This window comes from Nocardioides sp. Soil_C_8 (assembly GCF_057656315.1).
The window spans coordinates 335,131-450,473 of sequence record NZ_JBDGKQ010000002.1; the positions used below are offsets into that span (position 1 = coordinate 335,131).

Here is a 115,343-nt window from a genome sequence, read left to right on the forward strand (position 1 = left end):
GCCGCCCTTCGCCGCGTTGGCGTACAGGCTGAAGAACGACCAGCTGTTCCACAGCGGGATCAGCACCTGCCGCACCGAGTCGCGGATGCCCTGCTCGGTGACGACGAGGTTGCCGCCGCGCAGGATCGGGCTCGACATGAGGAACCAGCGCATCGCGTCGGCGCCGTCGCGGTCGAAGACCTCGCGGACGTCGGGGTAGTTGCGCAGCGACTTGGACATCTTCTGGCCGTCGTTGCCCAGCACGATGCCATGGCTGAGGCACGTCGAGAACGCCGGGCGGTCGAAGATGGCGCCCGCCAGGACGTGCATCGTGTAGAACCAGCCGCGCGTCTGGCCGATGTACTCGACGATGAAGTCGCCTGGGAAGTGGTTGTCGAACCAGTCCTTGTTCTCGAACGGGTAGTGCACCTGCGCGAACGACATCGAGCCGGAGTCGAACCACACGTCGAGGACGTCGGTGACGCGACGCATCGTCGACTTCCCGGTCGGGTCGTCGGGGTTCGGGCGCGTCAGCTCGTCGACGTACGGCCGGTGCAGGTCGGGGTTGCCGTCCTTGTCGCGCGGGAGGGTGCCGAAGTCGCGCTCGATCTCCTCGAACGAGCCGTAGACGTCGACGCGCGGATGGTGCTCGTCGTCGGACTTCCACACCGGCACCGGGCTGCCCCAGAAGCGGTTGCGGGTGATCGACCAGTCGCGGGCGTTCTCCAGCCACTTGCCGAACTGGCCGTCCTTGATGTGCTCGGGCACCCAGCGGATGTCCTGGTTGAGCGCCATCAGGCGCTCCTTGACCTTGGTCACCTCGACGAACCACGACGAGACGCCCTTGTAGATCAGCGGCTGCCGGCAGCGCCAGCAGTGCGGGTAGGAGTGGTCGTAGGTCTCGCGGCGCACGAGGACCGTGCCGGGGGTGACGGAGCCGGTCTCGCCGTCGCTCCTCGTGGCGGCCTTGAGGTGGTCGATGATGTGGAGGTTGGCGTCGAAGACCTGCATGCCCTCGTAGTCGGTGACCGGGAACGTGAAGCGCCCGTCCTTGCCGACCGGCATGACCGCCTCGATGCCCTCGCGGTCGGTGACGACCTTGTCGTCCTCACCGAAGGCGCCGGCGGTGTGCACCAGCCCGGTGCCGTCCGTGGTTGTGACGAACTCGGCGGGCACGAGGCGGAAGGCGCGCTCGTGGCCGGCGTAGTAGGAGAAGGGTGGGGCGTACTCCAGGCCGACGAGGTCGGCGCCGGTGCCGCGCCAGGTGACGCTGGGCTCGTCGCCGAGCTCGCGGGCGTACGACGACAGGCGGGCCTCGGCGAGCAGGTAGCGCTCGGTGCTGCCGGTCGGTCCGTCCGACTCGACGACCACGTAGTCGATGTCCTCACCCACCATGACGGCGAGGTTGGACGGCAGGGTCCACGGGGTGGTCGTCCAGACGAGGACCTTGACGCCCTTGAAGTCCCCCTCGGTCGTGACGTCGTAGCCGACGGTGACGGCCGGGTCCTGGCGCATCTGGTAGACGTCGTCGTCCATCCGCAGCTCGTGGTTCGAGAGCGGCGTCTCGTCCTGCCAGCAGTAGGGCAGCACGCGGAAGCCCTCGTAGACCAGGCCCTTGTCGTGCAGCTGCTTGAAGGCCCAGATGACCGACTCCATGAACTCGGGGTTCATGGTGCGGTAGTCGTTGTCGAAGTCGACCCAGCGCGCCTGGCGGGTGACGTAGTCGCGCCACTCGCCGGTGTACTTCAGCACGCTCTGGCGACACGCCTCGTTGAACTTCTCGATGCCCAGCTCGACGATCTCGTCAGTGGTCTTGATGCCGTTGAGGCGCATCGCCTCGAGCTCGGCCGGCAGTCCGTGGGTGTCCCAGCCGAAGCGGCGCTCGACCCGGTGGCCGCGCATCGTCTGGTAGCGCGGGATGAGGTCCTTGACGTAGCCGGTGAGCAGGTGGCCGTAGTGCGGCAGCCCGTTGGCGAACGGCGGGCCGTCGTAGAAGACGAACTCGTTCTCGCCGTTGTCGCCCGCGTCGCGCTGCGCGACGCTCGCGCGGAAGGTGTCGTCGGACTCCCAGTAGGCGAGCACCGCCTCCTCGATCTCCGGGAAGCGCGGGCTGCTCGCGACGGTGGTCGCGTCGGTGTGGCTCACCTTGGGATAGGCCATCGGTGCTCTCCTGCGGGGCGTCGTACGTCTCGGTCGTGACTGACACGAGGACGACATCCCTGCCGCGGTACCACCTCGCTTGGGGCCCGGGGCCCCCGCTTCGTTTCGGCTGTGTCGGGCCGGACCCGTCGGGTTCTACTGGGGCAGCGGCCGGATCGCCGTACCCGTTCTTCCCGAGGCTCGCCGCTGATGACGGCTCAGACGCCTGCCCCGATCGTACGGCGCGGGGGCGCGGGGCTGCCAATCGGATTCGTGGCCGACGCATGACTGCAGCAACAAGCAAGCCGTACGGTGCGTCACACGGTTGCCGGTGCCCGCCGGCCGCCACCAGCACCCGGGGGAACGACATGAGACCTGCCCTGCGCCTCGCCGCGCCCGTCACCGTCAGCCTCGCCGTCGCCGCCGCAGCGTTGTCCGCCGTCCCGGTGGTCGCCGCACCAGTGGTCGAACCGGAGGGCTGGACGCCGACCACCACGCTGTCCGCCGCGACCGATGCGGCGCGGGACGCCCGCGTCGCCGCCGGCACGTCGGGCGCCGTGACCGCGGTCTGGGTCGCGCGTGAGAGGACGTCCGGCTCCGTCTTCAGCAACCGGCTGGTCGCCACCACGCACGTGCCCGGCGGCTGGTCGACGCCCGTCGAGATCGCTGGCTCGCTGGCGGAGGTGTCAGCGCCCGCGATCGCGGCGGGCCCCGGCGGCCGCGTGACCGTCGTGTGGGCGAGTGGCCACACGACCAGCAGCCTGGTCCTGGCGTCGTCCCGGTCTGCTGCGGGTGCCTGGTCGCAGCCCGTGGCCCTGAGCTCGAACCTGACGGCGATCGCCTCCGGCCTGGACCTGGATGTCGACGCATCCGCCGACGGGACCACCACCGCGACGTGGATCGAGGACGGGTTCGCGATGGCCGCGACCCGGCCCGTGGACGGGACCTGGTCGTCGCCGATCGAGGTGTCGCCCGCCGACCAGAGCGTCGCGGACGTGGACCTCGACGTCTCACCGGGCGGGGTGGTGGCGGTGGTCTGGCGCAGCTCCGACCGGGGCGCCATCCCGACCATCACCGACCGGGTCGGTGTCGCGACGAGGACCGCGGGTGGTGCCTGGGAGCAGCCGGCGGAGCTGGCATCGGCCGCCGACCTTGGGAAGCCCGTCGCGGCCGTCGCATCCGACGGCACCACGACGGTGGCGTGGCCCGACGCGACCGTCGTCGGCGGCAGGCTCGCGAGTGCGCGGCGCCCCGCTGGCGGCGTCTGGACGGCACCCGAGACCGTGGTGTCGGGCGATGTCCGGGAGGCGTCGCTCGTCGCGCTGCCAGACGGCCGGGTGACCGCGGCGTGGGTCCAGGAGGCCGCGGCCGGCTCGTACGTCGCGCACGGCGATCGGGTGAACGGCGCCTGGGGCGCCGCGACCTCCTTCCACCCCGTCTCGGGTACTGCCTCGGACGTCTCGTTGGCCGTCGACGCGGCGGGCAGCACGGCGGCTACGTGGGCGAACCGGGACGCGGCGGGACGGCCCTTCGTCCAGGTCGCCCGCCGACCCGCCGGCCAGGGCTGGGTCGCCGTCGACGACCTGACCGGACCGGTCGGCGAGACGACAGCCCCCTCTCCAGGCCCGCGGGTGGCCCTGGGCGCGCGCGGGGACGTGGTCGCCGCGTGGGTCACCGGCGGAGCCGCAGGCACGGTGCAGACCCGCACCTTCGACGCCGTCGCTCCGAGCATCGACTCCCTCACGGCCCCGGTCAGGGCCCGGACCGGCCGCCCGGTGACGTACTCGGTGACCGCCTCCGACGCGTGGGGGCCCGTCTCGGCAGCATGGCAGTTCAGCGAGGTCCGCGCCGAGCCGGGCGCGAGCGTCCGGCACACGTACGAACGACCCGGCACCTACAGCACGAGGCTGGTGGTCACGGACGCGGCCGGCAACGAGACCGTCCGCTCGGTCACCACGAAGGTGTCCTGGGCCCGGCCGGGCCTGGAGGTGCGGACCAACCGTCGCGTCATCCACCGTGTCGGCTCCACCCGCTCGCCGCGAAGGGTGCGGGTGAGGATCACCCTCACGCAGGGCGCACGGGTGACCATCAAGGTCGAGCGGGCCGCACGCTCGAAGGTCATGGCCCGCGTGAGCAAGCGGCTCGCGGCCGGAGACCGCACCCTCCGCCTGTCCAGCCGGATCGGCGGCCGCTCCCTCGCCCCCGGTCGCTACACCCTCGTCGTGCGCGCGACGAACGGCCACGGCACCAGCCGCACGGTGAAGGTGCCGCTGCGGGTCAAGCGTTGACCTGGCCTCCCGCGCCGTGCCGCGCCCGCGCCCGTCGCCTGCGGCGGGTAGTCCACCGGGTTTGTGATGGGTAGTCCACCGCGAAATGGTCGCCGTACCCGGCATGTGTCCGCCGGATCCCGGTGGACTACCCACCCGTGCGCGGCAGGCCTATTGCGCCAGGCCTGTAACGTCAGGCAGTTCGTCGGTATCGGAGAAGGCGTCCTCGCTGATGCTCGTCGAGCGCACGACGCAGGTCGACGGTGTGGGTCGGGGTCCACCATGCCGGCTCGTCGAGGGTCCAGGCACGCGCAGCGCCGCTGCTTGCAGCCCGGCGCGCCGCGGCCCGCAGGCGAGCCTTGAAGTCGTCGAGATCTGACCAGTCCGTGACGAGCATCGTGACCGGCTCGAGCCCGACGTCACGGAACGCAGCGTCCTTCTTGATGTCGGTCGACGTGCCCGCCAAGGTGATGTGGTCAGCGCCGTTGTACTGCCCGAGAAGGCCGAGCGTGGGTCCGATGAGGTCGGGTGTGCCGACGTGGCGCCCGTCCAGCGCGAAGACCGGTCTGTTGCAGAGGGCGGCGCCGAGCCCCGCTTGTCTCCATACACCGCGCATCCGGGTCTCCTGCGGAGACCATGAATTCTCGTCCCCCAGCGGGAGCGCGTCCCTGGCCCGCTGGATCCCGGTCACCGGACCGAGCGCTTCGACGTACGCCGCCACCTCGGCGATCGACACGAGGTCGGAGTAGCACGCCATATCGAGTGCCGTCACGGCAGCACTGATCGTCGTCGCGAGACGCATCTCGTGGACCACCGACCTCACGGCGATCGTCACTGGCAGTGAGTCGTCCCAGAGGATCTGCTCGGGATGGAGGAATTCCTGACTTACCGTGGCACCGGGTGGGGCACCCCGGTCCCTCCGAGCCAAGAGGGAGATGTCCTTCAGCGTGCCCTGGCTGTCCGTACCCTCGAACCAGGCTCCGCCAAGCCACCGAAGCCCGGCCCACCCGGTGACGGCCTCGTCGTCGCGCAGCACGGCTGCGGCCTCGACGATCCGCTGCTCGGGCGAGAGCTCGACGTCGGCAGGCACGTGCAGCCCCTGGCTCGAACGACGCCAGTGCGGCCCGCGTGCCTGTCCGCGAGTGGGACCGGCGAGACCGTCCGGGTCCACACGTGTGGGCGCCACCAGCCGCGGACGGCACGGGTGGAACGGCTCGGGTGTGAACACGACGTGAGCCTTCCCCCGCCGCGCCGTCCCATCAGGTCGTCCACAGGGCAGTTCTGAGGATCACGCCGGGAGCACAGCCGGGGTAGTACACCGGGCTCTGGCGGGTAGCCCACCGGGAAGTGGTCGCCACAAGGGCACCGCAGCAGCCAGAACCCGGTGGACTACCGGGGGCGAGTGGCGGTTGGGTTACCCCATGGCGAACCCCGGATACGACGGCATGTGGCTCCCGACCGACCAGGACCCACGGATGCAGATGGGGCCGACGCGCGGGGAGAAGGAGTGCCTGGTGGGCTACCTCGAGCACTACCGGCAGACCCTCGCGCTGAAGTGCGACGACCTGAGCGCGGAGCAGCTGGCGACCCGGGCCGTCCCGCCGTCGAACATCTCGCTGCTCGGGCTGGTACGGCACATGGCGCGGGTCGAGCAGAGCTGGTTCCGGCGGGTGATCGAGGGGCGGATGGACATCCCGCGGCTGTTCGCGGCCGAGGAGGAGGACGCCGGCTTCGGCTTCCCCGACGCCGACGACGACCTCGTGCGTGCCAGCCACGCGCTCTGGCAGTCGGAGATCGCCTACGCCCGTGACGTGCTCGAGCGCACGGACCTCGACGCCGTCGTGGACGTGCACGGCGAGCCCACCGAGGTGCGCGACATCGTGGTGCACATGGTCGAGGAGTACGCCCGTCACTGCGGCCACGCCGACCTCGTCCGGGAGTGCATCGACGGGCGCGCCGGGCAGTAGGGCTGCACCCTGGCGGGTGGGGCGACCTCCGTAGGCTGTGCGGGTGACTGCTGCCTCCGGCTACGGCCTCCTGACCCTGCACGGCGACACCGTGCTCGACGCCTGGTTCCCCTCTCCCGTCCTCGGTGCGACCGACGGCGGCCCGTCGGAGGAGCTCGCCTACCTCGACGGCGGCGAGGACGACCTCCGCGGCGTCACCCGCGTGGTGCGCCTCGTCGAGATCGACGACCTCGACGCCGCCCCCACGTCGACCGAGGACGTCTGGCTGCGGCTCCACCTGCTCTCCCACCGCCTCGTGAAGCCGCACGGCGTGAACCTCGACGGCATCTTCGGCCTGCTCGCCAACGTGGTGTGGACCTCCGCCGGACCCTGCGCGGTCGAGGGCTTCGAGCAGGTGCGCGCCAAGCTGCGCACGGTCGTGCCCGGCCACGTGGTGCAGGTCTTCGGCGTCGACAAGTTCCCGCGGATGACCGACTACGTCCTGCCGACCGGCGTCCGGATCGCCGACGCCGACCGGGTCCGCCTCGGCGCGCACCTGGCCGAGGGCACCACCGTCATGCACGAGGGCTTCGTGAACTTCAACGCCGGCACCCTGGGCACGTCGATGGTCGAGGGCCGCATCTCGGCGGGCGTCGTCGTGGGCGACGGCTCCGACGTCGGTGGCGGCTCGTCGATCATGGGCACGCTGTCCGGCGGGGGCAAGGAGACCATCTCCGTCGGCAAGCGCTGCCTGCTCGGCGCCAATGCCGGCATCGGCATCTCGCTCGGCGACGACTGCGTCGTGGAGGCCGGCTGCTACGTCACCGCCGGCACCAAGGTGACCGTCACCGACATGGACGGCAAGCCCGCGGTCGTGAAGGCCGCCACCCTCTCGGGCGTCGACAACATCCTCTTCCGCCGCAACTCGGTCAGCGGCGCCATCGAGGCGGTGCCGTGGAAGGGCGACGGGATCGCCCTCAACGCAGCGCTGCACGCCAACTAGGGCCTCCGTGCCGTCCCTCCGCACGGCCGCCATCGGCGCGGTGGTCGCGCTCGGAGCCGTGGCGACCGCCGTGGTGCTCGTGGACCGCGGCGCCGTACCGCCCATCCTCGACACCAGCGGCTGCACCGCCGAGGTCGACGGCCACACCGTCGAGATCGACCTCGAGCAGGCCGAGAACGCCGCCCTCATCACGGCCATCTCGGTCGAGCGGGGCATGCCCGCGCGCGCGGCGAGCATTGCGCTCGCGACGGCCTACCAGGAGTCGAAGCTCTACAACATCGACTACGGCGACCGGGACTCCGTCGGGCTGTTCCAGCAGCGGCCGTCCCAGGGCTGGGGCAGCGTCGAGCAGCTGACCGACCCGGTCTTCGCGACCAACGCCTTCTACGACGCGCTGCAGAAGGTCGACGGCTACGACAGCATGGAGATCACCGTCGCCGCGCAGGAGGTGCAGCGCTCGGGCTTCCCCGATGCGTACGCCGACCACGAGAAGGACGGCCGCGCGCTCGCCTCCGCGCTGACCGGCAACTCGCGTGCCGCCCTGTGGTGCGACGTGCCGGGCGACGCCGACGAGGCCTCCGACGAGCTCGACGAGACCGGGCTCGTGGCGCGCGCCACCGTCGTACGCCGCGACCTGGAGGAGCGCTTCGGCGCCCTGTCCCTCGGTGGGTTCGAGCCCCGGGGCGTGTCGAGCGGCCACATGGAGGGCTCGGCCCACTACGAGGGCCGCGCGATCGACGTGTTCTTCCGGCCGGTCAGCGACGAGAACAAGAAGCGCGGCTGGGCGATGGCGTCCTACCTCGTCGCCAACGCCGACCGCCTCGACGTCAAGACCGTGATCTTCGACGACCGCATCTGGCGCGCCGGCTCGTGGTCGGGCGACGGGTGGAGCGACTACCGAGTGCCGTCGTCCTCGCGCGGCGACCGCGCGATCCTGGAGCACCGCGACCACGTCCACGTGGACGTCTTCGACTGACGACTGGGACGCCTGCGCAGAATCCCCGCTCGAGCGGGGATTCTCGCTCCTGGAGGCCTTTGCAAACCCCTCGAGGAGTCAGGACACCCCTACAAGTCGCCCTCAGGCCGAGAGCCGGGCGGCCGCGGCGGCGACCCGCTCGTCGGTCGCGGTGAAGGCGACGCGGACGTGCTCGCGCCCGGCCGGGCCGTAGAACTCGCCCGGCGCCACGAGGATGCCCTGCTCGGCGAGCGCGGCGACGGTCTGCCAGCAGTCCTCGCCCCGGGTCGCCCAGAGGTAGAGGGAGGCCTCGGAGTGGTCGATGCGGAAGCCCGCGGCCTCGAGGGCACTCATCAGCTGCAGGCGGCGGGCGGCGTAGGTCGCGCGCTGCTCGTCGACGTGGGCGTCGTCGTCGAGCGCGGCGATCATGGCGCGCTGCTGCGGGCCGGGCATCTGGAGGCCGAGGTTCTTGCGGACCGCGAGCAGCTCCCCGACGAGGGCGGGGTCGCCGGCCAGGAACGCGCAGCGGTAGCCGGCGAGGTTCGACCGCTTGGAGAGGGAGTGGACGGCGAGGATGCCGTCGAGCGAACCGCCGTTGACCTGTGGGTCGAGGATCGAGAGCGGCCGCTCGGCGGGGTCGTCGGACCACGCGCACTCGATGTAGCACTCGTCGGAGACGAGCACCGTGCCGCGCTCGCGGCACCACTCGACCACCTTGCGGAGGTGGGCCAGCGGCAGGACCCGGCCGGTCGGGTTGGCCGGGCTGTTGAGCCACAGCAGGCGCGGGGTGCGGGGGCCGAACGCGGTGAGCGAGTCGGTGGCCAGGCTGTCGGCACCGGCGAGTGCCGCACCCACCTCGTAGGTCGGGTAGGCCAGCGCGGGATAGCCGACGAGGTCGCCGGGCCCGATGCCGAGGTGGAGCGCCATCGACCCGATGAGCTCCTTGGAGCCGGTCACCGGCAGCACGCCGTCGAGCCCGAGCCCCGTCACGCCGTGGCGGCGCGCCAGCCAGTCGATCGCCGCCTGCCGGGTCGCCTCGAGTCCGATCGTCGTGGGGTAGCCCGGTGAGTCGGCGGCCGCCCGCAGCGCGTCCTGGACGACGACCGGGGTGGGGTCGACGGGCGTGCCGACCGAGAGGTCACAGACCCCGTCGGGGTGGGCGCGCGCCGTGGCGGCGTACGTCGTGAGCTTGTCCCAGGGGAAGTCCGGGAGACGCTGCGAGACCTTCCGGTGGTCTCGTGACGGCCGCACGGCGACCTCCTCGACCAGCGGAAGGTCGGTCACTCGTCGTGCTCCTGCGGGGGCAGCGCGGCGACGAGCTCGTGGTCCTTGTCGATGACGCCCATCTTGGCGGCGCCGCCGGGCGAGCCGAGGTCGTCGAAGAAGTGCACGTTCGCGTCGTAGTAGCCCTTCCACTCCTCCGGGGTGTCGTCCTCGTAGAAGATCGCCTCGACCGGGCAGACCGGCTCGCAGGCACCGCAGTCGACGCACTCGTCAGGGTGGATGTAGAGCATCCGCTTGCCCTCGTAGATGCAGTCGACGGGGCACTCGTCGACGCACGCGCGGTCCTTGAGGTCGACGCACGGCTGGGCGATGACGTAGGTCACCAGGTCCTCCTGAAGGCGGCTGTGATGGGGCAGTGATCGGGGTGGTCCGATCGGGTCGAGCAGTCGTCCCACTCTAGTATCCGGCGGGTGCCCGACACGCCAGAACCCCACCCCGGCGAGACGGACGAGACGCGGGTGGGCCGCCACCGCCTCGGCCCCCACGTCGTGGGCCAGCGCGTCGTCGTACGCCGCCTCCTGCCCGACGGACGTGCGACCGACGTCCTCGGCACGTGTACGGCGTGGGACGCGGACTCGCTCACCATCGACCGGGACGGGCCGCCCGGGAACACTGGTCCCGTCGTCATCCCCCTCGCGGACGTCGTGACCGGCAAGCCGGTGCCGCCACGCGCCTCGGTGCGGTTGCGGGTCTCGCCGCAGGAGGTGGAGGAGCACGTCGCGGCCCTCTGGGGCTCGGTCACCACCGAGGCGCTCGGTCGCTGGGTGCTGCGAGCCTCTCCCCCGCACGGAGGTCGCCTGCGGCGTCGCGGCAACTCGGCACTGGCGATGCACGAGCCGGGCATCGGCTGGGCAGACGCGGCCTTCGGCGTGCGCCGCTTCTACGACGCGCTCGACCAGACCCCGCTGGTGCAGGTGCAGCGGGGCTCGGACGTCGAGCACACGCTGGCCCCGCTCGGCTTCGCCCCGATGGGCGACGGCGACGCGCACGCCCAGCTCGCGTCCGTCGCACGCGCCCTGCGTTCGGTGCGGGCGGTCGCGGCCGACGTCCCTGCCTCCCTCGACGAGCGGCCGGGGTCGGCGACGGTGTCGCTGGGCGGAGGCCTCGCGACCGGGCGCGGGGTGCTCTCCGGCGACTGGTTGCTCCTCGAGTCGCTCGTGGTGGACCCGGCCGAGCGGCGCCGCGGCCTGGCGACCGCCGTGCTGTCCGAGCTCCTCGACTGGGGCGCGTCGCTCGGCGCGACCACGGCGCTGCTGCACGTGGAGACCGACAACGACGGCGCCATCGCGCTCTACGAGCGGCACGGCTTCGTCACCCACCACACCAACCGCTACCTCGTCGCCTCCTAGCCTGTGGCCACGTCGGCCTCACCCGCCGCCGTGTTGGATGGGGGCATGACCACCGCGCAGCGCACCACCGCACCCGCGCCGACCGGCGCCGACCGCGGCCGCCAGGTCGGCGTCACGATCGCGGAGGTGTTCTGCATCGTCGGCACGCTCGTCGGTGTGGGCGTCATCGGCACCCGCGTCGCCGAGAGCTCGGGCGGTGCGCTGTCCGCCGACGCCACCCTGCTCGCGCCGCTCGGACCGGCCTTCTCGATCTGGTCGGTGGTGTACGCCGGCCTCGCCGCCTACACCGTGTGGCAGTGGCTGCCCTCGTCGACCACGGACCCGCGCGCGCGACGCACCGGCTGGCTCGCCGCCGCCTCCATGGCGCTCAACGCCGGCTGGCTCCTGGTCACCCAGCAGGGCTGGCTGTGGGCGTCCGTCCTCGTCATCGTCGCCCTGGTCGTCGTCCTCGGCGTGCTGGTCCAGCGCCTGGCCGACCTCGGCCCCGCCCCCTCGCTCGTGCAGCGCGTCGTGGTGGACGGCACGTTCGGCCTCTACCTGGGCTGGGTCGCGGTAGCGACCTGCGCGAACATCACCGCCACCCTCGTCGCCGACGGCGTCGAGACCTCCGCCCTCGTGGGCGAGCTGGTCGCGGCCCTGGTCATCGCCGTCGTCGTCGCGGTCGCCGCGGTCGTCGTGGCGCGCACCGGTCCGCGCTGGAGCTTCGCGGCTGCCGCCGCGTGGGGGCTCGCCTGGATCGCGGTCGGGCGGCTCACCGACGAGCCGGCCTCCACCCAGGTCGGCGTCGTCGCGGCGATCGGAGCCGTGGCCGTGCTCGGGCTGACCGCCCGGGCCGCCGCCCGGGACTGAGCGCCGATCGGAAAACACGTGGCACCCGCGGGCGGTCCGGCCTAGGGTCGCCCCGACGACCGCGGGGCCTGACACACCCCCTGCAACCCGGCAGCGCAGCGGCGTCCGCGCGTCCGGCGTCACCGACGAGAGGCCGGGCACCTCGTGACGGAGCCAGCCCGGCGAAGGTGTGGTGGCACCGCGACCTAGCCCCCGCCCACACCTCCAGGGCCTCATCCCCTTGGAGGACATCATGAGATCGCTCTGTTCATCGCTCGGCGCCGAGACCGGTTCGACCGTCACCCTCGAGGGCTGGGTGCACCGGCGCCGCGAGCTGGCCCGCGTGACCTTCCTCGTGGTGCGCGACCGCAGCGGGCTGGCCCAGGTCGTGCTGCCGGCCGGGACGGACGTGCCCCCGGAGGAGACGGTCGTCCGGGTCACCGGCACCGCCACCGCCAGCTCCCAGGCACCCGGCGGCGTGGAGGTCACCGACGCGGTCGTCGAGCTCCTCACCGAGCCGGCCGCGACGCCGCCGGTCGAGCTGTGGCGCCCGACCATGGACGCGTCCCTGCCGACGCTGCTCGACCACGCCCCGGTCCTCTGGCGACACCCGGCCCAGCGTGCCCGCTGGCAGCTCGCCGCAGCGTCCCTGCGCGGCTTCCGTGCCACGCTGGACGGGCTCGGCTTCACCGAGGTCACCACCCCCAAGGTGGTGGGTACGGCGACGGAGTCGGGGGCGAACGTGTTCCCGGTCGACTGGTTCGGGCGGCCGGCGTACCTCGCCCAGAGCCCGCAGTTCTACAAGCAGCAGCTGGTCGGGGTCTTCGAGCGCGTCTACGAGGTCGGCCCGGTGTTCCGTGCCGAGCCGCACGACACCGTCCGGCACCTCGCGGAGTACCGCTCGCTGGACGTCGAGCTCGGCTTCGTCCGCGACCACCGTGACGTGCTGCAGGTGCTGCGGGACGTGCTCGCCGGGATGGTCGAGGCGGTCGCCGCCGAGGGACCCGCGGTGGAGCGCACCGGTGCGTCGCTGCCGGTGGTGCCCGACGAGGTCCCGGTGATCCACTTCGCCGACGCGCTGGCGCTCGTCGGGGCGCCGGCCGACGAGCCGGACCTCGCACCGGAGCACGAGCGCGCCCTCGGCGCCTGGGCGCTGGCCGAGCACGGCAGCGACTTCCTGGCCGTCGAGGGCTACCCGATGGCGAAGCGGCCGTTCTACACGCACCCGTGGTCTCGTGACGGCGCCGGGGCGCCTCCTCGACCGGCGGGTGCGTCCAACAGCTTCGACCTGCTCTTCCGCGGGCTGGAGCTGGTCACGGGAGGTCAGCGGCTGCACCGGGCGTCGGACTACGAGCGCGCGATCCGGGCGCGCGGCGAGGACCCGGCGGCGTACGACTCCTACCTGCAGGCGTTCCGGCACGGGATGCCGCCGCACGGCGGGTTCGCCATCGGGCTCGAGCGGTGGGTCGGCCGGCTGGTCGGGGCCGCCAACGTCCGCGAGGTCACCCTCTTCCCGCGCGACCTGAACCGGCTGGCTCCGTAGGCCTACTCGTCGACCGCGTCGGGGTTGGTGCAGATCACCGTGTCGCTGGGGATGTAGGTCGTGCTGAAGACCTCGTCCTCACGCGACTCGGTGTTCTCACCGACCGGCTGGAAGTAGCGCACCACGTCGATGTCGAAGCCGCCGAAGCCCTCGTTCTCGTGGCAGGTCAGCGAGTCGATGCGACGGGTCTTGTGCGGCGTGAGGTTGTGGCGCTCGCCGGTGGTGGTGGTGATGTCCCAGTACTTGGTGGAGTACATGGTCACGGTGACCGCACCGGAGGACGACGGCGTCGAGTCGGTGAAGGAGGTGTCGATCAGCACGCCGTAGGGGGTGTCGTTGCGGAAGCGCAGGTCGACGGCACCCCACGCGACGGTCGCCTCGCGCCCGATCGGGTAGCGGTCGATGTAGAACGAGTGCGGCTTGTGCTCGACGTCCTCCAGCCCCGCGAAGAACATGCCGTTGAAGAGCGTCGTGGCCATCTGGGAGACGCCGCCCCCGAGGTCCTGAACGAGGATCCCGTCGTTGATGACGTAGCCCTTGGTGAACCCATTGGCCTCGGTGCGCTCGCCGACGGTGTCGTTGAGGGAGAACGTCTCGCCGGGCTTGAGCAGCGTGCCGTCGATGATCTCCGCCGCACGACCGATGTTGACGTTGCGGTACTCCGCATAGGGGAAGTACGTCGTGAACGTCGAGACCCGCTCGCGGACCCGCAGGGCGCGGGCCTCCTTCGTGGTGAAGTCCGGCTTGGCGACCTTCGCGGTCAGGGCGAGGGTGCGCTCGCCCTGCGGCTTCGCGACGGCGGCGAGGAAGCCGGCCTCGAGCTCGGCGGGGTCGAAGGTGACCCCCGGCCTGGCCGGGACGACCTGCGGGCGACCGCCGACGAGCCGGACGGTGGCGTCCACCGGCGCGCCCTGCGTGATCTTCGCGCCGACGACCTCGTTGAGCTTCGCCGGGTCGAGGGTCGGCACCAGCTCGCCGTCGGTGGGGACCAGGGTGAGCGCGGCGGTGTAGTCGGCCGGGAAGACCTTGACGTCCGTCCCCTCGAACGTCAGCGTGACCGGCGCTGCGACCGCCGGCGACGCGAAGGTGTCGAGGGCCTCCTGCACGTCGGAGGCGTCGATGTCGGGCTGCACCTCGGTCGTCTCGAGGGCGACGACCGCGGGGTCCTCGTCGAGGAACGCGCCGCGCAGGGCCGTCAGCGTGTCACTGGGGTCGAGCGCCCGGCCGGCACGCGCGTCGGTGGTGTCGATCTGCTCGCCGGAGAAGGCGATGGCCCCGTCGCGGGGCGTGGCGCCGTGCTGCTCGTCGAGCCCGGTCAGGAACGCGTTGTAGGCGGCCTCGTCGACCTCGACCTCGGCGTCGAAGTCCTCGCCGCCGGTGAAGTAGTTCCAGAGCCGGACCGGGTCCCAGCTCTCCTCGCCGCCGGCCTCGGCCACGGACGACTCGTAGTCGACCGAGAGCCCGGCCTGCGCGGGGTCGACGGGCACCTGCTCGCCGTCGACGGTCGTCGCGATGTCACGGGCGACCCGGTCGGCGAGCCCGGCCCGGAGCCGCTCGGCCGCCTCGTCCTGGGGGTGCCCTCCGATGCGGACACCGGCGACGGTCGTGTTGCGCGGGACCTTGTCGCCGGCGGCGTAGTGCGCGGCGACGTAGAGCCCGCCGAACAGCACCACGAGCCCGAGGAGCAGCCACAGCACGACCTTGGCGCCCGCCTTCTCACGGGGCTGCGCGGCACTGGTCTGGTTCTTCGGCACGCGGCGAGTCTAGGAGGGCAGACCCCGAACCCCGGGATCGTCGGCGCGCGCCACAGGCACCTCTGCCGACGTACGACGCCCCGCTCCGGCCGTCGCCACGGCGGCCACCAGGAGCACCGCGGAGCCGGCCAGGAACGACCACCCGGCGGCGTCACCGCTGATCAGGAAGCCGCCGCCCGGCCGTTCGAGGGCGCCTCGCAGGGCCGGCACGCACCAGCCCACCGCGAACGCCAGTCGCGGGCCTCCCGGCGGCAGCCAGGCGATCGCCGCCAGCCCGGCCGCGAGGGCCAGGGCGAGGCCCCACCAACGCTGGTGGACGAGCGTGCCCGCGGCGCCGGACACGAGCCCGACGACGAGGGCCGCCAGCCCCAGGGCCGCCCTCACAGCCCCGCGAACAGGTCCTCCTCGAACCCGTCCGCGCCCGCCGCACCGGGGGTGCCCTTCGCCAGGCGGTAGTACTCGTCGGACCACCACGAGTGCCCGCTCTCGGCCCCGGAGAAGAAGTGGCCGTCCTGCTCGACCTGCGTGGCGTGCTTGCGCAGTGCGCCCATCTTGCGCTCGACCGTGGCCGCGCCGTCGACGCGGGCGCTGATCAGCTCGTCCGGAGTGACGAAGGGCGGCAGCTTGCCGTCCGGGTCCATGCCCTTGAAGGTCTCGGTGTCGCCGGACTCCCGGAGCTGGCGCAGGCTCTCCCGCATCCGCGACTCGCTCATCGCCGTCCAGTAGATCTTGGCGATGTCGTGGGGCTCGCCGAGCTCGAGCTTGTAGGACTCCACGGCTGCGAGCTGGGCGGCGTACATCGCCACGCGGTGGGCCTGGATGTGGTCGGGGTGGCCGTAGCCGCCGAACTGGTCGTAGGTGACGAGCACCTGCGGCCGGACCTCGCGGATGACCGTGACCAGCTCGTCGGCCGCCTCGGTCAGGTCGGCGGTCCAGAAGGCGTTGTCGGGGATCTCCTCGGCGGGGATGGCGTGGCCCTCCTCGTGCCAGGCCATGCCGGAATCGTGGAAACGACCGAAGCCGCCGAGGAAGCGGTGGTCGGTGACGCCGAGGACGGCCATCGCCTCCTCCAGCTCGCCGCGGCGGTGCTCCCCGAGCCCGCCTTTCTCCTCGTAGGCGAGGTAGGACAGCTCGGGCACGAGCACCTCCCCCATCTCGCCGGCGGTGCAGGTCACGAGGGTGACGCCGACACCGGCGTCGACGTAGCGCGCCATGGTGGCGCCGTTGTTGATGCACTCGTCGTCGGGGTGGGCGTGGACGAGCAGCATGCGGTGGTCGGTCATGGGTCCTCAGCCTAGGTCGGGTCGCTTGATGCGCCGGGGCGCGGTCGGGAGGTGCAACGGCGCGGGCGGGTCACCGTGTTCCCGCTCCGGGGCACCGTCCTCCCCCTCGTCGAGCCATCCGTCGTGCGCGTCGACGAGGACCTCGAGCATGAACGCCGGGGCGTCGCTGAGCACCGCCCACGGGTGGTCCTCGTCGTCGTCCTCCCCCGCCAGCCGCTCGCGCTCGACGTCGGCGTCGAAGCCGTCGGCCCGCAGCCGGGCCACGACGGCGCGTGCATCGTCCTCGTCGAAGAAGATCGCCCTCACGGGGGTCATTCTCCACTGCGCCTGCTGGCTAGTGTCGGAGGATGAGCACCGCCTCGGAGTCGCCGAACGTGCTGGGCGTCCACCTGCGACGCACCGACGAGAACGTCCGCGAGATCGCGGCCCTCGCCGCGGTGCTCGGTGAGCCCAGCGGGCTCGACGGGCTGCTGGACGACCTCAAGTACGACGTACGCCGGGCGCGGGTCGTGCCCCGGCTGCTCGGCCGGGCGGTGCGCGAGGCGTACCGCTGGGACGACTACGACGAGCGCGACGTCCAGTGGTACCCCCAGGGCATCTCGACCAGCGCGGACTCCTCCGACACCGAGGACGTCGACGGTCGCCGGGTCGTGGTGACGACGTGGTACTCCACGGGCAAGGACGGCGTGAAGCGGGGCTCGCGGGTGACCTTCGTCGACCTCGGGTCGGGGAAGTACCGCCACGTGCTGCTGGTCTCCCCCGTCTTCGACGAGGCGGGGCACCTCACGCTGCGGCCGATGAGCATCCACGCCGGGGGCATCGTGTGGGCGGGCCCCTACCTCCACATCGCGGCCACGAGCCGCGGCTTCGTGACCGCGCGGGTCGACGACATCATGCGGGTCGCCGGGGACGACGACCACCCCGACCGGTTCGGCATCGAGGGGACCTCCCTCTACTCGTACGGGCACCGCTACGTCCTGCCGGTGCGCTTCACCTACCAGGCCTTCGCCGACGAGGGCCACGAGAAGCTGCGCTACTCCTTCATGTCGCTCGACCGGCGCTCCGAGCCGCCCGCGCTGCTCGCCGGCGAGTACGCCCTCCACCCCGACGCGACGACCCGGCTCGCCCGCTACGAGCTCGACCCCGCGACGTGGCAGCTCGCCACCGGTGACGACGGCTTCTCCCGCCCGCTCGAGATCGACGAGGGCGGTGTGCGGCAGATGCAGGGCGCCGTCCTGGCGGGTGGCCGCTACCACGTGACGGTGTCCCACGGCCCCTGGATGCCGGGCAGCATCTTCGCAGGCCGCCCCGGCTCGATGCGCGAGCGGCGCTGGGCACTCCCGATGGGGCCGGAGGACCTCACCTACTGGCCCTCGACCGACCGGATCTGGTCGGTCACCGAGCACCCGCGCCGCCGGTGGATCCTGTCCATGGACCGGCGCTGGTTCGACTGACCCGGCCGCACCGGCAGGTCGTCAGGCGCGCGGCTGCATCGCCAGCTGGCGGCTCTGGGCGACGAGGCGACCCGCGGAGTCCCAGACCTCGCAGTCCTCCTCGAACATCCCGCCGGCGACGTTGCGGGTGCGGTGCGAGACCTTCAGCCACCCCGGTGCGGGGACGGCCCGGACGTGGACGGTGAGCTCGAGTGTCGGCGCCCAGCCGGGACGGCCGAGGTCGAAGGTGACCGGCGGCAGGGCGTCGCAGACCATGAGAAGGCCCACCGGGTCCACGTCGTGTCCGTCGGCCATCCGGAACCACGCCTGGATGTGGCCCTTGCCGCTCGGGGCGCCCATCGCCCACCCGACGCACGCAGGGTCGAAGCGCAGGTCGAAGCGATCCAGCAGCGGCGCCGTCCGGCGCACGTCCTCGGGTGCGAGGGATGCCGGGACGCACTCCTCGACCGGCGGCAGCACCGGCTCCACGGCGGTCGTGCCCACGTCGGCCGGCATCGCCCGCAGGTCGCCGTACGTCGCCAGGGCGGTGATGCGGGTGGTGCCCTCCTGGCCGAGCTCGGCCGACACGGTGGCGACCGACCCGCCCTCGCGGAGGACCCGCGTGGAGACCTGGGCCGGACCGGGTCGCGAGGCGGAGAGGTAGTGGGCGCTGACCGCGAGCGGGTGGGGCTTGGCGGGCAGGGTCTCGGCGATCGCCCGGCCGATGACGCCCAGGAGGTAGCCGCCGTTGACGCCGCCACCGACCACCCAGCCGGGGTCGAGGTCGGCACCGAGGAGGCCGTCACCGGTTGCGGTCAGGGAGGTGTGGGTGTCCCACTCGGAGGCCATCCTCCGACCCTAGGTCCGGGGCCGGTCAGCGGGCCCGGAGCCAGCGGGTGACCTGCGGCACACCGTCGGTCCAGCCCAGCTCGGCGCCGTACAGCGCCCGCCGACCGCGCTGGCCCGGCTTGTGGTCCCACTTGCCGGTGCCGCTGCACGGCAGGACGGTCTCGCGGCAGGTCCAGCCGTGCAGGAACGCCGTCAGCCCGCCGTCCTTCCGCTCCACCAGGTCGGCACCCCCGGGCCCGCACAGGCCGGTGGTCGTCGTGTCGAGGAAGATCCCCTCGGATGCCGCCGTCCAGTCGAGCAGGCTCGTCGAGCGCCGCCACGTCGTGCGGTAGCCGCAGCGGGTCCAGTCGCCCTCGGAGGCGAGCAGCACGTAGCCCTCCGGACGCAGGGTCAGCACCGGGTTCTCCAGGACGCCCTCGGAGCGGATCAGCTCCGCGCTGGTCACGCCGGTCTGCACCGACTGCCCGTCGCGGGTCAGGGCGACGGCGCGGACCGTGGAGGGGATCCGGTCGGTCTTGTAGAGCAGGTACGACGTCCCGTCGGCGTCGCGGAAGTAGGACGGGTCGATCACGCCGGCGCGCGGGAGCGTCGGGTCGCGCGGCAGCAGCGGGTCCTGCGCGGTGGGCGTCCCGGCGTACGACGGGCACACGAGCGGGGCGCTGCCGACCGGCCGGAACGGCCCCCGCGCGGCGCGCGAGCGGGCCACACCGATGCATCGCCCGTGCTCGCCCATCCCCTTCACCGGGGTCGCGTAGTAGAGCAGCCAGCGGCCGCGGACCCGCGCCACGTCGACCGCCCACACGCCGCCCTCGCGCGACCAGGACGGCTTGTGCGTCAGCAGGCCGGGGCCGCGCCGCCACGGCCCGTCGGGCCGGCGCGACCACGCGTGCGGCACCAGGTCACCGGTGGCGTAGGCGACCAGGCCACCGGGTGCCGCGACGACCGCGGGGTCGGGGAAGTCGAGGTTGAGCACCGGCCGCGGCACCCACTCGTCGGCGGACGCGGGACGCGCGATCGACAGCACGGTCGCGGCGAGCAGCAGCACGAGCAGGCGCGCTGCTCCTCGGTTCGGCACCGGGGGAACCTATCCCGCCGTCGGATCACGCGGGCAGCATTCGCCGCAGCGCGTCGACGCTCCAACGCGGAGCGACCCCGTCCGCGGCCGCGAGGTAGGCCACCCGGGCGTCGGCGTCCAGGCCGAAGCCGTCGGCCAGGCCGTCGAGCATCGTGCGGACGTACGACGCCGACGGGGCATTGGCGGCCGGGGTGTCCGAGCCGCTGAGGGTGAGCATCCGGTGCCCGTCGAGCTCGCCGACGTCGAGGAGGACGTCGTAGGTCCGGGAGAGCCCGTGGCGGGTCGGGCGCCCGCCGGTCGCGAGCACGAGGTCCGCGCCCACCGGCCGCCGCGCCTCCTGCGCGACGAGGTCGCCGAGCTGCTCGAGGCGCATCAGGTACGCACGTGCGTGGACCACTCCCCCGTCACCGGGGAAGAAGAACGCCATGCCGCCTCCCCACACGCTCGACTCCCCGGCGAACGACAGGCGGCCGCGCAGCTCGACGGGCCGGACGTCCCGGGGCGGGGAGGGGTCGCGGCACCCGTCGTAGCGGCGGGCGGCTCCCCGGGGGCGCCCACCGGAGAGGTAGCAGCCCAGCCGGGCGGTCGACAGGTTCGTCCCGTAGGCGGCGTACCAGACCAGCGGCCCGCCGCCCGTCACGCGGGGAGCGTCCCCGGTGTGCACGCCAGCTCGGCCTCCTCCAGCAGCGCCTCGGTCGCCGCCCGGTAGGTCGCCCACGCCTCGTCGGGACTGTCGCCGATGGCCGTCATGCCGAGCCGCCCGCACTCGGTCACGCAGCTGATCATGTGGAAGACCACGCCCGTCTTGCGCGAGTGGTCGAAGTGCAGCCGCCTGCGCGCCACCACGTCGAAGACGTCGCGCGGAGTCAGCGCCGTCAGCCGCTCGTCCTCGAGGTGGTCGGTCGCCACGAGGAACTTCGGGGCACCCGACGCCGCGCGGTAGAGCCCCGCGTCACCGTCGTACGCGCCGCCGACGAGGTACTGCAGGGTCAGGAAGGGGTGGGTGGTGCCGCCCTTGCGGAGGTTGAGCTCGATCGCGTAGGCCCTCCAGTCGTCCGCGTCGTCGCGGACCGCGACGAAGTCGACGGCGAAGCGGCCCAGGACGCCGCGCCCGGCCAGGTCGCGCCCGACGGCCATCGCGGGCTCGGAGATCAGGCGGGAGTACGCCGGGTCCGCGGGGAACACGCAGCCGAGGTACTTCTGGCCGCTCGCTCCGCCGAGCAGCTGGTCGTGGGTCGACAACAGCTCGACGGTGCGGTCGGGCAGGACCCGCATCTGCACGCTCGGGCTGGTCAGCGCCGTGCCGGTGATCCGCTCCTCCACCACTCCGCCGAGATGCTCGAACGCGCTGAGGAACTCGTCGACGCCGAGGTCCGCCGCCTCCGGCTGCAGCTCGTGGATCCGGGTGCGCAGGGCGGACGCCTCGCCCGGGTCGCCCGGTGCCGGCAGGCCGGCGACGTCGACGAGCGCGTTGCCCGACCCCGACACGCCCTCGTTGATCTTCACGATCACCTCCGCCAGCGACCCCGCGTCGGCCCGCATGCGCACCACCGCGTCCACGAGGTCGTCCACCGTCCGCAGTCCCTCTGCCCCCGCCGGCGCGCGCACGCCGACGTCGCCGAAGAGCCGCCGGCACCCGGTCTTGCTGCCGAGCGGCGCGAGGCGCGGGTCGGCGCCGTACATCGGGATGCCGAGGCTGATCGCGACGTCGCGCTCCAGCTCCGTGGTCGTGTAGGGGATCAGGTGGCTGACGGCCCGCTCCGGGATGAGCTCGCCGATCCGGCGCAGGACACGGGGACGGTCCAGCAGCTTCTGACTCAGCGGCCTCGTCGACGCGTCGCCCACCGACACCAGCCGCAGCCTCCGCCGGGCGTTGCTGGGGATCACGCCGGGCAGGAGGCTGAGGTAGTAGTCGACGATCTCGTCGGCGATGGGTGAGGACGTCACGTAGACGAGCCGCAGCATCGGCTGCCGCAGGAGCAGCAGCTGGAACAGCGCGCGCTCCTCCATCGCCTGCATGAGCGTGCCGTTCGTCGCCGTCGAGCGCTCGAGGCTGACCGACGGCACCACGACCGCGGACTCCTCGGGGTGGTCGCGCCGCATGGCGGCCCACACCTGCGGCAGCTGCTCCTGGAGGACGTCGAAGGCGGCGTAGCGCTGCTCCTCGTCCAGGTCTGCCAGCGTGGACACCTCCATCGCCTACCTCCCCACCGTCCCCGCCAGCACGTCGTGCACCCGCACGGGCCGGCTGAAGCCCTTCGGCTGCACGTCGCCGACGACGGCGGCCGCCACCTGCTCCTCGACCTGCGCCAGCACGCGGTCGGTCACCAGGACCTGCCACGCACCCGCGTCCGAGCACAGGCGGGCCGCGAGGTTGGTGACGCTCCCGATCGCGGCGTAGTCCGATCGACCCGGGTAGCCGATCCGGCCCAACGTGGCGAACCCCTGGGCGACGCCGACCCCCAGCGACAGGTCGTGGCCGCGACGGGCCCAGCCCGCGGCGAGGCGTCGTACGTCCTCGCGGACCGCCAGCGACAGGGCGATCGCCGCTCCGGCCGGGTCGGGCACCGGGACGGGGTCGTTGAAGAACACCATCACACCGTCGCCGGTGAAGCGCTCGAGCGTGCCGCCGTGCTCCTCGATCCGCGCGCCGAGCGCGAGGTGGAACTCACCCAGGACGTGCATCACCTCCTCCGGCTCGGAGGCCTCGGCGAACGACGTGAAGCCGCGGAAGTCGCAGAACACCACGACGATCTCGCGACGGTGGCTGGCGAGGAGGCCCTCGTCGTTGACGACGAGGTCGGCCAGCTGCGGCGAGAGGAACCGGCGCAGCCGACCCATCCGCTCGATCTCCTCGACCTGCGCGGCCACCCGGGTCTCGAGCTCGCGGTTCCACGCGGCGAGCTCGGCGGCCTGGCTCCGCACGGTGTCGTGGTAGCCCTTGATCCGCGCCAGCGACCGGACCCGGGCCAGCAGCTCGGACTGGTCGAAGGGCTTGGTGATGAAGTCGTCGGCCCCGGCCTCGAGCCCCTCCAGCCGCTGGGCGCCTCCGCCCGCGGTGATCATGACGACGGGCAGGAACGCCGTGCGCGGGTCCTGCCGGATCCGGCGGCAGACCTCGCACCCGTCCATGCCGGGCATCTGCACGTCGAGGAGGACGACGTCGACCGGTGTCGACGCGAGGAGGTCCAGCGCCTCCTGCCCGCTCGTCGCCACCACGACGTCGTAGCCGCGGGGTGACAGGACCGCGTCGAGGAGGCGCAGGTTCGTCTGCTGGTCGTCCACCGCCAGCACGGTCTGTCCCGTCACGGTGCACCCGCCTGCTCGTGGACGTCGTCCGGCCCGCGGTGCACGTCTGCACCGCTGCCGGCTCCCGTCGTCGGGCCTTCCTCCATGGCACCGTCCCTGCAGCGCCCCCGCGCTCCGAGTCTGCTCCCGCCGTCCCGACCCAGCAAGCCCCGTATTGGGGAAGGGCAGGTCAGGGTCGGAGCGTCGCCGGGAGCGTCTCGAAGCCGCGCAGGATGCGGGTCTCCCGGCGACGCGCACCGGGCTCGAGCCGCAGGTCGGGGAACCGGTCCCAGATCGCCCGCAGGCCGACCTCGCCCTCCATCCGCGCGAGCTGGGCGCCGAGGCAGTGGTGCCGGCCGGCGGAGAAGGAGATGTGGTCCCGGGCGTTGGCCCGGGCGACGTCGAAGCGGAGCGGGTCGGGGAACACGGCGGGGTCCCGGTTGGCACCCCCGAGGATCGCGGTCACCATCGAGCCGCCGCGCACGGCCTCGCCGGCGACCTCGGCGTCGCGGACCGCCATCCGTCCGGTGAGCAGGACCGGCGGGTCCAGGCGCAGCGCCTCCTCGACGACGTTGGGCCACAGCGACGGGTCGGTGGTGACGCGGGCCCGCTCGTCGGGATGGTCGTGGAGCAGCGCGATCCCGTTGCCGAGCAGGTTGACCGTGGTCTCGAAGCCGGCGGCCAGCACGAGTCCGGCCGTGGCCTTGAGCTCGGTCTCGTCGAGCCCGCGGCCCTCCTCGCGGGCCGCGACGAGCTGGCTGAGCAGGTCGTCGCCCGGCGTGCGGCGGAGGGTCTCGAGGTGCCGGCCGAGCCAGGCGTCGAACTGCGCGAGCGCCCGCGAGACGGACCGGTAGCGCCGGAACCCCAGCCCCAGGTCGAGGCTCGGGGCGGCCGCCGAGCCGAAGGCGAGGACCTGCGCCCGTTCCCGCTCGGGCACCCCGAGGATCTCGGCGATGACGGTGACGGGCAGCACGGAGCAGTAGGTCTCGACGAGGTCGACGGGCCCTGACGCCCGCTCCTCGAGGGAGTCGAGCAGGTCGGCGGCGATCTCCTCGGTCCGCTCGCGCAGCCGCTCCACCGCCCGCATCGTGAAGACGCGCGTGACGAGCTTGCGGTAGCGGGTGTGGTCGGGCGGCTCGGTCACCAGCAGCGACGGCGGCTCGACCGGGTGGAGCGTGGTGGGCGCGGCCCAGCGCGAGACCCGGCCCAACGCACCCTGGGTCGTCGGAATCCCGGTGCGGAAGTCGTCGCTGGTGAGGACGTGGCGAACGGCGGCGTGGCTGGTGGTGACGTAGCCGATGCCCGAGCGGTAGAGCGGGCCCTGCGACCGGAGCTCCTCGACCAGGTCGAAGACGCCGTCGGTGCCGGTCGCGCCCAGCCGGATGAGCCGGGCCTGGAGGTCGCCCCGGTCGGCTGCGCGACGCAGGTAGAGCGTCGGGAGTCCGTGGGCCACGCCCCAGTGGACCGCCGACCTGAGCTCAGTGGTGGGCGCCGCCATGACCCGAGGGTAGTGCTGCCTAGGCTGGCCACCATGTGGCTCGCGGTCGACCTCCTGCTCGTCGCCGTGTTCGCGACGATCGGGCGGCTCAGCCACGACGAGTCGCTCACCCTCGCCGGCTGGTGGACGACTGCGTGGCCGTTCCTCACCGGCACCCTGCTCGGCTGGGCCGTCCTCGCTGCAGCGAGGAGACCACCCGCCGCGGTCACCTCCGGCCTCGTCGTGTGGCTGGGCGCGCTCGTCGGCGGGATGGTGCTGCGCCAGGTCAGCGGACAGGGCACCGCGACCCCGTTCGTCGTGGTGGCGACCCTGGTCCTCGGGGCGTTCCTGGTGCTGCCCAGGGCCGGAGTCAGGCTCGGTGCGAGGATCGGTGCCCGTGACCGACGCTGACGCCCGCCCCCGCAGCGCCGTACGCACCTCCGGCCTCGCGTTCGGGGTCCTCTTCACCGCCGTGGCCCTGGTCTCGGTCAACCTGCGGCCCGGCGCGTCGTCGGTCGGCCCGGTCCTCGAGGAGCTGCGCACCGGCCTGGACATCAGCGCGGCGGTCGCCGGGGCGATGACCGGCCTGCCCGGGCTCGTCTTCGGCCTGGTCGGGGCCGTCTCCGTGGCGTTCGCGCGCAAGGTCGGGATGACCGCCGGCATCACCATCGGCCTCGCGGCCGCGGCCCTCGGCCTCCTCCTGCGCGTCACGACGGGCAACGTCCCGCTCTTCCTGCTGCTCACCGTCGTCGGCCTGGCGGGCATGGCCGTCGGCAACGTGCTGGTGCCGGCATGGATCAAGGCGCACGGGCACGCCGTCGCGCTGATGACGGTCTACGGCACCGGTCTCGTGGTGGGCGCCACCCTCAGCTCCGTGCTGACCGCCCCGGTCAGCGAGGCCGCAGGCTCGTGGCGGGCCGGCCTCGGCATGTGGGGCCTCCTCGCGGTGCTCGCCCTCCCGCTCTGGGGCTGGCTGACCCTCCACGAGCGCCGCTCCCCCGCCGAGCACCAGGTCAGCGGCGACGCCGCTCCCAGCGGACGGATCATCCACTCGCCGACCGCGGTGGCGCTGACCGTGCTCTTCGGCGTCCAGTCGATGCACGCCTACGTCCAGTTCGGCTGGCTGCCGCAGGTCTACCGCGACGCCGGGATCTCCGCGTCCCACGCCGGAGCGCTCCAGGCGCTGCTCTCGAGCGTGGGCATCGCCGGGGCCCTGGTCCTGCCCACCGTCATCGCGCGCGGTCGCGGGCTGCGGGTCATGGCGGTGTCGTTCGGGGTCTTCCTCGCGCTCGGCTACACCGGCCTCGTCGTCGCGCCGGCCACCGTCCCGTGGGCCTGGGCGCTGATGCTCGGCTACTCCGGGCTCGCCTTCCCGACCGCGATCGCGCTCATCGCCGCCCGCACCCGACACCCGTCGGTGACCGCCCAGCTCTCCGGGTTCGTGCAGCCGGTGGGCTACGCCCTCGCGGCCGCCGGGCCCTTCCTCGTCGGCCTGGTCCACGAGGCGACCGGCGGCTGGACGCTCATCCTCGTGCTCCTCGCCCTCACCTCGGTGCCGTTGACCGTCGCGGGCGTGCGCGTGGCGCGACCGACGTACGTCGACGACGAGATCTGAGGCGCGACTCACACCCCTCTGTCAGGATCTGCGCGTGAAGCAGTGGGTCGTGGTCGTCGGCGGGACCAACATGGACGTGGTCGCCCGCACCTCGGCGCCCCTCGTCGGGGCGACCAGCAACCCCGGCCACACCCGCATCTCCCCCGGCGGCGTCGGCCGGAACGTCGCGGCGTGCCTCGGCCTGCTCGGTGCGCCGGTGCGCCTGGTGTCCGCCGTCGGTGACGACGCGTTCGGCGACGAGGCGCTGCGGGTCACCGCCGCGTGCGGTGCCGACGTGGGCGCCGTACGCCGCGCGCCCGGGGCGACCGGCACCTACACCGCCGTGCTCGACGACCGCGGCGAGCTGGTGGCGGCGGTGTCCGACATGGCGATCGTCGACGAGCTCCAGCTGGAGACCGTCCACCTCACCGACGCGGCACTGGTCGTGCTCGACGGCAACCTCGCGCGCGACCAGGCGGCCCGGGTCGTCTCCGCCGCGGCGGCGGCCGGCGTCCCCCTCGCCTTCGAACCGGTCTCGGTCGCCAAGGCCGGGCGCCTGGCCGACCTGGTGCGCGACCTGTTCCTGGTCACGCCCAACACCGACGAGATCGCCGCCCTCACCGGCCGCGCCCCTGCCGACTGGCGGGCCGCCGTGACCGACCTGCACGAGCGCGGGGTCGAGCACGTCTGGCTGCGCCACGGAGCCGAGGGCTCGTGGATGTGCAGCCGCGGCGAGGAGCCGGTCCACCTGCCCGCCGTCCCGGCGACCGTCGTGGACGTGACCGGCGCGGGTGACGCGATGCTCGCCGCCTGGGTCGCGGCCTGGCTGCGGGGCGCGGACCCCGTCGAGGCCGCGCGCCTCGGGCACCGCGCCGCGGCCGCGACCGTCGAGAGCCCCCACACCGTCCGGCCCGACCTGGCCGACGCCATCCAGAAGGAGAACCGCTGATGCTGACCGTCACCGACGAGGTCCGCGACGCGCTCGCGTCCGGCCTGCCGGTCGTCGCGCTGGAGAGCACGATCATCAGCCACGGCATGCCCTACCCGCAGAACGTCGAGATGGCGCGCACCGTGGAGGGCATCGTCCGCGAGGGCGGCGCCGTGCCGGCCACGATCGCGGTGCTCCGCGGCCGGCCCAGCATCGGCCTCTCGCCCGACGACCTCGAGCTGCTCGCCTCCGACGAGTCGGTCATCAAGGTCTCGCTGCGCGACCTGCCCTACGTCGTGTCGCGCGGCCTGCACGGCGCGACGACCGTCGCCTCGACGATGCGGCTGGCGGCCCTGGCCGGCATCAGCGTCTTCGTCACCGGCGGGCTCGGCGGCGTGCACCGCGGCGCCGAGACGTCGTACGACGTGTCCGCCGACCTCACCGAGCTCTCCACGACCTCGGTCGCGGTGGTGTGCGCGGGCGTGAAGAGCATCCTCGACATCGGCCTGACGCTGGAGAAGCTCGAGACGCTGGGCGTGCCGGTCCTGGGCTACGGCACCGACGAGTTCCCGTCGTTCTACTCCCGCTCCTCCGGCTTCGGTGCGCCGATGCGCGTCGACTCCCCCGCCGAGGTCGCCGCGCTGATGCGGGCCAAGTGGGACCTCGGGCTGGCCGGCGGTGTCGTCGTCGCCAACCCGATCCCGGTCGAGTCCGAGATCCCGGCCGACGAGATCGGCGCGATCATCGACCGCGCGCTCGCCGACATGGACTCCCTCGGCATCGGCGGCAAGGACGCCACGCCCTACCTCCTGGGCCGCATCGTCGAGATCAGCGAGGGCGCCTCCCTGACCGCCAACATCGCGCTCGTCGAGCACAACGCGCGCCTCGGCGCGGCGATCGCGCGGGAGCACGCCGCCCGCTGAGGCACCGACACGCCGACACAAGATGTGGTCCCACACTTCGTGACCACCCCTACATATGGTGGTCGACGCAGCTGGTTCGGCGCGTCAGCCAGGCGTGTCGAGGCAAGAGGGAACCCGGTGTGAGTCCGGGACTGCCCCGCAGCGGTGAGTGGGAACGACAGCCGTCACACAGCACTGGGTCGCCAGACCTGGGAAGCGACGGCCGGTAGGGGTCGACCGGACGAGTCCGGGAGGCGTGCCCGCGAGTCCGAAGACCTGCCAGCGCACCGTGCCCGACCGGGCGCGGTGGTCCGAGGCCTCGTGGGAAGGCCGGTGGGCTCGTACGACGCTGCGCCCGCGCGGTCGTCGTACCCCCTCACTCCTCCCCGCGACCCCGGACCTCCCCAGGACCGACCTCGCGAGGAGAGAAATGACGGTCACCACCGCACCGGGACGCACGTCCATGCAGGTGCGCAAGCGCAACGGCGACAGCGAGCCCGTCGACGTCAACAAGATCGTGCGGGCCGTCGACCGGGTCAGTGCCGACCTGGCCGACGTCGACCCCATGCGCGTCGCGACCCGCACCATCAGCGGGCTCTACGACGGCGCCACCACCGCCGAGCTCGACCGGCTGTCCATCCAGACGGCCGCCGAGATGATCGGCGAGGAGCCGCAGTACTCCCGGCTGGCGGCTCGCCTGCTGTCGGGCTACATCGACAAGGAGGTGCGCAACCAGGGCGTGATGTCGTTCAGCCAGTCCGTGGCGCTCGGCCACGCCGAGGGGCTGATCGGCGACGACACCGCCCGCTTCGTCAAGGACAACGCCCGCAAGCTCGACTTCGCGATCGACGTCGACGGCGACCGGCGCTTCGAGTACTTCGGCCTGCGGACGGTCTACGACCGCTACCTGCTGCGGCACCCGTCGAGCCGGCTGGTCGTCGAGACGCCGCAGTACTTCCTGCTCCGCGTCGCGTCCGGGCTGGCGGAGTCGCCCGGCGAGGCCATCGGCTTCTACCGGCTGATGTCGTCGCTGGCCTACCTGCCGTCGTCGCCCACGCTCTTCAACTCCGGCACCCGGCACACCCAGATGTCGTCGTGCTACCTCGTCGACAGCCCGCGCGACGACCTCGACTCGATCTACGCGCGCTACGCACAGGTGGCGAAGCTGTCGAAGTTCGCCGGCGGGATCGGGATCGGCTTCTCCCGGGTCCGCTCGCGCGGCGCCCTGATCCGGGGCACCAACGGCCAGTCCAACGGCATCGTGCCGTTCCTGCGCACCCTCGACGCGTCGGTCTCCGCGGTCAACCAGGGCGGCCGGCGCAAGGGGGCCGCGTGCGTCTACCTCGAGCCATGGCACCCCGACGTCGAGGAGTTCCTCGAGCTGCGCGACAACACCGGCGAGGACGCGCGTCGCACCCACAACCTCAACCTCGCCAACTGGGTGCCCGACGAGTTCATGCGGCGGGTCGAGGCCGACGCCGACTGGTCGCTCATCGACCCCGACCAGGCACCCGAGCTGCCCGACCTGTGGGGCGAGGCCTTCGACGAGGCCTACCGTCGCGCCGAGGCGGAGGGTCGCGTCGTGCGGCAGGTCAAGGCGCGCGACCTCTACGCCAGGATGATGCGCACGCTCGCGCAGACCGGCAACGGCTGGATGACCTTCAAGGACGCCAGCAACCGCACCTGCAACCAGACCCGCGACGCCGCGGGCGGGCCGGTCGTGCACCTGTCCAACCTGTGCACCGAGATCATCGAGGTGTCCTCCGACGGCGAGACCGCGGTGTGCAACCTCGGCTCGGTCAACCTGGCCCAGCACCTGACGGCCGACGGCATCGACTGGGACAAGCTGCGCGAGACCGTGCGCACGGCGGTCCCGCTGCTCGACCGGGTGATCGACATCAACTACTACCCGAGCGACGAGTCGGCGGCGTCCAACCCCCGCTGGCGGCCCGTCGGGCTCGGGCTGATGGGGCTCCAGGACGCCTTCTTCGCGCTGCGCCTGCCGTTCGACTCCCCCGAGGCCCGCGAGCTCTCCACCCGCGTGCAGGAGGAGATCTACCTGACCGCCCTCGAGGTGTCGGTCGACCTCGCCCGCCGCCACGGGCCGCACCCGGCGTACGCCGAGACGCGCGCCGCCGCGGGCGTGCTCCAGCCCGACCACTGGGACGCATCGCCGGCGCAGGCCGAGCGGTGGACCGCGCTGCGCGAGGCGGTCGCCGAGCACGGGCTGCGCAACTCGCTGCTCGTCGCGATCGCGCCGACGGCGACCATCGCGTCGATCGCGGGCTGCTACGAGTGCATCGAGCCGCAGGTGTCCAACCTGTTCAAGCGCGAGACCCTGTCGGGAGAGTTCCTCCAGGTCAACGCCGCCCTCACCCGCGAGCTCAAGTCGCGTGGGCTCTGGACGCCGGAGGTGCGCGAGGCGATCAAGCGGGCCGAGGGGTCCGTCCAGGGCCTCACCCAGCTGCCCGACGACGTCCGCGAGCTCTACCGCACCGCGTGGGAGCTGCCGCAGCGGGCGCTCATCGACATGGCCGCCGCGCGGTCGCCGTACGTCGACCAGAGCCAGTCGCTGAACCTCTTCATCGCCGGCCCGTCGATCGGGAAGCTCTCGTCGATGTACCTCCACGCGTGGAAGTCCGGGCTCAAGACGACCTACTACCTCCGCTCGCGCCCCGCGACGCGGATCCAGCAGACGACGGTGTCCGTCGTCGAACCCGCTCCCCCGACCACCCTGACCACCCTGACCATCTCGGACGACGAGGCGCTCGCCTGCTCGCTCGAGAACCCCGAGAACTGCGAGGCCTGCCAGTGACCGCCACCGAGAGCGCCCCCGAGACCACCGAGACCGTCGCCACCGACCACTCCGAGACCCGGATGCTGCTCGACCCGGGGATGAACCTCACCCTGCGGCCGATGCGCTACCCGCACTTCTACGACCGCTACCGCGACGCGATCAAGAACACCTGGACCGTCGAGGAGGTCGACCTGCACTCCGACCTCAAGGACCTCGCCCGGCTCAGCGACGCCGAGCGGCACCTCGTGTCCCGCCTGGTGGCGTTCTTCGCGACCGGCGACACCATCGTGGCGAACAACCTGGTGCTCAACCTCTACCAGCACATCAACTCGCCCGAGGGCCGGCTCTACCTGTCGCGCCAGCTCTTCGAGGAGGCGGTGCACGTGCAGTTCTACCTGACGCTGCTCGACACCTACGTGCCCGACGAGAAGGAGCGCCACGAGGCGTTCGCCGCCGTCGACAACATCCCGTCGATCAAGGCCAAGGCCGACTTCTGCTTCCGGTGGATCGACTCGGTCTTCGACCTCGACGCGCTCGAGACCCGGGAGCACCGCCGGAAGTTCCTGCTCAACCTCATCTGCTTCGCGGCCGTGATCGAGGGGCTGTTCTTCTACGGGGCGTTCGCGTACGTCTACTTCCTGCGCTCGCGCGGCTTCCTCAACGGCCTCGCGTCGGGCACCAACTGGGTGTTCCGCGACGAGTCGATGCACATGGCGTTCGCCTTCGACGTGGTCGACACGGTGCGCGAGGAGGAGCCCGAGCTGTTCGACGAGGAGATGGCGGCGCAGGTCCGCCAGATGCTGGTCGACGGCGTCGACGCGGAGGCACAGTTCGCGGAGGACCTCCTCGGCGGCGGGGTCGCCGGGCTGTCGACGGCCGACATGCGCTCCTACCTGGAGTACGTCGCCGACCGCCGGATGGAGCGCCTCGGCCTCCCGGTCATCTACGGCTCGAAGAACCCGCTCGCGTTCATGGAGCTGCAGGACGTGCAGGAGCTGTCGAACTTCTTCGAGCGCAAGGTCTCGGCCTACCAGGTCGGCGTCACCGGCGCGGTCGGGTTCGACGAGGACTTCTGAGCGCCGCACGTGCGGCGGTCGTGGCCCTCGATCCGGAGATTCCGGGGCCACTCCCGCCGCACGTGCGCGGCCGTCAGCGGCGGTCGAACTCGCCGCTGCTGGTGGGCACGATGTCCTTGCCGAGCGGCGCCAGCGAGATCGGGATGAGCTTGAGGTCGGCGATGGCCAGCGGGATGCCGATGATCGTGATCGCGAGCGCCACCGCCGACACGATGTGCGCGATCGCCAGCCACCACCCGGCCAGCACGAACCAGATCACGTTGCCGAGGAACGAGCCGACGCCGGCCGACGGCTTGGCGACGACGGTCCGGCCGAACGGCCAGAGGGCGTACGCCGCGATCCGGAAGGACGCGATCGCCCACGGGATCGTGATGATCGGGACGCACAGCAGCACGCCGGCCAGCACGTAGCCGAGGAACAGCCAGAAGCCACCGAAGACCAGCCACACGACGTTGAGGAGCAGGCGCACACCGCGATCAAACCAGACTGACGGCTGCGCGCGAGCGTGCTTGGATCGCCCCATGGCCTCCCGACTGACCGAGATCTCGCTCGACTGCCACGACCCCGACCGGCTCGCCGACTTCTGGTGCGCGGTCCTGGGCTGGGAGGTCGTCCACCAGGAGCCCGGCCTCGTGGAGATCTCACCGGCGAGGGTCGAGGACCAGGCCCTGCTCGACGCCGTACGGTCCGGGCCGGTCTGCCCGACGATCTTCTTCGCGAAGGTCGACGAGCCGAAGACGGTCAAGAACCGCTCGCACTTCGACGTCTCCCCCGTCGACGTGTCCCAGGAGGAGGAGGTCGAGCGCATCCTCGCCCTGGGCGCCACGCGGGCCGACATCGGGCAGACGGGCGAGGAGTCGTGGACGGTGCTCGCCGACCCCGAGGGCAACGAGTTCTGCGTTCTCCGCAGCCTCGCGCCGGGTCACTTCTCGCTGTGAGCACGCCGGCCGAGGCCACCGACGCCGGGAGCGGGCTTCCCGTCCGCCTGCCCATCGAGACCGAGCGGCTCCTCCTGCGCGCCCACCGGATGGGCGACCTCGACGACCTGGCCGCCTTTCACGGCGACCCCGAGGTGGTGCGCTACGTCCCGTGGCCCGTCCGCGACCGTGCGGCGACCGAGGAGACCCTCCGGGTCAAGCTCACCCAGACCGAGCTCGTCGCCCACGGCCAGTGGCTGGTGCTCGCCGTCGAGCTGCGCTCGACCGGCACCGTGATCGGCGAGGTGCTGCTCAAGTGGGCCTCCGACCGGCAGGGCGAGGTCGGGTTCGCGTTCGGCCGCGACCACCACGGACAGGGCTACGCCACCGAGGCCGCCACGGCGATGCTGCGGCTCGGCTTCGACGACCTCGGCTTCCACCGGATCACGGCTGTCTGCATCGAGGAGAACGTCGCGTCGGCGCGGCTGCTGGCCAGGCTCGGCATGCGGCAGGAGGCGCGCCTGGTCGACAACGTGTTCTTCAAGGACGCGTGGGCCACCCAGCTGGTGTTCGCGATGCTCGAGGACGAGTGGCGAGCCCGGGAGTGACGCGGCCCCGTCGGTCGCGTGCAACGACCGGCGGGGCCTCGACCGTTCCCCCTGTCGGCCACCTCGACTTCTACCCGACGCCCGCGCAGCGATTCCACACCCTGAGGGCGGATGGACAGACCCTCCCCGGGATCAGCCCGCCAGGACCTCCCCGCGCCCGCCCTGGACGCGCACCGACACCTTCGTGCCTCCGAAGTCGAGCCGCTCGACCAGCAGGTCCGGGGCGCCGCTGAGGTCGGTACGGGCCAGCTCGAGCGCCGACCGGTCCGCCGTCGGCCGCAGGCCCAGCATGCTGCGGACGTTGAGCAGGACGGACGCCGACGCCCACGCCTGGGGAGAGCACGAGGACGGGTAGGCCACCGGCACCGGCACGTCGGCCCGGGACACACCGGCGAAGAGCTCCGGGGGACGGCCGTCGAAGCGGCTCGCGGCCTCCAGCGCCCCGTCGACGAGCAGGTCGACGGCGTCCCAGCACCCGTAGCGGGCAGCGCCGGCGATGCAGATGGCCGTGTCGTGCGGCCACACCGAGCCGTTGTGGTAGCTCAGCGGGTCGTAGGCGCCCATGGTGGAGGCCAGCGTGCGCAGGCCCCACCCGGTCCACAGCTCGGCGCCGACCAGCCTCTCGACGTACGCGCGTGCCTTGTCGTCGTCCGCGATGCCGCACCACAGTGCGTGGCCGGGGTTGGTCGTCAGCGCGTCGATCGGGTGCCCGTCCCCGTCCAGGCCGACGACGAAGTGGCCACGTCGGTCCCAGAAGGTGTCGTTGAAGCGCTCCTTCAGCGCCTCGGCCTCCCGCCGCAGCTCGTCGGCGTGGTGACCGATGTCGACGTGGTCGGCGATCTCCGCGGCTCCGCACAGCGCGCTGTAGGCGTAGCCCTGCACCTCGACGAGGGCCAGCGGTCCCTGCGGGAACGTGCCGTCCGCGCGGTTGATGCCGTCCCAGGAGTCCTTCCAGCCCTGGTTCTCCAGGCCACGCGGGTCACGCCTGAGGTAGTCGAGGAAGCCGTCCCCGTTGCTGTCCCCTGCGCCCAGGGTCCAGTCGACCGCTCGGCCGACGGCCGGGGCGAGGCGGCCCAGGGCGTCCTCGTCGAGGGCGCGCCAGCGCCAGGCCTCGGCGGCGAGCCCCACGAACAGCGGGGTGGCGTCCACGGTGCCGTAGTAGCGGCTCCGCGACGAGAACGGGCCGCTGCCGCCGTGCCGGCGCAGCTCGTGGATGATCCGGCCCGGCTGCTCCTCGGACGCGGGGTCGTCCGACGTCCCCTGGAGGTCGGCGAGGCTGGCGAGCACGCCTCCGGCCAGGGAGGCGTCGAACGGCAACGTCATCCACGACGTCAGCAGCGAGTCGCGGCCGAACAGGGTCATGAACCACGGCGCGCCGGCCGCCACGACCGGACGGTCCGGGTGGGCCTCGTCCACGATCCGCAGCGCTGCCAGGTCGGCCAGTGCCTGGTCGACCGCCATGGGCACGCGGGCGTCCAGGGAGGCGGCCGTGGGGACTCCTGCGCGCCAGGCCTCCACCTGACGAACGGCGGTGGCCCCCGGCGCGGGCGGCTCCAGCCGGGCGGGCACACCGGCCGAGACCGGGCGGACCTCCACCCTGAGCGTGACGTCCTCCCGTTCGTCGATCCGCAGGTCCCACGACGCCGTGCTTCGTCCTTGGTCGACCTCGTCGGGCGCGGGGCTGAGCACCACCTCGGTGCTGTCCCCGGCGCCCGTGCCCTGCTCCTCCGGTGACTCCAGGACCCATCCGTCCGTGGTGCGCACGGCGCTGGCGCGCCGCTCGGTCGGAGCCCCGGTCTTCACGTCGAAGACGTGGGCGAAGTCGGCGGCGACCTCGAGCTCGATCCGTACGACGACCGGCCGCGGGTGCGGGTTGCTGAGGGTCAGCTCCTCGACGAGGCCGCCCGAGAGCCAGCGTCGGCGCACTGCCAGCACCTCGGCCACTGCCCCTCGGGCATCGCCGGCACCACCGTCCCCCTCCTGCACGTCCGTGACGACCCGCGAGACGACCACGGCCGACATGGGCGTGGGAGTGCTGGCCGCCAGCAGCTCGGTGCGGCCGCCCACCACCGCCAGCCGCAGCCGGCTGAGGTGACGCAGGTCGTCGTAGACGAGCCCGTGCGTGGCCGCGACCATGTCGCCGCCCTCGTCGCTGATGGAGAAGCTGCGCCCGTCCACCGTCACGAGGTCGTGACGACCACCGACCGGGACCGCGTCCGCCGAGAGATGTAGCTCAGACATCCATGCACAGTGCCCCATCTCCGCCACCGAATGCACCCCTGCGAGTGTTTACCCGACCTCCCTGCCCGCCGATGCTGAGGACGGGCCGGTCGGCGCACCCGAGGCGTCACCGGGGAGGGAGACACCGATGAGCACCGTGTTCGAGTACCCGTGCCCGGCGTGCGGGCAGCGCATGGACGTCCGGCGCGACGGAGACGTCGAGTGCGTCGCGTGCGACGCCCGCTACCACGCCCGCATGGGCTACCTCCTGCCCCTGCCGCGGGACGGCTCGAAGGTGACCCCGGCCGTGGCCGGCGGACCGACGACAGGTGGAGGGCCATGAGGATCGCGCAGGTCGCCCCGCTCTACGAGGCGGTCCCGCCGGGCGCCTACGGCGGGACCGAGCGCATCATCGCCACCCTGTGCGACGGCCTGGTCGAGATGGGCCACGACGTGACCCTCTTCGCGCCGCGGACCTCCGAGACCGGTGCCGCGCTCGAGGCGTACGACGACCCGCTGCGCGAACGCTTCGACGGCGACCAGCTGACCAACCTGGCGCCCCACCTGCACCTCAAGATGCTGGCGGACCTCTACGCGCGGCGTGACGAGTTCGACGTCGTCCACTCGCATCTCGACATCTGGACCTTCCCCTTCGCGCAGCTCTTCGAGACGCCGACCGTCCTCACCATGCACGGCCGCCTGGACCTCGACTTCCTGCGCGACCTCCTGCCGAGGTACGGCTCGGTGCCGCTGGTGTCGATCAGCGACGACCAGAGGCGGGCCGTGGCCGACCTCGACCTGAGCTGGGCGGCGACGGTCCACAACGGCCTCGACTTCGCCTCCTACCGGGACGTGACGCACGACCCCGACGGCTACCTGGGCTTCGTCGGTCGCATCGCCGAGGAGAAGGGCCCCCTGTCCGCCATCGAGGTCGCGCGGCGCTCCGGCCTGCACCTGCGGGTCGCCGCCAAGGTCGATCCCCTCGACGAGCCCTACTACGAGGAGGAGGTGGCACCGGTCATGGGCGACGACGTCGACTTCGTGGGCGAGATCGACGAGCAGCAGAAGCCGCCGTTCTACGCCGGCGCCCGTGCGACGCTCTTCCCCAGCGACTGGCCCGAGCCGTTCGGCCTCGTCATGATCGAGTCCATGGCCGCCGGCACTCCGGTCATCGCGCTGCGGCGCGGGTCGGTGCCGGAGGTGGTCGAGGACGGCGTCTCGGGCTTCATCTGCGACGACGTCGACGAGATGGTCGACGCGGTGGGGCGCGTCGGCGACATCGACCCCGATGCGTGTCGCCGACGCGCCGAGAAGTTCTCGGCCGGGGCGATGTGCCGTGGCTACGTCGAGGTGTACGAGCAGCTTTCGCGGGCGTCGTCGGGGGACACCCACATCCCGGCCCAGAGGCGGGAGCGCGTCCCGACCAGCTGACCGACTGCGCCGTCGCACGGACCGAACGAGGCGGCACGACGCTCGCCCACGCGTACGACGACCAAGCCCGGATGGGTTCGGTCCGATCGACGGCAGCGCTCGGGAGCACCACGCCGCCCTCGCTCGCCTGACCCGTCGCCTACTGACCTCGATCAGCGACGCGGGGCGTCCCGCTGGGTGTCCAGGAAGCCGCGCTGCGCGACCTCGAAGGACGCGACGAGGTCGATGAGGAGGGCGGCGGCCGCCTCGGCCAGGGCCGGGACCTCGTCGGGGTCGCGGACCGAGGTGAGCACGTCGAGGAACAGGTCGTTGTGCACGCGGACGACGTCGAGCAGTCCGACCGACTCCTCCATCGCGCGACGTCCGAGCTCGTAGGCCGCCTGCAGCCCGGACTCGTCGCGCCGGGAGAGGTGGCGCAGGAAGAGCGGCGCGTAGTCGAGGCGGAAGCGCTCGAGCGGGTCGCTCACGTGCCCAGCCACTCCAGCCCCTCCTCGAGGTCGAGCGCGGTCTGCGTCAGCGGGATGCGCACGCCCAGCCGCACCAGCGTGATGGCCACGTCCGGCGCGATGCCGACGATCACGGTCCGGGCCCCACGCAGCTGCGCCATGTAGGCGAGGTCGGCGAGCGTGCGGGCGGCGAAGGAGTCGAGGACGTCCAGCGCTGCCACGTCGATGAGGATGCCGCGGCAGCGGTCGCGCCCCACCCGCTCGAGGAGGTCGCGCTGGAGCCGCTCGAGCTGCTCGTCGTCGAGAGCCGCGTGGATCGAGACGATGAGGTTCGGCCCCTGCGACAGGATCGACGCAGGCAGGGGCGCGTGGGGTGCGGTAGGGAGGTCAGTCGGCATCCGGCACCTTCGAGACCCGGAACCCGAGCTGTCGTTCCGCCTCCTCGATCCCGCCCTGGAGGTCGCCGACGGTGTGCATCTTGCTCAGGTCGACACCGATGGTGACGAGCGTCTGGGCGATCTCCGACGACAACCCGGTGATGATGACGTCCGCGCCCATGAGCCGGGAGGCGGTGACCGTGTCGACGAGGGAGTTGGCCACGTTCTCGTCCATGTCCGGCACGCCCGTGACGTCGATGACCACGAGCTTGGCCCGGTGTGCGCGGATCCCGTGCAGGAGCTGCTCGGTGAGCTGCTGGGCCCGGGTCTGGTCGAGCACGCCGATGATGGGCAGGATCAGCAGTCGCTCGCGCACCTGCAGCACGGGCGTCGAGAGCTCCAGCAGCGCGTCCTGCTGGTCACGGATGACCCGTTCGCGCTGCTCGACGAAGCTGACCGCCACCGTGTTGGCGATGCGGTTGGCCGCCGGCTCGTAGGCGTCGAGCACCCGGTTCAGCAGCTCGAAGTCGTCGCGGTACTTCTCGAAGAGCGAGCGGGCCAGGACGTCGCGCAGCAGGAGGACGATCCCGATGACCTCGTGGGTCTCGACGCCGCGCGGGATGATGCGCTCGGAGAGGTCGCGCGCGTAGTGCTGGAGCGCCTTGACGCTGCCGGTCTCGAGCACCTCGACGTAGTTGTCGTACACCGAGGTCGCCTCCGAGAAGACCTCCTGGTTCGTCATCGACGAGAGCAGGTGGGCGTCGGTGATCCGCTCCGCCCACTGCTGCCGGAGCTGGGTCCGGTTGTCGCGCAGGTGGGCCACCAGCTCGGGCAGCAGGAGCTCGTCGCCACGATCGGGCTCGGCGCCGGTGGTGGTGCTGGTCTCGTCGGTCATGACGTCGTCGCCTTTCGTCCGCTGCTCGGTGTCGGGTGCTGATCGGGTCATCTCAACCACTTCTCCATCGTCACGGTGGTCCCCTCCCCGGGGACCGAGCTCAGGTGGAACCGGTCCATCAGGCGCTTGGCGCCGGGGAGGCCGAGCCCGAGGCCGTGGTAGGTGCTGTAGCCGTCACGCAGCGCCACGTCGGGGTCCGTGATCCCCGGACCCACGTCGCGCGCGACCACCCGGACGCCTCGTCGTCCGTCCTCGGTCACCAGGTGGATCGCCACCTCGCCGCGCTCGGCGAACTTGACGATGTTGCGGCTGATCTCGGAGATCGCGGTGGCGATGAGCGTCTGCTCCGAGGAGGAGAAGCCGGCGCCGGCAGCGACCTCACGACCCTGCTGCCGCGCCGTCACGACATCGGCGTCCCGCGACACCGGCACCCGCACCACGCCCTCCTCGGCCGGTTGCCCGCGCCGCTCGAAGAGCCGGTCGGCGAGCTGGCTGCACGTGTCGCACTCCAGCAGGTGCCCGTTGACGTCCAGCTCGCGCTGGCGCCGCCGGTCGCTGCTCGACAGGGCCCTCAGCACGGGTCGGCAGCGGTCGGTCGGGGGGTCGACGGCCTCGGCGGCCAGGAGGTACTCGACCCGGAGGCTGGCGCGGGCCCGACTCAGTCGCGCGGCCACCGCGCCGGGCGTGGACCCCAGCTCGGCCGCCAGCGTGCGGGTGTCCTGGCCGTGCACCTCGTGGGCCACGAGGAGGTCCCGGTCCTCCGAGGAGAGCTGGTCCAGTGCCGCAGCGACGAACTCGCGGTCCTCCTGCAGCAGCAGCTCGTCCGTGGGTGGCGGCGCGTCGGCGGGCTCGGCGAGCAGGTGCGACCGACTCCGCGCACGGTCGTTGCGCTCGGCGTACGACGCCACGACGTGGCGCGCCGTGACCGCTGCATAGTGGTGCAGCTTGTCCGGGTCGACGCGCCTGGAGGAGGACATCAGCCTGGCCAACGTCTCCTGGACCAGGTCCTCGACCGTGTACGGGTCCTTGATCCTGGCCCCGACCACGCGGCGAAGCACGGGGACGAGCTCGACGACGACGTCCTCGTCGTAGGGCTGGTCCCCTCGCACGGCCTCGCTCGCCACGCAGTCCTCCTCTCCGCCGAGAAGCAGGACCTGCGGCCCCTTGGGTAGACCTCCACGAGTCTATGACCGGCCTCGGCCGCACGCATGACGCGAACCTCCTTTCGGGCGGGCCCGGACCCGGCCCGGCGGAGCGCTCGACCGGACGCCTGCCGGGCGCCGGGCCGCCTCCGCCCCGCGTCATCCGTCGCCCGTCCGCCGGTCACAGGGGTGTGGCGCACAGCAACAGGAGGACGGACGTGACGACGTACGACGGTCAGCAGGGTGGCGACGCAGCACCGCAGGTGCCGGATGGCGATCTCGAGCAGCGGGTGCGGGAGCTGGAGGTGCAGGTGACGGCGCTGGCCGCGGCCGTCGACGCCGCCTCGCGGATGCAGGTCGCGACACCTCGCCGGGTGGACCAGGACATCAGGCTCGTCGGCGGACGCCTCGTCCGCCGGATCCTCGAGAAGGCCCGTCTCGTCGAGGACTACCGCGAGACGCGCCGCGCCGGATAGACACCGGCGGCGCCGCGCGTACAACCCCCCGCCGCGGCGCCGTCGGTCCCCACCTGCCCCGGACCCGGGTGCCGGACGAGGTGGACGTCGAGCGGGGGTGCGACGGCCGGGCGCCGCGAGGACGGAGGGAGCAGCAGGATGGGAGTGGCAGGTATGGAGACGTGCACGGTCAACGGGGTGGGGTACGGCCGGCGTACGCCATGGAAGGTGCCCGCGCCCCGGCAGGCGGACGGACGCCACGCCGACCGGCCCCTGCGCATCGCGCAGGTCGCACCGCTCTACGAGGCCGTGCCCCCGGGTGCGTACGGCGGGACGGAGCGTGTGATCGCCACGCTGTGCGACGGACTGGTCGCGCAGGGGCACGACGTCACCCTCTTCGGGCCGGAGACCTCCTCGACCCGGGCACGCCTGGTGCCGTTCGGGCAGCCGCTGCGCACGCGCTTCGACGCCGACGAGATGGTGGACGTCGCACCCCACCTGCACCTCGCGATGCTGGCCGAGCTGGCGACGCGCGCCGGTGACTTCGACGTCATCCACTCCCACCTCGACGTGCTGGCGCTGCCGTTCACCAGGCTCATGGACACCCCGACGGTGCTGACCCTGCACGGGCGGCTGGACCTCGACGTCGTGCGTGAGCTGCTCCCCCGCTACGGATCGGTCCCGCTGGTGTCGATCAGCGCCGACCAACGGCGCGCTGTCGAGGACCTCGACCTCACGTGGGCAGCGACCGTCCACAACGGCCTCGACCTCGACCACTACCGGGAGGTGCCACACGACGCGGACGGCTATCTCGGCTTCGTGGGGCGGATCGCCGAGGAGAAGGGGCCACTGACGGCGATCGAGGTGTCCCGGCGCACTGGAGTCCCTCTACGGATCGCCGCCAAGGTCGACCCCACCGACGTCTCCTACTACCAGGAGCAGGTCAGGCCCCGGATGGGCGCACAGGTCCGCTTCGTCGGCGAGATCACCGAGGGCGAGAAGCCGACCTTCTACGCCTGCTCCCGGGCCACCCTGTTCCCGAGCGACTGGCCCGAGCCGTTCGGCCTGGTGATGATCGAGTCCCTGGCCGCCGGCACCCCCGTGATCGCCCTGCGTCGCGGCTCCGTCCCGGAGGTGGTCGAGCACGGCGTCACCGGCTTCATCTGCGACGACGAGGACGAGATGGTGCAGGCCGTCCACCGGGTGGGCGAGATCGACCCGGAGGCCTGTCGGCGAGCCGCTGCGCGGTTCAGCGCGGAGCGCATGTGCCGTGGGTACGTCGACGTCTACCGCTCCCTCGTCGACGGCTCGGCACGCAGGACGCCCCCGACCTCGCGACGGCGCCTGCTCCCGCGCGTCGGCGAGCGCTGAGCCGGGGTCAGTCCCGTCGGGTCTCCCGACGGGACCTCGACCCCAACGCCCCCGCGGGGGCCGTGCGTCGACCGTATGCGAGCCTCCCCACCCATCGCCGCGGCTTGTCCCAACTCCGCCGCTAGGGGTGGGACAGGGCTAGACCATCGGCGACCCCCGTCAGGGTTCGAGGACCAGCTTCCCGCCGGGGTGGCCACCCATCAGCAGCTCCGTCGCCTCGACGGCGTCCTCGAGCGGGAAGGTGCGGGCCACCGGGACGACGAGCCTGCCCTCACCGGCGAGCCGGACCAGGTCGGCGCGCACCGAGTCGCGGTAGGCCTGGCTGGCCGGCATCGCGCCGGCGATCGCCCTGAAGCCCTCGCTCCTCGCGCGGTCGGCGGCGGCGATGGTGACGACGCGGTCCCGATCCGCCACGAGGGCGAGCGAGACGTCGATCGCCTCGTCCGTCCCCACGCAGTCCAGCCCCGCCACCACGCCATCCGCGGCCAGGTCGCGCACGCGCTGCTCCAACCCGTCGCCGTACGCGACCGGGAGGCCACCGAAACGGCGGACTGTCTCGAAGTTCCGCTCGCTCGCGGTGCCGATCACCGTGGCGCCGAGGAGCGCTGCCTGCTGCAGCACGCTGACCCCGACAGCGCCGGACGCCCCGTGGACCAGGATGGTGTCCCCATCGCCGACCCCGGTGACGTGGAGCATCTCCGCGGCCGTGCAGCCGGCGAGCAGCAGGTTGGCGGCCTCGCCGAAGGACAGCGCAGCCGGCTTCGCGAACACGTCCCCGGCCGGGACGGTCACCTCGGTGGCCCAGCCACCGCTGATCCGGAACGCCAGCACCTCGTCACCGACAGCGACCGGTCCTGAGGCGACCTGCGTGTCTGGCCCGACCGCAGTGACGACGCCCGCCACCTCGTAGCCGATCGGCTTCGGGAAGTCTTCCGGGTTGCCGCGCGCGACGTGCTTGGCGTCGGCGGGGTTCATGCCGGCCGCCCGGACCTCGATGGTGACCTCGCCAGGGCCTGGCGCCGGGACGTCGTGGTCCTCGAGCGAGAAGACGTCGATGTCACCCGGACGGGTCGCTACCCAGTGCTTCGCCATTCCTCAACGGTAGCCACGCGCCTGATCGGGGCTGCGGCGGGCGGCCGTTGATACGAATCAACCACGGCCCGGCGTCGGTGGCCGCATGCGGTCATCACGCTTGTGCGTACGTTCACGCTGTGTGACGCTCCTCACTGAAACGATTCATACCTCTGAAGGAGAACCGCTCGTGCACCAGCTCCGTGCCTCGCGACCGCCGACGGCAGGCCCTGCGCCACGTCGGTGGCTCGCCGGCGTCGTCACAGCCGCCACCGTGTCGGGACTCGGCCTCGCGGGGGTGCCTGCCGCGACCGCAGCGGACGCCGCCGTCACCGTCGGCGGCCTGCGCATCGACAACCGCACCGACCAGCCGCTCGGCGTCGACGACACCACTCCCGTCCTCAGCTGGCAGCTCGCCGGCAGCGGCGAGGCCGCCCGACAGACGGCATACGAGCTGCGCCTCGCCGACGGCTCCGGGAAGACCCTCTGGGACACCGGCCGGGTCGACGGCTCGGTCACCCAGGTCGAGTACGCCGGCGACGCCCTGACGTCCCGCGCCCAGCTGTCGTGGCAGGTCCGCGTCTGGGACGGCGCCGACGAGGCCTCGGCATGGAGCGACACGTCCACCTTCGAGATGGGCCTGCTCGAGAAGTCCGACTGGGACGACACCCAGTGGATCCAGACCCCGCAGTCGCCCCTCAACCGAGGCGTCACCATCGACCTCGGCGGCACCCGCGACGCCCGCTACGTGCGGCTCGACGTCACCAAGCTGGGCCTCCCGACCGACGAGGGCGGCAGCCGCGGCGTCGTGTCGCGCATCCAGCTCTCCGAGATGGAGGTCCTCACCCCCGACGGCACGAACGTGGCGCTCGGCCGCAACATCTCGGTCTACGACCAGTTCGCCTGCCCGGGCTGCGGCACCAAGCTGCTGACCGACGGCAAGCTCACCAGCCCCGGCTACATGAGCCGGGACTCCAAGACGCAGGAGGTCACGCCCTCCAAGTGGGTGCAGGTCGACCTCGGCTCCGTGCGCTCCGTCGACCGGCTGGTCCTCTTCCCCCGCACCGACGCGCGCCTGCCCGACGGCCAGATCCCCGGCTTCCCGGTCGACTTCACCGTCCGCACGTCGGCGACGTCGTCGACCCCGACCGACGTCGTCGCCACAGTCGTCGACCAGCCCAACCCCGAGGGCCCGGACCTCGAGAAGCCGCTGCCGATCTTCGCCAAGCCGTTCGCCGCGACGAAGGAGGTCGCCGACGCGCGCCTCTACATCGCCGGCCTCGGTGCCTACGAGGCGACGGTCAACGGCACGAAGGTCACCGACACCGTCCTCAACCCCGGCGTCACCAACCCCCTGCGGTCGGTCGAGTACGGCACGTACGACGTCACCGAGCTCGTGCAGTCGGGCGACAACACGCTCGGCGTCGCGCTCGGCAACGGCATGACGTACGTCTACCCGCAGGCCAACGCCGCGACCGGACGCACCGACGTCTACACCAAGTTCAACTCCGCGCCGGTCCCCACCGGCACGCTGACCGCCGCCGCGGCGGCCGGTGACACCACTCTCACCCTCTCCGGCGTCGGCGGCTACAACGTGGGCGACACCGTCCACGTCGACACCGGTGACGGCGGCAGCCGGCTGGAGTCGCACAGGGTCACCGCGATCGACGGCAACACCCTGACCATCGGCACGCCGCTCGGTGCCGCCCACGCGGCCGGCGCCGAGGTCGTCGGCTCGGGATCGCCCACCAAGCCGCAGATGTCGGTCTCCCCGCGACTCCTCGCGCGCCTCGAGCTGACCTACGCCGACGGCACGAGGTCCTCGATCGCCAGCGACCCGTCGTGGCGCTGGAAGGACGGCCCCACCACCACCGACAACTTCTACTCCGGCACCGACTACGACGCCCGGCTCGTGCAGGCCGGCTGGGACGAGCCCGGCGCCGACCTGTCCGACGCCAAGGGATGGACCGACTCGTCGGTCACGTCGACGCCGTCGCTCGACACCGAGCTGGCCTGGCGCGAGGCCCCGCCCGTCCGCGTCCAGGAGACGTTCCGGTCGACCCAGGCCGGCATCAAGCAGATCGGCCCCGGCTCGTGGTCCTTCGACCTGGGCCAGAACTTCGCCGGCATGCCGCAGCTCCACCTGCCCGCCGGTGCCGTACCGGCCGGCACGGTCATCAAGATGGTCCCGGGCGAGAGCCGCAGCGGCAGCGGCGTGGTCAGCACGGCGTCCGCCGGGGCAGCGACGGGCATCCTCAACACCTACACCACGTCGGGCGCCGCTGGCGGCGAGGTCTTCACGCCGCAGTTCATGTACCACGGCTTCCAGTACGTCCAGGTCGACGGCCTGCCCGCCGGCTTCACCCCGACGCCCGACACGCTCGTCGGCCTGGCGATCAACGCCGACGTCCCCTCGGGGGGCTCCGTCTCCACGGACAACCCGCTCATCAACCGGATCAACTCGATGTCGGAGTGGTCGATCCGCTCCAACATGCAGTCGATCTTCACCGACTGCCCACACCGCGAGAAGCTCGGCTGGCTCGCGGACATGATCCAGTCGATGGGCTCGATCCAGTCCAACTTCGACGTCTCCGCCTTCCTCCGCGGCATGCAGCGCCAGATGCTCGAGTCGCAGCAGCCGGGGGGCCTGGTCCCCGGCACCGCACCGGAGTTCCCGATCTTCGGCGGCGGCTACCGCGACGACGTCAACTGGGGCGGCGCGTTCATCCTGACGCCCTACGAGCTCTGGAAGACGTACGGCGACACGGCCACGATGGCCGAGTACTACGAGCCGATGCAGGACTACCTCGCCTACGTCCGTGCGCAGGTCAAGGACGGCCTCCTCGTCAGCGGTCTCGGCGACTGGATCGCCGGCGACACCACGACCCCGAAGGACGCCACCGGCACCTACGGGCTCTGGGTGATCGCGGACAAGCTCAGCCAGATGGCGGCCGAGCTCGGCCACGAGGCCGACGCCGCCGACTACCGCCAGCTGGCGACGTCGCTCGGCGAGGCGTTCCACGCGAAGTTCTGGAACCCGGCCACGACGTCGTACACCACGGCAGGCCCGGCCGGCACCACGGGATCCCAGACGCTCGACGCACTGCCGCTGGCGATGGGCATCGTCCCGGCCGAGCACAGGGAAGCGGTGCTCGACGACCTCGAGCAGCGCATCCGCGACTACCACCCGGGCGCCGACGGGTCCGGCCCGCACATGTCCGGCGGCACCGTCGGCCTCCAGCCGACCTACCGGGTGCTGATGGACAACGGCCGTGGCGACCTGCTGTGGGACGTCATCCAGGAGCCGAGCGCCCCGAGCTACGCCAACTTCGTCGCCCAGGGCCGCACCACCATCCCCGAGTCGTGGGACTTCGCGGGCTCGCAGAACCACATGATCCTGCTGCAGGTCGACGAGTGGTTCAACGCCGGCCTGGCCGGCATCCAGCAGGCCGAGGGGTCGACGGGCTTCGACGCGATCGTCGTCAAGCCGCAGCCGGTCGGCACGCTCGACCACGTCGAGGGCCGTCGCGAGACGCCCCACGGGACGGTCTCCAGCGAGTGGACCCGGGACCGCGACAAGGGCACGCTCGAGCTCGAGGTCACCATCCCCGCCAACACCACCGGCGAGGTCTGGGTCCCGACCCTCGGCCAGGGCGTCGGCGCACCGTCCGGTGCGACCTACGTCCGCGACGAGACCGAGGGCGACACGACGTACGCCGTCTACTCGGTGCACCCGGGCACGCACACCTTCACGGGCGGCATCAGCACGCTGTCGCAGCAGGTCGCGCCGCAGCTCACCGGCACCCCGGAGGTCGGCCAGTCACTGACGGTCGACGCCGGCAGCTGGACCCCGGAGCCCGACGAGGTCGCCTACCAGTGGCTGCGCGACGGCGAGACGATCGCCGGAGCCACGGGCGCGACCTACCGGCTCGTCGCCGCCGACCAGGGGGCCGCGGTGTCCGCCGGCGTCACGGTCTCGGCCCGCGGCCTCTCGGACGCCACGGCGACCAGCCCGGCCGTCACCGTCGGCGCCGGCATCCTCCTGCCCACGTCGCTGCCGGCGGTCGAGGGCACGCCGAAGGTGGGGTCGAAGGTCAGCGCCGCGCCGGGCACCTGGCCGGCCGGCACCGCCGTCGCCTACCAGTGGAACCGGGACGGGAAGCCGATCGGCGGCGCCACCGGGTCGTCGTACGAACTCGGCAAGGCCGACGGTGACACCCTCCTCTCCGTCACGGTGACCGGGACGCTCGCCGGCTACAAGCCCGCGACGGCCGAGAGCCACGCGGTGAAGGTGGCCCTCGGCACCTTCGGGACCACGAGCCGGCCGAAGATCACCGGCAAGGCCAGGGTCGGCCGCGTGCTCGCGGTCAGGGGCGTCGGCTTCAGCCCCGAGCCGGGACGGACCACCTACCAGTGGCTCCGCGACGGCAAGGCGATCAAGGGCGCGACGCGGGCGAAGTACCGCATCGTCGGGAAGGACAAGGGCCACCGCATCAAGGTGACTGTCACCGCCCACGCCAAGGGCTTCGAGGACGGCACCGCCACCTCGAAGGCGAAGAAGGTGAAGAAGGTGAAGCGCCGCTGAGGCGGTGACTCGCTACCGAGCGCCCGGAGACCTGCGAGGTCTCCGGGCGCTCGGTCGATGTACGCGGTGGCGGACCAGCGGGCGCCGACGACGAGAAGCGGTCAGCTGATCAGCTCGTCGAGTCGGGAGTACGCCTCGGCGTTGCCTCGGACGACCCGGCTCGGCCGCCCGTCGATGCTGACCGGGACGTCGCCGGCGACCGTGATACGGGCCATCTCGCGGTACTCGGTGCCGAAGTCGGCGACCGCGTAGTGCTGCGTGGCCCGGTTGTCCCAGACCGCGACGTCGCCCGGCTGCCACGTCCAGCGGATCGTGTTCTCGAGCCGGGTGATGCGGTTCTGCAGCAGCGTGAAGAGCGCGATCGACTCGGCGTTGTTGAGGCCGGTGAAGGCCTTCACGAAGTGGCCCAGCACCAGCGAGCGCTCACCGGTCTCGGGGTGCACGCGTACGACCGGGTGCTCGGTCTCGAAGACCTGTGAGGCGAAGTCCGCCCGCGTGTAGTTCGCGTCGGGCTCCTCGGACTCCTCGTCGCGCTGCGCGTAGTCGTAGCTGTTGGTGTGCACCGCCCACAGGTCGTCGACCAGCGCCTGCAGCGGCGCCGGCAGCGCGTCGTACGCCGCCACGGTGTTGGCCCACACGGTGTTGCCTCCGTAGGGCGGCAGGTGCACGGCGCGCAGCACGCTGATCGCCGGCACCCGGTCGACGAAGGTGACGTCGGTGTGCCAGGCGTTGGCGGCCATGCCCTTGTCGGCCGTCACCTTGAAGACGCGGCCACTTCCCGTGTTCACGGTCGGGTGCGCCGACGTGAGCGGGCCGAAGGTCTCCGCGAACGCCTGGTGGCTGGTCTCGTCGAGGTGGTCCTGACCGCGGAAGAAGACGACCTTGTGCCGGAGCAGCGCGCCGCGGATCGTCGCGACCGTGGTGTCGGGCAGGTCGCCGCCGAGACGTACGCCGTCGATGCGGGCGCCGATCCGTCCACCGAGCTGCTGGACGGTGATGGTGAGGGGGTCGAGGGTCGCGGTCATGGGGCTGGTCCTTTCGTGGGAGGGGTTCACCTAGCGGCGACGGGCTCGGCCGTCGCCGGGGCGGGGGTGGGGATCACGCGGCGACGAGGCCACCAGGTGGGGTTCGCCCGGCCCTGTCCGCCGAGGGCGGCCGTGACGCGGTCGAGGTAGACGGCGATGACGACGACGGCGAGCCCACCCTCGATCGACGCGGCGATCTGGAGTCCCTGCACGGCGTTGACCACGACACCACCCAGGCCCGCGCCGCCGACGAGGCCGGCGACGACCACCATCGACAGGGCGAGCATGATCACCTGGTTGACGCCGGTCATGATCGACGGCATCGCAAGCGGGAGCTGCACCTCACGGAGCACCTCACGGCGCGAGGCCCCGAAGGCCACGGCTGCCTCGACCGTCTCGCTGTCGACCTGGTTGATGCCCAGCTGGGTGAGCCGGACGGCCGGTGGCACGGAGAAGACGATGGTCGCCACGAGACCCGGAGCGTCACCGACGCCGAAGAAGAGGATCGTCGGCAGCAGGTAGACGAACACGGGAAGCGTCTGCATCAGGTCCAGCACCGGCCGCAGCACGCTGCGCACGACCGGGTTGAACGCCGACCAGATCCCCAGCGGGATGCCGATGAGCAGGGCAACTACGGTCGCGACGACCACCGACGACATGGTCTGCATCGTCTCCGGCCAGAGGTCCATCGACTGGATGAGCAGCAGGCCCAGACCGAGTCCGAGCGACAGCAGCACCCGGCGCGTCGCGAGCAGCGCGATGACGACCAGGACGACCACCATCGCCACCGGGCTGAGGGCGGTCAGGACGTCGTAGACGGACCGGAGGGCGAAGTTCAGGATCTCCTTCAGCAGGTCGAAGAAGCCGCCGAGGTGCTCGGTCATGTAGTCGATGACGCTCTCGCCGCGTTCACCGATGTTCACGTCAGGCACTGGCGGCCACCTCCAACCGGCGTCCGTCGCGCTCGCGCTTCTGCGCAGGTGCGGTCGAGAGCGAGGACAGGATCGTCGCGCGCGGCACGACGCCGCTGAGTCGGCCGTGCCCGTCGACCACCGTCACCGGGACGACCTGTCGACCCGCCCGGTGCATGAAGTCGCCGATGTGCGCAGAGGGCTCCACGGTGTGGAAGTCCTGCGACAACGACGTCGACAGGTCGACGTCTCCGCGGTTGACGGCCGCGAGGAGGGCTGCGTCCGTGACCACGCCCAGCAGCCGCTCGTCCGGGCCGAGGACGTACGCGCCCTGGGCCTCGTTGTCACCGAGGCGGCGCAGCGCCGAGTCAGGACGCTCGTCGACGGTGAAGACGAGCTTGGCGGGACGTACGAGGTCGTGCGCCGTGAGCACGCGTGCCCGGTCGACGTCCGCCACGAACTCGCTGACGTACTCGTCCGCGGGGTGCGCGACGATCTCAGCGCCCGGGGCGCACTGGACGACCCGACCCTGTCGCATCACCATCACCTGGTCGCCGATCCGCATCGCCTCGTTGAGGTCGTGGGTCACGAAGACGGTCGTGCGACGGTCCTCGGCCTGGAGTTCGAGGAGCAGGTCCTGCATGTCGCGGCGGATCAACGGGTCGAGGGCCGAGAACGGCTCGTCCATCAGCAGGACCGGTGGGTCGACGGCAAGAGCCCGGGCGAGCCCGACGCGCTGCCGCATGCCGCCCGAGAGCTCGTGCGGGAGCTTGTCGCCGCGATCGCCCAGGCCGACCCGCGCGAGGGCCGCGTCGGCCCGGTCGCGACGCTCCGCCTTGCCCATCCCCCGGACCTTGAGGCCGTACGCCGCGTTGTCGCGGACCGTGCGGTGCGGGAACAGCGAGAAGTGCTGGAAGACCATGCCGATCTTGTTGTTCCGGACCTCGCGCAGGCGGGCGTCGCTCACCTGGGTGATGTCCTCGCCGTCGATCAGCAGCGCACCGGCGGTGGGTTCGTTGAGCCGGTTGATCATGCGGAGCACGGTGGACTTGCCGGAGCCGGAGAGCCCCATCACGACGAACATCTCGCCCTTGCTGACGGTGAAGCTGACGTCACTCGCCCCGAGGTAGCCGCCGGCCTCGCTGACGGCGGCAGCCGGGTCGTCGGTGGCGAGGGCCCGGGCGGCCTGCCGATCACCGAGGCCGTAGACCTTGGAGAGGCCGCGGCCCTCGATGGCCGGGTGCTCGGCGCTCATGAGGCGAACGCCTCGGCAGCGGGCTCGCCGTCCGCGTCGTCGACGCCCTCGAGGAAGGAGGCGACGACGTCCGGGTTGGCCTCGATCCAGGCGGCGGCGATGTCGGACAGCTCCTGGCCCTCCTTGTCGTGGGCGTAGTAGAACTCGCCGGCCTGGTCGGTGGTGAAGGTCAGGTTGCCGAGGAACTCGTTGATCTCGGGGTTCTCGTCGGCGAAGCCCGCGCGGGTGACGGTGCGGATCTCGCCTGCGCCGCCCCACACCTTCTCCGGGTCCTCGAGGAAGACCGTGTCGAACTCGACGGTCATCCAGTGCGGGCTCCAGGCGAGGAACACGATCGGCCCGCCCGACTTCTGCGACTTCGAGACCTGGGCCAGCATCGCCGGAGTACCACTGGCGACCAGCTCCCAGTCGCCCAGGCCGTAGGCGTCGGCGTCGATGGCGGCCTGGATGGTCTCGTTGCCCGGTGATCCGGCCTCGATGCCGTAGATCTTGCGGCCGAACTCGTCGGCGTGCTCGTCGAGGTCGGCGAGCGACTTCACGTCCAGCTCCTCGGCGACGTCGCCGGGGACGGCCGGGGCGTACTCGGTGCCGGTGACGATCGTCGACACCACGTCGACGTCCCCTCCATCGATGAGCTCCCCGAACGTGGGCTCCTGCGAGGGCCACCAGTTGCCGAGGTAGGCGTCGAGATCACCGGTGCCGAGGGCGGAGGCAGCATTCTCGACCGAGAGGTTCTTCTTGATCGAAGCGTCGTAGCCGAGCTCCTCGAGGACCTGCACGGCGATCTCGTTCTCCACCTGGAGGTCGACCCACGGCTGCTCGGCGAACACGACGGAGTCGGTTCCGCCACCGGACGAGCTGCTGGCGAAGCCGTCGTCGCCGCTGTCACTGTCCGAGGCGCAGCCGGTGAGCACCGCGCTGAGGCCGAAGGTCGCGACGACCGCGAGGCGTGCGCCGCGGCGGATGGGGGTGCGGTGGGTCATGGGTGGCTCCTCGTTGCACATCGATCAATATATGAGTGAAACGATAGACTTACACATGTCCGCAATCCAACCGTTTCACGACCGGAGCCAGACGGGATGTGAGCGACAGCCATAGACAAGCTCTATGGCTGATGGCATCGTCGACCCGGGCCGACGGCTAGGAGTCAGGTCAGAGGGCCTGATCCGCCTGGTGCTCCCGGACGAGGCCGAGGAAGTCCGTGGCCGGGCCCTCCAAGGTCCCCGCGTGCCACACGAGCGAGACGGTCGCGCGGCTCTCGGGCTCCAGGCGCGCGACCCGCGCGCCCTTGGTCGCGGCGTCCGCAGCCATCCCCTCGGGAAGCACCGCTGCCCCTGCGCCGGACAGGACCAGAGGCACGACGGAGGCGACATGAGCCGTCTCGACCATCACGTCGGTCGACTGCCCGGCGCCCTCCAGCTGGGCGTCGAGGAGGTCGCGGAGAGCGGTGCCACGCGGGGTGCCGATGAGCCCGTGCTCGAGCAGCTCGTCGATGCTCGTGGTGAGCGACTGACCGCGACCTGGCGGGAGCACGGCGAGCAGCTGCTGTTCAGCCAGCGCCAGGCTCGCGAGCGCGCCCGTGGCGGGCGGCCCGTCCACCAGCCCGAAGTCGACATCGCCGGAACGCACTTGGTCGAGCACCACGGAGCGCGCCGCTGGGTCCGTCACCTCGAACCGCACCTGCGGTCGCAACCGCCGGAACTCCCCGATCAGGCCCACGAGCGGGTGCACCGCCCACGACGTGCTGGAGACGATGCGGAGCATCCCGGAGTCGCCCTCGGCGACCCCCCGCACGGCGCTCGCCGCGATCCCGAAGGAACGCACCGCGCGGCGGGCCGGCGCGACCAGCGCCTCACCGGCGGAGGTGAGCCTCACGCCACGACCGTGCCTCTCGAACAGCGGCGACCCGAGCTCGGTCTCGAGCGTGCGCATCGAGTGGGAGAGGGACGGCTGGGCGATGTGCAGAACCTTCGACGCCCGTGTGAAGCTTCCCGCCTCGGCGATGGCAAGGAAGAACTCCAGCTGCCTGCGTTCCACTGCCGCCCTCCGCGCCCCTCGACTGTGCGTGTCGACCTGAACGATGCCAGCACACGGCTCGTCGAGTGGCGCAGGCACGTGGCTCACGGGACCGCGGAGGCCCCCTCCCCCAGCCAGTTGGCCGCTGAGGCAAGATCGGTCACAGCCCTTCGGACATCGCCGGCTCCGGTTGCGTCGTCCAGTGGCAGGTCCAGCCGAAGGCCCACGAAGGCCGCGTCGATCAGCGTCGCCACCCGTCGGGCGGGTGCTTCCTCGAGGCCCGAACGACGGAGGTGGTCGACGACTGCTGCTCGCCACACCTCATTCGTCTCCCGGACGACGGTGGCGTACGGCTCCCGACCGAACAGACCGAGGGCGGCAGCCTCGACGTACAACCGGTGGCAACCATCGACATCGGGTTGCGAAACGGCGGCCCACAGGTCCGCCACCGCAGCGCCGGCATCGGCGGACCGCGGCAGACGGACGACGTAGCTCGTCGCCCGGGCGTTGGACGTCCGCAGGATCTCGGCGACGAGGGCGTCCTTGTTGCCGAAGCGGTAGATGAGCATGCGGTCGCTCGTGCCCAGGGCGGCGGCGAGCGGTCTCAGGCTGAGACCGATCAGGCCGTGCTCGACGACGTAGTCGGTTGCCAGCTCCGCCCACCGCTGGCGTGCCTCAGGCGCAGAGGCAGCTCGAGGAGCGGTCGGCACGCCACGACTGTAGCAGTCGCTACACTTGGCCTGTAGCAGCTGCTACACCTAGATGGGAGATTCGACATGTGGGCCGCACTGGGACTCCTGGCTGTTGCGATCGCGACAGAAGTTGCCGCGACGGCGAGCCTGCCGCGGACGCAGGGCTTCCGCAGCCCCGGGTGGAGCCTCCTGGTCATCGCCGGCTACGCCGCGTCGATCTGGCTCTTGTCCCTGGTGGTCCGCGACATTCCCGTGTCCACCGCGTACGCCGTCTGGGCGGGCGTGGGCACGGCACTGGTGGCCGTCATCGGCGTCGTGTGGCTGGGCGACGACTGGAACTGGGTCACGGTCAGCTCGCTGGGCATGATCATCGTCGGCGTGGTTGCGCTCAACCTGGCCGGCGCGCACTCGGCCTAGCGGGACTCCGGGCGCCGCCCGATGGGTGGGGCGGCACAGGCATGCCGCCCACGGACGTGCCCTGACCTGCGGAAACGTCAAACCGTCAGACGTTGAAGCGGAACGATCACGCGGGTTGTGACCGGTGGCGGTCATCGTTGACCAATGTCTGAACATCCCGTCTGACCTGCGAAAATGCGTTGCAAGCCCGTTGGCCCAGGTTGGCGACCGTGGGCTCCCGCCGGACGTCTTGCGGACTGTTTGCGGACCGGTACGAGTCACTCAGATCATGGATCGACGAACGGCAATCGCGACGGCGTGGATGTTCGTAGTGGCCCCAAGGCGGTCGCGAAGGTGCCTGCACGTGTCGCTGCATCTGTCGAGGAGACCCCCCTGCGTTCGCGGCGATCTGACTAGCGCTCATCCCCTGGGCCAAGTAACGCAGGAGCGTGATGTCGAAGTCGCAGAGCTCTGTCCGGTCCATCTGGTTCTTCCTCAATTCCTAAACGCGCTACGCGTCGAGGATCAGACCGAGGAGGCCGCCGGCGTCACCACCGACGACCTCCTCTCATTTACGACAACGTCACCGAACTACGCGACGTTGCACGACTTTGAACGCGATCGTCTTCCTCTGGGCCTCCACGCGAGCGTCACCCTGGTAGGTGAAGCGGACCTTGACGCCGCCCGTTCGCTGGAACCTGGGGAGCCAGACCTTCGTCCTGCCTCGAGCGGAGAGTGTCCTCGTGTACACCTTCCGCTCCCCGGCGCCCTTGACTCGGATCTTCACAGTGCCGGACGGAACCACGCCGCGAGCCCGAAGCGTCACTCGGAGCTTGCGCTTCACGCCGACCTCGAGAGGCTTAACCACCTTGGTGGCGATCTTCGCCATCAGCTTGCCGCCTGCCGAGGCCTGCGGAGTGGGCGGGGTGACCGTCGGGGTGTGGCTGGCAGGCGGGGTCGTCGAGGGCCGGGTGAGTGCGACGTCCACGTAGGGCCGCACGACGACCGGACCGCGGAGCCCGTAGTCCTGACGGGCGGTGCCGGAACCGCCGGCCTGAGTGGGCGACTGGTTGATGATCGCATTGCGCATCGTGGTCGACACCCTCACGGTGAGCTCATTCATCCCGGGCTTCAGGTAGCCGAGGTCCAGTCGCGTGGTGTCGGTCTGGTCCTCCCCCGAGAGCTGGTGCCCGTTGACGGTGACGCTGTAAGTCTGGAAATTCGGGCCGAGGTCTAGGTAGGCGCCGTGGTCAGGCGACCAGTCGGCGCCGAGGTCAACCGATGTGCGGTAGGTGCCGAGGCCCGAGATCTCTCGCAGGTCGACCGGCGCGCTGATGGAGCGCCACGAGGGCAGCCGTCCGTCGTCAGCCGTGCGCAGGGCGACGGGAGGCAGGTCGCGCTTCGCGGTGTCGACGCCGGTGGTCGGCTTCTCCCACGACTCGACCTGGAGTTCCCACGCCTTCGGTGCGATCGGGGCCGGGACGGAGGTCACGTGGGCGCTGAGGGTCTCGCCGTCCTGCGTCGTCGCGCTGTAGGTGCCGCTCGTCGTGGCTCGGAGCACCGGCTTGCCGTCCTTCACGACCACGTCCGAGTCCGCGGCCGAGAGCGCCGGCACGAGCGGCTGCACGCCGAGGGCCGCCTCGTCGGTCGTGACGGCATACACCGCTGTCGCACCGGGGGCAAGGCGCAGCGGGACGCTCACACCCTCAGCGCCGCTTCGGTAGACGGGCACGGGAGTGACGGCGCCGGTCCAGGCGTCCAACGCGTACGGCCGACCCCGACCCGTGATCGTGAGGTCGGTCTCGACCGCTTCGGTCCGGTCGGTGTTGAGGACGAACACGAACGACGTTCCGTCCGCGCGGCGGGTGATGGTCTGGATCGGCGCGGGGTCCGACGGCTGCGTCAGGGGAGTGATGCCGAGGCCGGCCAACGCCGCGGGCAGCTCCTTCTGCACGTCGACGGTCTCGCCAGCCACCCGGGTGACGTTCGGCAGGCCGTCGAGGCTGTCGAACGCCGCCTGTACCTGGCCGGCAGCATCCGGGTTGTCCGGCGCCTCCACTGGAAGCGACGGGGCGTCGCCGAGGATGACGAGGGGCAGGCCTCGATGTGCCAGCTGGGCGATCTTGCGGGCGGTGTCCACCGGCATCCGCTGCGTGCGGTCCAGCACGAGCCCGCGATACCGGGGACCGTCGGGGAACAGGACTCCGTCCTCGAGGCTCGCTGCGTCGACGAACTGGTCGGACATGTAGCCCCAGCTGTAGCCGCGCGCGGCAACCGCGGGGTCGGTGATCGACCCGTTGCCGTCGCCCTTGCTGGCCCGGGTGTAGACGGCGAAGTCGGAGCGCAGGTCGCCTTGACGCAGCACGAGCTGGTTGCGTCCGACGTAGGTGTTGATGCCGCCTTGGTCCTCCCACGCCGGTTGGCGGGTGTCCCACGAGTCGCCGATCCCTGTAATGGGGACGAAGGGGTTCCACCCGGGCCACGCGTTGGTGGCCCCGGGAATGATGCCGAAGTTGAGCTCGCCGCCGCCGTGGGTTTGTGAGTAGCCGTGGTACTCGACGGCGTTGGCCCCGGTGGAGAAGCTCTCGTTGATGCGGTAGAGCATGTCGCTCCACCGCTGGCGCCAGGAGTCGTTGCCGAAGTCGAGGAAGGCGCAGCACTCGGTGCTGTTGACGTTCTTGCCCGTCATCGCGCCCACCGCGGCCACAGCACGCGAGTCGGCTGCTTCGGCGTCGAGTACATCGAGTGTGGACCACGCTTCGTCGGCGATCACCGACTCGGCCGGACCGATCGTGAAGTACGACTGGTAGCGCAGCTTCATGCCGAGCGAGTGCGACCAGCGCTTCAGCACGTCGAGGTGGTTGTGGAGGTGCATGTCGGTTAGCTGACGCGTCCATTCCGAGCGGTACTGCTCGGTGGAGTCGTCGTCGTAGACGAACGTGCCGGCCCCATTGGTGCGGACCGTGGGAAGTCCGGCGACGTAGGAGCGCCCCGTGCGGTCGCGGTAGGCCGACATGAAGGAGTCGGTCCAGTTGGTGTCGTGCAGTTCCACCGAGTCGAGCCACATCGAGCCGCCGTTGGCGCGGAGCAAGGAGCGGAGGTCGGGGTCGAGGACCTGCTCCTCCCACGGGTCGATGAGTGCCTTGGTGCCAGCGCGGCTGTAGTGGTCGACCTGGTAGGCGTTGCGCATGACGCCGTCGATGGATGCGGTGGGCTTCAATGCGTTGCCCTGGGACCAGAAGGCCAACACCAGCCACTTCCCGTCGGCCGGCTCGGCGGGCACTGTCCAGTTCAGCGACAGGCCGACTCCCGATTCGTCGACGCTGGTCCCGGTGACCGCGTCGGTGAGGTCGACGACAGATGAGCGGATCAGTCGGGTCGGGGTGCCGTCGCAGGTGGCGTCGCAGCGCACCCCGATCACGCCCTGCAGGCGACGCTTGGTGGCTCCGGCAGCGAGTGTCGACAACGGCAGCTGTCCGGAGAAGTTGGCCCCGGCCGTCAGAACGGTGCTGCGTCCGTGACCGAGCACCTTGGAAGCGCCCGGGTCGTCAGGCTTGACGCGGTCCGAACTGGCCGACCATCCCGGCGAGATGAGCAGGTCGAGGCGTAGGTCTTCCTCGTTGGCGGTACGCAGGGCCGTGCGTAGCTTGTCGCTCCAGGCCGGGGTGCCGAACGACTTCCTGGGGTCGTAGACCTGGGCAAGGACGAGGTCGTCGTAGGTGGCGCTGCCGATCCCGTTGTGAGCCATTGCCCGGATGTCGTCGGCGACGAATGCCGGATCACCGGTTCCTGATGCCACCCAGTACCGCGCCGTGGGCAGCACGTCGTTCGATGGCTCGGCGAACGCGGCGGCGAACCCATCCAAGGCGACTGAGTTCGCTTCGAGGGTCGAGGGGGCTGGTGCCGAGGGGGCGGCGACGACGGGCGCTCCTCCGACCATGGTGGCCGCGGCCGAGGCAGCGATGACCATGGCCGTGACCGGTCGCCATCGCCGCCTGGTGGTCCCTGCGAGTCCGTCAGTTCGTGCTGCTGATGAAGTTCTCACTGCTGATCCTTGTCCTTATGTCCGTTCGGTGACCGAACGACCGTCCAGTAGAGCGTTGGGCACCACTGCCCATTGGCGGGAGCGCGGCGAACGGCGACAGGCGAGCCGTTTGCGGCGCGAACCGTGCTGAAGCTGATTCGCTGGCGCTGCCCGGCGAGGGCCGCCGGCGTCCTAGCCGGCGGCCTCACGTCGAGGTGAGGTCAGGTCATCGGACGGTCCGCCTGTCGACGACGGCGAACGTGATCTTCTTCCGCTGGGACTCCACCGCTGAGTCGCCCAGGAAGTGGACCTTGACGCTGACTCGCCCGGGCCGCTTGAACACCGGGAGCCACAGCTTCGTCCGGCCCCGGGCGTTGAGGGACTTCTCGTAGGACTTCTTCTTGCCCGCGCCCCGGACCTTGACCTTGACCGACCCCGACGGCACCACACCTCGGGCACGGACCGTCACCCGCAGCCGGGCCCTGGTCCCGACCTCGACCGGCTTGACCACCTTGGTGCCGATCCGCGCGACGACCTTGGCGGCTGTCGGCGTCGGGGTCTGGGTCGGGGTGGTGCTCGGGGTGGACGTCGGTGTCGACGGCACGGGAGTGGGAGTGGCCGGGTCGTGGTTGGCGTCGACGACCACCTGCTCGTCGTACGGCGTGAGGGTGACCGGCCCGCGCAGGCCGTAGCTCTGCAAGTCAGTGCCGTGCGCGGCGTTGTTCAGGGTCGATGCCACCACGATTTCCACCGTGTTGGACCCGGGACGCAGCGCCCGACCGAGGTCGGCGGTCGTGTCCTGGAGGTCGAGAGGCACGTGTCGCCCGTTCACCAGGACTCGAGCGGCACCATGGACCTCTCCCAAGCCGAGGTACGCCCCGTCCCAGCCGCTGGGCGGCACGTTGACGGTGGTGACGTATCGGCCGATGCCTGAGGTCTTGTCCAGGGAGCCGTCATCGCGGAGCGAGTTCCACCATGGAAGCAAGCCGTCCTGGCCCGCTGCCACGTCGAAGTCGCCGACGTGCATCTTGGCGATCGCTGCAGCGTCGGCCGGCGCTGATGGGTCCGGCTCCCACGACTCGAGTGCGAGGTTCCAGGCGTCGAGGGCTCGTTGGGCAGACGCAGGCTTCAGCTCGACGGTCCGCGTGGCGCCACTGGCCAGCGTCACGGTGACCGGACCGGTGTCCTTAGAGCGAACCGCGACCGCCCCGTCCTCGGTGACGACGATGTCGGCGCCGTCGCCGTCGACAACGTGGTCAGCGGGCACCCGCTGACCGAGGCCGTCCGCGGTCAGGGCCACCACCGCGACGGACTGGGCGGGAATGGTCGTGCTGAGAGTGATGCCCTTCGACGTCTCGACGTATTCGCCGACCGGCGTGATCTCCCCGCTCCACGGGTCGAGCTCGACCGGAACCCCGCTGCCAGTGAGCGTCCATTCATCGGTGACGGCTTCGTCGCCATCGTTGTAGATGAAGTAGTACGTCGCGTCGCCGCTGTGGCGTCGGACCGTCAACGTCGGGCTCGAGCCTTCCTTGGCCGCCGCCGGCACCACCCCGAGACGGGCCAGGGCTGCTGGTGCCGCTGCTTCATCGGCAGCTCGGGCCACCTGGGCGCCGGTGTCATCGGTGAGGTCGAGCAATGCCTGCGTGGCCCGCTGGACCGTGCGGTCCTTCGAACCCGTGGGGTCGTGGCCTGGCGAACGGGCGGGCAGTCGACCTACGAGCAGCACTGGAGCGCCGCGGCGAGCGAGCTCCACGATCGTGCGCATCGCCTGCGGGGAGGCGGTGACCTGGTCGTTGAGCACTAGGGCCCGGTAGGCGGAGTGGTCAGGGAACCACGCGTTGCCGTCCCACAGGCGGCGAGCATCGGACTCCAGGTACGTCGGGCTCAAGAACTCGGTGGTGTAGCCGCTGCGCGCCAGGGGCCCACTGGAGGTGATGCTCGGTGCCTCCGGGCCTAGGTAGGTGCCCCGGCCGAAGACCTGGTTGTAGACGGCGAGGTCGTAGCGTGGCGCACCTTGACGCAGCACCAGACTGAGCCGGCCGATGGCGTCGTTCATGTCGCGCACCGCGCCCGATCCCCACGCCGGCATGCGAGGACCCCAGGCCTCGGAGAAGGCGGCGTTGCCCGACTCCGGGCTCCAGGCGTGATAGCCGGGCCACTTCGCCGCCTGGGCGTCCGCGTAGTCGAAGCCGTGCCAGATCTGCTGGTTTACGCCTCCCGCGAAACCCTGGAAGACCTGCGTGAGCGGCGACCCGGCACCGGCGAGCTCAGCTCGGTACGGCTTGCCGCTGCGCGCACAGCACTCGTTGGAGACGATGTCGGCACCGGACATGTGCGCGCCGGAGGCGACGATGGAGTAGGTGTTGATGTCGTCGTCGAAGCCGAGCGCCTCGCCCTCGGGCACGGAGACCAGTGAGGAGGCGGCAGAGGTGTCGATGGGGAAGCTGCCGTAGAGCTGGAAGCGTCCGCCAAGTCCCTGCTGTCGCGCCCACGCCTCGATGGGCGCCACAAAGCGCTGGGTGAACAGGTCACTCCACGTCTGCCGGTAGTCGGCGCGCACGCGGTCGACGTCGACGCCCTCGAAGGCGAACAACTGCCCGGCATCGGACCCGGGCTTTGCCTGCTGGTCGGTGCCAGCCAGGGCCGGCAGCAACGGGGTCAGGTCGTATCCGCGCCGGTCCTCCCACTCCTCGAGGAAGTCATCGGTCCACTTCGGGGTGAACTCCATCTCCAGGGAGTCCTCGAACAGGGTTTGCAGTCCCGCGCCGTTCTTGGCGATCGCCGCACGGACCGCGGGCGTCATCACGGCCGAGTCCCAGTAGTCGATGAACGCGCGGGCCCCACGCGTCGAGAGGTGGTCGACCGCGTAGTCGATACCGGTGAGCGAGAACGGGCCACCGAACGGGGCATCGTTCACCATCTGGTGCGCATAGACGACCCACGCGCCTCCGTCGCGCCAGGACCTGTCGTCCACAGTCCCGTCGGCCGCGTCCGCGGTGAGGTCCACCACCGAGTCGGGATCCAACAGCCGGGGGCGCTCGGCGCACTCCACCGCGCACCGGTAGGCCAGCACAGCGACTGTCGTCTTGCGGGCGTTCGCTGCGACGCGCTCGGTGAGCGCGTGAGTGCCCGCCAGCGGCTCCTCGAGGGTCAGCCCGGTGCCGGCCGGGGCGTCGGTGACCACGTTGCTCTTCGCAGGGTGCGCGTTCGCCACCGGTGTGATGGTGAACCCGGTGCCGATGCCCTGCACGGTCGCAAACGGGGTCTGAGCTCCGGTGGCGGGTGCGGCGAAGCGGATGCGGTTGGGGTTGCCGCCTACGCCCACCTCGGCGATCGTGACGGTCTCGGCCGTCGCGCCGGAACCGATCACGGCCCGGTCGCCCACGGCGAGGCCGTAGGTGAAGGTGAGGTCGACCTGCTCGTCCCCAGGAGCGATGGCACCGGTGGTGTTCTGCGTGAAGGCCAACGGGGCGCGCTCGACGCTCTTGACCTCGACGGTCTCAGCGTCGGCACCGGAGCCGATGACGATCCGCTGTCCGGTGTTGAACTGCGTCAGGTACTGGTTGTAGTCCGCCGCCTTGCCTGATGACTGGGCGCTGACGAACACCCGGTCGTCACCCGGCTGCAGGGCAGTAAGGGACATCCCGCAACCCCAGGACCCGTCGCCGACCTCGGCGACCGTTGCGGACTCGGCGCTCGCCCCGGTTCCGACGGTGATTCGGTCGCCGGGGCTGAACGCTCCGGTCGCCGCGGGCAGTACCTGGGTGTCGCCTGCCGCGGCGGTTGCGCACAGGGAGGTAGTCGTCGAGACGGCGGGCGTCGTCGGCACGCGTCCGTCATAGACCACATCGGGGGAGAGCACGGTGAACCCGGTGACGTAGCGCTTGCTGTTCGCGGGGGCGTTCAAGCCCCCGCGGGTGGGGACGCTGATGGCGTCTGACCCCCGGCCGGACATGGTGGCGTCGATGAGGAAGTCGAGGTCTGCGGCGTCCTCGTATATGTGTCGCTGCCTGTTCAGCCAGAGGTCCGTGCCCCATCCTGTAGCGGCGAGGCCTTGCCCGGTTTGATTCCCTGCGCCTGGATTGGGGAAGGACGCGATCTCTGCGCCGCCTGCGCCGGCGGCCTTCATCTGACGCATCTCTGCCGACAGCTCCTCTTCGGAGGTCGCGGCCGCGGGGAGCCACCACCGATACTTGGGGCGCGCCTCTGCGGGCGGATCGGCGAAGAGGGCCGGGCTCAGAGCAGGCGTTTCGCTGCTGCCGAGGTCTGTTCTGGCGTCCGGCGTGAGTGACGTTGAGGCTGCCGGCGACGGCGCAATAATCGCGCTTGCGGCGACAGCGACGGACAGCGCCATGAGGACGCTGCGCGAGGAAGAACGAGGGTTCACTGACACGACCGATCTGATCGACGGTTGAAAGGTTTCATTTGACGCGTGTCAGAAGTATGCGCGGTGAATGTGACGAGCGCAACAGTCGCCGCGCATCTTGATACGGCGTGGGGGGCGTGCGGCGGCGCGGGCTGCCAGACTGGTGGGTGTGCCTGGTGGATACCGATTTCCGCACCAAGGAAGTGCCAAAGGTGACGATCGACGTGCTCGGTTGCTTGCCGCGCTTGAGGACGTGCTGCGCGAGAATGGTGGGGATCTGGATCGCGTCCAGGTCTCGGATGTGGCGAGGCGGGCAGGTGTCTCGCGCTCGGCCTTCTACTTCTACTTCGATGACAAGGCGGAGGCCGCCGCAGACGCCTTCGAGTGGTTCGTCACGATCCGGCCCGTGACATCGGTGGTTGAAGAAGTGGATCCGCGAGCTCGGATTGAAACGATGATCGGTAATCTTCTAGCGGATTGGCGACCGCACCAGCACCTGTTCAGGGCCGTCCTCCAGGCACGTCACACCTCGACAGTCGTGCGGGATCGGACAGAGGCAGCAAGAGCGGGCTACACAGCGCTAGTCGCAGACTGGATCCGCCAGGAGCAGGATCGGGGTCGGAGCAACGCGGGCCCGGATGCTGAGGCGCTGGCTGTAGCGCTCAACGACATGAGCGAGCGAATGCTCGAACGGATGACCCTTGACCAGGCAAGTGATACAGCGGCCCTAGCCTCCGCCGTGACCGAAGTCTGGGTGCGGACGATCTACCCCGCCTGATCGACTGGTCGAAAAGCTGGCATGAGGCACCATTTGCCGGCTTCGAACGTTGGCCCGCGCGGGATCGCCCGCACCGGGGCGTCAACGACCATGCGGCCGCCTCGTAAACCCGACCCCGGCCCCCCTTGCGCGCGTCGCCCAGCCTCGATTTGGCCAGCGACACCTACCTGCTGTTCACGCCCCAGCGCCTCGTAGCGCCGCCTACGTCGCCAGGCCCAACGGGCCTACGCGTTCACTGTCCCTGTCACGTTGCAGCGTCCACTCGCCAGCTGGACCCCGTGCACTTTCGGGCAGTGATTCGGCGGACGACATCCTGGTGGGAACCCGTCTGGCGTTGAACATCCAGGTCCTCCGGAAACACCAACTCCGACAAGGTGTCGACCAACAGGTTTCAGACCGGCGCCGGCGCTCTCCCACGTTCCGGACCATTGATCACCATTGAACAACCTCGGCTCCCGGAATCTTCTCGATCCTTCTCCCGATGCCCGCTCTTCATGTCTTACCTACCTAGCGGCACGCATGCTACGAAGGTGCGTAGATGGGTCGCCCGTGTTGGTGCGGCCCACGCGGCATTTCTAGGGGTTCGTTGGTTGTCGACGGACGCCGTTGAGGCAGGTGAGTGGCGTGCACGGTGGCGTGAAGTTCTACCGAGGTGCCCCGAAGGCTGCACGCGCTTACGTCGAGCAGGACTGCGCCCGCTACGACGACTACTACCTGACCGAGGGCGACGGCATCGCGAGGCGGTTCGCTGCCACGCGGTCGGCTGATGGCTCTGCCACCGTCGCGAAGAGACCGGACCTCGACGGCCCGGCGTACGAGGCCTGGGTGGCGGGGGTGGATGTCGAGTCCGGTCAGCCGAAGGGACGGCTTCGCAAGGACGCGAACGGGCTGCGGTTCGTCGAGGTCACGATCAACGGCCCAAAGACGTGGTCGCTCGCTGCCGCGCTGCGTCCCGAGGTGTCCGCTGCGCTTGATACCGCCCAGCATCGCGCCGCCGCGCAGATCATCGGCTACCTCGCCGAGCACGCCACCACCCGGATCGGACCGCGTGGTCGGCAGGTGCAGGTTCCCGTCGACCACCTCGAGGCCGCTGTGATCCGGCACTACACCTCTCGTGCTGGCGACCCACACCGGCACCTCCACCTCCAGGTCAATGCCCGCGTCTTCGCGGACGACCGGTGGCGCGGTCTGCACTCGGTGGGGGTCCGGGACATGATCGAGGCCGTCAACGGGATCGGCCACGCCGCCGTCGCCACCGACCCCGAGTTCCGCACCGCGCTCGCCCAGGCCGGATTCACCCTCGACCCCGCGTCAGGTGAGATCAAGGAGCTGAGGCCGTTCGCTGGTGCGTTCAGCGCCCGCACCGCGCAGATCCGCTCGAACGTCGACCGGTACGAAGCCGACTGGCGATCCGAGCACCCCGGCCAGGAGCCGGCGCGACCTCTGCGGGAGATCTGGGACCGGCGGGCCTGGGCCGAGGCCCGCCCGGACAAGACCGTGCCGAAGAACGGCACCCAGGTGGTCGAGCGGTGGAACCAAGAGCTGCGCGCCCTCGGCTACTTGGACCCTTCGGCGGCTGTCCCGTGCAAAGCAGCGCCCATCGCGGATCTTGATCGGGACCGGGCGGTCGAGCTCGTGCTCTCGCGCCTGGGCTCCAAGCGGTCCGCGTGGAACACCGCAGACATCCGGGGCCAGGTCGAGACTCTCATTGTCCAGGCCGGCCTGATCGCCGCAGCCGGCGTCCGTGGTGAGCTCGCCGAGGACCTCACCGCGCGCGCAGCGGCACGCTGCACACCCCTGCGGCTGCGACCCGACGTGCCGGAACACGTGCGCGCGCTGACCTCACCAGAGGTGCTCGCCGTCGAGACCGAGATCCTCGAGAGGCTGCTGCGACGCTCTCACTCCCCCGAGCCAGCCGAGGACGCCCGGTTTCGCCACGCGACCTTTGCGCGGCTCGCGCGGTTGGGGCGGCTGGCGCCGGACCAGGTCCGGGTCGTCGCCGCGCTGACCGGTGAGGGGCCGCTGGTCGTGGTCGAGGGCGCCGCAGGTGCCGGCAAGACCACCACCCTTGCCGCGGTCCGAACCCACCTGGCGGCGCGGGGGCAGCGACTGTTGGTCGTCACCCCGACCCGCAAGGCTGCCGACGTCGCCGCCCGCGAGACGGGCGCACAGGGGCGTTCGGCGTCGTGGCTGATCCACCAACACGGCTGGCGCTGGGATGACGACGGCCACCGGACCCGGCAACCCAGCCAACAACGCGCTGAGCCCTGTCGGGAGGCGCGGCTGCGGCGTGGGGACCTGCTGCTGGTCGACGAGGCGGGCATGGTCACCCAAGACGACGCGCTGGCGCTGCTGACCCTCGCCGACGAAGCGGGCGCGCGGATCGCGTTCCTCGGTGACCGGCACCAGCTCCCCGCCGTCGGCCGCGGCGGCGTCCTCGACCACGCCCTCGCGTGGGCACACCCCACCTCCGTGCTCACCCTGAAGCGCGTACACCGCTTCGCCGACCCGGACTACGCCGACCTCAGCCTGCGCATGCGCGACGGCCGAGACCCCGACGACGTCTTCAACCGGCTCGTGGAACGCGGCCAGATCATCCTCCATCGCTCGGAAGCCGAGCGCACGGCTGCGCTCGCCGGGGTCGGCGTCACGGGCGCGCTCGTGGTGGCGGACACCCGCGAACAGGTCGCCACGCTGAATGCCGCCATCAGCAACAGGCGGGATCCCAAGTCCGCCCAGGCGGCCGCTGGCGTGGTGACGGCCCGTGGTGAGCAGATCGGTTTCGGGGCCCGCGTGGCCACGCGCCGCAACGATCCCGCCCTCGGCGTGGCCAACCGGCAGACCTGGACGGTGACCGGGGTGGGCGCCGCCGGCGACCTGATCGTCCACTCCCCCGAACACCGGCGCGACCGCCGGCTGCCCGCGGCGTACGTGCGCGAGCACGTGGAGCTGGCCCACGCCACCACCATCCACGGCGCTCAGGGTGAGACCGTCGACCGTGCCCACGTCGCCGTCGGCGAGACCACCGGCGCCGCATCCGCCTACGTCGCCATGACCCGCGGCCGGGAATCGAACGTCGCGCACCTCGTCGCGGCAAGCGTCGACGAAGCCCGTCAGCAGTGGAGCCAGGTCTTCAGCCGGGACCGCGCCGACCTCGGCCCCGCCCACCTCCAACGGCTCGCCCTCGACGCACTCGACCGCTACGGACCCAACGCTCCGCGACCACCCCGCCAGCGTTCCCGCCTCGACGCCCACCCCCGACCAGCCTCTGCACCCTCCGGAATCGGGCTCTAGATCGGGCTCTGACAACCCTCGCCCCGAAAAAGTTGGGGAAACCTGCTGACCTGCGCATTTCCAGGTTTCCCCCTCAGCGTTCCCCCTCCGTGGCACTGGAATCCGGTAAACCTCGGCGTCCACGCTGGTCGACATGCTCCACCTACGACGCGGCACTGCCACAGGTGTCCGAGGCACCCCAACGCTCGTCGCCTTTCCCGAGAGCCGAACGGCATCACCGAGGAGAAACCACATGACCGCCCAGCCCCAGCCCCCCACGCAGACTCCCGACCCGCGCCGTGACCCCGGTGACGAGATGCTCACCCTCCAGGAAGCCTGCGGCCTCCTGCGGGTCCCCGAAGGAACGCTGCGCTACTGGCGCCACCTCGGCTGCGGCCCCCGCAGCTTCAAGATCGGCCGTCACGTCCGCTACTGGCGCACCGACCTCATCGTCTGGCTCGCCGAACAGACCCACCGTCCACAGAACCACCGCTGATCCTGCCCACCGTCGAGTCTTTGAGAGACGATGGTGCGATCAGGGAAGGACCATCACCATGGCCGGAAACATCGCCAAGCGAGTCAACGGCAAGTGGCGAGCGCGGTACCGCGACGAGGACGGCAAGGAGCACTCCCGTCACTTCGATCGCAAGATCGATGCCCAGCTCTGGCTGGACCAGGTCACCTCAACGGTCGTCACCGGCACATACGCCGACCCCCGGGCCGGTCAGATCACGTTCTCTGCGTTCTTCGGCGAATGGTCGGCTCGTCAGGTCTGGGCGCCCGGCACCGTGCTCGCCATGTCGCTGGCGGCCAGGTCAGTGCCCTTCGCGACGAAGCCGATGAAACAGGTCCGTCACTCAGACGTCGAGACCTGGATCAAGCAGATGCACGCCGCCGGGCTCGCCCCGGGCACGATCAAGACGCGGTACGTCAACGTTCGGTCCGTGTTTAGAGCTGCCGTGAAGGACCGGGTCATCGGCTCCGACCCAACCGACGGCGTACGCCTCCCCCGGGCCCGCCGCGCAGACGCAGCGATGTCGATCCCCTCCCCCGAGGAGGTGGGACAGCTCATGACCGTCGCCGACGACCGATTCCGGCCGTTCATCGCCCTCTGCGCGTTCGCCGGCCTGCGACTTGGCGAAGCCGCCGGCGTGCAGCTCGGAGACATCGAGTTCCTCCGCAGAACGCTGAAGGTCTCGCGCCAGGTCCAACGCGTCAACGGCGGGACGGTCGACGTCCGAGCTCCGAAGTACGGCTCGGAGCGAGCCGTCTTCCTCGCCGACAGCCTTGTCAGCATCCTGGCCAAGCACGTGAGCGCTCACGGCACGACCGGACAAGATCGTTGGTTGTTCGCCGGCGAGGATGACGACCCGCCGCACCAGAACACGGTCGGCTACTGGTGGCGCAAAACCCTGCACGACGCCGAGCTTTCCGGGATCAAGCTTCACGATCTCCGGCACTTCTACGCCTCAGGCCTCATCGCAGCCGGATGTGACGTCGTCACCGTGCAGCGGTCACTCGGTCACTCCAAGGCGACGACGACCCTCAACACCTACGCCCACCTCTGGCCGACCGCAGAGGACCGTACGAGGAAGGCGGCGGAGTCGATCATGTCCATGTCCCTCGGCGCGCCCGTAGCGCGGCTGGGCGAAGTGGGCGGGAACGGTCCTCTGACAACCCCGCCTGGAATGAGCAGCGCAGCGGATATCGCTCCCTAGCCCCACGTCCTTGCTCGCGGTCGGCCTGGCCCTCGGAGGACGGGACGCATGATGCTGCCCCTCGGGTGCGCGGGTCTCGACGCTGCCCGGGCGGGCGACGGAGACGCCTGCGACCTCGGAGCTGCGAATCACTCTGCACGGCGCCCTGCGACGAACCGGCAGTGCCTAACGGCACCCGCACCCACACGTACTCCTCACGGACCCTGCTAGGGCTGTTGCGCGGCCACCACTTGGGTGGCGACGTCGAGTAGTGCCCGGCCGCTGGTTCGGGCGACACGGTGCAGCCAGGCCTCAGCCGTGTCCACGGCGAACCCGTGGGTTCCCATGAGCAGCCCGATGGCGGTGTCAACGACCAGGCTGGCACGCACCTGAGCGGGTGCGCGCTCAGCGCGCCGACGGGCGTCGAAGGCGAGGTCGTCGTCGCGCACCGAGGCTCCTTCCACGGCGCCGAGACCGAGTTCAAGGACGCCGGCACGAGGAGGGAATGCGTCGCCGTGCGTGGAGTAGACGGTAACCACCGCGATGACTCTGGTGCCGGTGGCGATCTTGAGCGCGAGGCTCGAACGCATCATTGAACCCGCTGTCTGCCGGGGTTCAGCCTGCGGCTCCAAGAACGCGAGAGTGAGGTCCTCGTCGCTGAACCAGATGGCAAGCGCGTGGGTAGCAGGCGCCAACTCGACGACGGTCTCACAGATCCAGGCGACCCTGGTGGCGAGGTCCTCGTCGCCCAGCTCGGCCAGGAGCTGCAACGTGTCCGCGGTCGCCGGCAGCGGGTCCATGCGTGCCATTCCCGACCGGCGCGCCCAGCGGGAAGTCGGCTGACCTTCGCATGCACGCCCGGATCGACAGTACTCGTGTACGACCGGACGTGCGGCTTCGGCGCCGGCTGCCACTAGGAGAAAGGTTGCGGTACCGGCCATCGGTCTACTGCAGCTGCGTCGTCGACCCGTGCCCGGGCCACTCAGGGAGCGCGGGTGCCCGGTCCGCCCGGCCGACACGACCAGCTCCGAACCCAACCGGCCACGGACGCGTCGCATGCCTAGGCCCATGGCTCCTCGCCTACCCTCGTGGACGCCCCGTTCGTGGGGGAGGGTGCGGCTCGCCGCGCAGCGTCGCGGTACCGCCCGAGGAGCCTGTCGGCTCCGGTGGTAGCGTGTTGTTGTCTGCTGGACTGGTGCCTCTCGCGTCAGCCGGACGGACGGGGCGGAGTCGTCATGGGCACCTTGCCCGGCTCGCCTGCGCCAGACCGACAGCACCTCTTGGTCCTGGCCGAAGCGGTGGACCAGGCGCGACGCAACCTCAACAAGGCGCGTAGCTCGGCGGTCCACGCACTCGTGCAGCAGCCCTTGCGAGGCTCGCTGCTCCGAGCCCTCGAGGACTACGCCTCGGCCCTCGAGCTTCTTGGTGCCCCCGTGCCCTACGCCATGCACGCCGAGATTCAGCTGTACCGCAACCTCGGCCGGCTCCCGTAGTTCTCCCTCGCTGACTCGGGCCGGTGGCGACCAAACGGCACGCCCGGGCGCACCCGTCGAGGGCTGGTATGGGTAGCGACTAGATTCGCCTGAGGGTGTTGAACGGCGATTCCCGGATTCCTAGAATTTCAGCTGCAGCCGGGAGCGGCTGAGGTCACGACGGGGAGGCGGGTGTGAACGAGACCCAGGTGTTGCTCGGTGAGTTCGCCCAGTTGGCTCAGACGCTCTCTGCCGCGCCGGACGAGGAGGCCCGCTTCAAGGTTGCCGTGGATGCTGCGGTAGGACTCGTCGCTCGGTGCGACCACGCCGGGATCACGATCAACGACAACGGTCGTCTGGTCACCCGTGCGAGCAGCGACGACTTGGTCTGCCGGGCCAACAGGCGACAGTCCGAGCTGGGGCAGGGACCGTGCCTGGACGTGCGTCGCGACCAGAACACTCTCGTCAGTCCCTCGCTGGCCGTCGAGTCGCGGTGGCCGGCGTGGGCCTCGGCCGTGCACGCCGAGCTCGGTGTCGACTCGATGATGTCGCTGCTCGTGTACACCGACGCCCACTCGTTCGGCGCGCTGAGCCTGTACTGCGAGGACGGTCGATTCGAAGCCGACGACGTCGCTGTCGCACAAGCGCTGGCCGGCCACCTGTCGGTCCTCATGGCAGCCGAACGTCAGATCGATCAGCTCGGCCTGGCGCTGCACAACCGGAACATCATCGGCCAGGCGCAGGGTGTCTTGATGGAGCGCTACGACATGACCGCGGACCAGGCGTTCGACTATCTCAGGCGGATCTCGTCGACCACCAACACGAAGTTGGCCGTCGTGGCCGCGGAGATCGCGGAGACGCGTCGGGTACCTGACGTCCCATGAATGTGGTCGGCCCGGGGGCCGCCTGTTTGACCGCCCGGGCCTGGCCACCTCGGCAACCCGGGCTGCCGCAGCGACCTGCGGATCGGTTCCCACCGGCGAGATCCCGATGCGGAGCATGCTGTTCTCTCAACCCAAAGTATGAAGCGACCTCACGACGGGCAACCTGTGTCGAAGGAACATCCGCTGCCCGCACATTGCGGATCCGTCACACGACCAGCGAACCGCGCAGCTGAGGCGCTCGGGCGGCGGGCGCAGACACGCGCGTGCACAGACGCCCTATCGACTTGTGCCGGCACCCGGCTGCAAGACAGGTACGTCCTGTCGCCGCCAACACAGCGCAACGCCCATGGTCCCCAGCAGTCACCAACCCTGTTCATCGCCCGGCGGAGGTGGTCCACCTTGCCCAGGACACTGAAACTATTGCGGACTCTGTGCGGACTGAGAGGGCCCACACTCCCTCTGACCTGCGCAAACGCGCCGATTCACACGTTGAAGCGGAACTCCACCACGTCGCCGTCGGCCATCACGTAGTCCTTGCCCTCCATGCGGACCTTGCCGGCCTCGCGGGCCTTGAGCATGGAGCCGGCGGTCATCAGGTCGTCGAAGGAGACGACCTCGGCCTTGATGAAGCCCTTCTGGAAGTCGGTGTGGATGACACCGGCGGCCTCGGGGGCGGTCGCGCCCTTCCTGATCGTCCAGGCCCGGGTCTCCTTGGGGCCGGCGGTCAGGTAGGTCTGCAGGCCGAGGGTGTCGAAGCCGACGCGGGCGAGCTGGTCGAGGCCCGACTCGGAGATGCCCATCTCGGCGAGCATCTCGTGCGCCATCTCGTCGTCGTCCATCTCGGCGAGGTCGGCCTCGAACTTGGCGTCGAGGAAGATCGCCTCGGCCGGCGCGACGATCTCGCGCATCCGGCCCTTGAGCTCGTCGTCGGCGAGCTCGTCGCCGTCGCAGTTGAAGACGTAGATGAACGGCTTGGCCGTCAGCAGGGACAGCTCGCGCAGCAGCGAGCGGTCGATGTCGGTGGCGATGATCGGCGTGCCGGACTCCAGCGCCTCCTTCGCGGCCACAGCGGCCTCGAGGTTGGCGACGAGGTCCTTGACCTTGCGCGACTCCTTCTCCAGCCGGGCGATCGCCTTCTCGACGGTCTCGAGGTCGGCGAGGATCAGCTCGGTCTGGATCGTCGAGATGTCGTTGGCGGGGTTGACCTCACCGTCGACGTGGGTGACGTCCTCGTCGCGGAAGACGCGCGTGACCTGGCAGATCGCGGCCGACTCGCGGATGTGCGCGAGGAACTTGTTGCCCAGGCCCTCGCCCTGGGAGGCGCCGCGGACGATGCCGGCGATGTCGACGAACTCCACCGTCGCGGGCAGCACCTTGGCCGACTCGAAGACCTCGGCCAGGCGGGGCAGCCGCTCGTCCGGGACGCCCACGACGCCGACGTTGGGCTCGATGGTGGCGAACGGGTAGTTCGCCGCGAGGACGTCGTTCTTGGTCAGTGCGTTGAAGAGCGTCGACTTGCCCGCGTTGGGGAGACCGACGATGCCGATGGTGAGAGCCACGGGCGGGGAGTCTACGGCGGCGCGACGTGCGTGAGCGATTCGCGGAGGGGGACCGCAGAGGGCCCGGCCGGCCGGCCGGGCCCTCCCTCCTGCGCGCCGCGGCGTCGGTCAGGAGCCGTGGACGACCGCACCCCCGCGCGATCAGTCCCGGTCATCGGCAGGTCCCTGGACGACCTGTGGCAACACCCAACCCCGACCGGACCGCGGGGGGAAGGCTCGGGCAGGCTCACATGTGTGCACCTGCACGAACCTGCACCACCTCGCGGGCGTCGGGCCGCTCGACGGCACCTGCAAGACTTCGGACCATGACTGACGTGGGGCCAGACCTGATCGCGCGGGGGCCGGTGCTGCGCGAGCCGGCCAACCGGGTCTCGCCGCAGGCGGTCCCGTTCTGGACCGTGTCCGCACTCGTCGGCGACGCCGCCCTCGTCGTCGGCGCGGTGCTCGTCTGGCTGCTGGTCCCCGGAGTCCCGGGCTGGGCCGGGCTCCTGGTGCTCCTGCTCGCGGTGGTGTCGGTCGCGCACGTCGTGCTCATGCCCCGGATCCGCTACCGGGTGCACCGGTGGGAGGTCACCGACACGGCGGTCCACACCCGGGAGGGCTGGATCAGCAGGCAGACCCGGATCGCCCCGATCAGCCGGGTCCAGACGGTGGACTCCCGACAGGGTGCGGTGATGCGGCTGTTCGGGCTCGCCTCGATCACCGTCACGACCGCCTCCGCGGCCGGGCCGATCACCGTCGACTGCCTCGACGCCGACACCGCCCGCGAGGTGGTCGCCCGCCTGACCGCCATCACCGCGGCCACCGAGGGCGACGCCACGTGATCCCCGAGCCCGGCGAGGGCTACGTCCGGCTCAGCCCGCTCAAGCTCCTGCTCGACCCCGTGAAGGCGGTCGGGCAGATGATCGTGCCCGTCGTCATCGCGCTCATCGGGATCAGCCGCAGCGACACGCGCTTCTGGCCGATCATCCTCCCGCTCGCCGTGCTAGGCCCGCTCGTCCTCGGCGCGCTCCCGTGGCTGACCACCCACTACCGACTGACCGGCACCCAGATCCAGGTGCGCAGCGGCATCCTCAACAAGACCACCTCCACCGCACCGCTCGAGCGCGTGCGCAGCGTCGACCTCGAGGCGTCACTGCTCCACCGCATCCTCGGCCTGCAGAAGGTGCAGATCGGCACGGGGGTCGACGACGACCGCATCACGCTCGACGCGCTGGCCGCCGCCGACGCCCAGGCACTGCGTACGACGCTGCTGACGCGCCGCGCCGTCGCGGAGCAGCAGGCCATGCCGTCCCCCGCCACCGACCGGACGACCGACCTGTCGCCCGACCGGACCACGCAGCCCGTCGCCCCGCCCCCTCCCCCGGTCGCGCCCGCGGTGCCGCTGGCGCTGATCGACTGGTCGTGGTTGCGCTTCGCGCCCTTCAGCCTCGGCCGCCTGGTGCTGGTGGTCGGTGGCCTCGGCGTGCTGTCGCAGTTCGCCGACGACCTCCCCATCTGGAACCAGGAGACGGCCACCTCGGCGTGGCACTGGCTCACGCAGTTCGCCATCGCCGCCATCGTGCTCGTGCTCTCGGTCGGCGCACTGGCCCTGTGGCTGGTCATCTCGGTCGCGGGCTACGTCCTGCAGTGGTGGGGCTTCCGGCTCGTGCGGGAGCACGGGTCGCTCCACCTCACGTCGGGCCTGGTGACGACGCGGTCCATCACGGTCGAGGAGGCGAAGGTCCGCGGCGTCGAGATGACCGAGCCGGTCCTCATGCGACTCGTCGGCGGAGCCGAGCTCTCGACGCTGGCCACCGGCGTCGAGGACGGCGTCACGCAGGTCCTGCCGCCGTGCCCGCGCGGGGTCGCCGTCACGGTCGGCGAGGCCGTCCTCGAGCACCCCGGCCCGCTGACCGACCGCCTGGTGGAGCACGGACCACGGGCCCGGCGCCGCGCGTGGTTCCGCCAGCTCCGCCACGCCCTCGAGGTCGTCGGGGTGCTCGCCGTCGGCTGGTGGTGGTTCGACCTGACCTGGTGGTGGCTCGCCGCCATCGGCGCCGCGCTGCTCGCGCTCGCCGCGGCGGCCGGAGAGGCGTCGTACCGACACCTCGGGCACGCGCTCGCCGACCAGCACCTCGTCGCCGGGGGCGGCACCTTCGCCCGCATCCGCACGGTGCTGGAGACCGACGGCATCATCGGCTGGGTGGTCTCGCAGACCTGGTGGCAGCGCCGCGCCGGGCTCGCCGACCTGACGGCCACGACGGCCGCGGGCACCGAGCGGGTGCTGGTGCGCGACGTACGCCTCGACCTGGCCGTCGCGCTGGCCGACCGGGCCACGCCCGGGCTGCTGGCCGACTTCGTCGAGCCCGCGCGCGAGCCGGCCTAGAACCAGGCGTCCTGCATCTCGAGCGTCGTCGTGTCGCCCGACGCGAGCAGGTCGAGCATCGGCCCCACCTTCGGCAGCTCCCAGTGGAAGAAGAACCGAGCCGCGGCCCGCTTGCCGTCGTAGAAGTCGCCGGTCCGGTCCCCGACGGCGACCAGCTGCTCGAGCCACATCCACGCGACCACGACGTGGCCGGCGGCCTCGAGGTAGACGGTCGCGTTGGCCATCGTCCGCTCGGGGTCGCCGAGCCCGGCCAGCGCGAGGGTCACCTCGCCCAGCCGGTCCACCGACGCCTGCAGCGCGTCGGCGTGGGCGGCCGCCTCGCCACCGAGCTCGCGCGCGCGACCCACGGTGTCGCCGATGCGGGCGGCCAGCGCCATCAGCGAGGCGCCACCACCGCCGAGGACCTTGCGGCCCAGGAGGTCGAGCGCCTGGATCCCGTGGGTGCCCTCGTGGATGGGGTTCAGCCGCTGGTCGCGCCAGTGGGCCTCGACGTCGTAGTCGCGGGTGTAGCCCGAGCCGCCGAGCACCTGGATGGCCAGGCTGTTGCTCTCCTGGCCCCACTGCGACGGCCAGGACTTCGCGATCGGCGTCAGCAGGTCGAGCAGCCGTCCGGTCTCGGTGCGCTCCTCCTCGTCGCGAGCGGTCGCCTGGAGGTCGAGCAGCCGCGAGCAGTAGAGGTTGAGCGCCAGCGCCCCCTCGACGTAGGACTTCTGCGCCAGCAGCATCCGGCGCACGTCGGCGTGCTCGATGATCGGCACCTGCGGCGCGCCTGGGTCCGCCGCCGCCGCGAGCCGGCGGCCCTGCGGGCGGGAGCGAGCGTACTCCAGCGACTTGAGGTAGGCGGTGTAGGCGGTCGTCGTCGCGGACATCCCGACGCCGAGGCGGGCCGCGTTCATCATGTGGAACATGTAGGACAGGCCCTTGCCCGGCTCGCCGACGAGGTAGCCGACGGCGCCCGGGGCGCCGCCGGGGGTGAAGGTCCCGCCACCGAAGACAGGAGCGGTGTTGACCGTCCCGCGGCTGCCGAGCTTGTGGTTGATGCCCGCGAGGACGACGTCGTTGCGCTCGCCGATCGAGCCGTCCTCGCCGACGAGGTGCTTGGGGACGATGAACAGCGAGATGCCGCGGGTGCCGGGCGCCGCGTCGGGCAGCTTGGCCAGGACCAGGTGGACGATGTTGTCGCCCATCTCGTGGTCGCCGCCGGAGATCCACATCTTGCTGCCGAAGACCCGGTAGGTGCCGTCGTCCGCGGGGACCGCACGCGTGACCACGTCACCGAGGCTGGAGCCGGCGTGCGGCTCGGACAGCGTCATCGTCCCGAAGAAGCGTCCCTCGAGCATGGGCGTCACGAAGCGCTCGACCTGCTCTGGGGTGCCGTGGGCGAGCAGCAGCCCGGCGTTGGCGACGGTGAGGAAGGAGTACGCCGCGGTGCCGATGTTGGCCGCGGTGAACCACGCCATGCACGCCGACGCCACCACGTGCGGCACCTGCTGCCCGCCGAACTCCTCGTCGAGGGTCAGGGTGAGCAGGTCGGCCTTGGCGAAGGCCTCCAGCGCCGAGGCGATCTCGGGGATGAGGTGCACCGTCTCCCCGTCGAAGGTGGGCTCCTCGGTGTCGCTGCGCCGGTAGTGCGGCGCGAAGTGCTCGGTGGCCAGCTGCTCGCACAGCGCGAGGAGGGCGTCGTACGTCTCGCGGTCGTGCTCGGCGAACCGCGGTCGCTCGGCCAGCTGCTCCACGTCGAGCCACTCGAAGAGCATGAACTGCAGGTCGCGCGCGGAGAGGATCGTCGAGGCGGTGGTGGGCACGCGCCGACGCTACCCGTCGACGCGCCCCGGACATGACGATCGCCCCCTCCGCTCGGGACAGAAGGGGCGATCGCCACCTGGGACCGGCCGGAGCCGGGCCGGAGGATCAGTGGTTCATCAGGAACCGTAGAGCGCGACGGCGCCCTGGCGGTCGGTGCTGGTCATGCTCAGGTTGGCAGACGTGCCGTTGCACTGGGGGTAGTGCATGATCGAGGAGGAGTCGTACGGCGTCAGCGGGCGCCAGTTGTTGTCCTCGAAGCAGGTGCCGGCCTCGGGTCGCGTGTGCTCGTGGCGGAAGCCCAGCGTGTGGCCGAGCTCGTGGCCGAGGATGTTGCTCGGCGTCCACGAGCCGGAGGTCCAGATCGAGTCGTCGACCAGCACGTTGCGCGAGCGCTTGGGCGAGCTGGGGAAGAACGCGCGGGCGATGTACTGCGAGGTCTGCACGGGCTCGACGGAGAAGAGCACGCTGTTGTTGCGGGTCGTGCAGTTCGCGTCCTGCGACGGCACGTAGACGAAGTTGATCCTCGAGGACGCCGCCTCCCACAGGCCGGCACCGCCGTTCATCGCGTTGACGATGTCGGCCTTGCGCGTGCCGAACTTGCTGCTCACGCAGTAGGTCAGGTTGCCGACCTGCGAGGCCGACCACTTGTCGTCGACGCCGCCGACGGTGTTGACGACGAGGCCTTCCTCCATGGCCTTCTCCGAGCCTCCGACCATCCGGTCGTAGTAGGCCCTGAGGTCACCGGTGGTGCTGACGGGCTCGTCACCGTTGACGATGTACTGCTGGTCGGCGTCCTTGAAGGACGACGCGTGGAACTCCTGGAACGTCGGGATCTCCGAGTCCGTCATGGCCGTCGCCGGTGAGGCGAGGGCCGCGCCGAGGAGTGCGGCGGAGGTGAGGGCGATCGCCCCGAGTCGACTGCGCTGCATGCTGGTTCTTCTCTCCTGATGGGGGAATGGGCACACGCCATCTCGGAGTCCTGAGCAACGTCGAACGAGGTTTGGGAGCGTCCGACAGGGTGGAGCAAGGGTGTGCACGAGTTCCCGAGACAGGTGCGTGCCGATGAACTTCCCCCACGTCGGGCCGATCTGTAAAGGGTTTCCTGCGTAAAGAGTCGCTCGCCCCACGGCGTGCGGCGCAAACTGCCTTCCTTAGGGTGGACGGGTGCGCATCGCGACCTGGAACGTCAACTCCCTCCGCTCCCGCATCGACCGCGTCGAGGCGTTCGTGCAGCGGCACGACATCGACGTGCTGGCCCTGCAGGAGACCAAGGCACGGGAGGACCAGCTGCCGCTGATGGGCCTGCAGGCCCTCGGCTACGACATCGCGGTCGCCGGGCTCAACCAGTGGAACGGCGTCGCCCTGCTCTCACGCGTCGGCCTCGAGGACGTCGAGGTCGGCTTCACTGACATGCCCGGCTGGGGCGACCCCGTCGCGGCCGAGTCCCGGGCGATCGGCGCCACCTGCGGCGGGGTGCGCGTCTGGTCGCTCTACGTCCCCAACGGCCGCAAGCCCGACGACCCGCACTACGTCTACAAGCTCGACTGGCTGGCGCGGCTGCGCGCGACGGCGAGCGGCTGGCTCGACGGCGAGACCGCCCTGGTCGGCGACTGGAACATCTGCCCCACCGACGACGACGTCTTCGACGTGAAGCAGTTCGCCAAGTCCACCCACGTGACGCCGCCGGAGCGGGCCGCCTTCCAGGGGTTCCTCGACGACGGCTACGCCGAGGTGACCCGCGCCCACGATCCCGGCTACACCTACTGGGACTACTACCGCCAGCGCTTCGAGCGCGACCGCGGGCTCAAGATCGACTTCGTCCTCGCCTCCCCCGCGCTCGCGTCGCGGGTCAGCGGCGCGTTCGTCGACCGCGACGAGCGCGACCCCGCGCAGGGCGCGGGCTCGCCGTCCGACCATGCGCCGGTCGTCGTCGACCTGGCCTGACGCGTCACATCACGCCGGCCGGGGGCGCCGTGACCGCGGGCTGCGGCGTGCGCCGGATGGCGTACGACATCACCGCGGCGAGGGCGCAGAGAGCGGCCGCGGCGTAGAAGGCCGGGTCGTAGCCACCGGTGACGTCGCGGACCACGCCGGCGCCGGTGGCGGCGACGGCGGCGCCGACCTGGTGGCTGGCGAACACCCAGCCGAAGACGATCGGGCCGGCCGCCGCGCCGAACCACTCCCGGCACAGGGCGACGGTGGGCGGCACGGTCGCGACCCAGTCGAGGCCGTAGACGATGATGAAGACCCACATGCTCGGCTCCACGTGCGGCGACATCAGCGCGGGCAGCACCATCAGGCCGACCCCGCGCAGGGCGTAGTAGCCCACCAGCAGCAGCCGCGGGTCGACCTTGTCGGTGAGCCAGCCCGAGGCGATCGTGCCGACCACGTCGAAGATCCCGACGACCGCGAGCAGGGAGGCGGCGGTCGTGGCCGGCATCCCGTGGTCGTGGGCGGCCGGCACGAAGTGGGTCGCGATCAGGCCGTTGGTGGTCATCCCGCAGATGGCGAAGCCACCGGCGAGGAGCCAGAACGTGCGGCTGCGGGCGGCGTCGCGCAGCACCGAGAGCGCGCGGCCCGCGCTGGAGCCGACGTGCTGGTGGGGCGGCGGGCCGGGATCGGCCTCCGTGGCGCCGAACGCCTGCAGCCCGAGGTCGGCCGGGTGGTTGCGCAGGAGCAGCAGGACCAGGGGTACGACGGCCAGCGCGGCCGCGGCGGCCAGCAGCGCCGCCGTACGCCAGCCGTGGTGGGTGGCGAGCCACGCGACGACCGGCAGGAAGACCAGCTGGCCGGTGGCGTTGCCCGCGGTGAGGATGCCGCTGACGAGACCGCGGCGGGCGACGAACCAGCGGCTCGTGATGGTGGCGACGAAGGCCATCGACATCGACCCGGTGCCGATGCCGACGAGCAGGCCCCAGCACAGCACCAGCTGCCAGGGCTCGGTCATGAAGACGGTCAGCCCGCTGCCGACGGCGACCATCAGCAGCGCGAACGTGACGACCGGCCGGACGCCGAAGCGGTCCATCAGGGCCGCAGCGAACGGCGAGATGAGGCCGAAGAGCATGAGGTTGAGCGAGACCGCCGAGCCGATCAGCCCGTGCGACCAGCCGAACTCGTCGTGCAGCGGCTCGATCAGCACGCCGGGCACGGACCGGAAGGCGGCCGCCCCCACGAGCGTCACGAACGCGACCGCGGCCACCACCCATGCCCAGTGGAGCCGCTGCGGTCGCCCGAGGGTCGGCTCGGAAGGAGTCGTCATCGTCACCGGAGCAGTCTGACGTCTCGACCCTGCTGGCGACGAGTGGCCGGAATGCCAACATGTGCAAGAATCCGGCCATGCCCGTCCCGTCGCCCCATCGCGTGGTGGTGCTCGCGATCCCCCCGGTCATCGGCTACGACCTGACCATCCCGCCGCAGGTGCTGGGCGAGGCCCATGACGTTGATGGCAACCCGCTCTACGACGTCGAGGTCGTGACGCTCGACGGGCATCCCGTGGAGGCGACCCGCGGCTACGCCATCGCTCCCTCGGCCGGTCCCGAGGCACTCGCCCTGGCACAGACCGTCATCGTCCCCGGCACCCAGGTCGCCGCCGCGCGACGCGACGGGACGATCGACGACGACCTCCGCGACGCGCTGGCCTCCGTGCCCGCGGACGCCCGCTGGGTCTCCATCTGCACCGGGGCGTTCGTCCTGGCAGCCGCCGGCATCCTCGACGGCCACCGCGCGACGACGCACTGGAAGTACGCCGACGACTTCCGCCGGCTCTTCCCCGACGTCGCGGTCGACGAGGACGTGCTGTTCACCGACGACGGCCGGGTGCTGACCTCCGCCGGCCTGAGCGCCGGCATCGACCTGTGCCTCCACCTCGTGCGCACCGACCACGGCACAGCGGTCGCCAACGCCGTCGCGCGGCACATGGTGGTGCCGCCGTGGCGCGACGGCGGGCAGGCACAGTTCATCGAGCGGCACGTCCCCCGCCGCGCCGACGAGACGACCAGCGACGTACGCGCCTGGGCGCAGGCGCACCTCGACCACCCCCTCGACGTCGCGACCCTGGCACGTCAGGCGTCGATGAGCGTGCGCACCTTCACCCGCCGCTTCCGCGACGAGACCGGCCAGTCCCCCGGCGCCTGGGTCACCCAGCAGCGCATCCGCCACGCGCAGCACCTCCTCGAGGCCACCGACCTGACCGTCGACGACGTCGCGACCCGCGCCGGGATGGGCACCGCCGCCTCCCTGCGCCAGCACCTGCGCGCGAGCGTCGGGGTCTCGCCCTCGGCCTACCGGCGGACGTTCCGGGGTGCCTGATCGACGCCTGATGTCAGTCCCCCGGTCCATGCTGGCCCCATGGACACCTTCCCCCTCGTGCTGACGCTGGCGGCGGTCCTCGCCGTCGGGCTGGCCCTCGGCGCCGTGATCGGCGCGCTCTGGGCGCGCAGCCGCCCGGCGGACGACACCGCGATCGCCGCCCTGCAGCAGCGGGTCGCCGACCACGCGGTCGTCCAGGACGGGCTCGAGCGGCTGCAGGACCAGCTCAGCGACCTGGCCCACGACCGCACGGCGTGGCAGGCCCAGCTGCACCAGCAGGTGGCCGACGTACGCCACTCGACCGACGTGCTGCGCCGGGAGACCCACACGCTCGCGACCGCCCTGCGCAAGCCACAGGTGCGCGGGCAGTGGGGCGAGCTCCACCTGCGCCGCACCGTCGAGCTCGCCGGGCTGGTCGACCACTGCGACTTCGCCGAGCAGACGCGGCTCGACGACGGCCGGCTCCGGCCCGACCTCGTCGTCACCCTGGCCGGCGGCCGCACCATCGCGGTCGACGCGAAGGCCCCGCTGGCCGCCTTCCTCGACCTGACCGGCGCCGACGACCCGGCCGAGCACGAGCGCGCGCTGGCCCGGCTCGGCGAGCACGTCCGCAAGCACGTGGCCGACCTGGGGTCCCGGCGCTACTGGGAGGCGTTGGCCGGCACCCCGGAGTTCGTCGTCCTGTTCCTGCCGGGAGAGGCGATCCTCCAGGCAGCCCTCCAGGCCGTGCCCGACCTCGTCGAGCAGGCCGCGGCCCGCAACGTCGTGCTGGCCACGCCTTCCACGCTGATCGCGCTGCTGCGCACCGTCGCCCAGGGCTGGCAGCACGAGCTGCTCAACGAGCAGGCACAGGAGGTGCAGCGGCTCGGGCAGGAGCTCCATGCCCGGCTGGGCTCGATGGCGGGACACCTCGACAAGGTGGGCCGCTCGCTCAACGCCAGCGTCGTCGCCTACAACCAGGCGATGGGCTCCCTGGAGGGCCGCGTGCTCGTGTCCGCTCGCCGTTTCGCCGACCTGGGCGTCACCCACGACCAGCTCGAGGGTCCGCGCCAGGTGGAGACGGTGCCCCGCTCGGCCGCCGCGCCCGAGCTCGGCGTCCTCGACGACGTCCCGGGTGCCACGGGCGACCCGACGATCGACGACCTGCTCGACCAGCACCCCGGCACGACGGCCCCCGCGGCGCGCCGCGCGCGGGGCGCGTGAGATCGCCTCTAGGTTGAGCACCGTGACGCGGGCCGACACGCGCTGGCAGGCCGGGCAGGAGCCGGGCCGGCAGGTGGTGTCCCTGGGCGTCGCGCTCACGCTGACCGCCGTCGCCCTCGACGTGCTGCTGGTCGGCAGCCTCACGCTGTTCTTCGACCTCTGCTTCATGGCGCTCTGCCTGGGCCTGGCGGCGCTGGTGCGACGCCAGGACTTCTACCTGGTCGCGCTCCTGCCGCCGGTCCTGATGGTCGTGGTCTTTGGGTTCCTCGCCCTCGTCGCGCGCGACGTCGTCGCCGAGCCGCACGACAGCGTCCTGCAGGCCGTCGTGTCCGGGGTCGCCACCCACGGCCTCGCCCTCTTCATCGGCTACGCCCTGTGCCTGGGTTGGCTCGGCTGGCGCCTGCACCGCCGTGGCGACCTCGCCTCCGAGCTCGAGCGCGAGCTGGGGCAGCCGGCCCGCTGACCGGGCGGCGTCAGTCCTCGAAGCGCGACACGTCGCCCGCCCCGTGGCGTACGACGACGGGCTCGGCATCGGACCAGTCGATCACCGAGGTGGGCTCGGCGGTGACCTCGCCCGACTCGACCACGACGTCGACCACGTGGTCGAGGTCCTCCTTGATCTCCCAGCCCATCGTCCTGGCCTCGGTCTCGCCGGGGAGGATGAGGGTGCTGGTGAGGATCGGCTCGCCGAGCTCCTCGAGCAGGGCGCAGACCAGGCGGTGGTCGGGGATGCGGACGCCGACGGTGCGCTTCTTCGGGTGCATCAGCCGCTTGGGCACCTCCCCGGTCGCGGGGAGGATGAACGTGTAGGGGCCGGGCGTCGCGGCCTTGATCGCCCGGAACGCGTTGTTGTCGACGTGGACGAACTGCCCGAGCTGCGAGAAGTCCTTGCACATCAGCGTGAAGTGGTGGCGGTCGTCGAGCTCGCGGATCTTGAGGATCCGGTCGCGCCCCTCGCGGTTGCCGAGCTGCGCGCCGAGGGCGTAGCCGGAGTCGGTCGGGTAGGCGATGAGCTGGTCGGCGCGCAGTGCCTCGACCACCTGGGTGACCAGGCGCGGCTGCGGGTTGTCCGGGTGGATGTCGAGGTAGCGCGCCATCGCGGTCGCCGTCAGGCCTTCTGCGCGGCGCGGAGGTCGCGCCGCAGCTCAGGCGGCAGGGCGAAGATGAGCGACTCCTCGGCCGAGTGCACGGCGCGCGCGTCGGGGTAGCCACGCTCGGAGAGGAACGCGAGCACGCCCTCGACGAGGTCCTCGGGCACGGACGCGCCGGAGGTGACGGAGACGGTCTCGACGCCGTCGAGCCATGCCTCGTCGATCTCGGTGTGGTCGTCGACGAGGTACGACGCCTTGGCACCGGCCTCGAGGGCCACCTCGACGAGGCGCACGGAGTTGGAGGAGTTGCGCGAGCCGACCACGATGACCAGGTCGGCGGCCGAGGAGATCTCCTTGATGGCGAGCTGGCGGTTCTGGGTGGCGTAGCAGATGTCGTCGCTCGGCGGGTCGAGCAGCAGCGGGAACTTCTCCCGGATGGCCGCGACCGTCTCGAGGGTCTCGTCGACGCTGAGGGTGGTCTGCGAGAGCCACGCCACCTTCGCGGGGTCGCGGACCTCGATGCGCGCGACGTCGGCCGGGCTCTCGACGAGCTGGATGTGGTCGGGCGCCTCGCCCGCCGTGCCCTCGACCTCCTCGTGGCCGGCGTGGCCGATGAGGAGGATGTCGTAGTCGTCGGAGGCGAAGCGCTTCGCCTCGTGGTGCACCTTGGTCACCAGCGGGCAGGTGGCGTCGATGGTCTTGAGGCCGCGCTCGGCCGCCTGCGCGTGGACCGCCGGGGAGACGCCGTGGGCGGAGAAGACCACCGTCCGACCCTCGGGGACCTCGTCGAGCTCCTCGACGAAGATCGCGCCGCGCGCCTCGAGGTTGGCCACCACGTGCTTGTTGTGCACGATCTGCTTGCGAACGTAGACGGGGGCGCCGTAGAGGTCGAGCGCCTTCTCGACCGTGATCACGGCACGGTCCACGCCGGCGCAGTAGCCGCGGGGCGCCGCGAGCAGGACGTTCTTGGCGGTCTCGGGGTCGAGGACCGGAGGAAGGCCGAGGTCGGTGCTCATGGGGCTGAGTCTACGGACCTGTCCCCGCCCTCCCCTATCCTCGCCGCGTGCCCTCACTCCGCGACGCCACGGCCGAGTCGCCGGCCCCGGTGCGGGCCGTCGCCAACGCCGTCGCGCAGTGGATCGACAAGCTCGGCGGCGTCTGGGTGGAGGGACAGATCGCGCAGGTCAACCGGCGCCCCGGCATGCAGACGGTCTTCATGACGCTGCGCGACACCGTCGCCGACATCTCGGTCACGCTGACGTGCGCCCGCTCGCTCGTCGACTCGATGAACCCACCCCTCGTCGAGGGGGCCAGCGTGGTCGTGCACGCGCGGCCGAGCTTCTACGCCAACCGCGGGTCGTTCTCCCTGGCCGCCCGCGAGATCCGGATGGTCGGCCTCGGCGAGCTGCTCGCCCGGCTCGAGCGGCGCCGCCAGCTGCTCGCCGCGGAAGGCCTCTTCGCCCCCGAGCTCAAGCGCGACCTGCCGTTCCTGCCCGGTCGCGTCGGCCTGGTGACCGCGCCCAACAGCGCCGCCGAGCGCGACGTCCTCGACAACGCGCGCCGCCGCTGGCCGGCCGCGCAGTTCGAGGTGGCCTACGCCGCCATGCAGGGCACCCGCTCGGCCGCCGAGGTGATGGAGGCGCTCGACCGGCTCGAGCGCAACGCCGACGTCGACGTCGTCGTCGTCGCCCGCGGCGGTGGCTCCATCGAGGACCTGCTCCCCTTCTCCGACGAGGCGCTGATCCGCGCCGTCCACGGCATGCGTACGCCCGTGGTGTCCGCGATCGGCCACGAGCCCGACCAGCCGCTGCTCGACCTCGTCGCCGACGTCCGCGCCTCCACCCCGACCGATGCGGCCAAGCTCGTCGTCCCCGACATGGCCGAGGAGCTCCAGGGCGCGACGTGGGCGCGTGACCGGCTGCGCCAGGTCATCACGCAGCGCATCGCTCGCGAGGAGGAGTGGCTGGCGCAGGTGCGGTCCCGCCCGGCCATGGCCGACCCCCGCAACCTGCTCGCCGCCCGCTCCGACGAGCTCGACGACCTGCTCGCGCGCGCCCGTCGTACTCTCTCCCACCGCCTCGACCGCGCCGCCGACGACATCGGCCACCAGCGTGCCCGGGCGCAGGCGCTCTCGCCGCTCGCCACGCTCCAGAGGGGCTATGCCGTGCTCCAGGACGCCGACGGCCACGTCGTCACGTCCGTCGCGCAGGCCGCTGCTGGCGGCGCCGTCTCCGTCCGGGTCGCCGACGGACGCATCCACGCCACGACAGACCGCATCGAACGAGCCACCCTGGTCGAGGAGGACCCCGATGAGTGACGCCACCCCTGAGCAGCCCAGCTACGAGGAGGCCCGGGAGGAGCTCATCGAGGTGGTGCGCACCCTCGAGGCCGGCGGGACCACCCTCGAGGAGTCGCTCGCGCTCTGGGAGCGCGGCGAGGCCCTCGCCAAGGTCTGCCAGCAGTGGCTCGACGGCGCCCGCAAGCGCCTCGACGACGCGATCGGCCCGGACGCCGACGCCTGACCGTCGCCCCGCCCCAGGGGCGGTGTGCCAGCCACATTCCGGCGGCCACGAATGTGGCTCACGCACCGGCCGCGCCCGCGCCCAGTCGCCGCACGTCCGTTGCCCCAGCGGTGAGTGAGACATCTTCTGTCGCCCGAAAAGGTGTCTCACTCACCGCCCGGGCGCATGACCCCGGGGCAGCGGTGAGTGAGACATCTTCTGTCGCCCGAAAAGATGTCTCACTCACCGCTGACGCCGTACGACCTGAGGGGCGGCGGAGACGGTGGCGACTACTGCGTCAGCAGCCCGATGTACGTCTCGATGTCCTCGGCAGGTGCGGAGCCGTAGACGAGGAGCGCCTCGTCGCCGATCTCGGTGGAGTAGCCCACGTCGCCGCCGTCGTCGGACCAGGTCTGCCAGGTGTCGGTGATGTCGGACGGCACCGTGGCGTCGGCGCCGGCCTCGGCCTCCTCGTCGACGTAGAGCTCGACGAGGTCCGCGACCGACGTGTCCTGCTGCCGGATCCCGACGAAGCGTCCCTCCTCGGTCAGCACGCCCAGGCTCCAGCGCGGGTCGTCGCCCGCGGCGAGCTCGGTGCTGGTGGCCGTCCACCCGGCCGGCAGCTCGCGCGGGTGGACGACCGGGAAGTCGGCCTGCTCCGCGAGCTCGACCCGCGCCTGCCAGTCGACGGCCTGCGGCTCGTTGTCCACGTCGGTGCGCCACAGCCCGCGCCACGCGACGAACGCCAGCACCGCGAGCACCGTGACGATCAGGGCGCCGGTCATCCCGTTGAAGGAGCGCGTGTAACGGCTCGGCTGTCCCTGCGCACTCACGTGCCCCATCCTCCCAGCCCGCCCTGAGCGCTGTAACGCCGGGTTGGTGCCTCTACCCCCGGTGCTGTATCCCAGTGGGTACAGGCACCAACCCGGCGTTGCAGCGGAGCCGGGGACGCGAGCCGAAACCTCAGGTGCGGGCGAATAAAGCACAGCGCACCGCAGGTGCGGCATACTCCACCCGTGATCACCTACCGAATCGCGGAGGCGGCCGAGATCCTGGCGGTCAGCGACGACACCGTACGCCGCTGGGTGGACGCCGGCCGGCTGCCCTCGCGCCGCGACGAGGGCCGCACGACGGTGGCGGGCCACGACCTGGCCGAGCTCGCCGAGCACCTCGCCGAGTCGGGCGAGCTCGCCGAGCGCGACCGCACCCGCGCCGGCACGGTCAGCGCCCGCAACCGGATGAGCGGGATCGTGACGCGGGTCAAGCGCGACCCCGTCATGGCGCAGGTGGAGATGATCTGCGGCCCCTACCGGGTGGTGTCGCTGATGAGCACCGACGCCGCCGACGAGCTCGGCCTCGAGCCGGGCGTGCGTGCCATCGCGAGCGTCAAGTCCACCAACGTCGTCGTGGAGGTACCGAAGTGAAGAGGCTCGCCGCGCTCGTCCTGCTGCTCCCCCTCGCCGCCTGCGGGGGTGGTGACGACGGGGACGCCGCCGGGAGTGGCGGCGGAGGAGGCGGCGACGAGCTCACCGTGCTCGCCGCCGCCTCGCTGACCGACGTCTTCGACGAGCTCGCGACGCCGTTCGAGGAGGAGCACGACGCGACCGTCAGGTTCTCCTTCGGCTCGAGCACCGACCTCGCCGAGCAGGTCGCCGACGGCGCGCCCGGCGACGTGCTGGCCACGGCCGACGAGGCGTCGATGCAGCTGGCCGAGGACGCCGGCGTCACCGGCGACGTCGAGACCTTCGCCACCAACGTCCTCACCATCGTCGTACCGAAGGGCAACCCGGCCGGCATCGAGTCGCTCGACGACCTCGACGGTGCCACGTGGGTGCGCTGTGCCGACGAGGTGCCGTGCGGCAAGGTCGCCGGATCGCTGCTCGACGCCGCCGGCGTCACGGCCGAGCCGGCCAGCCTGGAGGAGGACGTCCGCGCCACGCTCGACAAGGTGGTCTCCGGGGAGGCGGACGCCGGGCTGGTCTACAGCACCGACGCGGTCGCCGCGGCGGACGACGTCGACGCGGTGGAGATCCCCGCAGCCGAGGAGGCGCTCACCTCCTACTACGCAGCGACCCTCGACCAGTCCGAGGACGCCGACCTCGCCGCCGACTGGGTCGCATGGGTGACCTCCGACGAGGGGCAGGCGATCCTCGGGGACGCCGGCTTCGGCAGCCCGTGACCGACCGCCTCGGGCGGCCACCGGCCCTGCTGATGGTGCCGGCGGTCCTCGCCACCCTCCTCCTGCTCGTCCCGCTGGTGGCGATGGTCGCCGCCGCCGACTGGCAGGCGCTGCCCGGCCACCTGACCTCCCCGGCCGCGCGTGACGCGCTCCGGCTGTCGCTCGTCACCTCGACCGTGGCGATCGCCTTCTGCCTGCTGCTGGGACTGCCGCTGGCCTGGCTGCTGGCCCGGGTCGACTTCCGCGGCCGCGGCGCCGTACGTGCCCTGGTGACCGTGCCGCTGGTGCTGCCGCCGGTCGTCGCCGGCGTCGCGCTGCGCAGCGCCTTCGGGCGCACCGGCGTCGTCGGCGAGCCGCTGCTCGAGTGGACGGGCTTCGCCTTCCCCTTCACGACGTACGGCGTCGTGCTGGCGCACGTCTTCGTGTCGATGCCCTTCGTGGTGATCGCCATCGAGGGCGCCCTGCGCTCGGCCGACCCGAGGTACGACGAAGCCGCGGCGACGCTCGGCGCCACTCGCTGGACGACGTTCCGACGGGTCACCGTCCCGCTCGCGCTGCCCGGGGTGGTCGCCGGGACCGTCCTCGGGTGGGCCCGGTCGCTCGGCGAGTTCGGCGCGACCATCACCTTCAACGGCAACTACCCGGGCACCACCCAGACGATGCCGACACTGATCTACGTGACCCGTCAGTCCGACCAGGCCGCCGCCATCTCGCTCAGCCTGCTGATGCTGCTGGTCTCCGTCGGCATCCTCGTGGCCCTGCGCGACCACTGGCTGGGCACGCCGTGAGCACGGCCCCGGGAGCCCGGCTCGTGGCCGACCTGCGGGTCGCCGGGCGCGTCGACGCCGCGTTCGCCGCCGAGCCGGGCGAGGTGCTGGCCGTCATCGGCCCCAACGGCGCCGGCAAGAGCTCGCTGCTCCACGCGGTCGCCGGTCTCGTCGACGTCGAGGGCAGCGCGCGTCTCGGCGACACCGACCTGCTCACGCTGCCCGTCCGGGAGCGCCGGGTGGGCCTGGTGTTCCAGGGGCAGCTGCTCTTCCCTCACCTCACCGCCGTCGACAACGTGGCCTTCGGCCTGCGCGCCCGCGGCGAGGGCCGGGCGAGGGCCGAGTCCGTCGCGCGCGACTGGCTCGAGCGGTTCGGCATCGCCGACCTCGCGGCGCGCAAGCCGCGCGAGCTCTCCGGCGGGCAGGCGCAGCGCGTCGCCATCGCGCGGGCCCTGGCCACCGAGCCCGACGTGCTGCTGCTCGACGAGCCGTTCACGGGACTCGACGTGTCGGTCCAGATGGCGCTGCGGATCGAGCTCGGGCGCCACCTGCGCGAGTTCCCCGGCATCGCGCTGCTGGTCACCCACGACGCGATCGACGCGCTGACACTGGCCGACAGGGTCCTGGTCCTCGACGACGGGAGGGTGGCGCAGGTCGGCCCACCCGCGGAGGTCGCCGCCGAGCCCCGCACCCCCCACGTCGCGCGCCTCGTGGGGCTCAACCTCGTGCCCGACGGCGAGGACCTCATCGCCTTCACCCCCGACGCCGTCGTCGTGTCGCTGCACGAGCCCGAGGGGTCGACGCGCCTGCGCTGGCACGGGCCGATCGCGACGCTCGCGCCGCACGGCGACGCCGTACGCCTGCTGGCGCACGCCTCCCCCGACCTCCTCGCCGACCTGACGCCCGCCGCGGCCGCCGAGCTGGAGCTGGCCCCGGGCCGCGAGGTGTGGCTGTCGGCCAAGGCGACCGCGGTGAGCAGGTACCCCGCCCGTCGATAGCATGCGCGACATGAGCCCCACCTCGTCCCAGCTCGCGCCGCAGCCCGAACGCAACCTCGCCCTCGAGCTGGTGCGGGTCACCGAGGCCGCCGCGATGGCGGCCGGGCGGTGGGTCGGTCGCGGCGACAAGAACGACGCCGACGGCGTCGCGGTGGAGGCGATGCGCCACATGATCTCCACCGTCGAGATGCGCGGCACCGTGGTGATCGGCGAGGGCGAGAAGGACAACGCCCCCATGCTGTTCAACGGCGAGGAGGTCGGCGACGGCTCCGGCCCCGAGTGCGACGTCGCGGTCGACCCGATCGACGGCACGACGCTGACCGCCAAGGGCATGAGCAACGCCGTGTCGGTGCTCGCCGTCTCGCCGCGCGGCTCGATGTACGACCCGAGCGCGGTCTTCTACATGGACAAGCTCGCGACCGGTCCCGAGGCCGCCGACCACGTCGACATCCGGCTGCCCGTCAAGGAGAACATCGCCCGCGTCGCCAAGGCGAAGAACATCTCGGTCCACGACGTGACCGTCGTGCTCCTCGACCGGCCGCGGCACGCCCAGCTGGTCGACGACATCCGCGCGACGGGTGCCCGCATCAAGTACATCACCGACGGCGACGTCGCCGGCGCGATCATGGCGGCCCGCCCCGACACGGGCGTCGACCTCATGCTCGGCATCGGCGGCACCCCCGAGGGCATCATCGCGGCCTGCGCGATGAAGTGCATCGGCGGCAAGATCCAGGGCCAGCTCTGGCCGCAGGACGACGACGAGCGCCAGCGCGCCCTCGACGCCGGCCACAACCTCGACCGCGACTTCGTGCTCGGCACGGACGACCTGGTCACCGGCGACGACGCGTTCTTCGTGGCCACTGGGATCACCGACGGCGAGCTCATGCGCGGGGTGCGCTACCGCGGCAACGGCGTGACCACCCACTCGCTGGTGATGCGCTCGCGCAGCGGCACGGTCCGGTCGATCACCGCCGAGCACCAGCTCTCGAAGCTACGCGATCTCTCCGTGATCGACTTCGACAACTGAGGGCTGACCGGCTGGCCGCAGCGCTGCCGAGACCGCGGTGATGACGAGCGGGTCGAACGCCATCCCCACGTGCGACGACCGCACCTCCACCGGTCGGGCGGCCGGGTCGACGCACGCGCGCCAGTCGACGATGCCGTCGCGCCGGGAGAAGATCGCGGTGAAGTCGACGTCCTCGGGCAGCGGTGCGCGCGCCTGGTCGAAGCTCTCCCGCGCGCAGCTCCCCGCGACGCAGTCCTCCGCCATCAGCCCACGCAACCCGGCGCGGTTGAGCCGTACGAGCAGGTCGACGCTGCGCGCCAGCGAGACGTGGTGGGCCCCCGGCGCGAGCACCGGGCTGCCCATCGTGACGATGCCCGCGACGAGGTCGGGCCGCCGGGCGGCGACGCCTCTGGCCAGCATCCCGCCGAGGCTGTGGCCCACGACGCGGACGCGGGACCCGCGGCGCTGGGAGATCTCCTCCAGCCGCTCCTCGAGCTGTGCGGCGGCCGACAGCGTGCAGCCGACGTTGGCGCGGATGTCCGCGCGGTAGGTGCGGAAGCCCTGGTGGCGCAGGGTCCGGCTCATCGGCCCGAGCGACGAGTCGCCGGCCAGGAACCCCGGCACCAGCAGCACCGGCTCACCCGTCCGGAGCGGACGCGAGCCCAGCGGCGTACGCCGTCGTGCACCGCGCGAGCCCAGGGCCGAGACCGCGTAGCGACCGGCCTCGGTGAGGACCGAGCCCTCGCGCAGCACCGCCACCACGGAGGGCTGCGAAAAGCCCTCCGGGGTGAGGAAAGCGGCCGTTGTGCGCTGCGTCACAATCATCGAACCTAGCCCAGAACCCCCTTGGCACCGGGGATGTGGGCCACTTTGCGTTTATTTGGGGACGGCTGTCGTGTTCACTGGCGGCATGCCCGAGCCCCATCGAGACAGCTCCCAGCCGCCCGTCGCGTCCGACGAGCTCCGCGCGCCGGTCGGCAACGACGTCGAGCTCTGCTACCAGACCTTCGGCGACCCCGACGACGAGCCGCTGCTCCTCGTGATGGGGCTGAGCGGGCCGATGACGTGGTGGGACCAGGCCTTCTGCGAGCAGCTCGCGGGCGCCGGCTTCCACGTGGTGCGCTACGACAACCGCGACACCGGCAGGTCGACCCGCGTCTCGGCGCCGGTCCGGCGCGACCAGCTCGTGCGCGCCTTCGCGACCGGCCGCGCGCGCACGCCGTACTCGATGTCCGACCTCGCCGGTGACGCCGTCGCCCTGCTCGACCACCTCGGCCTGGAGTCCGCACACCTCGTCGGCGTGTCGATGGGCGGGATGATCGCGCAGACGGTCGCCGTCGAGCACCCGACGCGGGTGCGGTCGCTGACCAGCATCAGCTCCACCACCGGGCGGCGCACCGTCGGCTGGCAGCACCCCTCCCTGCTGCCGCGCCTGATCGGCCCGCGCAAGGCCGGGCGCGACGCCTACGTCGAGAGCAGCATCGCCATGTGGTCGCTGATCGGCTCGGCCGCCTACCCGTCCGAGCCCGACGCCCTGCGCACCCGTGCCGGGGAGACCTTCGACCGCGGCGTCAGCGCCAGCGGGGTGCTGCGGCAGATGCTCGCGATCCTCACCCAGGGCGACCGCACCCCGCGGCTGCGCAGCCTCCGCGTCCCGGCACTCGTCATCCACGGCAACGCCGACAAGATGGTGCACGTCAGCGGCGGGCGCTCCACCGCCGCCGCCATCCCCGGCGCCGAGCTGATCACCATCGACGGGATGGGCCACGACCTGCCGCCCGAGCTCTTCGGCACCTTCGTCGAGGCGATCCGGCGGACCGCCGACCGGGCTGCGTAGCGGCTGGTTGCTCTCGTCGGATTCCCCGCTCGAGCGGGGAAACTGTCACCTGGAGGGGGTTGCAAAGGCCTCCGAGTGACAGGTTCCCCCTACAAGCAGGGCTGAGTCTCTCGGAGACTCACTGTCCAGCGACCGGGTGCGCGCCCTGCGACGGCTCGGCCGGGAAGAGGTCGGGCTCCCCGAAGCCGGCGTCCGCGAACGCACGGCGTACGGCGTCGCCCGCCGCGTCCGCCGACTCCTCGGGCACCAGCCCGATGACGCAGCCGCCGAAGCCGCCGCCGGTCATCCTGGCCCCGAATGCACCCGCCTCGAGCAGCGCGTCGACGGCCGTGTCGACCTCGGGCACGGTGATCCGGAAGTCGTCGCGCATGGAGCGGTGCGACGCGGTGAGGAGCGACCCGATGTCGGGGAGCCGGCCGGCGTCGAGCAGGCGCACCACCGACAGCACGCGGTCGTCCTCGGTGACGACGTGGCGCACGTAGCGCCGCAGCTCGTCGTCGTCGAGGCGGCCGAGCGCGTCGTCGAGGTCGTCGGCGGTCACGTCGCGCAGCGCGGGGACACCGAGGCGGCGGGCCGCCTCCTCGCAGCCGCGGCGCCGGGCGCCGTACTCCCCGTCGGAGTGGCGGTGCGGGGCGCGGGTGTCGGCCACCAGCACCGCCAGGCCGCTGCCTGCCAGGTCGAGCGGGACCGACCGGGTCGCGTGGCTGCGCATGTCGCAGAAGAGGGCGTGGCCCGCTTCGCCGCGCAGGCTGACCAGCTGGTCCATACCACCGGTCGGCGCGCCCACGGCGTCGTTCTCCACGTCGCGGGTCAGGGCGAAGAGGGCGTCGTCGTCGAGCCCGAGGCCGAGGTGGTCGTCGACGGCCCGGGCCACCGAGCACACCAGCGCGGCCGACGACGAGAGCCCGGCTCCCGAGGGGACGTCGGAGTCGACCACGACCTCGAGCGGAGGCACCTCGACGCCGCGGTCGGTGAGCAGCCACAGCGCCCCCAGCACGTAGCGCGACCACTCGGGAACGGCCTGCAGGTCGGCCTCTGTCAGCCCCGACCGGCGTACGACGACCGGGTCGGACTGCTGTGCGGAGCGGACCGTCCAGCCGTCGGCTCCCCCGTCCGCCGACACCGTCGCGGCGCACCCGACCGTGAGTGCGAACGGGAGGACGAAGCCGTCGTTGTAGTCGGTGTGCTCACCGACCAGGTTGATGCGACCGGGCGCGAACCATCTCGTCACAGGGGCCTCTCTCGTCACGATCTTCCTCTGGGTGAGGCGCTGTTGCCAAACAGTAGCCGCAGCCGATAGACCAGTGATCCACGTCATACATAGGAGGGGCGCATGGCACCACGTTCATCGACCCGATCCCGCGGTCGTCCGCGGTCTCGACGCATCGCCGCATCGGCGGTCACGCTGGCGCTGGCCAGCAGCCTCCTCGCCGCCTGCAGCGGGGACAGCGGCAAGCCCGAGCTGGTCTGGTACATCAACCCCGACGCCGGTGGGCAGGACGCGGTCGCCGAGAAGTGCTCGACCGACGAGTACACCATCACCACCCAGGTGCTCCCCCAGGACTCGAGCCAGCAGCGGATCCAGCTGTCGCGACGCCTCGCGGCCAAGGACCCGGCGATCGACCTGATGTCGCTGGACCCGCCGTTCACGGCGGAGTTCGCCGACGCCGGCTTCCTCGCCGAGCTCCCGCAGGACGCGAGGACGCAGCTCGAGGAGCAGGGGACCTTCAAGGGCGCGATGGACGCGGCCACGTGGGAGGACAAGCTGGTCGTCTTCCCGTTCTGGTCCAACACCCAGGTGCTCTGGTACCGCAAGTCCTTCGTGGAGAAGGCGGGCATCGACATGTCCCAGCCGGTCACGTGGGACCAGATCATCCAGACGGCGGCGGACAACGGCGGACAGATCGGCGTGCAGGCCAACAAGTACGAGGGCTACAGCGTCTGGATCAACGCGCTGATCGAGGGCGCCGGCGGACAGCTGGTGGAGAACGCCGACAAGGGCGTGGACCTCGACCTGACGATCGACAGCCAGCAGGGCGAGGACGCCGCGAAGATCATCGAGGAGCTCGCCAGCTCCGAGGCCGCTCCCGCCGACCTCAGCGTGTCCAACGAGGGCACCGCCGGCTCGACCTTCGGAGGGGACAAGGGCTCCTTCATGGTCAACTGGACCTACATCTTCCACAACTACGACGAGACCGACCCCGACGTCGCGAAGGACATCGGCTACACCCGCTACCCCCAGACCGTCGAGGGTGAGGAGTCCCGTCCGCCCTACGGCGGCATCGGCATCGGCGTCAGCGAGTTCTCCGACAACAAGGACCTCGCGCTGGAGGCCGCCGCCTGCCTGGTGGAGCCCGAGCAGCAGGGCATCAACGCCGACCTGACCGGCAACATGCCGGCGAGCACGGCCGGCTACGACTACCCGGCCCTGAAGGAGGCGTACCCCGACGACCTCCGGCAGCTCTTCCAGGAGAGCGTGGACGCCTCGGCGCCCCGGTCCGTCACGCCGTACTGGAGCGACATCTCGAGCTCGCTCCAGAACACCTGGCACCCGCCGGCCAGCGTCAACCAGGACACGCCCCCGGAGTCCCAGGACTTCACCCAGCAGATCCTGGAAGGAGGGAGATTGCTGTGAGCACCACCCTGCAACGCCCACCGGCCGACGTGTCAGCCAAGCCTGCGGCGAGCGACCGGTCGAAGGCCGAGAACAAGCTCGGCCTCAAGCTGGTGGCGCCCGCCGTCATCATGATGCTGCTGGTCACCGCCTGGCCGATGATCCAGGCGCTCTACCTCTCGCTCTTCCGGTACCGGCTGACCGCACCGGACGACCGCGAGTTCATCGGCATCGACAACTACGTCACCGTCCTCACCGACAGCCTCTTCTGGCGTGACACGTGGAACACCATCCTGATCATGGTCGTGACGGTCGCCGTCGAGCTGGTGATCGGCTTCGCGTTCGCGATGGTGATGCACCGCATCATCTTCGCCCGCGGCCTGATGCGGACCTCCATCCTCATCCCCTACGGCATCATCACGGTCGTCTCCGCGTTCGCCTGGCAGTTCGCGTTCTCGCTGAACAACGGCTTCGTCAACGCGTGGTTCAACTGGCTGCCGTGGATCGCCGAGGACACCAACTGGTTCGGTGACCACTGGCACGCGATGTTCGCGATCATGGTCTCCGAGATCTGGAAGACCACGCCGTTCATGGCGCTGCTGCTGCTCGCCGGCCTGTCCCAGGTCAGCGAGGACATGCTCGAGGCGGCCCAGGTCGACGGAGCCACCTGGTGGCAGCGGCTGTGGAAGGTGATCCTGCCCAACATGCGGGCCGCGATCATGGTCGCGGTCCTCTTCCGTGCCCTCGACGCCTACCGCATCTTCGACAACATCTACATCATGACGCGAGGAGCCCAGGACACGGAGTCGATCTCCTTCCTCACCTACCGGCAGGTGATCGAGCAGATGCAGCTCGGCCTGGGATCGGCGCTCTCGGTGGTGCTCTTCCTGTCGGTGCTGCTGCTCGCGTGGCTGATCGTGAAGCTGTTCCGGGTCGACCTGGCGTCTGCGAGAGGTGAGGGCTGATGAAGGGCAAGAACGCGATCGGCACCTGGCTCGGCTTCGTGCTGATCCTGCTGTGGTGCCTGTTCCCGGTGGCGTGGATCATCTCGCTGTCGTTCAAGTCCGAGGGCGAGACCGCGGTCGGCAGTCCGCAGTTCCTGCCCGAGGACCCGACGTTCGACAACTACACCGCGATCATCGACAACCCGGACTTCACCCGGGCGCTCCTCAACTCCTTCGGGATCGCACTGATCGCCACCTTGCTGTCGGTGATCTTCGCGACGCTGGCGGCCTACGCCATCGCCCGGCTGGAGTTCAAGGGCAAGCGGCTGGTCCTCTCGCTGGCGCTGGCGATCGCGATGTTCCCAGTCGTCGCGCTGGTGGGCCCGCTGTTCGACCTGTGGACCAGGTTCGGGCTGTTCAACACCTGGCCCGGCCTGATCATCCCCTACATGTCGTTCACGCTCCCGCTGGCGATCTGGACCCTGTCGGCCTTCTTCCGGGAGATCCCGTGGGAGATGGAGCAGGCGGCCCAGGTCGACGGCGCGACGTCGTGGCAGGCCTTCCGCAAGGTGATCGTCCCGCTCGCCGCTCCCGGTGTCTTCACCGCGGCGATCCTGACCTTCTTCTTCGCGTGGAACGAGTTCGTGCTCGCGATCTCGCTGACCTCGACCACCGCCTCGAGGACCGTGCCGGCGCAGATGTCGTTCTTCGTCGGACCCGACCCGTTCAACCCACCGTACGCACAGCTGGCGACCGCCTCGGTGATCGTCACGCTGCCGGTGATCGTCATCGTCCTGTTGTTCCAGCGCAGAATCGTCGCCGGCCTGACCTCCGGCGCAGTGAAGGGGTGAGGCCGCCATGGCTGCCATCGAGATGAAGAACATCGTCAAGCAGTACGGCGACGGCTTCCCCGCCGTCAACGACGTCAGCATCGACGTCGCGGACGGGGAGTTCCTGATCCTGGTCGGGCCCTCCGGCTGCGGGAAGTCGACGCTGCTGCGGATGATCGTGGGGCTGGAGGACATCACCAGCGGCGACATGGTGATCGGTGGGAAGAAGGTCAACGACCTCGCCCCGCGCGACCGCAACCTCGCCATGGTCTTCCAGAACTATGCGCTCTACCCCCACCTCACGGTCTACGAGAACATCGCGTTCCCGTTGCGCCTCGCCGGCGCCCCGGACTCCGAGGTGGACCAGAAGGTGCGGGACGCCTCCAAGACGCTCGAGCTCGACGAGCACCTGGAGCGCAAGCCCGGCAACCTCTCGGGTGGCCAGCGACAGCGCGTCGCCATGGGCCGCGCGATCGTCCGCAACGCGGAGGCGTTCCTCTTCGACGAGCCGCTGTCCAACCTCGACGCCAAGCTGCGCGGGCAGATGCGCACGGAGATCTCGCGGCTCCAGAAGCGGCTGGGCATCACCACGGTCTACGTCACGCACGACCAGACCGAGGCGATGACGCTCGGCGACCGCGTCGCGGTGCTCAAGCGCGGCGTCCTCCAGCAGCTCGCCACCCCGCGGGAGCTCTACGAGAACCCGTGCAACCTGTTCGTCGCCGGGTTCATCGGCTCCCCGCCGATGAACTTCCTGCCGGCGACCGTCAAGGGTGACACCGTCGAGCTGCCGTTCGGCAGCGTGAAGCTCCCGAGCGACAAGGCGGAAAAGGCGCAGGGCAAGGACCTGCTCATCGCCGGCATCCGTCCGGACCACTTCGAGGACGCGAGCGTCGTGGACTCGGACAAGGTGACCGACGACGCCACCTTCCACGCCAAGGTCGACGTGGTCGAGTGGCTCGGCAACGAGGCCTACGCCTACGTGCCGTTCGAGGCCCCGCCGGAGGTGGAGAAGCAGCTGCAGCAGCTCGAGCGCGACCTCGACGGCGAGTCGCTCCGCACACAGCTGGTGATCTCGCTCGACGGCGCCAGCCGGATCAGCGAGGGCGACGACGCCACGATCTGGGTCGACGCCCGCAAGATCCACCTCTTCGACCCCTCGACGGGCGAGAACCTCACGATGGACACGAGCCGCGCGGGCACCGTGCCGGGAGGCAACGCGATGGCGAAGGCCGAGGAGGTCGGACGGGAGCAGGACGAGGTCCAGCCCGGATCGGACCAGGCCACCACCTGAGCGAAGCCTGACCGAAGCCTGACCGCCAGCTGACGTCCGACCCCGCTGGTCGGCGCGGAGATGAGGCCCCGGGAGCACTGCTCCCGGGGCTTCGCCGCGTCCGGGGCTCCGCTCGGCTCAGGCGGGCGGGGCCGGCGAGGCGTGCAGCCACGCCGCCGCGTAGGGCTCGAGCCGGACCGCACCGTCGTGGAGGTCCGGCGCCTCGCCGGTGAGGGCGTCCACCAGGTCGTCGGAGTGCAGGCCCAGCCAGTGCAGCACGTCGGCGGCCACCCACGCCTCGCGGTCGGTGACGTTGGCGGCGGCCAGGAGCGGGCCGTCGGGGTGCCGGCGGACCACGAGCAGCACCCCGGGGTCGCGCGGGTCCCACACCTCGGTGGGGGACGCGGCGTGCAGGTGCGGCAGCGAGCGTCGTACGTCGACCAGGTGCCGCAGGCCGGACGCGATGCCGTACGGGTCGGGGTCGGCCTCGACGTCGGCCCACGGCATCCGCGGACGGTGCACCCATCGGTTGTCGGCGGCGTGGTCGGGGTCGTCGGCCCACCCGCGGTCGTTGAGCAGCCCGAGCTCGTCGCCCATCCAGATCACCGGCAGGCCGCCGAAGGACAGGATGATCGCGTGCGCGAGCAGGATGCGCGCGACCGCGTGCGGGTCACCCGCCTCGAGCCCCGCGAGCGACGCGAGCGAGCCGGAGATCCGGCGGTCGCCGGTCTGCTCGTTGTGCTGGAAGACCAGCCCCCGCGCCCACGAGCCGGGGAAGGAGCCGGAGTAGAAGTCGGACAGGAAGCGCCGGTGCGCGGCCGGGTCGAGGCCCACGGCGCGGGCGTCCTCGTCGGAGATCGCCCAGCCGATGTCGTCGTGGCAGCGCACGTAGGTGATCCAGGCGGTGGTCGACGGTGGCTGTGGCAGCTGCTGCAGGGCGTACGACGCCAGGCGGGCCTCGCGCGAGGCGAGCATCGACCAGACCTGCACCATCAGCCCGTTGTGGTAGGCGAGGTCGCTGACCCGCCCGGCGTGCTCGCCGACGCCGAGGTACGCCGGCAGGTCCGCCGGCCCGACGATCGCCTCCGCCTTGAAGAGGACGGCCGGGGCCGCGATCCGGGCGACCGTGCGGAGTGCCCGCGTGAGCTCGTGCACCTCGGGCTGGTTCTGGCAGTCGGTGCCGAGGCGCTTCCAGATGAAGGCGATCGCGTCGAGGCGGAACACCTCCACGCCCACGTTGGCCAGCGTCAGGATGATGTCCGCGAACTCGCGGAGCACGGCGGGGTTCGACCAGTCGAGGTCCCACTGGTAGTCGTTGAACGTCGTCCAGACCCAGCCGGTCAGCTCCTCGTCCCACGTGAAGCTGCCCGGCGCGAAGTCGGGGAACACCTCCGGCAGCGTCGCCTCGTAGGCGTCGGGGACCTCGCGGTCGGGGTGGACGTGGAAGTACGCCCGCCTGGCCGGGTCGCCCGCCCGGGCCGCGACGGCCCACTCGTGCTCGCGCGCGACGTGGTTGAGCACGAGGTCGAGGCAGAGGCTGATGCCCTCGCCGCGCAGGGTGGTCGCCAGGTCGCGCAGGTCGTCGACGGTGCCGAGGTCGGGGCGCACGGACCGGTAGTCCATGACCGCGTAGCCACCGTCGTTCGGAGCCGGCCGCGGCGTCAGCAGGGGCATCAGGTGGAGGTAGCCGACTCCGAGGTCCCGCAGGTGGGCGGCGCGCTCCCCCACGCCGCGCAGCGTCCCGGCGAACCGGTCCGCGTAGGCGGCGTAGCCGACCATCGACGACCGCTGGAACCAGTCGGGCTCGGACAGCCGCCGCTCGTCGAGGGCCCGCAGCTCGGCCGGCCGCGCCGCGTGCGCCGCCCGGGCGACCTCGACCAGTGCCCTGGTCACCCCGGGTGCGGCGTCGACGCCGTAGACGCGCGCCACGGTGTCGCGCAGGTCGGGCTCAAGCTCGGCGAGCCGCTGCTCGAAGCCGGCGTCGGTCTCCGTCTCGGTGCGGCTCACCAGCACAGTATGGCGATGTCGGAGCGGACACGGTCGAGCCCCCGGGAGCGGGCTCCCGGGGGCTCGGCGGTCTCGTGCTCCAGCCGTCAGTCCGAGAGTCGCTCGCCCGACTCGGTGTCGAAGACGTGCACGTTCTGGGGGTCGGTGGTGACGTGGAGCGTCTCCCCCTTCTGCGGGTGCTGCCGGCCGGCGACGCGGACGATCACGTTGGACGGCGTGCCCTCCACGTCGCAGGTGCCGTAGACGAAGCTGTCGGCGCCGAGCTCCTCGACGACCGTGACCTTGACCGGCAGGCCACCCTCCTCGGCGGTGACGATGCGCCAGTTCTCCGGCCGGACGCCGACGGTGACCCGGCCCGACATCTTGCGCTCGGCCGTCGGGTCGACCGGCACGGTGTAGCTGCCGATCTTGACGTCGCCGTCGACCGCCGTGCCCTCCATCAGGTTCATCTGCGGCGAGCCGATGAAGCCGGCGACGAAGAGGTTCGCGGGCTTGTCGTAGAGCTTGAGCGGGGTGTCGACCTGCTGGAGCACGCCCAGCTTCATCACCGCGACCCGGTCGCCCATCGTCATCGCTTCGACCTGGTCGTGGGTGACGTAGACGGTCGTCACGCCGAGGTCCTGCTGCAGGCGCGCGATGTCGGTGCGGGTCTGCACCCGCATCTTGGCGTCGAGGTTCGACAGCGGCTCGTCCATGCAGAAGACCTGCGGTGCGCGGACGATCGCGCGGCCCATCGCCACCCGCTGGCGCTGGCCGCCCGAGAGCGCCTTGGGCTTGCGCTCGAGGAACTCGGTCAGGCCGAGGATCTCGGCGGCCTTCGCCACCCGCTCCTTGCGCTCCGACGCGGGCACCTTGGCCATCTTGAGGGAGAACGCCATGTTCTCCTCGACCGTCATGTGGGGGTAGAGCGCGTAGTTCTGGAAGACCATCGCGATGTCGCGGTCCTTGGGCGGCACGTTGGTGACCTCGCGGTCACCGATGTAGATGCGCCCGTCGTTGACCTCCTCGAGCCCCGCGAGCATCCGCAGGGTCGTGGACTTCCCGCAGCCGGAGGGGCCGACGAGCACCATGAACTCGCCGTCCTTGATCTCCAGGTCGATGCCGGGCACGGCCGGCTCGTCGGCGCCCGGATACCACCGCTGCGCCTTCTCGAACGTCACTGATGCCATGTTCTGCTCCTTCACCGGCAGGTACGTGCCGGACGATCCGTAGTGAAGTGACCCGGGTCACAGTAGGGCCCGGGGATGGCAGCAGCAACGACGGCTCGACCCGTGGTCGCGCGTGTCGGTGGGCCGGACCAGGTCAGGCGTCGGTCAGTAGGTGCCGAGGTACTTCTTCGGCGTGCCGGGCGCCGGCTGGCGCTGCACCGTGACCGATCCCATCAGGGCCATCCCGCGGATGCGGACGACGGGAGAACCCGGCCCGACCTGGGCGGGCACCTTGTCCTTGGCCTGGGTGAACTCGCCCATGATCGGGGTGCCGTCCATGACGACGTGCATGTCGGCCGGCACGATCACCTTGACCTCGCCCATGATCGCGCTGGCGTTGAGCAGCGTCTCGTGGGCGGTGAGCTGTGCCTGGCGCAGGTCGATGACGACGCCCCCCATCATGGCGAAGGCGCTGTGGTGCTCGGGCACCGACCAGACGCCCTGGCGCTTGCACTCGCTCATGATCGCGACGGACGAGTTGTGCCCGACCGCGGGCACCGACGACGGCGTACGACGGACCGGCGCGCCGGCCGGTGGCGTGGCGGGGCCGGCGGCCTGCAGGTCGAGCGTGATCGGCACGAGGTCGCCGTAGGTCTTGGCGTGCCAGGTGAGCTCGAGCCGCTCCTCGAGCTCGTCGAGGTCGAGGCGGCCCTCCCCTGCAGCGTCGCGCAGCACGTCGGCGACGCGCTGTCGGTCGGCGTCGGAGATGCGCATCTGCGACGGGTCGTGCGGGCGGTTCTCGATCTCCCCCATGGCTCCAGCCTAGCGAGGATCGCGAGGCCCCACCCGTGACGGGCGTCAGGGAGCCTGAGGCTTGGACGCACCCTGTTCACATCGCGGGAAATGCGTGGACACGATGCCGCGGGCGTCGGATTCTGGGAGGAGGTCTCGGGCTCTGCACCAGCGGCTGCCGGAGGTGACATGGGAGCACTCCCCAGCCCGGACCTGCCACCGGGCGCACACCGGGACCTGGTCCGGGCACTGCACGACCTGCACCACCGGGCCGGCTGGCCGAGCCTCCGGGCCCTCGCGCGCCAGTCGGGTGTCTCGCACACCACCGTCTCGAAGGTCCTCTCGAGCAGCGTGCTCCCTCCTTGGGGGACCGTCGAGCTCCTCGTGGAGGCGATGGGCGGCAGCAGGACCGAGTTCCACGCGCTCTGGCTCGCGGCGTCGTCGGCGGACGACACGTCGAGCGCGGCCGCGGCTCCCGCAGCGGCACCCCGGATCGCCGGGCGCCGCGCCGAGCTCGCCGCCGTGCGCGACCACCTGGACGGGGACGGCGGCCTCCTGGTGGTCACCGGCGAGGCCGGCATCGGCAAGTCGACGCTCGTCGACGCGGCTGCGGAGGGCACCGACACGTGCGTGGCCGTCGGCCGCTGCCTGCCCTTCTCCACCGAGGTCCCCCTCATGCCCGTGGTGGAGCTGCTGCGGTCGATCCACGACGCGGACCATGGCCGGTGGATCGGCGAGGCACTGTCGGGCTGCCCGGCCTACGCGCGTGAGGCGCTCGCCCGTCTCCTGCCGGAGCTGGAGGTCGGGGCCACGTCCCCCGAGGACGTCGACTTCGCCCAGCAGCACCTCTACGCCGCCGTCGCAGCGGTGCTCGGCAGGCTCGCCGCCACACGGCCCCTCGCCGTCGTGGTGGAGGACCTGCACGTGTCGGACGCCACCACCCTCGACCTGCTCGAGTACGTCCTGTCGCGGGACGTGGCCGTGCCGCTCACGGTGACGTGGCGCGTGGACGACCAGCGGGTCCCCCGGTGGCGCAGCGACTGGCTGGCTCGGGTGCAGGCCCTGCCCGGCGTGCGGACCCTCGGTCTGGGTCCGCTGACCCTGCAGGAGACGCGCGACCAGCTCCGCCTGGCCGGGTTGCTCGACGGGACCCCGGACCGGGCGCGGAGGATCCACGACCGGTCGCGCGGGCACCCCCTCTTCACCGCGCACCTCGCCATCCAGGGAGACGACCCGACCCTCCCGCCGTTGCTGGCGGACCTCCTCGACCGGCGCCTCGGCGACCTCTCGCCGGACCAGGACCGCGTCGCCAGCACGCTGGGGGTGGCCGACGGGCCGGTCGACGTCGAGCTGCTCGCCGCGGCGACCGGCCTCGGCGAGGACGCGGTCGTGGTCGCACTGCGGCAGCTCGCGGCGCGGCACCTGGTGAGCGTGGGCCCCGGAGACGGGGTGCGGCTGGCGCACCCGCTCCTCGCCGAGGCCGCCCGTCGCGGGCTGCTCCCCGGCGAGGTACGCCGGCTGCACCGCACGTTCGCCGAGCTGCTCGGTCGGGGCGGGGGCGCTGACCCGGCCGTGGTCGCCGAGCACTGGCGACTCTCGGGCGAGCCTGCGGAGGAGGCCCGGTGGCGAGCCGCCGCCGCCCGTCAGGCGCGCCGTCGCACGGACCCGCGCGCGGAGGCCGACCACTGGCTGCGCATCCTCGAGCTGGACCGCCAGCACGTCGAGCCCGAGGGCCGGGTGATCGCCTGGCTCTCCGCGTTCGACGCGCTGCAGCTGTCGGGCCGGCTGGAGGCCTGCGCCGCGTTGGTCGAGGAGTCACCGCCCGACGTCGACGCGCTCCCCGACGAGCAGGCGGCGAAGGTGATCCGCCGAGCGGCGCACGTCGCCTGGCTGGTCGGGGACGACCCGGAGACCGCGGTGGCGCTGACCGACCGGGCGCTCGAGCGCCTCGCCGGGCACCCCGTCGGCCCCGGTCTCGTCCACGTCCTGGACCAGCGCGCCAACGCGCTGATGGACCTGGCCCGCTACGACGAGGCGACGCGCGACCTCGAGCGAGCGCTCGCCGCGTGCGCCGACCTCGACGACGACGGCCTGTACTTCCAGACCGCCGCCACCCTGGGCTGGCACGTGGGCCACCTCGGCGACCTGGCCGCGGCCCTCGACCTGTTCCGCCGGGCCCGCAGCCGGGTACGCGGCACGGCCGGCCCGTGGCGGGAGGCCGACCTGGCGATGCAGCAGACCGACCTGCTCCTGCAGCACCACCGCCCCCCGCAGGAGGTGGAGGAGGCCGCGCGGCCGGCGCTGGACCTCGCGCGGGAGTGGCAGCTCGACTTCCACCTCCTCACGCTGGTGAAGGCCAACGTGGTGGAGGCCTACCTCGATGCAGGACGGACCAGCGACGCCGCGGAACGTATGGTCGACGTGCCCCGGTCGCACAGCTACGACGACTGGCCGGGGTTGTGGGTCTCGGCGCGGCTCGACATCGTCCAGGGCCGGACGCACGACGCGATCAGGACCATGCGTGGACTCGTGAAGACCGGTGGAAGCGCGCGCAACCGGCTGAACCGTGCGGTCTGGGAGGCGGCGGCGCTGCTGTGGCAGCAGGAGCCGGGGCGGGCATGGTCGGCCCTGCGCGACCCGCTCGCGGCCGTCCTCGACTCCCCCGGGATCGTCGACCACTGGATGGCGTTCCTGGTGCTCGCCCGGGCCGTGGCCGACCTGCGCGCCACTCCGGGTGACCCGTCCGCGGACGACCCGATGCTGCTCGAGGACCTCGAGGGGCTGCGCCGAGCGGCTCGGCTCGACCCGCTCGACCCGCAGCGCTCGTCGGCAGGCGTGGCTGCCGGTGCCACCTGGGAAGCCGAGCTTGCCCGGGCTCGCGTCGCCGACACGGTGGACCACTGGACGCACGCCGCAGTCGCGTGGGGACACCTCGGCCGCCCGCACGCGGCGGCGTACTGCCGGTGGCGCGCCGCCCAGGTCGCGCTGCGCGAGGGGCAGGGCGCCGTCGCCTCGCGGCTGCTGCGTCGCGCGGCCACGGACGCGCGCGAGCACGTCCCGCTCTCCCGGGTGATCGCCGAGGCGACAGCGAGGTCGACGGGCGAGGCGGGATGAGGACGAGGTGAGGACGCAGATGGGTCCCTGCTCCGCGGGAGCAGGGACCCATCGGGCGAAACGGCCAAGGGACAAGGACCGGACGCCCCCCGACAGCGTCCGGTCTACCTCCTCACAGGCCGTTGTCCCCGAAGTCCAGCCGGTTCAGGTTCCGCTTGGGGGTCGGCTTGGGCTTCGGAGCCGCCCGCTTCCCGTACTCGTCACCGAAGTCCTTGCGGTTTCCTGTGGCGTGGTCAGGCACGGTGGTCGTCTTGTCGGTCTTGTGCCGGCTGATGTTCTGGGCCGGAGGATCGAGGTCGGCCCCGCAGGCAGCGAAGGCCGGCAGGACGAGGGCCGCGACGGCGCACGCGGCGATGCGACGGCGGACGGCGTGGGTGTTCGTGTGCATGGTGTGTCCCTTCGTGGTGCCGGACCCGGCTGGACCGGCCGTCCCTCCACGGTGGGACCGCCGCGAGGGCGGTTGACAAGGCTTGACGAAGGTTGACGGCACGCACTGCATCGGTCTGGACCAGCGCCACCCGCAGGCGTCTGGACAACCCCTCGGCCCGGGTCGATCCTGAGGAGGACACACCTGGGAGGGCCGATGGGCCAGCTGCACCAGCCCGAGCTCGCGCCCGGACCTCATCGCGACCTCGTCGACGCGCTGCACCGCCTGCACCGCGCGGTGGGTCAGCCCAGCCTCCGCGCGATCGCTCGCCGGGCCGGGTGCTCCCACACGACCGTGCTCCACCTGTTCACGCACCCACGACCGCCCGCGTGGTCGCTCCTCGAGGCGGTCGTGACGGCGATCGGGGGCGACCCGGCCGACTTCCGGGACCTCTGGCTCGCCGCGACGGAGGACGGCGCCCGGCACCTGCCGCCTCCCGCGCGGACCATCGCCGGTCGCCGCGCCGAGCTCCTGGTCGTACGTCGCCACCTCGAGGCGGGCGGGGGGCTGCTGGTCGTCACCGGTGAGCCGGGGATCGGCAAGACGACGTTGCTGGCCGCCGCCTCGCAGCAGGTGTCGACCTTCGTGGCCCGCGCGGCCGGGGTGCCGGCCCTGGCCGACGCGCCCTACGGGCTGGTGTCCGACGTGCTGCGCCGCGTCCGCCTCGAGGACGACGGTCGGTGGTTCGACGAGGCGCTGGGGCGGTGTCCGCGTTTCGTGGCCCCGGCACTGGCCAGGATCCTGCCGGAGATCGGGCCGCCGGGCTGCGACGTGGAGGACCGCTTCGCGACCGACCGCCTCTTCGCGGCGATCGAGTCGACCCTGTCCGCGCTGGCCGCGCTGCGCCCGCTGGCGCTCGAGCTCGAGGACCTGCACTGCGCCGACCCCGGCTCGCGCGGCTTCCTCGAGCGGCACGTCGTCGGTGGCCGGGGCGTCCCGATCGTCGCCAGCCTGCGCACCGGCGAGTCCCGGGCGGCCGACGCGTGGCTGACGCGCGTGCGCCGCGAGGCGGCGCTGGTGCTCAACCTGGCACCCCTCACCCACCGGGAGACGAGGGAGCAGCTGCGCCTGCTCATGGGGCCACGCGTGCGCCGCGGCGATGCCGAGCGCTTCCACGCGCTGGGCGGAGGCGTCCCCCTGCACACCGAGGTGCTGGTGCGCTCGATGACCGCGGACGGGGCGCCGGAACCGCTGGCCGACCTGCTGTCCCCGCGGCTCGACCAGCTGGGCCCGAGCGCCCGGGCAGTGCTGCTCGTCGCAGCCCTGGCGGACCGCCCCCTCCCCCCGGAGGTCGTCGCGGACGCCACCTCGATGGCCCGGCCCGAGCTCACCGACGCCCTCCGCGAGCTGGTGGCCCGGCACCTCCTCGCCGACCCGTACACCACGACCGACGTCACCGTCCGCCACCCGCTGCTGTCCGCGACGGTGCGCGCCGGGGTCGCGCCGGGCGAGGCGTCCCCGGTCCACCGCAGGCTGGCGTCTGCGCTGGCCGCGACGCCACACCCCTCGGCGGCCGAGGTCGCCGAGCACTGGCGCGGTGCGGGCGATCCCCGCCAGGAGCTGCGGTGGCGCGTCGCAGCCGGACGGGTGGCCTGCGACGGGCTGGCGCGGGACGAGGAGGCGGTCCACTGGGAGCGTGCCCTGGCCCTCTGGCCCGCCGACGGCCCGGCTCCCACCGACGCCGGCATCACCCGGTGCGAGCTGCTGCTGGAGCTCGTCCACGCCACCGTCGGCTCCCGACGCGGGGAGGCGACGTCATGGGTGGAGGAGGCCCTGGCCCTCGCCCCGGCACTGCCGGAGCGCGAGCTCGCGGTCGCCCTGCGCCGGGCGAGCCAGGTGCTGGCGCAGGCCGACCCGCAGGCGTCCGTGGACCTCGCCGACCGGGCGATCGTCGTGCTCGACGCGCTCGACGACCGCGTCGCCATGGTCCGGACCATGGGCGACGAGTCCGCTGCCCTGAGAGGAGCAGGCCGCAACCACGAGGCCGACGTCGTCATCGACGAGATGCTCGCCGTCAGCGCCCGGCTGGGCGAGCCGGCGCTGCACCGTGGCGCCCTGATCGAGCGCGCCTGGCACGACATCGTCCTGGGGCGTACGGCGCACGGGCTGCGCGCAGCCCGTGAGGCGAGGTCCGTCCTGGTCGAGGACGACCCCTTCAGCGACGTCCTGCTCGGGACGTACCACACCGACCTGCTGCTGATGCTGTGCGCGCGGGCCGACGACGTGGCCGACGCGGCAGACCCGGGGCTGTCCGCGATGCGCAGCGCCGGGATCGAGTCGTTCGAGCTGAGCACGATGCTCCTCTGCAACGTCGCCGAGGCGCGCCTCCATGCGGGCGCCGTCGGAGCCGCCTCCCGCCTGGTCCGCCCACGCACCAAGGACGACCCCCGGCAGCACACCCGCTTCCTGCACCTGACCCGCGCCTGGGTCCAGGTCGTGCGTGGTGACCTCGAGGCGGCCGATCGCCGGCTGGAAGCCGTGGCCGCGCTCGACTTCGGCGTCAGCTCCCACCGGCAGGCAGTGGTGGGCGTGCAGGCGTCGTGCGACCTCTGGAGGGGCTTGCCCGCCCAGGCCCTGGACCGCATCGGGGCCGGGATCGCGGGCGAGACGGTGACCTCGTCGTCGCCCTACACCGGCTCGCTCCTGTGCCTGGCCGCCCGGGCCGCAGCGGACGTGGCCGAGGCCGACCCGACCCGCCGTTCCGCGTTGGCCACCCAGCTGGTCGCGTGGCAGCAACAGTGGGCGACCGACCCGCTCGCACCCGACGCGGTCCATGCGGCGGCACCGGCTGCCCGCAGCACCTGGCGGGCCGAGCTCGCCCGGCTCCACCGTGTCGAGCGGCTGGAGCACTGGGTGGGCGCGGCCGACCAGTGGGACCTCGTGGGCCGCCCGCACGAAGCGGCGTACGCCCGCTGGCGGGCGGCCGAGGTCGCGCTGCGGGAGGGCAGCGGCACGCTCGCCGCCCGGCTCCTGCGCCGCGCCCACGCCCAGGCACACGGGCACGGCCCGCTCGTCGGCCTGATCGACCGGACCCGTGCCGGAGCGGAGCCCCGGCCCCGGGCGGCCGTCCGGCAGCGCAGCTGAGCCGCGGTCAGCGATCCCGCGGCGCGGCGACGTGCTGGTAGTCCTTCGACGACACCCAGTCGCCGCCCCACTCCCAGCCGATGCGGGCGAACGCCGCCACCGGGACGTCGCCGGCCCGGATGACGCCGGGCCGGGCCGGTGCCGACCGGTCGCGCGGGACCGCGACGAACGACCGACCGGCCGGAGGGTCGACGCGTCCGCGGGTCACGTAGGGGTTCTGCACGGGGTTGATGTCGATCGCCGCGCCGTAGGCGTGCTGCGACCAGCTGCGCTGCCCGGCGACCCGACGGCAGTTGAAGCCGGAGGTGTTGTTGGCCGCCATGGAGAGGTCGTCGTCGGCCCGGTAGTCGTCGACCAGCCGCATCCGCGCGATGGGGAACCCGGCGTCGTACAGGCGACCGAAGGCAGCGGCCACCGGCTGCGCCCACCGCCGGTGGACGACCATCTCGCCGGTGCGGGCCCGGCCGTCGAAGTCGCGGTGGGTCAGCCGCAGGTGGCGCAGGTCGCGCAGCGCGACCGGGCAGCCGGGTCGGTGGCTGCGGCGCATCCGGTCGGCGAGCCCGGCGTCGACGCGGCTCACCGACGAGGCGTACGCCGGGTCGTCGGCCTGCGCGCCGCCACGGTCGGCGGCCAGCCCGGTGCAGCGCTGCCGGGCCCGCCAGTCGGCAACGGCCCGGTCGCGCGCGGCTCCCGTGACCGGGACCGGGCGCCCGTCGGTCGACGAGATCGTGGCCGGCGTCCACGACTTCCGAGCTGCTCCCCCGGCGTCGAGCGTGACCGACAGGACGCCCGTGCGCTCCTGGCGGGCGTGGTACCAGACGAAGTTGCCGAGCCCGTAGGACACCACCGCGTCGCCGGACCATCCCGCGCCGGCGAGCACGTGCGAGTGGCTGCCCACGACGACGTCCGCGCCGGCTGCCGCGAGGTCCCTCCCGAGCAGCCGCTGGGACTGCGTCGGGCAGGACTGGTACTCGCGTCCCCAGTGCAGGTAGACCACGACGAGCTGGTCGCGCGCCGAGGCGGCCTCCACCGCTGCGACCAGCCCGGCGGCGTTGCTGCCGCGCGCCGACGCCGTACCCAGGCGCCCGTCGCTCGCCGACCACACGTCGCTGGCGCCCTCGCGCTGGACGCCGTCCGCCGCGAGGAAGGCGACCTCGAGGCCGCCGACCTCGACCACGTGGGGGTCGTACGCCGACTCGCCCCGGCCGGCGCCGACCATCGCGACGCCGCGCTCACGACCGGCGGCCAGCGTGTCCTGCAGGCCGGCGGCGCCGTAGTCGCCCGCGTGGTTGTTGGCCACGCTCACCACGTCGACGCCCGCGTCGGCCAGCACGTCGAGCGCGGCGGGGCGGGTGCGGAACCAGTAGCGGTCGCGGGCACCCTCGAGCTCCTTGGGGTCGCGTCGTCCGCTCCGGGTGACCGGCGTCTCGAGGTTGACCATGGCGACGTCGGCGGCACGCAGCGTCCGGGAGATGGACCCAAGGCCACCGGGGCGGTCGAGCAGCCGGCCGGCGTGGCCCTCGAAGTGCACGTCCCCGCCGAAGGCCAGCGTGACCTCGCGGAGATCCCCGGACGCCTCCCCCGAGCCTGCCTCGGCCGCGGTGTCGCGGCTGCCCGGACCGGACCGGGTGTCCTCGGGCGGGGTCGACGTGCAGGCCGAGAGGGCGAGGACGATCGACGCCGCGCCGCCCCACGCCCGGACACCCATACCGCGATTGTGCCCCGGGCACCCCGACGCGGGTGGGGCGTCAGGAGGTGAGCAGCCGCTCCAGGACCATCGCGACACCGTCGTCCTCGTTGGTCGCGGTGACCTCGTCGGCGACGTCGACCGCCTCCGGCACGGCGTTCGCGACGGCGACGCCGTGGCCGGCCCACGCCAGCAGCTCCACGTCGTTGGGGGCGTCGCCGAAGGCCACCACCTCGTCGCGGTCGATGCCGAGCCGCTCGCAGAGTCGTGCCACGCCCCACGCCTTGCTGACGCTGGCGGCCATCACCTCGAGGAACGGCGCCCCGGAGTGGGTCAGCGCGACGTCGTCGTGGCCGAGCGCCCGGGCGGCCGCGAGCAGCTCGGGCACGCCGAGCTCGGGGTGCCGCACGATGAGCTTGAGGCTCGGCTCGGCGAGGACCGCCGCGAGCTCGTGGCCGGACATGGTCGACACGTCGCGCTTGTGGTCCTCGAAGGTCGCCAGCGCGGCGTAGCCCTCCTGCGCGACGAAGCCCTCGCCGCCGTCCCGGACGCTCACGTGCAGCAGGCCGGGGACCTGCTCGGCGAGCGCCGCGACCAGCCGCTGCTGCGCCTCGACCGCGACCGGCTCCTCGAAGAGGACCTCGCCCGTGGTCAGGTGGATGCCCAGCGACCCGTTCGAGCACACCGCCCATCCGTCGAAGCCGGCCGCCTCGGCCAGGGGCCGCACCCCGATCGGCTGGCGCGCGGTGACCGGCACGACGTGCACCCCCGCGGCGCGGGCGGCGTCGAGGGCGGCGCGGGTGCGCGGGCTCACGGTCCGGTCGTCGCGCAGCAGGGTCCCGTCGAGGTCGGTCGCCACCAGTCGGAGTCGCATGGCGCTCACGCTAGGTGCCCGGTCCGGTGACGCCCGAACCGCCGGTCCGCGCCGGGGTCACGCGGCGACCGACGCGAGGTGCCGGGACACCGCGAGCGCGGCCTGCCGCCCGGCGCGCGAGGCGCCGACCGTGCTGGCCGACGGGCCGTAGCCGACCAGCTGCACCCGCGGGTCGCGCACGGCCGTGGTCGCGCCCTGCACGTTGCCGGGGATCGGGACGAGGGCGATTCCGCCCTGCGGCGACCGGAGTCCGAGCGGCGCCAGGTGCTCGACGGCGGGACGGAAGCCGGTGGCCCACAGGATCACGTCGACCTGCTCGAAGCGACCGTCCGCCCACCGCACGCCGTCGGGCTCGATGCGGTCGAACATCGGCAGCCGCCGCTCGTAGGCGCCCAGCCGGGCCGCCTCCTGCTCCTGGGGGCGCAGGGCCAGGCCGGTCACGCTCACGACGCTCGCCGGCGGCAGCCCCTGTCGTACGCGCTCCTCGACGGCGGTGACCGCCGCGAGCCCGGCTGCCGGGTCGAAGTCGTCGTCACGCCACACCGGCGGGCGGCGGGTCACCCAGAGGGTGTCGGTGACAGGAGCGAGCTCACCGATGAACTGGACCGCGGAGGCGCCACCGCCGACCACCAGCACGCGCTTGCCACGGAAGTGGTCGGCGCCCGGGTAGCCGGCGGTGTGCAGCTGCTCGCCCGCGAACGACGCGATGCCCGGGTAGTGCGGCACGAACGGACGCGTCCACGTGCCGGTCGCGTTGACCAGCGTCCGGGTGCGCCAGGCCCGGTCGCCCGCGCGCACGACGAGCAGCTCGCCCTCGCTCTCGACGCGGTCCACCCGGACCGGACGGACGACCGGGAGGTGGTGCCACCGCTCGTAGCCGTCGAAGTAGTCGGGCACGACCAGGTTGGCCGCCCGGTCGCTGCCGTCCGGCGCGGTCGACGCCGGCAGGTCGGCGACCCCGTGCACGTCGCCCATGCTGAGCGACGACCACCGGTGCTGCCAGGCCCCTCCGGGGCCGGGGTTGGCGTCGAGGACGAGGTGGTCGATGCCGCGCTGCCGGAGGAAGTACGACGCCGCGAGACCGGCCTGCCCGGCACCGACCACCACGGAGTCCAGGACAGGGCCGTGGGCCGGGTCGGAGGCTGCCGCCGTCGCGTCGTGGACCTGCATGCCGGTGCAACGCCCGTCCGGGCGGTCCTATGCCCCGCTGCCCCTGTTGCTCGTCGCGTGCCGCGTGGCAGCCTCGACGCATGACCACCTCTGTCGCCACCCTGGCCACCCGGCTCCTCGAGCTCCACCACACCGGCTCCACGCTGGTCCTGCCCAACGTCTGGGACGCCTGGTCCGCGAAGGTCGTCGCCGCGGCCGGGTTCGGCGCGCTCAGCATCGGCAGCCACCCGCTGGCCGACTCCCGCGGCCAGGGGGACAACGAGGACATGACCCTCGACGACGCACTCGACGGCGTACGACGGATCTGCTCGGCCGTGCCGGAGGTCCCGGTGACCGCCGACATGGAGGCGGGGTACGGCACCGCGCCCGGCGAGCTCGTCGAGCGGCTCCTCGAGGCCGGCGCCGTCGGCCTCAACATCGAGGACACCGTGCACTCCGAGGGTGGGCGGATGCGCTCGGCGGCCGAGCACGCCGACTACATCGGCGGGATCCGCCAGGCGGCCGACGAGGCCGGTGTCGACCTCGTGGTCAACGCCCGCACCGACGTCTTCCTCAAGAAGGGCGAGTTCGCCGACCCCGTCGACGAGGCGATCACCCGCCTGCGCGCGTGCGAGGAGGCCGGCGCGCGCTGCTCCTATCCCGTCGGCGTACCGGACGCGGCAGCCCTGCAGGCCCTGCTCGACGCCCTGTCGGGACCGGTCAACGTGATCGCCAACCCCCGCTCCGGCAGCGCCGCCGGGTCGCTCGAGGACCTGCAGGTGATGGGCGTGCACCGGGTGACCTTCGGCCCCAAGCTGATGCAGGAGCTCGCGCCCGACCTGACCGCCCTCGTCACGCCCTGGCGGTAGCCGGGACGTCGCGGGCACCGTCAGCCGACGAGCTCGGGCTCCCGCTCGTCGCGCCACTGCGCGCTGGCGTGGCCGCGGTCGAGCGACTCGCCCTCGACGTCGATGACCGGCAGCACGCGGTCGAGCCAGCGCGGCAGCCACCAGGCCTTCTCGCCCATGAGGTAGAGCAGTGCGGGGACGAGCGCCATCCGCACGACGAAGGCGTCGAACAGGACCGCGACGGCGAGCGCGAAGCCCATCGACTTGATGATCGGCTCGTCCATCAGCATGAAGGCCGCGAAGACCGACATCATGATGATCGCGGCGGCCGCGACCACGCGAGCGGAGTTGCGGAAGCCGTCGACGACGGCCTCGCGGGTCGACGCCCCGTGGACGTGGGCCTCCCGGATCCGGGTGACGAGGAAGACCTGGTAGTCCATCGCCAGCCCGAAGACGAGCCCGATCAGGAAGATCGGCATGAACGAGATGATCGGCGCCCCCTCGAAGATCCCGAACAGGCCCTCCTGGAAGACGAGCACCGTCGCCCCGAGCGTGGCCAGCACCGACAGCAGGAAGCCGAGCGTCGCGGTGAGCGGCACCAGGATCGAGCGGAAGACCAGCACCAGGAGCAGGAACGCCAGCCCGATGACCACCGCGAGGTAGACCGGCAACGCGTCGGCGAGCTTCTCCGAGACGTCGGCCTGGATCGCGGTGATGCCGGTGACGCCCATCGTCGTACCGGTCTGGGCCTCGATGGCCCCCTGGCCGTCGCGCAGCTCGTGGAGCAGGTCCTCGGTGGCGACGTCGTCGGCGCCGGTGCTCGGCGTGACCATCACCTGCGCGCCGGTGCCGTCGTCGTTCTGGGCGACGACCTGTGCGTTGACCACGCCGTCCAGGCCGGCGGCCCAGCCGACGACCTCGCCGAACGCGGCCGGGCGGTCGGCCGCTGCGACGTCACGGGCGTCGACGACGGCCACCAGCGGTCCCTGACGTCCCGGGCCGAATCCCTCGGCGACGAGGTCGGCGGCACGGCGCTGGGTGGTCTCCGTCGACGCGGTGGAGTCGGTCGGGAAGGCCAGGTGCAGGTCCTTGACCGGTACGGCGAGCGCGCCGAGGCCGACGACCACGAGGAGCATCACCGCGACGGGCGCGCGGCCGACGAGGCGGGCCCAGCGGACACCTGCGTTGAGCACGCGGCCCTGCTCGTCCCGCTTCGGGCGGTAGCGGCGGACGCGGCCGCCGAACGCCTTGGACTTGAACATGCCGACCACGGCGGGCAGCAGGGTCAGGGCGACGAGCACGGCCATGAAGACGGTGCCGGCGGCCGCGAGGCCCATCGAGGTGAGGAACGGGATGCCGACGACCGACAGGGCGGCGAGCGCGATCAGCACGGTGAGGCCGGCGAAGACGACCGCCGAGCCGGCGGTGCCGGTCGCGACGCCCATCGCCTCGGCCCGGTCGTCGGTGTGCTCGAGCTCGCTGCGGTAGCGGGCGAGGATGAAGAGCGCGTAGTCGATGCCGACCGCGAGGCCGATCATGCTGGCCAGCATCGGCGTGCTCGAGCCGATGTCGAAGAAGGCGGTGGCGCCGATGACGCCCAGCAGTCCGGCGCCGAGACCGATGATCGCGGTGATGATCGGGATGCCCGCCGCGACGACGGAGCCGAAGACGATGAGCAGGACGACGACGGCGACCCCGATGCCGATGAGCTCGGCGTGGCCGCCCTCGGCGGCGGGCAGCAGGCCGGACCCGTTGACCTCGGCGGTCAGCCCGTCACCGTCGGCGTCGGCGACCGCGTCCGTGATCGCCTCGACCGTCGCCGGCTCGACGTCGGTGACCTGGTCGACGTCGAGGGCGTAGGTGATCGTGCCGATGCGACCGTCCTCGGACAGCGGCGACAGCGCGGCGGAGTTCGCTCGTGCCTGCGCCTCGTCGCCCCCGGCCTCCACGGCGCCGTCGACCATCAGCTGCTCCTGCGCGGCGGCCGCGGTCACGGGGTCGAGGATCGTCTCGGCGGCCGGCGCCTGCGGGGTGTCGGCGAGCGCTGCGACGAGCGCGGTGACGCGGTCGGCGTACTCCGGCTCGGCCAGCGTGTGGCCTTCGGGGGCGGCGACGACGACGGTGATGCCGGCCTGGTCGAACGCGTCGACCGACTCGGGGAAGAGCTCCGCCTGGAGGTCCGCTGCCCGCTCGGACGGGATGCCCGGGATCGAGAAGGCGTCGGTCATCGGCTTGCTGATGGCCGTGGCGGTGAAGCCGACCGCGACCAGCGCGACGAGCCAGGCGGCGATGAAGGCGTACCAGCGCCGGTAGGCGGTGCGGCCGAGACGGTGGAGCAGACGTGCCATTGGAAGGGTCCCCCGGAGGTGCGGTGTGTGGGTGGTGGGTGGAGTGGGCCGGTCAGCCGAAGAGGCGACGGACCGTGGCGATGCCGGAGACGATGAGACCGGCGAGGTCCTGCTCCGGGTCGTCGGTGAAGGCGGTGACCGCCGTCTCCGTGACACCGGCGAGGACGGCGATGGCGATCTGCACGTCGCGCGCCGGCAGGTCGCCGCCGGGCCGCTGGACGGCCAGCTCGACGAGCTGCTCCACGAGGCGGCGCATCCGTTCCTTCAGCAGGACGAGGAGGGCCGGGTTGGCGTGGACGATGCGGTCGAAGCGGTGGATCGTCTCGGCGTCGATCTCGACGTCCTGGCTCTCGGTCTCCAGGATCGTGAGGACGAGGGCCTGGAGGTCCTCGATCAGGTCGCCGCTCGGGCCGCCGGACCGGAACGTGCCGACGGCGTCGGCGGCGAGGTCGAGCTCCGGCCCGAGGACCGCGTCGATTTTGCTCGGGAAGTAGTTGAACAGGGTGCGGCGCGAGACGTCGG

The 115,343-nt window shown here is 71.8% G+C and carries 97 protein-coding genes and 1 riboswitch (2 of these 98 only partly in view); of the genes, 49 read left to right on the plus strand and 48 right to left on the minus strand.

Features of this window, described 5'->3' with window-relative positions; genetic code table 11:
- On the minus strand, positions 1-2,139 hold the 5' portion of the coding sequence (gene ileS, locus AC3A3L_RS11480; protein WP_487640156.1) for an isoleucine--tRNA ligase. It extends 1,065 nt beyond the left edge of the window; 2,139 of the gene's 3,204 nt are visible here — the first part of the coding sequence; its start codon is at positions 2,137-2,139; the stop codon falls past the left edge of the window.
- 347 nt (positions 2,140-2,486) lie between these two features.
- Here ileS and AC3A3L_RS11485 point away from each other — a divergent pair, with 347 nt between their 5' ends.
- Complete coding sequence (locus AC3A3L_RS11485) at positions 2,487-4,406, plus strand: PKD domain-containing protein (protein WP_487640157.1); 1,920 nt, start codon at positions 2,487-2,489, stop codon at positions 4,404-4,406.
- 172 nt (positions 4,407-4,578) lie between these two features.
- On the opposite strand, the gene AC3A3L_RS11490 is transcribed toward AC3A3L_RS11485, so the two are convergent.
- The gene (locus AC3A3L_RS11490) at positions 4,579-5,421 is read right to left on the minus strand and encodes a hypothetical protein (RefSeq protein WP_487640158.1); all 843 of its coding nucleotides are present in this window, start codon (positions 5,419-5,421) and stop codon (positions 4,579-4,581) included.
- A gap of 385 nt (positions 5,422-5,806) precedes the next feature.
- Between AC3A3L_RS11490 and AC3A3L_RS11495 the strand changes: the two genes are divergently transcribed.
- Genes AC3A3L_RS11495 through AC3A3L_RS11505 form a run of 3 tightly spaced genes read left to right on the plus strand, consistent with a single transcriptional unit; the run spans position 5,807 to position 8,310 of the window.
- Positions 5,807-6,352: a DinB family protein gene (locus AC3A3L_RS11495; RefSeq protein ID WP_487640159.1), complete on the plus strand. Its 546-nt coding sequence runs from the start codon at positions 5,807-5,809 to the stop codon at positions 6,350-6,352.
- Between the two features lie 43 nt (positions 6,353-6,395).
- Positions 6,396-7,334, plus strand: coding sequence for a 2,3,4,5-tetrahydropyridine-2,6-dicarboxylate N-succinyltransferase (dapD, locus tag AC3A3L_RS11500; protein ID WP_487640160.1), 939 nt, complete (start codon positions 6,396-6,398; stop codon positions 7,332-7,334).
- 7 nt (positions 7,335-7,341) lie between these two features.
- Positions 7,342-8,310, plus strand: a complete 969-nt coding sequence (locus AC3A3L_RS11505) for a VldE C-terminal domain-containing protein (protein ID WP_487640161.1) — start codon at positions 7,342-7,344, stop codon at positions 8,308-8,310.
- 102 nt (positions 8,311-8,412) lie between these two features.
- Here AC3A3L_RS11505 and dapC read toward each other — a convergent pair whose 3' ends face one another.
- Together dapC and fdxA are read right to left on the minus strand one after the other, a co-directional pair.
- The gene (gene dapC / locus AC3A3L_RS11510; protein ID WP_487640162.1) at positions 8,413-9,573 is read right to left on the minus strand and encodes a succinyldiaminopimelate transaminase; all 1,161 of its coding nucleotides are present in this window, start codon (positions 9,571-9,573) and stop codon (positions 8,413-8,415) included.
- Positions 9,570-9,896 carry a ferredoxin gene (gene fdxA / locus AC3A3L_RS11515; RefSeq protein ID WP_056604759.1) on the minus strand — a complete coding sequence of 109 codons (327 nt, stop codon included), beginning with the start codon at positions 9,894-9,896 and terminating at the stop codon, positions 9,570-9,572. The genes dapC and fdxA overlap by 4 nt, the downstream gene beginning before the upstream one ends.
- An 87-nt stretch (positions 9,897-9,983) precedes the next feature.
- Between fdxA and AC3A3L_RS11520 the strand changes: the two genes are divergently transcribed.
- The 3 genes from AC3A3L_RS11520 (at position 9,984) to aspS (ending at position 13,293) form a co-directional block, all read left to right on the plus strand.
- A complete protein-coding gene (locus tag AC3A3L_RS11520) occupies positions 9,984-10,922 on the plus strand; it encodes a GNAT family N-acetyltransferase (protein WP_487640163.1) in 939 nt (312 codons plus the stop codon).
- Positions 10,923-10,967: 45 nt separating this feature from the next.
- Positions 10,968-11,771, plus strand: coding sequence for a hypothetical protein (locus tag AC3A3L_RS11525; RefSeq protein WP_487640164.1), 804 nt, complete (start codon positions 10,968-10,970; stop codon positions 11,769-11,771).
- Positions 11,772-12,003: 232 nt separating this feature from the next.
- Complete coding sequence (gene aspS / locus AC3A3L_RS11530) at positions 12,004-13,293, plus strand: aspartate--tRNA(Asn) ligase (RefSeq protein WP_487640165.1); 1,290 nt, start codon at positions 12,004-12,006, stop codon at positions 13,291-13,293.
- A gap of 2 nt (positions 13,294-13,295) precedes the next feature.
- On the opposite strand, the gene AC3A3L_RS11535 is transcribed toward aspS, so the two are convergent.
- Genes AC3A3L_RS11535 through AC3A3L_RS11550 form a run of 4 tightly spaced genes read right to left on the minus strand, consistent with a single transcriptional unit; the run spans position 13,296 to position 16,636 of the window.
- Positions 13,296-15,047, minus strand: a complete 1,752-nt coding sequence (locus tag AC3A3L_RS11535; RefSeq protein ID WP_487640166.1) for a VanW family protein — start codon at positions 15,045-15,047, stop codon at positions 13,296-13,298.
- 9 nt (positions 15,048-15,056) lie between these two features.
- A complete protein-coding gene (locus AC3A3L_RS11540; protein WP_487640167.1) occupies positions 15,057-15,431 on the minus strand; it encodes a hypothetical protein in 375 nt (124 codons plus the stop codon).
- A complete protein-coding gene (gene mshB / locus AC3A3L_RS11545; RefSeq protein ID WP_487640168.1) occupies positions 15,428-16,330 on the minus strand; it encodes an N-acetyl-1-D-myo-inositol-2-amino-2-deoxy-alpha-D-glucopyranoside deacetylase in 903 nt (300 codons plus the stop codon). Before mshB ends, AC3A3L_RS11540 begins: the two co-directional genes overlap by 4 nt.
- A gap of 6 nt (positions 16,331-16,336) precedes the next feature.
- Positions 16,337-16,636, minus strand: coding sequence for a hypothetical protein (locus AC3A3L_RS11550; protein ID WP_487640169.1), 300 nt, complete (start codon positions 16,634-16,636; stop codon positions 16,337-16,339).
- 41 nt (positions 16,637-16,677) lie between these two features.
- Here AC3A3L_RS11550 and AC3A3L_RS11555 point away from each other — a divergent pair, with 41 nt between their 5' ends.
- The gene (locus AC3A3L_RS11555) at positions 16,678-17,784 is read left to right on the plus strand and encodes a hypothetical protein (RefSeq protein WP_487640170.1); all 1,107 of its coding nucleotides are present in this window, start codon (positions 16,678-16,680) and stop codon (positions 17,782-17,784) included.
- Between the two features lie 21 nt (positions 17,785-17,805).
- On the opposite strand, the gene AC3A3L_RS11560 is transcribed toward AC3A3L_RS11555, so the two are convergent.
- From AC3A3L_RS11560 to AC3A3L_RS11585, 6 genes are all read right to left on the minus strand, one after another.
- Positions 17,806-18,612 carry a thioesterase family protein gene (locus AC3A3L_RS11560; RefSeq protein ID WP_487640171.1) on the minus strand — a complete coding sequence of 269 codons (807 nt, stop codon included), beginning with the start codon at positions 18,610-18,612 and terminating at the stop codon, positions 17,806-17,808.
- Between the two features lie 25 nt (positions 18,613-18,637).
- On the minus strand, positions 18,638-19,687 hold the full coding sequence (locus AC3A3L_RS11565; protein WP_487640172.1) for a family 43 glycosylhydrolase: 1,050 nt from the start codon (positions 19,685-19,687) through the stop codon (positions 18,638-18,640).
- A gap of 25 nt (positions 19,688-19,712) precedes the next feature.
- Positions 19,713-20,351: a histone deacetylase gene (locus AC3A3L_RS11570; protein ID WP_487640173.1), complete on the minus strand. Its 639-nt coding sequence runs from the start codon at positions 20,349-20,351 to the stop codon at positions 19,713-19,715.
- Positions 20,324-21,877: a peptide ligase PGM1-related protein gene (locus AC3A3L_RS11575; protein ID WP_487640174.1), complete on the minus strand. Its 1,554-nt coding sequence runs from the start codon at positions 21,875-21,877 to the stop codon at positions 20,324-20,326. The genes AC3A3L_RS11570 and AC3A3L_RS11575 overlap by 28 nt, the downstream gene beginning before the upstream one ends.
- 9 nt (positions 21,878-21,886) lie before the next feature.
- Positions 21,887-22,996: a response regulator gene (locus AC3A3L_RS11580; protein ID WP_487640175.1), complete on the minus strand. Its 1,110-nt coding sequence runs from the start codon at positions 22,994-22,996 to the stop codon at positions 21,887-21,889.
- 169 nt (positions 22,997-23,165) lie between these two features.
- Entirely contained in the window at positions 23,166-24,473 is a 1,308-nt protein-coding gene (locus AC3A3L_RS11585) for a cytochrome P450 (protein WP_487640176.1), read from the minus strand.
- 33 nt (positions 24,474-24,506) lie between these two features.
- On the opposite strand from AC3A3L_RS11585, the gene AC3A3L_RS11590 reads away from it, so the two are divergent.
- From AC3A3L_RS11590 to AC3A3L_RS11615, 6 genes are all read left to right on the plus strand, one after another.
- Positions 24,507-24,863, plus strand: coding sequence for a DUF3054 domain-containing protein (locus tag AC3A3L_RS11590; RefSeq protein ID WP_487640177.1), 357 nt, complete (start codon positions 24,507-24,509; stop codon positions 24,861-24,863).
- Positions 24,850-26,067: an MFS transporter gene (locus AC3A3L_RS11595; RefSeq protein ID WP_487640178.1), complete on the plus strand. Its 1,218-nt coding sequence runs from the start codon at positions 24,850-24,852 to the stop codon at positions 26,065-26,067. The genes AC3A3L_RS11590 and AC3A3L_RS11595 overlap by 14 nt, the downstream gene beginning before the upstream one ends.
- Positions 26,068-26,101: 34 nt before the next feature.
- Entirely contained in the window at positions 26,102-26,995 is an 894-nt protein-coding gene (locus AC3A3L_RS11600; protein ID WP_487640179.1) for a carbohydrate kinase family protein, read from the plus strand.
- Positions 26,995-27,897, plus strand: coding sequence for a pseudouridine-5'-phosphate glycosidase (locus AC3A3L_RS11605; protein ID WP_487640180.1), 903 nt, complete (start codon positions 26,995-26,997; stop codon positions 27,895-27,897). Before AC3A3L_RS11600 ends, AC3A3L_RS11605 begins: the two co-directional genes overlap by 1 nt.
- A 54-nt stretch (positions 27,898-27,951) precedes the next feature.
- Positions 27,952-28,174, plus strand: a riboswitch (cobalamin riboswitch).
- 132 nt (positions 28,175-28,306) lie between these two features.
- The gene (locus AC3A3L_RS11610) at positions 28,307-30,691 is read left to right on the plus strand and encodes a ribonucleoside-diphosphate reductase subunit alpha (RefSeq protein ID WP_487640181.1); all 2,385 of its coding nucleotides are present in this window, start codon (positions 28,307-28,309) and stop codon (positions 30,689-30,691) included.
- Complete coding sequence (locus AC3A3L_RS11615) at positions 30,688-31,749, plus strand: ribonucleotide-diphosphate reductase subunit beta (RefSeq protein WP_487640182.1); 1,062 nt, start codon at positions 30,688-30,690, stop codon at positions 31,747-31,749. Before AC3A3L_RS11610 ends, AC3A3L_RS11615 begins: the two co-directional genes overlap by 4 nt.
- 73 nt (positions 31,750-31,822) lie before the next feature.
- Here AC3A3L_RS11615 and AC3A3L_RS11620 read toward each other — a convergent pair whose 3' ends face one another.
- Positions 31,823-32,218 carry a YccF domain-containing protein gene (locus AC3A3L_RS11620; protein WP_487640183.1) on the minus strand — a complete coding sequence of 132 codons (396 nt, stop codon included), beginning with the start codon at positions 32,216-32,218 and terminating at the stop codon, positions 31,823-31,825.
- 52 nt (positions 32,219-32,270) lie between these two features.
- Between AC3A3L_RS11620 and AC3A3L_RS11625 the strand changes: the two genes are divergently transcribed.
- On the plus strand, positions 32,271-32,687 hold the full coding sequence (locus AC3A3L_RS11625) for a VOC family protein (RefSeq protein WP_487640184.1): 417 nt from the start codon (positions 32,271-32,273) through the stop codon (positions 32,685-32,687).
- The gene (locus tag AC3A3L_RS11630; protein ID WP_487640185.1) at positions 32,684-33,274 is read left to right on the plus strand and encodes a GNAT family N-acetyltransferase; all 591 of its coding nucleotides are present in this window, start codon (positions 32,684-32,686) and stop codon (positions 33,272-33,274) included. Before AC3A3L_RS11625 ends, AC3A3L_RS11630 begins: the two co-directional genes overlap by 4 nt.
- 132 nt (positions 33,275-33,406) lie before the next feature.
- Here AC3A3L_RS11630 and AC3A3L_RS11635 read toward each other — a convergent pair whose 3' ends face one another.
- Positions 33,407-35,515 carry a glycogen debranching N-terminal domain-containing protein gene (locus tag AC3A3L_RS11635; RefSeq protein ID WP_487640186.1) on the minus strand — a complete coding sequence of 703 codons (2,109 nt, stop codon included), beginning with the start codon at positions 35,513-35,515 and terminating at the stop codon, positions 33,407-33,409.
- A 127-nt stretch (positions 35,516-35,642) separates the two neighbouring features.
- Between AC3A3L_RS11635 and AC3A3L_RS11640 the strand changes: the two genes are divergently transcribed.
- Positions 35,643-35,837 carry a hypothetical protein gene (locus tag AC3A3L_RS11640; RefSeq protein ID WP_487640187.1) on the plus strand — a complete coding sequence of 65 codons (195 nt, stop codon included), beginning with the start codon at positions 35,643-35,645 and terminating at the stop codon, positions 35,835-35,837.
- Positions 35,834-36,925: a glycosyltransferase family 4 protein gene (locus AC3A3L_RS11645; protein ID WP_487640188.1), complete on the plus strand. Its 1,092-nt coding sequence runs from the start codon at positions 35,834-35,836 to the stop codon at positions 36,923-36,925. Before AC3A3L_RS11640 ends, AC3A3L_RS11645 begins: the two co-directional genes overlap by 4 nt.
- Positions 36,926-37,077: 152 nt before the next feature.
- On the opposite strand, the gene AC3A3L_RS11650 is transcribed toward AC3A3L_RS11645, so the two are convergent.
- Genes AC3A3L_RS11650 through AC3A3L_RS11665 form a run of 4 tightly spaced genes read right to left on the minus strand, consistent with a single transcriptional unit; the run spans position 37,078 to position 39,767 of the window.
- Complete coding sequence (locus AC3A3L_RS11650) at positions 37,078-37,392, minus strand: phosphatase RsbU N-terminal domain-containing protein (RefSeq protein ID WP_487640189.1); 315 nt, start codon at positions 37,390-37,392, stop codon at positions 37,078-37,080.
- Complete coding sequence (locus tag AC3A3L_RS11655) at positions 37,389-37,769, minus strand: STAS domain-containing protein (protein WP_487640190.1); 381 nt, start codon at positions 37,767-37,769, stop codon at positions 37,389-37,391. Before AC3A3L_RS11655 ends, AC3A3L_RS11650 begins: the two co-directional genes overlap by 4 nt.
- A complete protein-coding gene (locus tag AC3A3L_RS11660) occupies positions 37,759-38,694 on the minus strand; it encodes an STAS domain-containing protein (RefSeq protein ID WP_487640191.1) in 936 nt (311 codons plus the stop codon). The genes AC3A3L_RS11655 and AC3A3L_RS11660 overlap by 11 nt, the downstream gene beginning before the upstream one ends.
- A complete protein-coding gene (locus AC3A3L_RS11665) occupies positions 38,691-39,767 on the minus strand; it encodes a sigma-70 family RNA polymerase sigma factor (protein WP_487640192.1) in 1,077 nt (358 codons plus the stop codon). Before AC3A3L_RS11665 ends, AC3A3L_RS11660 begins: the two co-directional genes overlap by 4 nt.
- Positions 39,768-40,003: 236 nt before the next feature.
- Here AC3A3L_RS11665 and AC3A3L_RS11670 point away from each other — a divergent pair, with 236 nt between their 5' ends.
- Both AC3A3L_RS11670 and AC3A3L_RS11675 read left to right on the plus strand, forming a co-directional pair.
- The gene (locus AC3A3L_RS11670) at positions 40,004-40,261 is read left to right on the plus strand and encodes a hypothetical protein (protein ID WP_487640193.1); all 258 of its coding nucleotides are present in this window, start codon (positions 40,004-40,006) and stop codon (positions 40,259-40,261) included.
- Between the two features lie 153 nt (positions 40,262-40,414).
- On the plus strand, positions 40,415-41,611 hold the full coding sequence (locus AC3A3L_RS11675; protein ID WP_487640194.1) for a glycosyltransferase family 4 protein: 1,197 nt from the start codon (positions 40,415-40,417) through the stop codon (positions 41,609-41,611).
- Positions 41,612-41,770: 159 nt separating this feature from the next.
- On the opposite strand, the gene AC3A3L_RS11680 is transcribed toward AC3A3L_RS11675, so the two are convergent.
- Entirely contained in the window at positions 41,771-42,703 is a 933-nt protein-coding gene (locus AC3A3L_RS11680) for a quinone oxidoreductase family protein (protein WP_487640195.1), read from the minus strand.
- A gap of 169 nt (positions 42,704-42,872) precedes the next feature.
- Between AC3A3L_RS11680 and AC3A3L_RS11685 the strand changes: the two genes are divergently transcribed.
- A complete protein-coding gene (locus AC3A3L_RS11685; RefSeq protein WP_487640196.1) occupies positions 42,873-47,267 on the plus strand; it encodes a family 78 glycoside hydrolase catalytic domain in 4,395 nt (1,464 codons plus the stop codon).
- A 101-nt stretch (positions 47,268-47,368) separates the two neighbouring features.
- On the opposite strand, the gene AC3A3L_RS11690 is transcribed toward AC3A3L_RS11685, so the two are convergent.
- The 6 genes from AC3A3L_RS11690 to AC3A3L_RS11715 all read right to left on the minus strand — a co-directional run bounded on the left by AC3A3L_RS11690 (position 47,369) and on the right by AC3A3L_RS11715 (position 53,184).
- Positions 47,369-48,292: a TauD/TfdA dioxygenase family protein gene (locus AC3A3L_RS11690; RefSeq protein WP_487640197.1), complete on the minus strand. Its 924-nt coding sequence runs from the start codon at positions 48,290-48,292 to the stop codon at positions 47,369-47,371.
- A gap of 26 nt (positions 48,293-48,318) precedes the next feature.
- Positions 48,319-49,224 carry an ABC transporter permease gene (locus tag AC3A3L_RS11695; RefSeq protein WP_487640198.1) on the minus strand — a complete coding sequence of 302 codons (906 nt, stop codon included), beginning with the start codon at positions 49,222-49,224 and terminating at the stop codon, positions 48,319-48,321.
- Positions 49,217-50,458 carry a quaternary amine ABC transporter ATP-binding protein gene (locus AC3A3L_RS11700; protein WP_487640199.1) on the minus strand — a complete coding sequence of 414 codons (1,242 nt, stop codon included), beginning with the start codon at positions 50,456-50,458 and terminating at the stop codon, positions 49,217-49,219. Before AC3A3L_RS11700 ends, AC3A3L_RS11695 begins: the two co-directional genes overlap by 8 nt.
- Positions 50,455-51,441, minus strand: a complete 987-nt coding sequence (locus AC3A3L_RS11705; RefSeq protein ID WP_487640200.1) for an ABC transporter substrate-binding protein — start codon at positions 51,439-51,441, stop codon at positions 50,455-50,457. Before AC3A3L_RS11705 ends, AC3A3L_RS11700 begins: the two co-directional genes overlap by 4 nt.
- Positions 51,442-51,610: 169 nt before the next feature.
- Positions 51,611-52,582 carry a LysR family transcriptional regulator gene (locus tag AC3A3L_RS11710; protein ID WP_487640201.1) on the minus strand — a complete coding sequence of 324 codons (972 nt, stop codon included), beginning with the start codon at positions 52,580-52,582 and terminating at the stop codon, positions 51,611-51,613.
- Positions 52,579-53,184, minus strand: a complete 606-nt coding sequence (locus AC3A3L_RS11715; protein WP_487640202.1) for a TetR/AcrR family transcriptional regulator — start codon at positions 53,182-53,184, stop codon at positions 52,579-52,581. The genes AC3A3L_RS11710 and AC3A3L_RS11715 overlap by 4 nt, the downstream gene beginning before the upstream one ends.
- A gap of 66 nt (positions 53,185-53,250) precedes the next feature.
- On the opposite strand from AC3A3L_RS11715, the gene AC3A3L_RS11720 reads away from it, so the two are divergent.
- Positions 53,251-53,583, plus strand: coding sequence for a DMT family transporter (locus AC3A3L_RS11720; RefSeq protein ID WP_487640203.1), 333 nt, complete (start codon positions 53,251-53,253; stop codon positions 53,581-53,583).
- Positions 53,584-54,145: 562 nt separating this feature from the next.
- Here the strand turns inward: AC3A3L_RS11720 and AC3A3L_RS11725 are convergent.
- On the minus strand, positions 54,146-57,532 hold the full coding sequence (locus AC3A3L_RS11725) for a glycosyl hydrolase (protein ID WP_487640204.1): 3,387 nt from the start codon (positions 57,530-57,532) through the stop codon (positions 54,146-54,148).
- A 280-nt stretch (positions 57,533-57,812) separates the two neighbouring features.
- On the minus strand, positions 57,813-61,943 hold the full coding sequence (locus tag AC3A3L_RS11730) for a glycosyl hydrolase (protein WP_487640205.1): 4,131 nt from the start codon (positions 61,941-61,943) through the stop codon (positions 57,813-57,815).
- A gap of 181 nt (positions 61,944-62,124) precedes the next feature.
- Here AC3A3L_RS11730 and AC3A3L_RS11735 point away from each other — a divergent pair, with 181 nt between their 5' ends.
- The 4 genes from AC3A3L_RS11735 (at position 62,125) to AC3A3L_RS11750 (ending at position 67,724) form a co-directional block, all read left to right on the plus strand.
- Positions 62,125-62,733: a TetR/AcrR family transcriptional regulator gene (locus AC3A3L_RS11735; RefSeq protein WP_487640206.1), complete on the plus strand. Its 609-nt coding sequence runs from the start codon at positions 62,125-62,127 to the stop codon at positions 62,731-62,733.
- 636 nt (positions 62,734-63,369) lie between these two features.
- On the plus strand, positions 63,370-66,027 hold the full coding sequence (gene mobF / locus AC3A3L_RS11740) for a MobF family relaxase (protein ID WP_487640207.1): 2,658 nt from the start codon (positions 63,370-63,372) through the stop codon (positions 66,025-66,027).
- A 232-nt stretch (positions 66,028-66,259) separates the two neighbouring features.
- Complete coding sequence (locus AC3A3L_RS11745; RefSeq protein WP_487640208.1) at positions 66,260-66,502, plus strand: helix-turn-helix transcriptional regulator; 243 nt, start codon at positions 66,260-66,262, stop codon at positions 66,500-66,502.
- A gap of 58 nt (positions 66,503-66,560) precedes the next feature.
- Positions 66,561-67,724: a tyrosine-type recombinase/integrase gene (locus AC3A3L_RS11750; RefSeq protein WP_487640209.1), complete on the plus strand. Its 1,164-nt coding sequence runs from the start codon at positions 66,561-66,563 to the stop codon at positions 67,722-67,724.
- A 206-nt stretch (positions 67,725-67,930) separates the two neighbouring features.
- Here AC3A3L_RS11750 and AC3A3L_RS11755 read toward each other — a convergent pair whose 3' ends face one another.
- Entirely contained in the window at positions 67,931-68,503 is a 573-nt protein-coding gene (locus AC3A3L_RS11755) for an ANTAR domain-containing protein (RefSeq protein WP_487640210.1), read from the minus strand.
- A gap of 435 nt (positions 68,504-68,938) precedes the next feature.
- Between AC3A3L_RS11755 and AC3A3L_RS11760 the strand changes: the two genes are divergently transcribed.
- Both AC3A3L_RS11760 and AC3A3L_RS11765 read left to right on the plus strand, forming a co-directional pair.
- The gene (locus AC3A3L_RS11760) at positions 68,939-69,196 is read left to right on the plus strand and encodes a hypothetical protein (protein ID WP_487640211.1); all 258 of its coding nucleotides are present in this window, start codon (positions 68,939-68,941) and stop codon (positions 69,194-69,196) included.
- Between the two features lie 173 nt (positions 69,197-69,369).
- A complete protein-coding gene (locus AC3A3L_RS11765; protein WP_487640212.1) occupies positions 69,370-70,059 on the plus strand; it encodes an ANTAR domain-containing protein in 690 nt (229 codons plus the stop codon).
- 482 nt (positions 70,060-70,541) lie between these two features.
- Here the strand turns inward: AC3A3L_RS11765 and ychF are convergent, their stop codons facing one another.
- A complete protein-coding gene (gene ychF, locus AC3A3L_RS11770) occupies positions 70,542-71,618 on the minus strand; it encodes a redox-regulated ATPase YchF (protein WP_487640213.1) in 1,077 nt (358 codons plus the stop codon).
- Between the two features lie 305 nt (positions 71,619-71,923).
- Here ychF and AC3A3L_RS11775 point away from each other — a divergent pair, with 305 nt between their 5' ends.
- The gene (locus AC3A3L_RS11775; protein WP_487640214.1) at positions 71,924-72,442 is read left to right on the plus strand and encodes a PH domain-containing protein; all 519 of its coding nucleotides are present in this window, start codon (positions 71,924-71,926) and stop codon (positions 72,440-72,442) included.
- Complete coding sequence (locus AC3A3L_RS11780; protein ID WP_487640215.1) at positions 72,439-73,986, plus strand: PH domain-containing protein; 1,548 nt, start codon at positions 72,439-72,441, stop codon at positions 73,984-73,986. The genes AC3A3L_RS11775 and AC3A3L_RS11780 overlap by 4 nt, the downstream gene beginning before the upstream one ends.
- Here AC3A3L_RS11780 and AC3A3L_RS11785 read toward each other — a convergent pair.
- Together AC3A3L_RS11785 and AC3A3L_RS11790 are read right to left on the minus strand one after the other, a co-directional pair.
- On the minus strand, positions 73,983-75,791 hold the full coding sequence (locus tag AC3A3L_RS11785) for an acyl-CoA dehydrogenase (RefSeq protein ID WP_487640216.1): 1,809 nt from the start codon (positions 75,789-75,791) through the stop codon (positions 73,983-73,985). The two genes, AC3A3L_RS11780 and AC3A3L_RS11785, sit on opposite strands and share 4 nt — an antisense overlap.
- Positions 75,792-75,908: 117 nt before the next feature.
- Positions 75,909-76,721, minus strand: a complete 813-nt coding sequence (locus AC3A3L_RS11790) for a M57 family metalloprotease (RefSeq protein ID WP_487640217.1) — start codon at positions 76,719-76,721, stop codon at positions 75,909-75,911.
- A 235-nt stretch (positions 76,722-76,956) separates the two neighbouring features.
- Here AC3A3L_RS11790 and AC3A3L_RS11795 point away from each other — a divergent pair, with 235 nt between their 5' ends.
- Positions 76,957-77,736, plus strand: a complete 780-nt coding sequence (locus AC3A3L_RS11795; RefSeq protein WP_487640218.1) for an exodeoxyribonuclease III — start codon at positions 76,957-76,959, stop codon at positions 77,734-77,736.
- 4 nt (positions 77,737-77,740) lie between these two features.
- Here AC3A3L_RS11795 and AC3A3L_RS11800 read toward each other — a convergent pair whose 3' ends face one another.
- Complete coding sequence (locus AC3A3L_RS11800; RefSeq protein WP_487640219.1) at positions 77,741-79,051, minus strand: MFS transporter; 1,311 nt, start codon at positions 79,049-79,051, stop codon at positions 77,741-77,743.
- Positions 79,052-79,128: 77 nt separating this feature from the next.
- On the opposite strand from AC3A3L_RS11800, the gene AC3A3L_RS11805 reads away from it, so the two are divergent.
- From AC3A3L_RS11805 to AC3A3L_RS11815, 3 genes are read left to right on the plus strand one after another with little or no spacing between them, the layout of a single operon-like run.
- On the plus strand, positions 79,129-80,100 hold the full coding sequence (locus AC3A3L_RS11805) for a GlxA family transcriptional regulator (protein WP_487640220.1): 972 nt from the start codon (positions 79,129-79,131) through the stop codon (positions 80,098-80,100).
- 39 nt (positions 80,101-80,139) lie between these two features.
- A complete protein-coding gene (locus AC3A3L_RS11810; RefSeq protein ID WP_487640221.1) occupies positions 80,140-81,303 on the plus strand; it encodes a DNA recombination protein RmuC in 1,164 nt (387 codons plus the stop codon).
- A gap of 22 nt (positions 81,304-81,325) precedes the next feature.
- The gene (locus AC3A3L_RS11815; RefSeq protein ID WP_487640222.1) at positions 81,326-81,766 is read left to right on the plus strand and encodes a DUF6542 domain-containing protein; all 441 of its coding nucleotides are present in this window, start codon (positions 81,326-81,328) and stop codon (positions 81,764-81,766) included.
- A gap of 10 nt (positions 81,767-81,776) precedes the next feature.
- Here AC3A3L_RS11815 and AC3A3L_RS11820 read toward each other — a convergent pair whose 3' ends face one another.
- Both AC3A3L_RS11820 and AC3A3L_RS11825 read right to left on the minus strand, forming a co-directional pair.
- Complete coding sequence (locus AC3A3L_RS11820; protein ID WP_487640223.1) at positions 81,777-82,400, minus strand: L-threonylcarbamoyladenylate synthase; 624 nt, start codon at positions 82,398-82,400, stop codon at positions 81,777-81,779.
- 11 nt (positions 82,401-82,411) lie between these two features.
- On the minus strand, positions 82,412-83,410 hold the full coding sequence (locus tag AC3A3L_RS11825; RefSeq protein ID WP_487640224.1) for a 4-hydroxy-3-methylbut-2-enyl diphosphate reductase: 999 nt from the start codon (positions 83,408-83,410) through the stop codon (positions 82,412-82,414).
- Positions 83,411-83,457: 47 nt separating this feature from the next.
- On the opposite strand from AC3A3L_RS11825, the gene xseA reads away from it, so the two are divergent.
- Both xseA and AC3A3L_RS11835 read left to right on the plus strand, forming a co-directional pair.
- Positions 83,458-84,711: an exodeoxyribonuclease VII large subunit gene (gene xseA / locus AC3A3L_RS11830; protein WP_487640225.1), complete on the plus strand. Its 1,254-nt coding sequence runs from the start codon at positions 83,458-83,460 to the stop codon at positions 84,709-84,711.
- Positions 84,704-84,916, plus strand: a complete 213-nt coding sequence (locus AC3A3L_RS11835) for an exodeoxyribonuclease VII small subunit (RefSeq protein ID WP_487640226.1) — start codon at positions 84,704-84,706, stop codon at positions 84,914-84,916. The genes xseA and AC3A3L_RS11835 overlap by 8 nt, the downstream gene beginning before the upstream one ends.
- A gap of 269 nt (positions 84,917-85,185) precedes the next feature.
- Here the strand turns inward: AC3A3L_RS11835 and AC3A3L_RS11840 are convergent, their stop codons facing one another.
- Positions 85,186-85,728, minus strand: coding sequence for a DUF4245 domain-containing protein (locus AC3A3L_RS11840; RefSeq protein ID WP_487640227.1), 543 nt, complete (start codon positions 85,726-85,728; stop codon positions 85,186-85,188).
- Positions 85,729-85,911: 183 nt separating this feature from the next.
- Here AC3A3L_RS11840 and AC3A3L_RS11845 point away from each other — a divergent pair, with 183 nt between their 5' ends.
- The 5 genes from AC3A3L_RS11845 to glpX are packed head-to-tail and all read left to right on the plus strand — an operon-like array spanning position 85,912 to position 89,866.
- Positions 85,912-86,319, plus strand: a complete 408-nt coding sequence (locus AC3A3L_RS11845; protein ID WP_487640228.1) for a TOBE domain-containing protein — start codon at positions 85,912-85,914, stop codon at positions 86,317-86,319.
- Positions 86,316-87,074, plus strand: a complete 759-nt coding sequence (gene modA, locus AC3A3L_RS11850) for a molybdate ABC transporter substrate-binding protein (protein ID WP_487640229.1) — start codon at positions 86,316-86,318, stop codon at positions 87,072-87,074. The genes AC3A3L_RS11845 and modA overlap by 4 nt, the downstream gene beginning before the upstream one ends.
- Entirely contained in the window at positions 87,071-87,862 is a 792-nt protein-coding gene (locus tag AC3A3L_RS11855; RefSeq protein WP_487640230.1) for an ABC transporter permease, read from the plus strand. Before modA ends, AC3A3L_RS11855 begins: the two co-directional genes overlap by 4 nt.
- Positions 87,859-88,839, plus strand: coding sequence for a sulfate/molybdate ABC transporter ATP-binding protein (locus tag AC3A3L_RS11860; RefSeq protein WP_487640231.1), 981 nt, complete (start codon positions 87,859-87,861; stop codon positions 88,837-88,839). The genes AC3A3L_RS11855 and AC3A3L_RS11860 overlap by 4 nt, the downstream gene beginning before the upstream one ends.
- A gap of 1 nt (position 88,840) precedes the next feature.
- The gene (glpX, locus tag AC3A3L_RS11865) at positions 88,841-89,866 is read left to right on the plus strand and encodes a class II fructose-bisphosphatase (protein WP_487640232.1); all 1,026 of its coding nucleotides are present in this window, start codon (positions 88,841-88,843) and stop codon (positions 89,864-89,866) included.
- Here the strand turns inward: glpX and AC3A3L_RS11870 are convergent.
- Positions 89,831-90,664, minus strand: a complete 834-nt coding sequence (locus AC3A3L_RS11870) for an alpha/beta hydrolase (protein WP_487640233.1) — start codon at positions 90,662-90,664, stop codon at positions 89,831-89,833. The two genes, glpX and AC3A3L_RS11870, sit on opposite strands and share 36 nt — an antisense overlap.
- A gap of 91 nt (positions 90,665-90,755) precedes the next feature.
- Between AC3A3L_RS11870 and AC3A3L_RS11875 the strand changes: the two genes are divergently transcribed.
- Positions 90,756-91,682, plus strand: coding sequence for an alpha/beta fold hydrolase (locus AC3A3L_RS11875; protein ID WP_487640234.1), 927 nt, complete (start codon positions 90,756-90,758; stop codon positions 91,680-91,682).
- A gap of 118 nt (positions 91,683-91,800) precedes the next feature.
- On the opposite strand, the gene galK is transcribed toward AC3A3L_RS11875, so the two are convergent.
- A complete protein-coding gene (gene galK, locus AC3A3L_RS11880) occupies positions 91,801-92,913 on the minus strand; it encodes a galactokinase (RefSeq protein WP_487640235.1) in 1,113 nt (370 codons plus the stop codon).
- A 102-nt stretch (positions 92,914-93,015) separates the two neighbouring features.
- Here galK and AC3A3L_RS11885 point away from each other — a divergent pair, with 102 nt between their 5' ends.
- Genes AC3A3L_RS11885 through AC3A3L_RS11900 form a run of 4 tightly spaced genes read left to right on the plus strand, consistent with a single transcriptional unit; the run spans position 93,016 to position 97,364 of the window.
- Positions 93,016-94,317, plus strand: coding sequence for an extracellular solute-binding protein (locus AC3A3L_RS11885; protein ID WP_487640236.1), 1,302 nt, complete (start codon positions 93,016-93,018; stop codon positions 94,315-94,317).
- On the plus strand, positions 94,314-95,261 hold the full coding sequence (locus AC3A3L_RS11890; protein ID WP_487640237.1) for a carbohydrate ABC transporter permease: 948 nt from the start codon (positions 94,314-94,316) through the stop codon (positions 95,259-95,261). The genes AC3A3L_RS11885 and AC3A3L_RS11890 overlap by 4 nt, the downstream gene beginning before the upstream one ends.
- Positions 95,261-96,091 (plus strand): carbohydrate ABC transporter permease, encoded by an 831-nt coding sequence (locus AC3A3L_RS11895; RefSeq protein WP_487640238.1) that lies wholly within the window; start codon positions 95,261-95,263, stop codon positions 96,089-96,091. The genes AC3A3L_RS11890 and AC3A3L_RS11895 overlap by 1 nt, the downstream gene beginning before the upstream one ends.
- A 7-nt stretch (positions 96,092-96,098) precedes the next feature.
- On the plus strand, positions 96,099-97,364 hold the full coding sequence (locus tag AC3A3L_RS11900; RefSeq protein ID WP_487640239.1) for an ABC transporter ATP-binding protein: 1,266 nt from the start codon (positions 96,099-96,101) through the stop codon (positions 97,362-97,364).
- Between the two features lie 117 nt (positions 97,365-97,481).
- Here AC3A3L_RS11900 and AC3A3L_RS11905 read toward each other — a convergent pair whose 3' ends face one another.
- From AC3A3L_RS11905 to AC3A3L_RS11915, 3 genes are all read right to left on the minus strand, one after another.
- Entirely contained in the window at positions 97,482-99,350 is a 1,869-nt protein-coding gene (locus tag AC3A3L_RS11905; RefSeq protein WP_487640240.1) for an alpha-amylase family protein, read from the minus strand.
- Between the two features lie 86 nt (positions 99,351-99,436).
- On the minus strand, positions 99,437-100,519 hold the full coding sequence (locus AC3A3L_RS11910) for an ABC transporter ATP-binding protein (RefSeq protein ID WP_487640241.1): 1,083 nt from the start codon (positions 100,517-100,519) through the stop codon (positions 99,437-99,439).
- A gap of 144 nt (positions 100,520-100,663) precedes the next feature.
- Complete coding sequence (locus tag AC3A3L_RS11915) at positions 100,664-101,311, minus strand: DUF1707 SHOCT-like domain-containing protein (RefSeq protein WP_487640242.1); 648 nt, start codon at positions 101,309-101,311, stop codon at positions 100,664-100,666.
- Between the two features lie 168 nt (positions 101,312-101,479).
- Here AC3A3L_RS11915 and AC3A3L_RS11920 point away from each other — a divergent pair, with 168 nt between their 5' ends.
- Entirely contained in the window at positions 101,480-104,404 is a 2,925-nt protein-coding gene (locus tag AC3A3L_RS11920) for an ATP-binding protein (RefSeq protein WP_487640243.1), read from the plus strand.
- A 112-nt stretch (positions 104,405-104,516) separates the two neighbouring features.
- Here the strand turns inward: AC3A3L_RS11920 and AC3A3L_RS11925 are convergent, their stop codons facing one another.
- Positions 104,517-104,792 carry a hypothetical protein gene (locus tag AC3A3L_RS11925; protein ID WP_487640244.1) on the minus strand — a complete coding sequence of 92 codons (276 nt, stop codon included), beginning with the start codon at positions 104,790-104,792 and terminating at the stop codon, positions 104,517-104,519.
- A gap of 195 nt (positions 104,793-104,987) precedes the next feature.
- Between AC3A3L_RS11925 and AC3A3L_RS11930 the strand changes: the two genes are divergently transcribed.
- Positions 104,988-107,915, plus strand: coding sequence for an ATP-binding protein (locus AC3A3L_RS11930; RefSeq protein ID WP_487640245.1), 2,928 nt, complete (start codon positions 104,988-104,990; stop codon positions 107,913-107,915).
- Positions 107,916-107,922: 7 nt separating this feature from the next.
- Here the strand turns inward: AC3A3L_RS11930 and AC3A3L_RS11935 are convergent, their stop codons facing one another.
- The 3 genes from AC3A3L_RS11935 to AC3A3L_RS11945 are packed head-to-tail and all read right to left on the minus strand — an operon-like array spanning position 107,923 to position 111,646.
- Positions 107,923-109,623, minus strand: coding sequence for a CapA family protein (locus tag AC3A3L_RS11935; protein ID WP_487640246.1), 1,701 nt, complete (start codon positions 109,621-109,623; stop codon positions 107,923-107,925).
- Between the two features lie 40 nt (positions 109,624-109,663).
- A complete protein-coding gene (locus tag AC3A3L_RS11940; RefSeq protein WP_487640247.1) occupies positions 109,664-110,476 on the minus strand; it encodes a Cof-type HAD-IIB family hydrolase in 813 nt (270 codons plus the stop codon).
- 57 nt (positions 110,477-110,533) lie between these two features.
- A complete protein-coding gene (locus tag AC3A3L_RS11945; RefSeq protein WP_487640248.1) occupies positions 110,534-111,646 on the minus strand; it encodes an NAD(P)-binding domain-containing protein in 1,113 nt (370 codons plus the stop codon).
- Between the two features lie 80 nt (positions 111,647-111,726).
- Here AC3A3L_RS11945 and AC3A3L_RS11950 point away from each other — a divergent pair, with 80 nt between their 5' ends.
- On the plus strand, positions 111,727-112,494 hold the full coding sequence (locus AC3A3L_RS11950) for an isocitrate lyase/PEP mutase family protein (RefSeq protein ID WP_487640249.1): 768 nt from the start codon (positions 111,727-111,729) through the stop codon (positions 112,492-112,494).
- Between the two features lie 20 nt (positions 112,495-112,514).
- On the opposite strand, the gene AC3A3L_RS11955 is transcribed toward AC3A3L_RS11950, so the two are convergent.
- Both AC3A3L_RS11955 and AC3A3L_RS11960 read right to left on the minus strand, forming a co-directional pair.
- The gene (locus tag AC3A3L_RS11955) at positions 112,515-114,821 is read right to left on the minus strand and encodes an MMPL family transporter (RefSeq protein ID WP_487640250.1); all 2,307 of its coding nucleotides are present in this window, start codon (positions 114,819-114,821) and stop codon (positions 112,515-112,517) included.
- Positions 114,822-114,873: 52 nt separating this feature from the next.
- Positions 114,874-115,343, minus strand: partial view of a TetR/AcrR family transcriptional regulator gene (locus AC3A3L_RS11960; RefSeq protein WP_487640251.1) — the 3' portion only. It continues 127 nt past the right edge of the window; only the last 470 of its 597 coding nucleotides appear in the window; the start codon falls outside the window, past its right edge; the stop codon is at positions 114,874-114,876.

Bases quoted from the DNA above. Each gene is read 5' to 3' on its own strand.
- AC3A3L_RS11555 (WP_487640170.1), top strand. From the start codon at position 16,678: ATGAGCACCGCCTCGGAGTCGCCGAACGTGCTGGGCGTCCACCTGCGA.
- AC3A3L_RS11725 (WP_487640204.1), bottom strand. From the start codon at position 57,532: ATGGTCATCGCTGCCTCGGCCGCGGCCACCATGGTCGGAGGAGCGCCC.
- AC3A3L_RS11645 (WP_487640188.1), top strand. From the start codon at position 35,834: ATGAGGATCGCGCAGGTCGCCCCGCTCTACGAGGCGGTCCCGCCGGGC.
- AC3A3L_RS11730 (WP_487640205.1), bottom strand. From the start codon at position 61,943: ATGGCGCTGTCCGTCGCTGTCGCCGCAAGCGCGATTATTGCGCCGTCG.
- AC3A3L_RS11690 (WP_487640197.1), bottom strand. From the start codon at position 48,292: ATGACCGCGACCCTCGACCCCCTCACCATCACCGTCCAGCAGCTCGGT.
- AC3A3L_RS11910 (WP_487640241.1), bottom strand. From the start codon at position 100,519: ATGGCATCAGTGACGTTCGAGAAGGCGCAGCGGTGGTATCCGGGCGCC.
- AC3A3L_RS11655 (WP_487640190.1), bottom strand. From the start codon at position 37,769: ATGCCGACTGACCTCCCTACCGCACCCCACGCGCCCCTGCCTGCGTCG.
- AC3A3L_RS11605 (WP_487640180.1), top strand. From the start codon at position 26,995: ATGCTGACCGTCACCGACGAGGTCCGCGACGCGCTCGCGTCCGGCCTG.
- AC3A3L_RS11675 (WP_487640194.1), top strand. From the start codon at position 40,415: ATGGAGACGTGCACGGTCAACGGGGTGGGGTACGGCCGGCGTACGCCA.
- AC3A3L_RS11945 (WP_487640248.1), bottom strand. From the start codon at position 111,646: ATGCAGGTCCACGACGCGACGGCGGCAGCCTCCGACCCGGCCCACGGC.
- AC3A3L_RS11680 (WP_487640195.1), bottom strand. From the start codon at position 42,703: ATGGCGAAGCACTGGGTAGCGACCCGTCCGGGTGACATCGACGTCTTC.
- AC3A3L_RS11640 (WP_487640187.1), top strand. From the start codon at position 35,643: ATGAGCACCGTGTTCGAGTACCCGTGCCCGGCGTGCGGGCAGCGCATG.
- AC3A3L_RS11805 (WP_487640220.1), top strand. From the start codon at position 79,129: ATGCCCGTCCCGTCGCCCCATCGCGTGGTGGTGCTCGCGATCCCCCCG.
- AC3A3L_RS11720 (WP_487640203.1), top strand. From the start codon at position 53,251: ATGTGGGCCGCACTGGGACTCCTGGCTGTTGCGATCGCGACAGAAGTT.
- AC3A3L_RS11755 (WP_487640210.1), bottom strand. From the start codon at position 68,503: ATGGACCCGCTGCCGGCGACCGCGGACACGTTGCAGCTCCTGGCCGAG.
- AC3A3L_RS11930 (WP_487640245.1), top strand. From the start codon at position 104,988: ATGGGCCAGCTGCACCAGCCCGAGCTCGCGCCCGGACCTCATCGCGAC.
- AC3A3L_RS11635 (WP_487640186.1), bottom strand. From the start codon at position 35,515: ATGTCTGAGCTACATCTCTCGGCGGACGCGGTCCCGGTCGGTGGTCGT.
- AC3A3L_RS11775 (WP_487640214.1), top strand. From the start codon at position 71,924: ATGACTGACGTGGGGCCAGACCTGATCGCGCGGGGGCCGGTGCTGCGC.
- AC3A3L_RS11705 (WP_487640200.1), bottom strand. From the start codon at position 51,441: ATGACCCACCGCACCCCCATCCGCCGCGGCGCACGCCTCGCGGTCGTC.
- AC3A3L_RS11885 (WP_487640236.1), top strand. From the start codon at position 93,016: ATGGCACCACGTTCATCGACCCGATCCCGCGGTCGTCCGCGGTCTCGA.
- AC3A3L_RS11495 (WP_487640159.1), top strand. From the start codon at position 5,807: ATGGCGAACCCCGGATACGACGGCATGTGGCTCCCGACCGACCAGGAC.
- AC3A3L_RS11590 (WP_487640177.1), top strand. From the start codon at position 24,507: ATGTGGCTCGCGGTCGACCTCCTGCTCGTCGCCGTGTTCGCGACGATC.
- AC3A3L_RS11915 (WP_487640242.1), bottom strand. From the start codon at position 101,311: ATGGGGGAGATCGAGAACCGCCCGCACGACCCGTCGCAGATGCGCATC.
- AC3A3L_RS11825 (WP_487640224.1), bottom strand. From the start codon at position 83,410: ATGAGCACCGACCTCGGCCTTCCTCCGGTCCTCGACCCCGAGACCGCC.
- AC3A3L_RS11525 (WP_487640164.1), top strand. From the start codon at position 10,968: ATGACCACCGCGCAGCGCACCACCGCACCCGCGCCGACCGGCGCCGAC.
- AC3A3L_RS11800 (WP_487640219.1), bottom strand. From the start codon at position 79,051: ATGACGACTCCTTCCGAGCCGACCCTCGGGCGACCGCAGCGGCTCCAC.
- AC3A3L_RS11940 (WP_487640247.1), bottom strand. From the start codon at position 110,476: ATGCGACTCCGACTGGTGGCGACCGACCTCGACGGGACCCTGCTGCGC.
- AC3A3L_RS11920 (WP_487640243.1), top strand. From the start codon at position 101,480: ATGGGAGCACTCCCCAGCCCGGACCTGCCACCGGGCGCACACCGGGAC.
- AC3A3L_RS11950 (WP_487640249.1), top strand. From the start codon at position 111,727: ATGACCACCTCTGTCGCCACCCTGGCCACCCGGCTCCTCGAGCTCCAC.
- AC3A3L_RS11700 (WP_487640199.1), bottom strand. From the start codon at position 50,458: ATGAGCGCCGAGCACCCGGCCATCGAGGGCCGCGGCCTCTCCAAGGTC.
- AC3A3L_RS11900 (WP_487640239.1), top strand. From the start codon at position 96,099: ATGGCTGCCATCGAGATGAAGAACATCGTCAAGCAGTACGGCGACGGC.
- AC3A3L_RS11835 (WP_487640226.1), top strand. From the start codon at position 84,704: ATGAGTGACGCCACCCCTGAGCAGCCCAGCTACGAGGAGGCCCGGGAG.
- AC3A3L_RS11560 (WP_487640171.1), bottom strand. From the start codon at position 18,612: ATGGCCTCCGAGTGGGACACCCACACCTCCCTGACCGCAACCGGTGAC.
- AC3A3L_RS11745 (WP_487640208.1), top strand. From the start codon at position 66,260: ATGACCGCCCAGCCCCAGCCCCCCACGCAGACTCCCGACCCGCGCCGT.
- glpX (WP_487640232.1), top strand. From the start codon at position 88,841: ATGCGCGACATGAGCCCCACCTCGTCCCAGCTCGCGCCGCAGCCCGAA.
- AC3A3L_RS11925 (WP_487640244.1), bottom strand. From the start codon at position 104,792: ATGCACACGAACACCCACGCCGTCCGCCGTCGCATCGCCGCGTGCGCC.
- AC3A3L_RS11750 (WP_487640209.1), top strand. From the start codon at position 66,561: ATGGCCGGAAACATCGCCAAGCGAGTCAACGGCAAGTGGCGAGCGCGG.
- AC3A3L_RS11760 (WP_487640211.1), top strand. From the start codon at position 68,939: ATGGGCACCTTGCCCGGCTCGCCTGCGCCAGACCGACAGCACCTCTTG.
- AC3A3L_RS11485 (WP_487640157.1), top strand. From the start codon at position 2,487: ATGAGACCTGCCCTGCGCCTCGCCGCGCCCGTCACCGTCAGCCTCGCC.
- AC3A3L_RS11585 (WP_487640176.1), bottom strand. From the start codon at position 24,473: ATGGCGGCGCCCACCACTGAGCTCAGGTCGGCGGTCCACTGGGGCGTG.
- AC3A3L_RS11820 (WP_487640223.1), bottom strand. From the start codon at position 82,400: ATGGCGCGCTACCTCGACATCCACCCGGACAACCCGCAGCCGCGCCTG.
- AC3A3L_RS11895 (WP_487640238.1), top strand. From the start codon at position 95,261: ATGAAGGGCAAGAACGCGATCGGCACCTGGCTCGGCTTCGTGCTGATC.
- AC3A3L_RS11955 (WP_487640250.1), bottom strand. From the start codon at position 114,821: ATGGCACGTCTGCTCCACCGTCTCGGCCGCACCGCCTACCGGCGCTGG.
- AC3A3L_RS11625 (WP_487640184.1), top strand. From the start codon at position 32,271: ATGGCCTCCCGACTGACCGAGATCTCGCTCGACTGCCACGACCCCGAC.
- aspS (WP_487640165.1), top strand. From the start codon at position 12,004: ATGAGATCGCTCTGTTCATCGCTCGGCGCCGAGACCGGTTCGACCGTC.
- AC3A3L_RS11610 (WP_487640181.1), top strand. From the start codon at position 28,307: ATGACGGTCACCACCGCACCGGGACGCACGTCCATGCAGGTGCGCAAG.
- mshB (WP_487640168.1), bottom strand. From the start codon at position 16,330: ATGACCGACCACCGCATGCTGCTCGTCCACGCCCACCCCGACGACGAG.
- AC3A3L_RS11660 (WP_487640191.1), bottom strand. From the start codon at position 38,694: ATGACCCGATCAGCACCCGACACCGAGCAGCGGACGAAAGGCGACGAC.
- AC3A3L_RS11810 (WP_487640221.1), top strand. From the start codon at position 80,140: ATGGACACCTTCCCCCTCGTGCTGACGCTGGCGGCGGTCCTCGCCGTC.
- AC3A3L_RS11790 (WP_487640217.1), bottom strand. From the start codon at position 76,721: ATGCAGCGCAGTCGACTCGGGGCGATCGCCCTCACCTCCGCCGCACTC.
- AC3A3L_RS11935 (WP_487640246.1), bottom strand. From the start codon at position 109,623: ATGGGTGTCCGGGCGTGGGGCGGCGCGGCGTCGATCGTCCTCGCCCTC.
- AC3A3L_RS11875 (WP_487640234.1), top strand. From the start codon at position 90,756: ATGCCCGAGCCCCATCGAGACAGCTCCCAGCCGCCCGTCGCGTCCGAC.